The organism is Microlunatus sp. YIM B11417 (genome assembly GCF_059617205.1).
Genome location: NZ_JCAMPJ010000001.1, coordinates 502,220 through 613,893 on the forward strand (window position 1 = coordinate 502,220; position 111,674 = coordinate 613,893).

The window sequence follows — 111,674 nt, forward strand, 5'->3', positions numbered from 1 at the left end:
GCCGCCGCCGACGAGGCGTTCGGCACCGACCCGACCCGTTCATGATCACGACCGAAGGAGAATCCCCGATGACCGCCACCCACACCTTGGACCGACTTCCGGTGTCCCGGCTCACCGACGGCCGCGAGTTGGAGTTGGTCGTGCACCGGCTCACCGGCAGCGCGGCCGGACCCCGGTTGATCTTGCTCGGTGGCGTCCACGGCGACGAACCGATCGGCGTCGAGATCATCCGTCGAGCCGTGGAAGCCTTGTCCGGCTTGGATTTCGCGGGCGAGGTGCTGGCCGTACCGGTCTGCAATCCACTCGCTCTGCATGCTCTGAACCGGAACTCACCGCTGGACGGCGGCAACCTGAATCGCGTGATGCCCGGTGATCAGCAAGGCACGATCACCGACCGGATCGGCGCCGTCCTGGCCGATTTCCTGCGGACCAGCGGGGGCACCCATCTGATCGATCTGCACTCGGGCGGGAATCAGGCCACGGTCGACTACGTCTACCTCGACACGGACGGGCCCGAGGTCGCGATCGCGTACGGCTCGCCGCTGCTCTACGACCACAATCCCTATCAGGGCACGACGACGGACGTCGCCAAGGCCGCCGGGATGAAGGTCATGGTGTCCGAACTCGGCGGCGGCGGTCAGCGGATCGAGCATTTCGTTTCCCGTGGGGTGACCGGCATCCACAACGTGATGCGCCGGATCGGCATGCTTCCCGGCGAGCCGGAGGCCCCGCTGGCGGCGCAGCGCGTGGTGCACGAGATCACTCGGATCGGGCCGGTCCAGGGCGGCTTCCTGATCAGCGAGTACGGGGCGGACCGGCTCGGCGAGGAGGTACCCGAGGGGGCGCTGCTCGGCCGGGTCTACGACCCGTACACGTTCGAGCTGCTGGAGGAGCTGCGAGCGCCGTACCCGACGAACATCCTGGTGCTGGCCCGAGAGCCGATGACGGTCGTCGCGCCCGGAGACTTCGGGTTCATGGTGGCCAACGGCGCCACCGCTACGCCGCTCTGAGCCGTCGCGACCGGGCGGAAGGTCCGGTCCGCACCGCGGAAGTCGATGAACTCCGCGGAAAGCGCCTGCAGGTGTCAATACTTTCCCTTACCCAAAGAATCTGTGGTTCCCCGGTATTCCGCAGGGACTCCCTCAGGAGTTCTTGAAGTTCATTGATCCCGAGTTACGGCCTACGAAATGGTGAGTTCCGGGCCGATAAGAACGGTCGGAATTCGAGATCAGACCCGGCGGTATCCGCCGGATGCGGGGGTCTTGGGGGAGGGGCAAGTTTTCCATGCGCAGGTTCGTGAAAGGTTTCGCTGCCGTCGCGGCGATCACACTGCTCTCGTACGCGGCGGCGGCGCCCGCCGCGGCGGAGCAACCGGAGGACCAACGGCTCGGGCGCTACATCGTCGTACTGGACGAGAAGGCCGACCTGCTCGGGTCGACGCTGCAGCGGTTGCAGTCGTTCACCGGGTTGAAGGTCGGCCACGTCTACGACAAGGGGCTCCGCGGCTACAGCGCGACCATGCCGAACGGGCTGGTCAAGAAGCTGTTGGCCGACCCGCAGGTGAAGTACGTCGAGCCGGACCAGCAGGTCACCGGCAACGGACAGACCTTCCCCTGGGGCGTCAACGCGGTCCAGGCCGACCTGAGTTACACCAGGGCCGGCAACGGGTCCGGAACGGTGACCGGCGTGAATGCGTACGTGATCGACTCGGGGGTCGCCCCGCATCCGGACCTCAACGTGGTGAAACGGCTCAATTTCACGGAGGATCCGGACACCGACTGCCATGGGCACGGCACCCATATCTCGGGCACGATCGCTGCGCGGGACAACAGTTCTGGCGTGGTCGGGGTCGCGCCGGGCATTCCGATCACCTCGCTGAAGGTGCTCGATTGTGAGACCCATGGCTGGTATTCCGACATGATCGCGGCGATCAATTGGGTCACCGCGAACGCCAAGAAGCCGGCTGTCGCGAACATGAGCATCGGCGGCAATCCGAGCCAGGCTCTCGATGACGCGATCCGTCGATCCGCGGCCTCCGGAGTGGTGTACGGGCTGTCGGCCGGCAACAAGAGCAAGTCGGCGTGCGAGCAGTCGCCGGCCAGGGCCGGAGCGGGGACCAACAACGGAATCATCACGGTCGCGGCGACCGACATCGCGAACAAGGAGGCGTCGTTCTCCAACTACGGCTCCTGTGTCGACCTGTGGGCCCCGGGCGTGAACATCACGTCGACCGGCAACAGCGGCGGCATCGGGCCGATGTCCGGCACCTCGATGGCGGCACCGCACGTGACCGGCGCCGCGGCGCTCTACCTGTCGCAGCACACGACGGTGACCCCGGCCTCGGTCGAGGCCTGGCTGAAGCGAGCGGCCTTCTTGCCGGGGACGAAGAGCAAGGACGGCCGGGCGGTCCGGCTGGCCTGCGTCAGGTCCGTGACCTGAGCGTCCGGGCCGCGACCACCATCGCGATCAGGGTGACCGCGGTGAGCCCGAGGAACAGGTCGGAATAGGCCGGTGCGCCGAGGGCGTACCAGGGGAGCACGGGGTCGGTGCCGTGCCGCGCGTCGAGGAGGACGCCGGCCAGCGCCGGCCCCGCTCCGGCGCCGAGGAACTGGGCGCCCTGGAAGATCCCGAGCCCGGCACCGGCGAGCTGAGGCGGCTGCGACTCGGCGGCGACCGCGGTGACGTTCGTGATCACGAACGCGAAGCCGGCGCCGAGGCCGGTCACCGCGACCGCGACCAGGATCGGCGACGCTCCGGCGGTGAACGCCAGGGTCAGCATCGCCGCCGTGATCATGATCAAGCCGCCGAGCACCAGGGGTCGCGCGCCGTACCGCCCCATCAACCGGCCGGCGACGGGCGAGCACACCCCGAGGGCGACGCCGCCCGGGATCATGATCACGCTGGCCAGGCCCGGTGCCAGGGCATTCTCCTCGATGATCATGGTCGGCACGAAGACCAGTGCGGCCAGATTCACCGCCATCGCCAGCAGGACGGTCAGGGTCGCCGCGGTGAAGGCGCGGTGCGCGAACAGCCCGGGCGTCACGAACGGGTGGGCGGCGGTCCGCAGTCGCCAGCCGAACAGCGCGGCCGACACCGGCGCCGCGATGATCAACGGCCAGCTGGCCGGCGACCCGAACCCGTTGGTCTGGCCCTGGGTGATGCCGAGCAGCAGCGCGCCGATGCTCGCTCCGAGCAGCAGCCCGCCCGCGACATCGACCGGACGGCGGTCCTCGCCAGGCGTCGCCGGAAGACCGCGCAGCACCCCGGGCAGCAGCGCCAGCGCCAGCCCCGCGGTGCACCAGAACAGACCTCGCCAGCCGACCAGCTGGCCGAGGACGCCGCCGAAGGCGGGGCCGAGCGCCGCCCCGACGCCGCCGACCGCACCCAGCAGACCGAAGCCGACGGCTCGCCGGTCCGGCGGCAGCAGGCGCATCACGGCCACCACCGAGAGGACCGGAATCGCGGCCCCGCCGGCGCCCATGATCACCCGACCGACGACGATCGGCACGAAGCCGGGTGCGAGAGCCGCGACGATGCTGCCGGCGGCGAAGACGACCAGGGTGCCGAGGTAGAGGCTGCGCAGGCTGAATCGGTCGGCAACTCTTCCGTAGAAGGGAATTCCGATCGAGAACGTGAGCAGGAATCCGGTCACCATCCAGGCCAGCTCGGCCTTGGAGACGCCGTAGGTGCTGCCGATCATGGGCAGCACCAGGGTGACCATGTCGCTGCTGATCACGACCAGCAACATGGCGGGGCCGACGATCGCGAGCACACCCGCGGTCGTTCGGGAACGGGTGGTCACGGTGTGGTCGACCGGCATGGAGGACAGTCCTTTCTGAAACTGTAACAAAGATTGTTACAGTTTGGGCATGATCAACGGCGGGCGGGTGGCCTGGGTTCGATTACGGCCGTGCGGCCTGTGTGGCTTCGCTTTCCAGGTCGAGGATGCTCTGGTGGATGGCGGCGATGCTCGTCCGGCTCAGTCGTTGTTGCAGGGCGGTCTCAGCCGCCGCGAACTCGGTGTGCAGCAGGGTGGAGATGTGCCGGCCGATCACGCACCCCTGGTTCGGCGGCTGCACGTGTCCGGCCAGCACCGGTCCGGTCTCGACCGCGGCGTACGCGTCGTACAAGGTGATCTGGCGCGCCGGCCGACTGAGTCGCCAGCCGCCGCCGTACCCCTCGGTCGACTCGACCAGGCCGGCTGCGCGGAGCTGGCCGAGGATGCGCCGGACCGCCACCGGATTGCCGTTCAGGCTGTCCGCGATCTCTGCCGAGGTCAGAAGTCGATCCGGTCCGTGCTGAGCCAACTTGGTCAGCGTGTGGATGGCCACGGCCGTGCGACTGCTCAAGGTCATCGCTACCTCCTCGGGATAACCGTAACAGACGTTGTTACAGTAATGTCCACCCGTCCCGCCCGGTGAGCAGCTTGCTGATCATGGCGGCGGCGTCGAGCAGGGCCCGGGACCGAGCCTCGATCCTGAGGTCGCGGGCCGCCAGCGCGGCGGTGACCTCGGCCTTCCCGCTGCCGGTCAGCTCGGGGAGGACGGCCCGGAGGGTGTCGATCCGGTAGCCGGCGAGCCGCAGTTGCTGCACGATCCGGGCGTCACGCACCTGGCTCGGCGTGTAGCGGCGCGTCCCGCCCGGCGGCACCCGCTCCGGCACGGCCAAGCCCTCCGCGTCCCAGTGCCGCAGGGTCGACGGGCGCACCCCGAGAGCCGCGGCGAGCTCGGCGACGCCCATCGAGTCACTCGGCCGGACATCCTGGATCGGCTCCTCCGCGATCGCCGCCACCGCGGCGCGCGCCAGCCGGACCTCGGCCCGCTCCCGGTCCAGCCCGGCATGGGCGGCGTCGAGCCGGGCCAGCACCTCGCCGGTCGTCCCCGTGTGCACGAGCCGGAGCAGGTCCTTGGCGGCGACCGGGCCCAGGCCGGTGGCAAGCGCTCGATAGGCCAGCGCGCACTGCAGGTGCACCTCGCGATAGCTCCGGTAGCCCGCGTCGGTACGGTCGGCCGGAGGCAGCACGCCGGCCTCCTCCAGGTTGCGGATCTGCTGCGCCGAGTAGCCGGCCCGCCGGGCCAGAGCCCCGGTTCGCCAGCCGTCCCGATTGAGGGTTGGCACTGGTTCTCCTTGATTTCAGAGTCGTAAGCCTCTACAAGCACTTTAATGAAACGCTCGAACCATGGAACTCGAGGAGATTGTCGATCAGGTGGCCGCCCGGCCCGGAACGCTCGTGGTCCGGCCGGGCCCAGGTGACGGCACGCCGGAGCTCGCCTGGGGTGACGTGTTCTTCTACTACGCCCCGGACGGAGTGATGCCGACGGCCACGCAGCCGTTCGCCACCGTCGTGACCAAGAACTATCCGGAGGACGAGCGGTCGCGGCTGGACCGGCCGGGTGCCTTCCGGGTCAACGTGGCGGCCGGCCGGGACGCCTTCGTCGAGCAGGTCGGGCACCTGCCCCGGGAGTCCGGGCCCGGCGATGGCGACCCGAGCCGGGAGGACGTGGTGATCGCTCATCCCGTCTACGGTGCGCAGGGCTGGCTCGCCGTCGTGAATCCCGGGCCGCGGACCACCGTCACGCTCCGGGCCCTGCTGGCGAAGGCGTACGACCTGGCCAAGGGTCGGTACGAGCGCCGGGTCGGTCGCTAGCCGGTCGCGGCCGCGAGGCCGTCCATGATCAATCGCAGGCCGCGGTCGAAGTCGGCGTCCCGGTCGCCGTCCGTGGGGTTGCGTCGGTTCAGCTCCGCGACGGTCGGCTGGGCGTCGGCCGAGATCCGTCGCGCCCGCGCCTCTTTGGAGTAGCGCGGGTCGCTCTCGCCGGGCCGCGGGTGGACGGCCTGTTCCTCGATCGCGAACCCGACGGTGTAGCAGTAGGTCGTCGACAGCGCCGTCGACGCGAGCTCGGCGGAGTAGCCCGCTCCGGTCAGCACGCCGAGGGCTCGTTCCATCAGCCCGTACATCCGCTCGTCCGTGAGATACGTGCCGGGCACCATCTTGGCGCCGTCGCGATACCGCAACAGGGCCCGCCGCAGGGCGTGCGCGTAGGTCCGGAGGAACTCGCGCCAGGGCAGGTCGGCCCAGGTGGAGTCGTCCGCCACCGCTTCCCGCAGCACCGTCGTCGCCAGCTCGTCGAGCAGTTCCTGCTTGTTCTTGAAGTGCCAGTAGAGCGCCGGCGCCTTCACGTCGAGCTCGGCCGCGATCCGGCGCAGGGTGAGTTTGTCCAGTCCTTCCGCGTCCAGGAGGCGCAGCGCACTGCGGACGACGGCCTCGCGATCCAGGCCCATGTTCCACCTCCCGATTGACAGATTAACAAGGTTAAGTGACTCTGGAGACGGTCGTATTTAACACTGTTAAGGAGACGGGGACATGAAGGCTGCAGTGATCACCGAGCTCGGCACGCCGCCGGCCTACCGGGACTTCGCCGACCCGCAACCGGGCGACGGTGAGGTGCTGGTCCGGGTCAGCGCGGCCGCGATCACCAACGTCGCCCGGATGCGGGCCGCCGGCAGCCACTACTCCGGCCACGCCGCCCTGCCGGCAGTCGCCGGTCTGGACGGCGTCGGCCGGACGGAGGACGGCACCCGGGTGTTCTTCGGGGCACCGCGGGATCCGTACGGGAGCATGGCCGAACTGGTCGCCGCGCCCCGCGCCTGGCTGCAGCCGGTGCCGGAGGGCCTGGACGACCTGACCGCCGCCGCGCTGCCCAACGCCGGCGTCTCGGCCTGGCTGTCGCTCGCCCAGGCTGGTGGGCTGCGCGAGGGCCAGGACGTACTCGTCCTGGGCGCGACCGGGGTGACCGGCCGGCTTGCCGTGCAGTGTGCCCGGCTGCAGGGTGCCCGCCGGGTGGTCGCGGCCGGCCGCAACGCCGAGTCGCTGGCCCGGCTGGCCGAGCTCGGGGCCGACGAAACGGTACGGATCGGCGCCGGCCACGATCTTGCCGCGGCACTGGCGGCCGTCGCCGGTGACGGGTTCGACCTGGTGATCGACTACCTCTGGGGCGAACCGGCCGAGGCCTTGATCAACTCGCTCGGACGCAGTGATCTTGGTCCGGCGAGGAAGCGCACCCGGCTGGTCCAGGTGGGTGAGATGGCCGGCCCGCGGATCTCACTCGCGGCCGGGACGCTGCGGTCGTCCGGGTTGGAGATCGTCGGCAACGGCACCGGCAGTCTTCCGGCGCCGGTGGTGCTGCAGGCCGCCTTCCGCCGGGTCCTGGAGGCTGCCGCGGCGGGCGAGCTGATCATGGACACCGAGGCCGTACCGCTCCGGGACGTGTCCCGGGCCTGGACCCGTGATCCGGCCGGGACCCGATTGGTCTTGGTCCCCTAGAGGCCAGAGGGTTGACCTCAAGTTCACGTGAAGTTGCAGGATCGGCGGGTGAACCGTACGACGAACGAGCCGAGCCTGTTCCGGGGACCGCGGACCCCGGCCGTGCTGGCCATGCTGGCCCTGGTGACCCTGGGCGCCCTGGAGAACCGGGCCACCAGCACGGTGCTGCCGGTGCTCGCGAACGACCTCGGCGGGCTGACCTGGTTCGGCGCCGCGACGACCGGCCCGGGTCTGGCCTACGTCGTCGCGGTGGTGCTGGCCGGGGCCTGGTCCGACCGGCGCGGCCCCGGCCCGGCGATCCTCACCGGCGTCGGTCTGTTCACGGTGGCCCAGCTGGTGATCGCCGCCGCGCCGTCGATGATCATGGTCGTGGCGGGCCGGCTGCTGTCCGGCATCGCCGAGGGTCTGTTCGACATCGGGATCACGGTGCTGATCGTGATCATGATCCCGGAGGCGCAGCGGCCGCGGATGATGAGCCTGATCGCGATGGCCTGGATCCTGCCCTCGGTGGTCGGCCCGCAGCTGGCCGGTTGGGTGGCCGAGTGGTTCGGCTGGCGGGCGGTGTTCCTGATCGGCGGCGCGCTCGCGCTGCCGGTGGTGCTGGCCCTGCTCGGGCCGATCCGGGCCTCCGGCCGGACGCCGCGGGAACCGGCCGCGCGGGCCGGCGGTCCGCGGACGCTGCCGTACGCGATCGCGGTGGCGGTCACGATGGGCGCGGCCGCGGCGCTGGCCCCGCTGGCCAGCGCCGGCGGCACGCCCATGATCATCGGCGCCGCCGCCCTCGGTGTGCTGGTCGTGATCGGGATCTGGTGCGCCCGGCCGCTGCTGCCGCACGGCACCCTGGCGCTCCGCCGGGGCCTCGGCGCCACCGTCGGCCTGAGCGCGGTGCTGTCGGCGGCGTTCGCGGTCGGGTCGAGCTACCTGCCGTTGATGTTGATCAAGCGGGCCGGCTTCAGCCCGGCGGCGGCCGGCCTCAGCCTGACCGTGACCGGCCTGTTCTGGGCGCTCGGCTCCTGGCTCCAGGGCAGCCCGGCCGTCCGGCGGCGCAGCACGGCGGTGCACCGGGTTCGCTGGGGTTTCGCCGCCATCGCTGTCGGGCTGGTCGCGGCCGGCGCCACCGCCCTCGGCGTCATCCCGGCCCCGCTCGGGCTGGCCGGCTGGGCGATCGCCGGGGTCGGTATCGGGATCTCCTCGTCGACGCTGTCGGTGCACCGGCTGGACCTGGCCGCCGACGCCGAGCAGGGCCGGGTCGCGGCGGGCAACAGCCTGCTCGGCTCGGCCATGATCAGCGCGGGCGGCGTCGCGGTCGGCTACGCGATCGCCGCCACCGCACCGGAACCGCCCGCGCTCGTGTTCGGGCTGATCTTCGTCGTCGCCGCGGTCGCGGCACTGGCCGGTGCGCTGCTGGCCGGCCGGATCCGGCCCGGGTCGCCCACGGCGGATCCGGTCACGCCGGACCGGGCGCCGAGCCGAGCCAGCTCCTGATCCCGGCCCGGAGCTGCGCCTTCAGCTCGGCCGGGGCGGCGGAGGCGTCGACGGACTGCTCGGCCAGGGTGGCGAGCGCGGTGTCGGTGCGACCGAGATGGTCCCGGACGAGGGCGTACTGCCCGGCCAGGTCGACGCCGAAGATCAACGGGTCGTCGGTCGCCAACGCCACCGGCACGCCGGCCGCGGCGAGTTGATCAAGAGGAATCGAGGCCAGGTCGGCGACCACACCGAACGGCGGGTACGACGTCGGGCACACCTCCAGGGCGATCCCGCGACCGGCCAGGAGCTCGAGCACACCGGGATCCTCGACCGCGGTCAGCCCGTGCCCGACCCGGTGCGCCCCGAGCAGCTCGATCGCCTCCCGGACGTGCCAGGCGCCCTGGTAGAACCCGGCGTGCGGCACCGCGATCAGACCGGCCTCGGTGATCAACCGGAAGGCCGGCACGAAGTCGGCGGTCCGGCCGCGCCGTTCGTCGTTGGACAGCCCGAAGCCGACCACACCGTGCGGCTGGTAGCGCACGGCCAGTTCCGCCAGCCGCTCCGCGTGATCGGCCGGCGCGCCCCAGCTGGCCGCGATGATCACTCCCGCCGGCCGGCCCCGTACCGCCGAGAGCACGGCCTCGATCACCGCCTCCAGGCTGCCCAGGTGCGGTGCGTACGAGGTCGGGTCGACCTGCAGTTCCACCCAGCCGGCTCCGTCTGACTGGTCGTCGTCGATGGCTTCGGTGACGATCCGGTGGATGTCGGCCGCGGACCGTACCGCGCTGCGGGCGGCGTCGTAACGATCTTGGAAGACCTCCCAGCCGTGCGGCACCGGTCCGTCCGGGTCGACCGGCGGCACCGGCGGCAGCCCGTACCGGGCCGCCAGTTCGTCGGCGGTCGACGGCCGCATCGAGCCGGTCAGGTGCAGGTGCAGATTGGCCTTGGGCAGGCTTCGAAGATCACGACCGGTCATGGTGACCCGATCATCGCAGACCGGTCCGCTCGGCGAGCGCGTCGGCGGCGCGCACCACGGCACCGGCGATCCGGGCCCGCTCGGCGTGCATCAGCTGGTGTTCCAGGCCGGTGACGCCGATGGCGGCGATGGCGATGTCGTCGGGGTCGCGGACGGGTGCCGCGATGCAGGCGATGCCGACCTCCTCCTCCTGATCTTCGACGGCGAAGCCGCGGTCCCGGATCGCGCCGAACTCCTCCAGCAGCCGGCGCCGTCCGGTGCCGTGCCCCTTCGGCCCGCGACCCGGCACCGCCTGATCGAGCAACTCCTGCTGCCGGGCCTCGGGCGAGAAGGCCGCGATCGCCTTGCCCAGCGCGGTCACGTTGTACGGCGACATCCGGCCCGGATAGGTGTTGAACTGCACCATGGTGCCGGTGCCGGCCTTCGCCACGTAGACCACCTGGGCCCCGTCCAGCACGCCGAGGTGGGCGGCCAGGCCGACCTCGTCCCGGAGTTCGTTCAAGATCGGTACGCTCTCGTCGGCGAGTTCGAACCGGCGCAGCGTCTGCATGCCGAGCCCGTACAGCTTCAGGGTCGGGCGCCACAGGTGACTGCGGCCGACGACGGAGCGCTGGGCGTAGCCGTGCCGCTCCAGTGACGCGACGACGGCCGAGCAGGTGGCCGGCGGGATGGCACAGCGCCGGGCCAACTCGGTCAGCGTCACCGGCTCGGTCGCCCGGACCAGGGTCTCCAGCACCAGCAGGGTGCGCCCGGTCGAGGCCGAACCGATCGCGGGTTCCTTGACCATGATCATCTCCTTGCCCGGGTACCCGATCCCTTGACGCGTGCAACGTTAAAACTGTACCGTGAATACTAGACATATGTTCCGTATTTCGTACATATGAGAGACCATGACCTCATTGCTGATGCGTCGCCCGGACCTGGCCGGCCTGCCGTCCCGTCCGGACACCGAAGTCGCCGGCCCGGCGGATGCCGATGCCCTGGCCCGGCTGTTGACCGCCTCGTTCGACGAGCCGTGGGACGTCGCACGGGTGCACCGCGACCTGCTCGACGAACCGACCGTCACGGCGGTCTTCGTCGTTCGTGATCATGACCGGATCGTCGCCACCGCGTCGGCCCGGACGCTGCCCGACCGCCATCCCGGTGCCGGGTATCTGCACTGGGTCGCGGCCGATCCCGCGGTGCGCGGCCGCGGTGTCGGGCAGGCGGCGGTGGTCACCGTGCTGCACCGGTTCGCGGAGGAGGGGCACCAGGCGTCCGTGCTGGAGACCGATGATCACCGGCTGGCCGCGATCAAGCTCTACCTTCGGCTCGGCTTCGTCCCGCAGTATCCGGAACCCGATCATGAAGGCCGCTGGTCGACGATCTTCCCCCGCTTGTTGGGCCGGCCGTCGTGAAGACGCCGGAACGGTCCGCCGTCGCCGTGATCGGCGGCGGCATCCTGGGGCTGGCCTGCGGCTACGAACTGGCCCGGGCCGGCGTCGAGGTCGTCGTGTTCGAGCGTCGCGCCCTGGCCGGTGGAACCACCGGCGGCTCGGCGGGCGTGGTCTGCCTGCACGACCTCGGCGAGCTGTACGCGGTGCTCAGCCTGGTCGGGCATGATCGGATCCTGACCCTGGAACGCGAGCACGGCTTTCCGTTCCACCGCTACGGATCGCTGTCCTACTGGCGATCCGGGCAGGCCGAGCCCGGCCCGTCGGCCTTCGAGGCCGCGTACGGCAGCGGGCCGGCGGGGATCTACCACCGGGAGCGGCTGACCGCCGCACAGCTCCGGGCCCGGTTCGCCTGGCTGCCCGACGACGTCGCTGGTGGTGACTTCTTCCCGAACCAGGGCTTCATCAACCCGTACCAGCTGGTCGAGCTGTACGCCGAACTGGGCCGCCGCACCGGACGGCTGACCGTGCTGCCCGGCACGCCGGTGCTGGCCCTCGATCACGAGGGCACCCGGATCACCCGGCTGATCACCCGGCGCGGCCCGATCGAGATCGACACGGTGATCAACGCCGCCGGTCCTTGGGGCGCCAAGGTCGGCCGGCTGCTCGGCATCGACCTGGACCTGATCCCGCAGCGGATCCAGGTCGCGGTCGCCACCGGCTTCGAGGACGGCGTCGGCCGGGCGCCGCTGGTCGGCTGGCCGGGAGAGGCGGCCGGTCAGGGTGGCTGGTGCCGCGGTGAGGAGGGCGAGATGCTGCTCTTCGGCCAGCACCGGCATCTCCCGGATCCCGCGTACACGGTCGATCCCGATCACTGTGATCTGGCCAACGACGACGGCTTCCCGGAGCAGGTCGGCACCATGATCAGAAACGGCTGGCGGTTGCCCCGGTCCCGCTTCCTCCCCGGCTGGAACTGCGTCTACGGCATGACGCCGGACGGCTACCCGCTGGTCGGCCGGAGCGCCGGCGCGGACAACCTGATCAACGTCCTCGGCTGCAACGGCCATGGCATCACCCTGCATGCCGGACTGGCCAAGGCCGTCGCGGCCAGGGTGCTGCACGGCGAGACCATGATCGAACTCGCCGGTGTGCCCGGAGCGCCGGCCACCCTGGAGACCGACTGGCTGAGCCCGGACCGGTTCGCGGCCGGCCGGGCGCTGCGGTTCGACTCCGTCCATCCCACTCCGGCGGCTCGGCTCGTCTGAGCCGCCATCCTCTTGACGAATCCGAGGTGTCACCGATGACTTCACCCACACCGATCCCGGCCCTGTCCCGCCGCCGGCTGCTGTCCCTGACCGGTGTCGCGGCCACCGCCGCCGTCGCGGCCTCGTGCAGTTCCGGCGGTGGCAGCAGCCCGGCCGCGCAGAGCAAGGGCCCGATCACGTTCTGGAGCGGCTATCCGACCACCGACTCCAACAACAAGGCGAAGAAGCCGTCCGACTTCTGGATCACCCAGGCCATCGCCCGGTTCACCGAGCAGACCGGCGTCGAGGTGAAGACCGAGGAGCTGCCGGGCGACGCGACGATGTTCACCAAGATCAGGACGGCGAGCATCGGCGGCAAGGGGCCGGACGTGGCGAACGTCTGGTCCGGCAGCTACATGCTCAGCGTCGGTGACTTCCTGGAGCCGATGCGGCAGTACTTCGACGACACCGAATTCGCGGCACTGTCCGGCTGGGCCGCGGTCACCGAGGGATTCGACCCGACCCAGGGCGACAAGATCCTCGGCGTGCCGAACGGCACCGACGGGGCCATGGCCCTGCTGTACAACAAGAAGCTGCTGGACGCGGCCGGGGTCGACCCGTCCTCCTGGCCGATCGACTTCGAGAGCTGGATCGGCGAGCTGGACAAGATCAAGAAGTCCGGCGTGACGCCGCTCGCCCTGGGCAAGCTCAACTACCTCTACTTCACCTACGACACCTGGCTGGCCCAGGCCGCCGGTGGCCCGCCCGGCATCGGTGAGCTCAGCTCGGGCGCCCGGCAGTTCACCGATCCGGCCATCCTCGACGCCACCACCAAGTGGCTCAGCCTGCGCGACTACGCGGTGCCGGGTGCACCGACCATCGAGGACTCACAGGCCTCCCAGCAGTTGTTCAACGGCAAGGCCGCGATGAGTGTCGGCGGGGCCGGTGGGGTACCGCAGCTGCGCAAGAAGCTGGGTGATCAGGCGGCGACCGCGAAGCTGCCGACGATCAGTCCGACCGCCGTCCAGGGTGGCACCGTCGGCGGCTGCGGCAATGCGTTCATCGTGTCGCAGAAGTCCAAGCACAAGGAGCAGGCGGTCGCCTTCATCAAGCACCTGCTCAGCGCCGACGAGCAGCGCAAGTTCGCCGAGTCGGGCGACCCCGGCCCGCTGGTCGGCCGGACCGACCTGAAGGACGTCTACCCGGACCCGTTGATCAATCAGTTGCAGGCCTGGGGCGTCGAGCAGAGCAACACGTTCTGGCCCGACAACACGTTCCCCGCCGACCTGGTCAGCGAACTCGGTGCGCAGGCCCAGCTGGCCTGGAACGGCGACATCACGGCGAGTGAGTTCCTGTCGCGGCTGGACAAGAAGCGCGACTCGCTGAAGTGAGCCGACGTTCCCTGAGCCCGTCGAAGGGCGGTGACGGCGCGTTGGCCTGGCTCACGCTGGCGCCGGCGATCCTGGTGATGGCCGTCCTGCTCTGGTATCCGGTGACCTCGACGATCCGGTACAGCTTCACCGACTGGAACGGTGCGGACGCCGAATGGGTCGGCCTGAAGAACTACGCCGATCCCTTGTTCGGTGGGCAGTTCTTCGAGCTGATCCGGACCAACCTGATCTTCCTCTGCTCGATCCCGCCGCTGCTGCTGATCTGTGTCGCGGTGTCGGTGGCCATCCATGATCAGGTGCCCGGCTGGCGGATCTTCCGGTCCGTCTACTACCTGCCGACCGTGCTGTCGGCGGCGGTGGTCGGGCTGCTGATGCGGATCCTGTTCAGCCCGACCGGCGCGGTCAACTCGTTCCTCGGACTGATCGGTCTCGAGTGGCTGGCCCAGGACTGGCTCGGCCAGACCCATACCGCGTTCGGCGTCCTGCTCACCGCGTTCTACTGGCAGACCCTCGGCCAGGGCGTGTTGATCTTCATGGCCGGGTTGTCCACGATCGACGGCGGCCTGATCGAGGCGGCCAAGGTGGACGGCGCCGGCTGGTGGCGGCGACTGTTCTCGATCGTGCTGCCGCTGCTCCGGCCGACGGTGGCGTACTTCCTGTTGACCAACGTGATCTACGTCCTGGTCGACCTGATCGGCCTGGTCCTGGTGAGCACCGGCGGCGGGCCCGGCCGGGCCACCACGCCGCTGGACTACATGATCTATCTGAAGGCCTTCCAGGAAGGGGAACTGGGCGCCGCCTCCGCGCTGGCGGTGATGCTGCTGGTGATCGCCTTCACCTGCTCCTGGTTGCAGGTACGGCTGCTGGAGCGGATGCAATGACGACCCCGACGACGAGAACCATGATCAGACCGGACCGGGTCGGCCGCGGCGTCGCCACCCTGGTGCTCGGGCTGCTGGCCGTGGCCGCGGTCTACCCGCTGTTCTTCATGATCATCACCTCGGTCAAGGGATCCACCGAGTTCCTGGACGACCCGATCGGACTGCCCCGGAACTGGGCGAACCTGGAGAATTTCGTCGCCCTGAACAACCGCTTCGACGTGCTGCGGATCCTGGCGAACACGGCCCTCTATGCGGCGTCGGCGCTGGTGCTCACGCTCACCCTGGCCGTCCCGGCCGGCTACGCGCTGGCCAAGCTCCGGTTCCGCGGCCGCCAGGTGATCTACGCGCTCGTCGTCGGCAGCATGGGCATTCCGATGATCGCGATCCTGGTGCCGGGCTACCTGCTCTTCGTCAGCCTGGAACTGTCCGACTCGCCGGCCTCGGTGGTCTGCATGTGGGTAGCCCGGGCCCTGCCCGGCAGCATCTTCCTGATCACCGCGATCATCCGGGCCCTGCCGGACGAGTTGATCGAGTCCGCCAAGGTGGACGGAGCTCGCTACCCACAGATCATGATCGGGATCGTGGTGCCGCTCGCGGTGCCCGGCATCGTCACCGCCTCGGTGTTCAACCTGACCGGCTGGTGGAACGACCTGCTGGTACCGCTGGTGTTCCTGCAGAGCGGCGAGAAGCAGACGATCACCGGCAGCATCGCCACGCTGGGCCAACGCCTGGCCGGCGCCGACTACCCGCTGTCCATCGCAGCCCTGCTGCTCTCCTCGACGGCCCCGATCATCCTGTACGTGATCCTGCAGGGCTATATCCGCCGCGGCCTCGTGATGGGCTCGGTCAAGTAGGGCCGGGAGGTGTCGAGGACTCAGCGGTCGGGTGGAAGGGTTCTCGACGTCGTCGCGGAGCGGGCGGGGACGAGTGCGGCGAGGTGCGGGTCGAGGACCTGCTTGATCAGCGTCGTTCGGGCTCGCGGGGTCAGGGTGAGGCAGCGGAGGGCGAGGCCGTCGATCAGGGCGAGCAGGTGGGCGGCCCGGGCGGCGGGGGAGTCGGCGCCGAGGTCGGTGAGATCCCGGGTGAACCAGTCGATCACCTCGCGGTCCGACCGCCGGGCGGACTCGGCCAGGGCGGGCCGGGTCGCGGCGGCGCCGGCGAACGCGAGCCAGACCTTGACCCGGCGTTCCCGCTGCTCGTCCAGCGGCAGCCAGAGCATGATCAGCTCGCGGAGCCGGCGCGGCGACGACGGCCGGCGGAACACCGGCTCCAGCAGGGCCAGGAACTCGGCGCTGGCATGGTCGAAGGTGGCTTCGACCAGGGCGTCCTTGTTGCCGAAGTAGTACTGCACCTGGGCCAGCGACACCCCCGCCTCGGTCGCGACCGACCGGATCGACAGTCCGGCCAGGCCGTCGGCGGCGATCAGCCGGACCGCGGCGTCCAGGATGTGCGCGCCGCGCTGCGGCTGCTCGCCGGTCATGACCAACGGTTCCGGAGTAGGCCGAAGGCGACGGTGGCCAGCGTGACGTACCCGGGAATGATCAGGATCAGGTCGGGTCCGGCCAGCTCCACGCCGGAGCCGGAGGCCGACCCGAGCAGGGTCCGGTTGATGATCAACAACAGCAGGTGCGCGCCGACGCCGACCCAGATGCTGCCGGTGACCTGGCGGGCCTGGATCAGGCAGCAGCTCCACAGGACCAGGAGCAGTAGGTAGCTGACCGGGTCCTGGCCGGCCGGCGCGATCGCGTACCAGGGCGGTTCGCCGGCGCCGAGGGCTCGGGTGATCAGTGCGGTGACCGTCGTCGACAGACCGGGGGCGAGGACGAAGATCACGGTCGCGACGGTGGCGGCGAGGAACGGGCGGAGCCGCCCCCGCAGTGAGCTGTACGCCAGCCCGCGGAACGCCAGCTCCTCGGGGAAGGCCTCGAGTCCGGTCGCCGCGATCACGGTGACGCCGAGCCAGGCCAGCAACGGGGCCGGATCGACGCCCTGGAAGCGAATCCCGCCGAGCGCTGCGGTCGGTCCGATGACGACGAGAGCGGCCGCCGCGATCACCCCGAACCCGATCCCGAGGTCCCTGATGATCCTGCTCCGGCGGAAGCCGAACCAGGCGGGGGTCGAGTCGGTGACGCGGGCCAACCAGCCGATCCCGGCCAGCGTGATCACGGTGCAGAGGGCCGCCTGGAGCAGCGGGCCGGCCGGCCACGGCCAGCCCATCGTCGTCGCGACCCCGAGCCCGATCCCGCTCGCGGCACCGAGCGCGACGCTGAAGACGATCATGGCCCCGAGGGCACGGCCGAGGGTCAGCCGCCAGCTCGGCCGGCCGGTGGTCGTCCTGGGTGTCGTCTCCACGCTCATGCCATACGATCGTACAGTACGGTCGTACACCCTCAGGGCCGCGAGGTCTCGTCGAGGGCGATCAGTTCCCGCCCGAGGTCGGCGAGAAGGTGGCGCAGCTCGGGCGGATCGGCGATCTCGACCATCGCTCCGAAGCCCGCGATGACTCCTGCGGCTCCGCGCAGGCCCTGAACCGAGAGCTCCAGTCCCGACCAGTCGTCGTCCGCCGGCAACGACCCGGCGGGCCGGGTGAGCTGGCCGGACAGGTTCCGCAGCAGCAGATCCCGGAACGGGGTCCGGATCCGGAGCCGGACCCGGATCCCTTCGATCCCGGCGTACCCGGCCCGCAGTTCCGCCCAGAGGCGGCGCAGGTCAAGATCATCCGGGCGCTGCGCCGCAGCGTTGACGATCACCGCCCTGGCCATCCGGGACACCCGGTAGGCGCGGGGCCGGCCGCGGTGTCCCGCCAGCAGATACCAGGCGGAGCCGGCCAGCAGCAGCCCGTACGGATCGACGGTCCGGAGGCCGGCGCGCTCGACCTGTCGCGGCGTGTAGCGGAACCGCAACCGACGGTCGGCGAACGTCGCCGCCTGGACCGTCGGCAGTTCGGGCACCGGCTCGGGGTCCAGGATCCAGCCCGCCGGGTCGACGACGATCCGCTCCGCCTGGTGCTCGACCGTGTCCCGGAGCCGGGCCGGCAACCCCGACGCGAGCTTGTTCAGGGCCGAGGCCAGCGCGGTCTCGACACCGAGCCGGCCTAGCGCGGTCCGCCCGCCGGCGACGAACAGGGCGGCCGTCTCGTCCTCGGTCAGCTCGGCCGGATCCGGCTGGTAGCCCGGCAGCAGGGCGAAGCCGCCGTTGCGGCCACGCAGGGCATACACGGGGACGCCGGCCGTCGACAGCGCCTCGATGTCCCGCAGCACCGTCCGCCGGTCCACCTCCAGCCGCCGGGCCAGTTCGGCCGCGCTGAGCTTGCCGTACTGCCGGAGCAGTCCGACCAGGATCATCAGGCGATCGGCGCGCACCGGGCCACGATTTCATACACGACACTTCGTGTCACCTATTGCGGGAGAGGCTGGTCCGGCAAGGTCACTTCGACGAAAGGTTCCCCATGCAGCACACCGATCTCCGGCCTTTCCTGGCGCAGGCTCAGGACTGGGTCGCCGGCCTGATCGACGGCGTCCGGCCCGATCAGCTCGACCGGCCGACGCCGTGTCCCGAGTTCGACGTCCGGGCGCTGGTCGGCCATCTCTACACCGGCGCCGGCCGGGTCCGACGGATCGGCGAGGGCAGCGACCCGATGGTCGAGCCGCACGTCGTGACCGACCTGCCCGATGATCTGGCCGGCGGTTACCGGGACCGGATCCGGGCGGCGCGGGCCGCCTGGGCGGACGACGCAACGCTGACCCGGACGGTCCGGGTGCCCTGGGGCGAGGTGCCCGGCGTCCTCGCGCTCGGCGGCTACCTCACCGAGACGCTGACCCACGGCTGGGATCTGGCCCGCGCCACCGGCCAGCCGTCCGAGGCCGCCCCGGAGCTGGCCGAGCGCGCGCTGGTCGCGGCCCGGCACGCCGTGCCGGAAGAGCCCCGGGGCGGCCGCATCCCGTTCGGGCCGCCGGTCGCCGCGGCCTCCGACGCCGGCCCGACCGAGCGGTTGGCCAACTGGCTGGGTAGGCCTGCCCGACCTGCGGAGTAGCCCTGGACCTACTGTGCCGCCCGCCGCGCGTCAGTAGGGTCGCAGCGTGTCCGCTCACGCGCCCTGGCAGGCGATGGTCCAGCCGCCGCGACGCTTCCTGCTGTCGCGGTGGCCGTGGCTCTCGCTGGCGTACCTGCTCAGCGGGGTCGGGGTCGGCGTGGTGATCGGCGCCTGCTTCTCGCTGATCGTGATCGCGATGACCGTGATGGTGCAACAGATCGTGCTGACCCGGCTCAGCCCGCAGACCGTGCTCGCCCTGTTCGGCGTGATCGTGCTGCTGTGCGTCTTCGTGCTCTGCGGGCTGGGCCTGGCCCGGGTGGAGCGGTTCCGGATCAGGATGGTCGACGCCGAACCGATCGACCGGCCGCGGAACCGTACCGGCCAGACCGATCTGCGCGTCTGGGCGGTCACGCGGCTCCGCGATCCGCTGACCTGGCAGGAGATCGGGTACGCGGTCGTCTGCACCATCCTGTGCCTGCTGGACGGCGTCGTGCTGGCCGTGTTCGTCGCGCCGTTCGTGATGGCGGTGTTGTCGATCATCGACATCATCATCGGCAGCAACGTCCTGGAGTCCCTGGCGGTGGCCGTGATCAGTCTGGTGCTGGTGCCCTTCTTCGCCTATCTGGTGACCGCCTGGGCCGGCGCCCGGGCGGCGATCAGCCGGGCCGTGCTGGCGCCGAAGGAGTCCGAGCTCGGCCGTCGGCTGACCGAGGTGACCACGTCGCGGGCCCGGCTGGTCGACGCGTTCGAGTCGGAGCGGCGCCGGATCGAACGGGATCTGCACGACGGCACCCAGCAGCGGCTGGTGGCGCTGAGCGTCGAGCTCGGACTGGCCCGGATGGACGTACCGGAGGATTCGGAGGCCGCCGGCCGCCTGGCCCAGGCCCAGGAGCAGGCCCGGCTGGCCCTGGTCGAGCTGCGCGAACTGGTCCGCGGCGTCTATCCACAAGTGCTGGTCGAGCGAGGCCTGGCCACGGCCCTGTCCGATCTTGCCTCACGGTCCCCGGTCGCGGTCGACACCCGGCTGTCGACCGAGGACCGCTACCCGGCCCCGGTCGAGACGGCGATCTACTTCGCGGTCGCCGAGGCGCTGACCAATGTGGCCAAGCATGCGATGGCCGGGCTGGCGACCGTGTCGCTGGACTGGCGTACCGACCGGCTGATCGCCGAGGTCACCGACGACGGGATGGGCGGGGCCGACCCGACCGTCGGGTCGGGGATGCTCGGCCTGGCCGATCGGCTGGCCGTCGTCGACGGCCGGATGTATGTGTCGAGTCCTTCAGGAGGTCCCACCGTTGTACGGTTCGAGGTGCCATGCCAGCCACTGACCTGACGTCCCTCGCGATCGTGATCGCCGAGGATTCGGTCCTCCTGCGATCGGGTCTGGAGAGCCTGGTGACCCGGTTCGGGCACCGGGTGGTCGGCTCGGTCGGCGACGCCACCGCGCTGATCGGGGCGGTCCATGATCATGATCCGGATCTGGTGATCACGGACGTACGGATGCCGCCGGACTTCACCGACGAGGGCCTGCGCGCGGCCGTTCAGCTGCGCCGGGACCGGCCCGACCTGGCCGTGATCGTGCTCAGCCAGTACGTCCAGCAGGCCTACGCCGACGAGCTGCTCGAATCGTCCGGCGCCGGGGTCGGCTACCTGCTCAAGGACCGGGTGGCCGAGGTGACCCAGTTCGCCGAGTCGATCACGGAGGTGGCCGGCGGCGGCACCGTGGTCGACCCGGACGTGGTCCGGGCCCTGCTCGGCAGTCGGCGCGACCCGCTGCAGCGGCTGACCCCGCGCGAGCTGGAGGTGCTCGGCCTGATGGCGCAGGGCCAGTCCAACGCCACCATCGCGGCCAATCTGGTGGTCAGCGAGGCCGCGGTCGGCAAACACATCGGCAGTCTGTTCGGCAAGCTGGACCTGCCGCCGGAGTCGGACGGGAACCGCCGGGTGCTGGCCGTGCTGGCGTACCTGCGTCGGGGGGATCGGTGATGGTCATGATCATCGCCACGGGAAGGAGACCATGATCGACTTCGCACTGGTCGGCGTCGCCGACGCCCGGCACCGGCTGTTCGTCCATCCGGTGGAGCGACGCCGGGCCGGCGTGCACGTGGTCGGCTACAGCGAACCGGACGAGGCGGCCAGGGCCGAGTTCGCCGTGCTGCACGCGACCCCGGCCTTCACCGATCACCGGGAGTTGCTCGCCGGCGCGAAGCCGACCATGATCGCCGTCGCCGGTCCGGCCGACGCGACGTTCGGGATCGTCCGGGACGGCCTGGCCGCCGGGACCGACGTGATCGTCGCGCCGCCGCTGACCGACTCCTTGAGCGAGCTGGACCAGTTGGCCGCGACCGCGACCGCGGCCGGGCGCCGGCTCGACGTGGTGCATCTCTACCGCAACCATCCGGCGGCGCGGCTGGCCCGCGAGCTGTACGACCAGGGCCGGCTGGGCCGGCTCCGCGAGGTCGTCCTGGAGGTGGCCGGCGAGGTCTCGGACGAGGCGGTGGCGGGCGCGACGCTGGAGGTGCTGGAGCTGTTCCGCGGGTTCACCGGCGCGACCTCGGGCACGGTCAGCGGCCGGGCGGTCCGGGCACTCGGCGATGCGGAGGAGCAGGTGACCCTGTCCGTGCGGGGGAGCGGGCCGGACGGCGAGGTCGTCTGCGAGGTGGTCCGGCATCCGGTCGCCGCCGGCACGACGCTGGTCGTCCAGCTGATCGGCGAGCAGGGTGCGGTGGCGTGGGAGATCGGCAACGGCAGGTTCCGGTCCATGATCGACGACCGGCCGTCGGCCGTGATCGCCTGCGGGCTGCCGGCCGACGAACCGCAATGGGTGCTCACCGACCTGATCCGCCGGCCAATGCCGAGTACCGTCGGCGAACAGCTGCTGAGCACCCGGATCTCCTTGCTGGCCGCCGAATCCGCGCGGCGGGACGGTGCCGAGCTCGAGTGGCGGGTCTGAGCCGGTGGCGGGACTGGCGGGCCGGCTGGCCCTGATCACCGGCGGCCGGCGCGGACTCGGCCTGGAGATGGCCCGGGCGCTCGGGGCGGCCGGGGCCCGGCTGTTGATCAACGGCCGCGACGCCGAGTCCCTGGCCACGGTCTGCGCGTCGTTGCGCTCGGCCGGGCTGGACGCCCGGCCGGCCGCGTTCGACGTGGCCGGCGCCGCCGCGGCCGAGGCGGTCGAGCGGCTCGCCGATGATCACGGCCCGATCGACATCTTGATCAACAATGTGGGGCAGCGGGACCGGCGCGGCCTGCTGCAGATGGACCAGGCGGACTTCGAGCGGCTGATCCGGGTCGACCTGACGAGCGCGTACACGATGAGCCGGGGGGTCGCCCGCCGGCTGGTCGACCTGGGCCGGCCGGGTTCGATCATCAACGTCTCGTCGGTGGTCGGCGGGTTGCTGGGCGCCCGGGCCGACGTCGCGTACACGGTGGCGAAGGCGGGGCTGGACGGCCTCACCCGGACGCTGGCCGCCGAGCTCGGCCCGCACCGGATCCGGGTCAACTCGATCGCCCCCGGGCCGTTCGCCACCGAGACCAACGCGCCGATCGTGGCCGATCCCACGATCAACGAGTTCGTCACCTCCCGGACCGCACTCGGCCGCTGGGGTCGGCCGGAGGAGATCGGCGGCATCGTCGCGTTCCTGGCCGGCGACGACGCGTCGTACCTGACCGGCCAGACGATCGCCGTCGACGGCGGCCTCTCGACGACCTACTGAGCGGACTCGTCGGTCTCGATCTTGCGCGGGATGATCAACACCGCGATCACCAGCAGTACGGCGAAGACGGCCGAGCCGATGAACACCTGGTGGATCGCCGGCGCCAGCACCTCGGGCGAGACGTCGCTGCTGGTGCTGCCGTGGGAACCGATCGCGCCCTTGCCGGCGAGGGAGGCGTTCGCGATCGCCCCGAAGACGGCGATGCCGATCGCGCTGCCCATCGACCGGGCGAACATGTTGGCGCCGGTGACCACGCCGCGATGCTGCCAGCCGACGGTCGACTGGGCGGCGATCAGCGACGGGCTGGCGACCAGGCCCATGCCGAGGCCGATCAGGAAGCAGGTCAGCGCGACGATCCAGATCGAACTGCCGATCCCCAGCGTGAACAGCAGGCCGGCGCCGGCCAGGACCAGCACCGACCCGATCAGCCCGGTGTTGCGGAAGCCGATCCAGAGGTAGAAGCGGCCCGAGTTCGACGCGGCCAGCGGCCACCCGATCGTCATCGCGGCCAGCGCGAAGCCGGCCACCAGGGCCGAGGTGTGCAGCACCCCCTGGGCGAACAGCGGCACGTAGGAGGTGAGCCCGATCAGGATCACGCCGACGGTCAGGCTGACCAGGTTGGCCCCGTTGAGGATCCGGCGGGTGAAGATCCAGCCGGGCAGCACCGGCTCGGCGGCCTTCCGCTCGACCAGGGCGAAGATGATCAATAGCAGGACGCCGCCGCCGAGCACGGCCAGGCTGGGCCAGGACAGCCAGGGCCACAGCACGCCGCCCTCGAGCAGGCCGAAGATCAACAGCGAACCGCCGGCCGCCAGCAGGATCGCACCGGCGAAGTCGATCTTGTGCTTGGTCCGGGTCAGGTTCTCGGAGAACTTGCGGACCAGCATCCAGACCGCCACCGCGCCGAGCGGTACGTTGACGAAGAAGATCCACCGCCAGTCCAGGAAGTCGACGAACAGGCCGCCCAGCGTCGGGCCGACCACCGCCGAGATCGCCCAGACGCTGGCCAGGTAGCCCTGCACCTTGGCGCGCTCGGCGAGCGTGTAGATGTCGCCGATGATCGTCATCCCCATCGGCTGTACGGCCCCGGCGCCGAGCCCCTGGACCGCCCGGAAGGCGATCAGGGCCGGCATGCTCCAGGCCAGCCCGCAGAGCACCGAGCCGAGCACGAACGCGCCGATGCCGAAGAGCATGATCGCCTTGCGCCCGATGATGTCGGCCAGCTTGCCGTAGATCGGCACCGCCACCGCCTGGGCGAGCAGGTAGATCGAGAACAGCCAGGGGAACTGCGAGAAGCCGCCGAGGTCGTCGACGATCGCCGGCACGGCCGTGGCGAGGATCGTCGAGTCGATCGCCACCAACCCGGCCGACAGCATCACGGACAGCAGGACCGGTCCGCGCTCGGACCGCAGACCCACGGAGGCGCGGGTGATTTCGGGCTGGACCACGAACCAACCTGAACACACCGCCCGCGGCCGGTATTCCGCGGGTCCCGGTTCCGGGCTTGCACTCAACCGCGGTTGAGTCGCCATCGTCGTCCCCGGAGCGACTCGAAGGAGGCGAGGCATGCGACGACAGGACCGGGGTCCGGCCGCGGCGGAGCGGTTGATCATGATGTGCTCCTGTGCCGGGGCGTTCCTGGTGGTGCTGGACGCGACGATGGTCTCGGTGGCCCTGCCGCGGATCGGTGCCGCGCTCGGTTTCGCGGCGGAATCGCTGCCGTGGGTGGTGAACGCCTACACGCTCGCCTTTGCCGCGTTCCTGCTGCCCGGCGGGCGGCTGAGCGACCGGATCGGGCTGCGCCGCGGCTACCTGGTCGGGCTCGGGGTGTTCACCCTCGCGCGCGGTGCGGCCGGCCTCGCCTGGTCCCCGGCCTCGTTGCTGGCGGCCCGGGCGGTGCAGGGGCTCGGTGCCGCACTGCTGATGCCCGCCACGCTGGCACTGCTGACGACGCTGGTCCCCGATCCGGCCCGGCGGGCCCGGCGGCTGGCCGGCTGGAGCGCGGTCGGTGCGGTCGGCGCCTCGCTCGGCCCGGTGCTCGGCGGGCCGCTGACCCAGTGGCTGGACTGGCCGGCGGTCTTTCTGATCACGGTGCCGGTCGGTCTCGGAGCCATGATCGTCGCGGCCCGCGCCCTGCCCGCCGCCGAGCCACGGCCGGTCGGACCGGTGCGCTCACCCGGCTGGTCGATCCTCCGGCTGCGTCAGGTGAGCAGCGGCAATCTGATCATGCTGCTGCTCGGGCTCGGCTTCCTGGCCAGCCCGGTGCTGCTGTCGCTGCAGCTGCAGCAGGTGCTGGGGTTCACGGTCCTGGAGGCCGGACTGGGCTTCCTCCCGATCGGCGCCGCGATGTTCGCCGGCGCCCGGCTGGCCGGTCCGTTGACGGTCCGGCTCGGGGCGCGCCGGGCCACGGTGATCAGCTGCCTGGTCGGCGCGGCAGGCTTCGGGCTCGCTGCGGTGATGATCACCGGGCGCTTCCCGTACCTGCTCTCGGTGGTGCTGCCCGGCGTGCTGCTCGGCCTGGGCAGCGCGGCGGCGTTCACGCCGATCACCGTCGCCGCCACCAGCGGCGTGCCGGCGGGTTCGGGCGGACTGGCCGCCGGACTGCTGAACACGGTGCGACAGGCGAGCGGCGCCATCGGCCTGGCCGTGCTGGCCAGGCTCAGCGTCGCCGCCGGCAGCTATGGTCCGGCTTTCGCCGTGTCCGGGAGCTGCCTGCTGGCGGCCGCCGGTCTGGCCGCGTTGATCATGCCGGGAGCAGGCTCGCCGGAACGCTGATCCCGACCCGGAACCTCGGGCAGCGCTCCAGGGTCGGCCCGTGCGAGCAGGTCCGCAGGTGCACCAGATAGGCGCGGGCGCGCTGCAGGTCGGCCAACTGGGCATCGACCGCCGCGACCTGCCGATCCACCCGGCCGCGCCAGTGATCATCGGCGGCGAGCAACTCGGTGATCTCCTCGATGCTCAACCGCCCGGTCCGCCGCCAGAGGTCGATCAGGGCGATGCGATACACCTGGTCGGCGTCGTAGACCCGTTGCCGCGAACGCCGTTCCGGGGTGATCAGGCCACGGCGCTCCCAGTAGTGCAGCGTGGACAGCGGCAGCCTGAAGTGGTCGGCGACCTCACGGATCGTCACGTACCCGGTCATGACCCGATTCGACCCCGGACCCGGCCGATCGGGCAAGCCGGCTTGCCGGAGTGAGCCTTTCAGCCGGTCGTGGTCAGGTCCACGGCCCGGGCCTCGTCGATCGAGGTGTAGAGGGCCTCGACCAGCCGGAGGGTACGCAGGTTGTCGGCGCCGGAGGAGCGCAGCGGGGTGCCGTCGGCGAGGTGGTTCAGCAGGGAGCTGATCGGGCCGCCGAAGGCGTCCGGGATCCACCGTGTCGTCACCGGGTACGGCAGCCAGCCGTCGGTCGGCAGCACGGTGCTGTGCAGCTCCAGCGTGTCCGGGCGGCCGTGCGGGTAGTCGTACAGCAGGCCGAGGGTGCCGCGGATCGCGCCGGCGGTGCCCTCGATCCGGAACGTGGCGCTGTCGTCGCCGTGCAGGTTGTCGTGGTTGGCGTGGACCAGGGCCCGGACGCCGGATCGATAGAGGTAGGTGGAGATGGTCCGGGTCTCCCCCCGGCCGGTCTGACCCGGCAGTCGGCCGGCGGCGCAGAAGACGGCGTCCGGGTCGCCGAGGAACCAGCGGATCACGTCGTGATAGTGGATCGAGTGGTACGTGATCTCCACGCGGTCGAGGTCGCGCATCCAGGGCCAGTCGTCGAAGAACGCGGTCCGGATGTCGACCATGATCGACATCGCGGTGATCTCGCCGATCCAGCCGAGTTCGATCATGCGGTGGGCGGCGGCGATCCCCTCGTCGAACCGGAGCTGCTGGTTCACCGCGAGCGCGACATCCCGGTCCGCGGCCAGCTCGACGATCCGCTGCCCGGTGGCGACATCGGGCGCGAACGGCTTCTGCGCCAGCACCGGCCGGCCCGACTCGATCGCGGCCGTCGCCAGGGCCGGCTGTGCAGCGGCCGTGACGGCGATGTCGATCACCTCGACCCGCGGATCGGCCAGCAGCTCCTCGGCGCTGCCGTACGCGGCGCCGATGCCGTGCCGCTCCGCCACGGCCGCGGCCTTGGCCCGGTCCAGGTCGGCGACCGCGGCGACCTCGAGGCCGAGTGCGCGGTAGGCGGGAAGGTGGGCGACGTCGACGATCGCGCCGGCGCCGATGATGCCGAGCCGTCGCCGGGACGACGCCGGCAGCGAGATCCGGACCGCGTCGCTGACGTCGGTGAAGTCGTCGATCATGACGGCTCGCTCCGCTTGTTCACCAGATACAGATGGGTGAGGACGGCGACCGTCTCGGCGTCCTGATTGATCACCGTCACCTGTTCGTGCAGGGAGCCGAGCCGGTCCGGATCCTTGCGGTGGTCGGCCTTCCCGGTGATCTCAGCGGTCACGGTGATCGTGTCGCCGATGAACACCGGTCTGACGAACCTGATCTTGTCGTAGCCGTAGCTCATCGCCTGCGGATTGATGTCGCCCGCCGTCATCCCGACCGCCATCGAGATGATCAAGGTTCCGTGCGCCATCCGTCGGCCGAACGGCTGGGTGGCGCACCACGCGGCGTCCAGGTGGTGCGGGAAGAAGTCGCCGGTCTGGCCCGCGTGCAGCACGACGTCGGCCTCGGTCACGGTCCGGCCCTGGGTGGTCCGGCGCTCGCCGACGGCGTAGTCCTCGAAGTAGCGATCAACGGTGATCATGCGTCCCTCAGCAGTCGGTCGGCCGCGGCGTCAAGTCGACGCAGCAGTTCGGTGTCGGTCAGCTCGCCGCGCAGTGTTGCGGTGACCCAGGGCGAGGCGGTGTCCTGGAACTCCAGGTAGCCATGGAATCTGGGTCGGAGGTAGGCGGCCTCGAGGGTGGCCCGGGTGCCGCGGAAGAAGTCCAGCGTCTCGGCGTTGAGCCGGTCGTCGTCCCAGGCGGCACCGTGGCCGGGCTGGCCGCCGCCGTCGAAGTAGGCCCCGCGCTGGACGTCCGCCGAGGCGACCCAGAAGGCGAACCGGCGTGCCGCCTCGAGCCTGGCAGACCGGGCCGAGACGGCGATCCCGGCACCGCCCAGCAGCGAGCCGCCGAGCGCGCCGTTGATCATCGGGATGTCGGTGTAGCGGAGCCGATGGGTACGGAAGCCGGCCCGGCTGTAGTTGGTGTAGCCGAACAGCAACGGCGCGTAGCACCACCGGTCACCGGCGGCCAGCGCCTCGGCGACCTGGATCGGGTTCTGGGTCAGGCAGTCCGGCGGGACCAGTTCGGCCAGTCGGTGCAGCAGGTCGAGCGCCGCCAGTCCGGCGTCGTGATCAAGGAACCGGCCCGGCTCGGCGGCCGGCGGGTGCCCGAGTCCGGCGGTGATCGTGATCAGGCTGGAGTACGCGTCGATCGGCTTGGCCGGCCAGAGCACCCGGCCCGACCGGGCCAGCTCCAGGACGGCGGGCCAGTCCCGCGGCGGTTCCGGCAGCAGGTCGGGCCGGTGGGCCGCGACCTGGGCGGCGACGTCGGTGGCCAGGCCGTACTGATGATCATCGTGGGCGTAGCTCGGGTGCGAACGGCCGACGCTGTGCTCCGCCAGGTCCCGGAGCTGATCATCGAAGCCGGCTCCGTCCAGCGGGGCCAGCAGCCCCTCGGCGGCGGCTTCCGGGATGTGCGGATGATCGATCACCAGCAGGTCGTACTCGGCCGTCAGCTCGGCGAGCGGCTGGTCGGCGAAGGACTGCAGGGACCGGAACCGCCAGTCGACGGTGACGCCGGCCTGCTCCCGGTAGGCGGCGGAGGCGGCGACCAGACAGTCGTAGCCACGTGGGTGCTCCCAGGTGATCCCCCGGAGTGTGATCATCCTGCCCGCCCCTGACCGACCAGGTCGTTGTGCTCGCCCAGGCGCGGCGCGGCACGCTCGCTGGTCAACGTCCGACCGTCGACCCGGATCGGGCTGCGGGTCGTCGTCAGCCGCAGTCCGTCCCGGTCGACCTCCTGGGTCATCCGGGCGGCGGCGAAGCCGGGATGCTCGATCAGCTGTTCCAGCGTAAGCACCGGAGCACACCACACGTCGGCGGCATCGAGGATCTTCAGCCAGTGTTCGGTGGTCTCGGTCCGCAGCCGTTCGGCGAGAGCCTCCTCGATCGCCTCCTGCTGGTCCCACCAGTCGGCCTCGTCGGTCAACGTGGTCAGCCACTCCAGGTCGAGCAGCCGGCCGAGTTCCGGCACCGGATTCATGGCCAGCGCGAGGTGGCCGTCCTGGGTCGGATAGGTGCCGTACGGCGCGGGCAGGAACGCGTGGGCCGAGTAGCGCCCGCCTCGCCGGACGGCGACGGTCGGATCGTTCAACCGCGTGCTCAACAGTTCGAACTGGAGATCGAGGAGCGCCTCCAGCAGGCTCGTCTCGACCAGCCCGCCGGCCCCGGTCCGGAATCGCCGGACCAGCAGGGCGGTGACGCCCTGGGCCAGGTGGCAGCTGGTCAGGTGGTCGGCGATCGAGAGGCCGACCGGGACCGGTCCGGCGTTTGCCGATCCGCTCAGCCAGGGCAGGCCGGCCAGCGACTGGGCCAGCAGGTCCTGGCCCGGGCGGTCGCGCCAGGGCCCGGCATCGCCGTAGCCACTGGCGCTCGCGTAGACGATGGCCGGGTTGAGCGCCCGGACGGACGGATAGTCCAGGCCGATCCGTTCCATCACGCCGGGCCGGAAGTTCTGGATGATCACGTCGCTGGTCGTGATCAGGTTCCTGATCCGGTCCAGGTCGTCCGGGTCCTTGAGGTCGGCCGTGATCCCGTACTTGTTCCGGTTCATCGCGTGGAAGGAGACCGTGTCGCCGTCGGCGAACCGGCCGGCGAAGGCCAGCTTGCGCCCGATGTCGCCACCCTGCGGTCGCTCGACCTTGATCACGGTCGCGCCGAGGTCCGCCAGCCGCAGTGCGGCCACCGGACCGGCCAGGAATTGGCTGAAGTCGAGCACCCGAATGCCCTGCAGGGGCGGCTCCGTGCTGTCCACGCGCGACCTCCGTTGCTGCCGTTGACCCTGGACGGAACAGAACCGTAGCATGAACAAACGTTTGCTCACAGAGGAGTTGTCGATGCGCGTGGCCCTGCATTCGATCTTGAAGCCCGGCGCCGAGGCGGCGTACGAGCGTGACCATCTGACGATCCCGGACGACCTGGCCGCCTCGTTCGCCCAGGTCGGGATTCGCGACTGGACGATCTGGCGGAGTGGGACCGACCTGTTCCACCTGGTCGAGTGCGATGACTACGCCGCTGCCATGGCGGCCCTGGCCGACGACCCGGCGAACCTGCGCTGGCAGGCCTTCATCGGGCCGTACGTCGAGCGCTTCGTCAGTACCGGCGACGGGCCGGAGGGTCAACGGCTGGGGCAGGTCTGGCGACTGGCGGAGCAGCGGGACGCCGTTCGATAGCATCGCGCCATGGCACGTCTGGTCGATGTCGCCGCGGCCGCCGGAGTGTCGGTCGGGCTGGTCTCGCGGGTGCTGAACGACGACCCGGCGACCAGGGCGACGGAGGAGACCAGGCAGCGGATCCAGCGGGCCGCCGACCGACTCGGCTATCGGCCCAACCACGCCGCCCGGGCGCTCCGGTCGGCGCGGACGTACACGATCGGGCTGGTGGTGCCCGACCTGACCAACGCACTGTTCGCCGAACTGATGCGAGGCGTGGAGGAGGCGTCGGCCAGGCTCGGCTACACGGTGCTGCTCGGCCGGTCCGAGGCGCTCACCGACGAGGCCCGGATCTCCCGGCTGCTCGACGACGGCAGGGTCGACGGCTTCCTGCTGCAGGGCCGTGACGCCGACACCGCCGAGTCGCTGGCCGCCCTCGCCGGCACGGCTCCGATGGTGGTGATCAATTCCCGGATGCGGCACCGGCGGGGGAGTGTGATGCTCGATGATCACGCCGCCGGTCGGATCGCTGCCGAGTATCTGATCCGGCACGGGCATCGCCGGATCGGACTGCTCAACGGACTTCGGTCGCTCCCCACGGCACGGCTGCGGGCGGCCGGGTTCCGGGCGGCGCTGCGCGACGCGGGCCTGCCGGCGAGCCCGAAGCTGATCACCTGGTTCGGCTACACCGTGCCGGACGCGGCGCCCGCCCTGGAGTCGATCATGGCCGCTGCGCAGCCACCGTCGGCCGTCGTGGTGGGCAACGTGAACGCCGCGATGGGAGTGCTCACCGAGGCTCGCCGGATCGGACTATCGGTGCCCGGCGATCTCTCGGTGATCGCCGTCCACGACGCCTGGACCGCCGACCACACCTGGCCGCCGCTGACCACCGTGAAGCTGCCGCTGAACCGGCTCGGTGAGCAGGCGGTCGAGGCGCTGCACCGGCGGCTCGAGGGCCGGGCGGGGGTCGATCAACTCGTCGACGACGTGCCGCCCGAGGTGATCGAACGCGAGTCGGTCGCCGACCTCCGCTGAGAGACTCCCGCTGGCCCCACGCGTCACAGTCCACCAACGTTCCTGTCGCTTTACCAGGTTTGCTTCTCTGGTAAAGCGACAGTTTTTCACGGGACGTGAAAGACCGCGGGCCTCCGGTTGAGATCGGAGCTGCATAGAGTCGCTGGCCCGCCTATCTATGCTATCGTTCCCGTATCGCGTGAACAAACGTTTGTTCAGCGTTCGCCAGTTCGCAGAGGCAGGGAGGCACATGCGAAACGTGGCAACCATGCGCTCTCCGGCTTCCCCGCCGGCGGCTGCATCGGCCCGACGCTCCAGACCGAACACCGGGACCTCCCGGTGGCGTAAGGCGTTCCGCCGGCACTGGCAGCTCTATCTGCTGGTGATCATCCCGCTGCTGTACTTCCTGATCTTCAAGTACGTCCCGATGGTCAACAACGTGATCGCGTTCAAGAACTACAGCGTGGTCAAGGGGATCTGGGGCAGCCCGTGGGTCGGGACGCGGCATTTCGAGGCGTTCTTCCGGAACCCGGTCTTCTGGACCCTGATCAAGAACACGTTGATCCTGTCGGGCTATGCCGTGCTGGCCAGCTTCCCGCTGCCGATCATGCTCGCGGTGATGCTGAACGAGGTACGGGTCCGTTGGTTCCGGCGCACCGTCCAGTTGGTCACCTACGCTCCGTACTTCATCTCCACCGTCGTCGTGGTGTCGATGATCATCCTGATCCTGGCGCCACGGCTCGGCCTGGTGTCGCGGGCCTTCGGCTTCTTCGGCGTCGAGGCGCCGGATCTGCTGGGTGACCCGACCTACTTCCGGCACATCTACGTCTGGTCCGACGTCTGGCAGACCACCGGCTATGCCGCGGTGATCTATCTCGCCGCTCTGTCGGCGGTGGACCCGGCCCTCTACGAGGCGGCCAAGGTGGACGGCGCCTCCCGCGTGCGGCGGATCTGGCACGTCGACATCCCGGGCATCCTGCCCACGGCCATGATCATCCTGATCCTCAGCGTCGGCAACATCATGGCGGTCGGCTTCGAGAAGGTGTTCCTGCTGCAGAACCCGATCAACCTGATGAACTCCGAGGTGATCGCCACCTACGTCTACAAGACCGGATTGCTCAACGCCGACTTCGGCATCGCGACCGCGGTGGGCCTGCTGAACTCCGTGGTCAACCTGGTCCTGCTGCTCGCCGTGAACGTTGCCGCGAGACGGCTCAGCGGAAGCGGGCTGTGGTGAAACCGACCCGGATCAAGGACACCCTGGTGGACCGCTGTTTCATGGCGGCGATCTACGTCCTGCTGACCGTGGGCGTGATCGTGGTCCTGGTGCCGCTGGCCCACATCGTCGCCAGCTCCTTCTCCAGTCCGGCCGCGGTCTCGTCCGGGCACGTCCTGCTCTGGCCGGTCGACTTCTCACTGCGCGGGTACGAGGCGGTGCTGAGCAACCCGCAGATCCTCACCGGCTACGGGAACTCGTTGTTCTACACGGTGGCGGGCACCCTGATCAGCACGAGCCTGACCATCGCGATCGCCTACCCGCTGTCCCGGGTGGGCTTCCGCGGCCGCAACGTGATCATGACCCTGGTGCTGATCACCATGCTGTTCAGCGGCGGCCTGATCCCGACCTACCTGGTGGTCCAGCAACTCGGTCTGCTGGACACTCGCTGGGCGCTGCTGCTGCCGAACGCCATCGCCGTCTGGCAGGTGATCATCGCCCGGACCTACTTCCGTTCGGCCATTCCGGACGAGCTGGCCGAGGCCGCCGAGCTCGACGGCTGCAGTGATCTCCGCTTCCTCTGGTCGGTGGTGCTGCCGCTGTCGAAGCCCATGATCGCGGTGATTGCGCTGATGTACGCGATCGGCCAGTGGAACGCCTACTTCGACGCGTTGATCTACCTCAAGGACAGCAGCCTGCAGCCGCTGCAGCTGGTGCTGCGCAACATCCTCATCCTCAACAACCCGGCCGCCACCACCGACGTGGCGCTGCAGGCCGACCGGAAACAGCTGTCGGACCTGCTGAAGTACTCCCTCATCGTGGTCGCCAGCGTCCCGGTCCTGGTGATCTATCCGTTCGTCGCCCGCCACTTCACCAAGGGCGTCCTGATCGGCGCGATCAAGGGTTGACCCCACGAATCCGCAAAGGAGCACTCATGTCACGCAATCGTGTCGCCGGCGCCATCGGTGTGCTGCTGGCCGCGGCCCTCTCGCTGGCCGCCTGCACCGAGGCCGCCCCACCGGAGGAGGAGAACCCCGACGGGCCGGTTCAGCTGTCGGTGTTCGCCCCGCAGGGAGCCACCACCGACCTGACCGCCAACGCCTTCACGAAGAAGATGGCCGAGAAGTTCGGGATCGAGTTCAGCTGGGAGACCACGACCTGGGACGCCGGGGCGGCCGCCGAGAAACGGCAGATCTCGCTGGCCAGCGGCGACTATCCCGACCTGTTCCTGCTGATCCCCTGGGTGGACCAGTTCAAGCCGACCGAACTGATGAAGCTCGGCCAGCAGGGCGTCGCGATGCCGCTCAACGACCTGATCAAGGAGCATGCGCCGAACATCCAGGCCGAACTCGACGCCAACCCGGAGTACCGGGCGATGTCGACCGCACCCGACGGCAACATCTACGGCCTGGGCCAGTGGATCGACTGCTACCACTGCAGCTATCCGGGCAAGCTGTGGTTGAACACGGACTGGCTGAAGAAGCTGAACCTGAAGAGCCCGACCACGACCGAGGAGTTCCGTACGGTCCTGCAGGCCTTCAAGACCCAGGATCCCAACGGGAACGGCAAGGCCGACGAGGTGCCGCTCTCGTCCGCAGTCGGCTCCGACATCCTGCCCTACTTCATGGGGTCCTTCATCGCGGGCGTCAACAACAAGAGCACCGTGGTGCTGAAGGACGGCACCGTCGACATCCAGGCCGACAAGGAAGGCTGGCGCGAGGGCCTGCGCTACCTGCACCAGCTGATGGAGGAAGGCTTGATCGACAAGGGCGCGCTGAGCCAGAACCAGGAGGCGCTGCAGAAGCTGGCCGACAACCCGGGCGACGTGATCCTGGGCGGCGTGCCGACCCTGCATCCCCGGTTCTTCATCACCCTGGAGCAGAAGGACAAGCGGGACGCCGGCTACAACGCGATCCCGCCGTTGAAGGGGCCGCAGGGTCTGGCCTACGCCTCGTACGCGGTCAGCTCGACGCCCGGCGCCACCTTCGTGCTGACCGACAAGGCGAGCGAACGCGACAAGATCGCGGCGATCAAGATGCTCGACTACCTGTTCACCGACCAGGGTGAGACCGAAGGTGTGTTCGGGGTCGAGGGCGTCGACTGGGAGAAGCCCGGACCCGGCGACAAGCCTTTGGTGGAAGGCGTTCCGGCCCTGTACAAGGTGATCCAGTCACCCGAGAACACGGCCTGGCAGCCGCTGGCGCAGTATCGCAACACCCGGGAGTACCGCGGCGGCCAGGTGGTGCCGGACGACATCTACACGACCGCCGGGTACGAACGCCGGCTGCAGGAGGCCACCAAGCTGTACGAGGGCTCCGAGGACCGGTCGCTGATCTTCCCGTTCCACAGCGTCTGGGTCGCACCGGAGAACGCCGGCGAGCTGGCCACCCTGCAGACCAACCTCGAGAGCTACATCGCCCAGAGCTCGGTGCAGTTCATGACCGGGTCGAAGAACCTGGACACCGACTGGGACGCCTACGTCGCGGGCTTCGAGGGGATGGGCCTGCCCCGGTACAAGGAGTTGTTGCAGGTCAGCTATCAGGAATCCGGTCCGCGATGATGCTCCCGAAGATCCGGAATCAGTACGCGGTGAAGTAATAGCCCCATTGGCCGTTGTATGACCTCCACTGGCAACCCTGGGTCACGGTCTGGCCGTTTTCGTGGGCCGCCTCGACGTCGATCCAGCATTGCGTGGAGGTCTGATAGGGGCCGTAGACGGCAGTCACGCCGGCGGCTGCGCTGCTTGTCGTTCCGGCTCCGAAAGCCAACACCGCAAGGCCTGCGACGATTCCGTGCGTGACGATCTTCCTGGTCGAGGGGTGAACGATGCGGTTCATGGATTTCCCGCCTTTCCGCAGTGAACGAGTTGATGGGAACCATTGTTGTTCCGCTCCATGAACCGCGGCAATTTCCGCAACATGAATATCGGATGTCCTGCGGGTATGGAAGGAGAATTGGTCTAAAGGAATTGCATGCGAACCGAAATGCCGGCCGCTAGAATTCCATTCTTTTGTCCCGAGGTAGGCCGCGTGAGCCGCCGGGGCCGCCGAGGGCGGGTGCACGGACGAGTCCTTGACAGGCGGCCCGGCGATGGGGTTGCATCGCTCGAAATCGATTACACGGCCAGGAGGCAGTTCGATGCCGAACTCCACTCGCGGGCTCCGCCGGCTCACGTACGTCCTCGTTCTGATGCTCGTCATCGGTACGGCAGCGCCAGCGGCGGCGACCCCACCGACCACGCCCAGGACCAAGGCTGCCGCGACCGCCCGGCACGGCACGGTCGGCTGGGACACCTTCCGCCACCTCGACCGGCTCGCGGAGATCGGCCGGGACGCGAAGGCGCTCCAGTTCTCCAGCTTCGACCGCGCCGACGGCAACAACGACGGCTTCGAGGGCACCTACTCCTGCCTGTCCCAGACCGACGCCGGCTGCGTGATCGCCGATCACACCGGTGCCGGCGAGATCACCTCGATCTGGTTCACCCGGGACGGAGGCGACGTCAGCAAGACCGGCAAGATCATCATCGAGCTGGACGGCGCGACCGTCGTCGACGCACCGCTGCAGGACCTGGTGGACGGCAAGCTGGGCGCCCCGTTCACGTACCCGCTGGTCGCCAACGCCGACCAGAGCTCCGGCGGTGTCTACGTCAAGGTGCCGATGCCGTACCGCAGCCGGATGAAGATCACCACCCAGCACAACCCGTACTTCTACCACGTGAACTACCGCAGCTTCGCCGATCCGGCGGGCATCGCGACGTTCGACCCGGATGATCAGGCGCTCGACGTGATCGAGACCCTGCGGGCTGCCGGTACCACCGATCCGAAGCCGCAGCAGCCGAATCCGCGGACGGTCGACCAGATCACCAAGATCGCGCCGGGCGCCTCGGCGGTGCTGGCCGAGTCCGACACGGCCGGCGCGCTGACCGGGATCAAGCTCAAGCTGCCGCAGCTCGCGGTGACGCCGGTCGACCGCACCCGGACCGCACCCAAGAAGCCGTCGCCGTCCGGGCTCGACCCGCGGAAGGCCCGCTGGATCCGGCCGGACCTGCGGACCGCGGCCGCCACCCAGGAGACCCGGCTGTCCGATCAGATCCTGGCCAAGGCCCGGCTCAAGATCACCTTCGACGGCGAGGAGACGGTCGACGTGCCGCTGGGCGAGTTCTTCGGCAGCGGGCTCGGGCTCTATCCGGTGAAGGCGCTGATGTTCGGCATGGACGTCAAGACCAGGACGCTGACCGCGTGGTGGCTGATGCCGTACGCGGGCAGTGCGCGGGTCGAGCTCCACAACGGGACCGGCACGGAGATCCGTGGTGCCACCTCGTCGGTGGCGATCTCGGACGACCCGAGCTGGGCGGAGCACCTGGCCGACGGCACGGTCGGGCACTTCCGGGCCACCGCGAACCGTGAGCACACCCCCTTCGGCCTCGATCATCTCTTCCTGGAGACGTCCGGGACCGGCCGCGTGGTCGGTGTCGCGCAGACCGTCGAGGGACTGATCCCGACCGGCAACCAGCGCAACTACCTGGAGGGCGACGAACGGCTCTTCGTCGACGGCTCGGCGAGCCCGGACCAGCACGGCACCGGCACCGAGGACTTCTACGAGGGCGGCTGGTATTTCAATCGCGGCACGTTCAGCGCGCCGCTGACCGGCAACCCGTCGCACGAGCTGGCCGGCGGCGGCTGCGAATTCGACTGCACCGGGCTGTACCGGCTGCTGATCGCCGACGGGATCGACTTCGAGAGCAAGATCAGATTCGGCATCGAGCACGGGCCGGGCAACGACGCCGACGCGATCGAGGGCTCCACGACGTTCTGGTACGGCAGCGCCGACCGCACCCTGCAGTGGACGGACAGCCTGGATGTCGGCGACGAGGCCAGCGAGTCCGAGCACGACTACACGGCCGCGGCGCCGGGCGAGGTGATCACCGCGACCAGCCGGTACGAGGGGATCGACGGTCCCGCCGAGCCGATCACGCTGGACGGCCGGGCCACGACCGGCAAGATCAGCTTCAGGCTGGCCGTCGCCGAGGACAACCGGGGCGTGCTGCTGCGCCGGCTGTCCGACCAGGCGAACCCGTACCAGACGGCGCGGGTGACGGTCGACGGGAAGGACGCCGGGATCTGGCAACAGCCGCTGGGCAACAAGACCCGGCGCTGGCTGGACGACGGGCACCCGCTGCCGGCCGCGCTGACCGCGGGCAAGTCGTCGATCACCGTGACCCTGGAGCCGACCGGCCGTGCGAAGTGGGACGCGGCCGCCTACCAGGCCCTGTCCCGCCGGCCGGCCGCGCCGGACACCGAGGCTCCGGGGCCGGTGAGCGGGCCGGCCGCCGATGCCGGCGAGTCGACCGCGATCACGTTGTCCTGGACGGCGGCGACCGACGACGACTACGCGCCCCGCTACGAGGTGCACGCCTCGACCACGGCCGGCTTCACCCCGTCCGGCGACACACTGGTCGGAACCTCCCGCGGGCCGGGCTACGTGCACGCCGACCTCGACGTACGGCAGACCTGGTACTACCGGGTCCGGGCCGTCGACGCCGCCGGGCACACCGGGCCGTTCTCGGACGAGGTGAGCGCCACGACCGGGGACACGCTGCGGATCGAGGCCGAGTCCTTGTTCGCCGATGCCACCGCCACCGCGCCGCTGCAGGTGCAGGGCAACTGTTGCGGGGTGGCCTGGTCCGGCGGGGCGCAGCTCTGGTTCACGCCGACCTCGGCCGACCAGACCGTGACCCTGACCTTCGAGTTGGCCACCGCCGGCAGCTACACGCTGACCGGTGCCCAGACGCTGGCCGGCGACTACGGGATCAACGAGTTGGTCCTGGACGGGGAACGCCTGGGGGAGCCGTTCGACGCCTACAACTCACCCGAGGTCAAGATCAGCGACCCGATCGCGTACGGCAGCCGGCAACTCGCGGCCGGGAAGCACACCCTGGTGCTGCACGTGACCGGCAAGAACCCGGACTCGACCAGCTACATGGCCGGCCTTGACTACCTGCAACTCGTGCTGAGCTGACGTGCCCTGAGCGTGTCGAAGGGCCGGGCCGGAGGTGGCCTTGCCCTTCGACAAGCTCAGTGAGCTTCGGGGCTCAGGCGAGGCCCTTCTCCTTGAGCCAGTCGCCGGCGACCTGACCCGGGTCGTCGTGATCGGTGTCGACCCGCTTGTTGAGACCGGCCAGGTCCTCGGTGGTCAGCGCCGCCTGGACCGCCTCGATGGTGGCCTTGGCGTCGGCGTTGCCGGCGACCGCATCGGTGACCAGCGGGACCACGTTCTGCGGCAGGATCATCGACTCCGGGTCGGCCAGCTGGACGTACCCGTTGGCGGCGATCACGGACTCGGTGGTGAAGAAGGTGGCGACCTGGATCTTGCCGTCGTTCAGGTCACGCGACTTGACGGCCGGTGCGTCGTACGGCTTGAACTCCTTGAACTTCGCGCCGTAGATCTTCTCCAGGCCCTCCGGCCCGTAGGCGCGAGTGGCCAACTCCGACGGGCCACCGAGGATCGCGCCGGACGAGATCTTCTTCAGGTCGGCCAGCGAGGCCAGGCCGTGCTCGTCCGCGTACGCCTTCGTCACCACGTACACGTCCTGGTCGGCGGCCGGCGACGACTTCAACACCTGGAACCGCTCCGGCAGCGCCTCGGTGAGGGCCTGCTCCACCTCCGCGGCGGACTTGGCCTTGGTGTCCTTGTCGTAGTTGATCAACAGGTTGCCGGTGTATTCCGGCACCACCGAGATGGTGCCCTCTTCCAGCGCCTTCAGGTAGACCTCGCGGTTGCCGATGTTCAGCTTGGTCGAGGCCTGGATCCCCTTGGCCTGGAGTGCCTGGGCGTACAGCTCGCCGAGGATCTGGGACTCGGTGAAGTTCGCCGAGCCGACCACGATCGGCGCCTGGTCCTGGCTGCCGGACGCGGTCGGGGCCGCGGACTCGTTGCCGAGCGGGTTGCTGTTGCCCGCGCAGCCCGCGACGGCCAGCAGGAGCGCCGCGGCGATCGTCGCGGTCAGGTGTTTGATCTTCATGTCACAGCCTCGGATCGATTCGATGATGAAACGGTTTCGTTCTGTACGGCGCGGTCTGCCGCACGTCGGGCACGGGTGTTGCGGCCGATCAGCCATCCCACCCCACCCAGCAACAGGTCCAGCACGATCGCCATTCCCGCGATCAGCACGGCACCGGCGAACATCTGTGGATAGTCGTTGTTCCGCTGCCCGCTGATCAGCAGCTGGCCCAGGCCGCCGCCGGCCGCGAAGGCGGCCACGGTGGCGGTCGCGACCACCTGCAGCGTGGCGCTGCGCAGGCCGGAGACGATCAGCGGGAGTGCCAGCGGCCACTCGACCTGGGCGACGATCTGGCCCTCGGTCATCCCGATCGCCCGGGCCGCGTGCACCGCCTCCCGGTCCGCACCGCCGATCCCCGCCGCGGTCGCGGTCAGGATCGCCGGCAGTGCCAGCACGGCCAGCACCGGGACGATCTTCTCCACGCCGGTGCCGAGCAGGACGACGACCAGCACCAGCAGGCCGAGCGTCGGGATGGCCCGGGCCGCGTTGCTGGTGCCGATCACCAGGAACGAACCGCGGCCGGTGTGGCCGATCAGGACGCCGACCGGGATCGCGATCATCGCGCCGAGCAGGACCGCGGCCGCCGTGTACCACAGGTGCTGCAGCAGCAGGTCGATGATCTTGCCGCCGCCGGGCCAGTTGGCCGGGTCGAGCAGGAAGGAGAGGAGGCTCATGCCAGCCTCCTGCCGCGGGCCCAGGGCAGCGTCTGGTGCTTGATCAACAGGATCAGCGCATCCGCGATCAGGGCCAGGATCAGGCTGAGCGCCAGGCCGACGATGATCGGGGTCAGGAACGACGAGTTCAGGCCGCGGTCGAACAGCTGGCCCAGCGCGCCGCCGCCGACCACGGCCGCGACGCTGACCATGGCGATGTTGGACACGGTGACCACGCGCAGGCCGGCGAAGATCACCGGCAGCGCGAGCGGGAGCTCGATCACCAGCAGCCGCCGGAACCAGCCGTACCCGATCGCCGAGGCGGCCTGCTTCACCGTGCCGGGCACCGAACGCAGGCCGTCGACGACGTTGCGGACCAGCAGCGCGATCGAATAGATGGCCAGGGCGACGGCGATGTTGACCGGGCTGAGGATCGAGGTCCCGATCATGGCCGGCAGTGCGACGAACAGGGCCAGCGAGGGCACCGAGTAGATCACGCCGAGCACCGCCAGCAGCCCGTTCGCCGCCTTCCCGGTGAGGAAGACGACGTAGCCGAGCGGAACCGAGATGATCACCGCGATCAGGACCGGGATGATCGACAGGGCGATGTGCTCGAGCAGCAGCGACCCGATCTGCATGCCGCTGGTCCAGTTGCGGCCGATCCAGCCCCAGTCGAACGAGACGTCGATCATTCGGGGCCCACTCCGGCCGGCTCCGGCGGCTCCCGTACGGCCTCGGCGGCGCGGTGGTCGGCGACCTGGGCGAGGATCGCGGCCGGCTCGACGACGCCCACGAACCGGCCCGCGGAGACGGCGACGGCGACCGAGGCCGGTGACGCCAGCGCGGCGTCCAGGGCGGCCCGCATCGTGTCCGTCGCCGGGTCGAACGTGCCACCGAGCGGCACGACGGCGCCGTCCTCGCGGAACCCGGCCCAGCCGGTCGGCAGGTCGTCCTCGAACACCAGCCGTCCCTTGGCCGTGGTCGCGGATTCGGCGAGCGGCAGCCGGTCGGCCGGTAGGAAGGACAGCGACCGGTAGCCGCGGTCCTTGCCGACGAACCCCTCGACGAACGCGTCCGCCGGCTGGTCCAGCAGCTCCTGCGGTGTGCCGGCCTGGGCGAGCACGCCGCCGACCCGGAGGATCGCCACCTGGTCGCCGAGCGCGATCGCCTCGTCGATGTCGTGGGTGATCATGATGATGGTCTTGCTGAGCCGGCGCTGCAGGTCGAGGAAGAGTTCGTGCAGTTCGGCCCGGACCACCGGGTCGACCGCCGAGAACGGCTCGTCCATCAGCATCACCAGCGGGTCCGCCGCCAGTGCGCGGGCGACGCCGACCCGCTGCTGCTGGCCGCCGGACAGCTGGCCGGGGAACCGGCGGGCCAGGGCCGGGTCCAGCCCGACCGCGTCCAGCAGCTCCAGCGAGCGCTGCCGGGCCTTCGCCTTCGGCCAGCCGAGCAGGCCGGGCACGGTGCCGATGTTGTCCAGCACGGTCCGGTGCGGGAACAGGCCGCCGCTCTGGATCACGTACCCCATCTGGCGGCGCAGGGTGGTCACCGGGCGGGCGGACAGCGGCTCGCCGTCCCAGGTGATCCGGCCCTCGGTCGGCTCGAGCATCCGGTTCACCATCCGGAGGGTGGTCGTCTTGCCGCACCCGGACGGGCCGACGATGACGGTGATCCGGTCGGACGGGACGACCAGGCTGAGGTCGGAGACCGCTGTGGTGCCGTCGGGGTAGGTCTTGGTGACGGACTCGAATTCGATCATCGGGCTCCGTTCCAGGAGGGTTCTGGGTGCCGAGCGCTGCCCTGCTCCACTCGGTCTTCACACGACCCTATCCATCCCGACTGACAGTGGCCCGGAACGCGACGCGGAACGATGACCGGAACAGGCTCGGATCGTTTGCACTCTCACCGGGGGAGTGCTAAACATTGAACTGGCACTCTCGGACCGAGAGTGCTACTCAACCATCGGTGAGATCTCAGCCGAGGTCGTCCGTCGCGGGCATCGCTGGGTGGGTAGGCCATTTTCGTCAACCGTCGGCGGTGGGATCCACCGCCAGCAACGCGGGAGGACTCGCGGAGAACTATGCCCAAACTCATTCAATTCAACACCGAGGCGCGACGGGGCCTCGAGCGGGGAATGAACACCCTCGCCGACGCCGTCAAGGTGACCCTTGGTCCCAAGGGACGCAACGTCGTGCTCGAGAAGAAGTGGGGCGCGCCCACCATCACCAACGATGGTGTGAGCATCGCCAAGGAGATCGAGCTCGAGGACCCGTACGAGAAGATCGGTGCCGAGCTGGTCAAGGAGGTCGCCAAGAAGACCGACGACGTCGCGGGTGACGGCACCACCACCGCCACCGTGCTGGCCCAGGCGCTGGTTCGCGAGGGCCTCCGCAACGTGGCCGCCGGCGCCAACCCGATCGCGCTGAAGCGCGGCATCGAGGCGGCCGTCGAGGCGATCATCGGTGAGCTGGCGAAGGTCGCCAAGCCGGTCGAGACCAAGGAGCAGATCGCGGCCACCGCGTCCGTCTCCGCGGGCGACGCTTCGGTCGGCGAGATCATCGCCGAGGCGATGGACAAGGTCGGCAAGGAAGGTGTCATCACCGTCGACGAGTCCAACACCTTCGGCCTGGAGCTCGAGCTGACCGAGGGCATGCGGTTCGACAAGGGCTACATCTCCGGCTACTTCGTGACCGACACGGAGCGGATGGAGACCACCCTGGAGGATCCGTACGTCCTGATCGTCAACTCCAAGATCTCCAACCTGAAGGACCTGCTGCCGCTGCTCGAGAAGGTCATGCAGTCCGGCAAGCCGCTCCTGGTGATCGCGGAGGACGTCGAGGGTGAGGCCCTGGCCGCCCTGATCGTCAACAAGATCCGTGGCGTCTTCAAGTCCGCTGCCGTCAAGGCCCCGGGCTTCGGCGACCGCCGCAAGGCCATGCTGACCGACATCGCCATCCTGACCGGTGGCCAGGTCGTCAGCGAAGAGGTCGGCCTCAAGCTCGACGCGGTCGATCTCGACCTGCTCGGCCGGGCCCGCCAGGTCGTCATCACCAAGGACGAGACCACGATCATCGAGGGCGCCGGCGAGAGCGAGCAGATCGCCGGCCGGGTCGCCCAGATCCGTGCCGAGATCGAGAACTCGGACTCCGACTACGACCGTGAGAAGCTGCAGGAGCGGCTGGCCAAGCTGGCCGGCGGCGTTGCGGTGATCAAGGTCGGCGCGGCCACCGAGGTCGAGCTCAAGGAGCGCAAGCACCGCATCGAGGACGCCGTGCGCAACGCGAAGGCTGCCGTCGAGGAGGGCATCGTCGCCGGTGGCGGCGTCGCCCTGCTGCAGGCCGCCAAGTCCGCGTCGGTGAACCTCGAGGGTGACGAGGCGATCGGCGCGGCCAGCGTCTTCGCCGCGGCCGCCGCTCCGCTGAAGCAGATCGCCATCAACGCCGGCCTCGAGGGCGGCGTCGTGGCGGAGAAGGTCGCCGGGCTCCCGGCCGGCCACGGCCTGAACGCGGCCACCGGCGAGTACGAGGACCTGCTCGCCGCCGGTGTCCCCGACCCGGCCAAGGTGACCCGGTCCGCGCTGCAGAACGCGGCGTCGATCGCGGCCCTGTTCCTGACCACCGAAGCGGTCATCGCCGACAAGCCGGAGAAGCCCGCCGCGGCCCCGGCCGGCGACCCGTCGGGTGGCATGGGCGGCATGGACTTCTGAGTCCGCGCCTGTAGGACAAAGGAAAGGGGCGGTGGCCCGGACTTCTCAGCGGTCCGGGGCGCCGCCCCTTTTCCCTGCCCGGGTGAAGTCGGGCAGGGTGGCGAGTTGGGCGATCGCCAGCACCACGGCGGTGCCGAGGTAGAACAGGCCGATCGGCGGCTCGACCCAGAGCGGGCAGATCGCGAACACCGCCACGCTGACCCAGGTGGCCGACCAGGCCCAGAACCGGCGTCGGCGGTACGGCAGCAGCAGGATGATCAGCGTGTAGGCGTTCAGCCCGGCGAACACGGCGAACATCAGCCGGTCGGTGTCGTTGTCGGAGAAGCCGGCGATGCCGGCGACGTGGTTGATCGCGTACCCGGCCGTGAGCACCACCAGGACGACCCAGGCCACGCGCGCGACCGGGCTGCTCCTTCCGGTCCGCATCGGCGCTCCGGCGTCGCTGGTCATCGCGCCCCCGCTCCCTCGTGACCTCACGGTCGACCCTTCCGAGTGAACCACGGGCGTCCCGGTCCTTCGGTGAAACCGGCAACTTCACCGTCCGGGCGGCGAGCCCGGCTGTCCCGGCCGTGACGTTACGGTGGGCGCCATGGAGAACGCCGCTTCGGTCGCCTGCTGGCTCACCGACATGGATGGGGTGCTGGTCCACGAGCAGCGCGCCATCCCGGGGGCGAGCGAGTTCATCGCCGCGCTGCGACACTACGAGCGCCGCTTCCTGGTGCTGACCAACAACTCCATCTTCACCCCGCGCGACCTGCGGGCCCGGCTGCTGGCCGGCGGGATCGACCTGCCGGAGGACAACATCTGGACCTCCGCCCTGGCCACCGCCCAGTTCCTGGCCGAGCAGAGCCCGGGCGGCTCGGCGTACGTGATCGGCGAGGCCGGCCTGACCACGGCCCTGCACAACGCGGGCTTCGTCCAGACCGAGCAGGAGCCCGACTACGTGGTGCTCGGCGAGACCCGGACCTACTCGTTCGAGGCGATCACCAAGGCGATCCGGCTGATCGAGCGGGGAGCTCGGTTCATCGCCACCAATCCGGACGCGACCGGCCCGTCCCGGGAGGGCTCGCTGCCCGCCACCGGTTCGGTCGCCGCCCTGATCACACGGGCCACCGGCGTCGAGCCGTACTACGTCGGCAAGCCGAACCCGCTGATGATGCGCTCCGCGCTGAACCGGATCGAGGCACACTCCGAGTCGACGGTGATGATCGGCGACCGGATGGACACCGACGTGATCGCCGGGATCGAGGCCGGGCTGCGCACCGTGCTGGTGCTGACCGGCTCGACCCGGCCGGAACAGGTGGACCGCTTCCCGTACCGGCCGACCCGGGTGGTCGACTCGATCGCCGACGTCGTCGACCTCGTCGAGAAACTGCTCCCGCTCGAGGACGCCGAACTCTCCGCCGACTGACCCCGACGAGCTTTCCAGGCGGGTGCGGTTGTCGACAAAGCCACGCGGTGGAGGGGATCCGGCGTAGAGAAGTCGACAACCCCGCACACAGGGCGTGCTCCCGGGTCCTGGGTGAGGCCGGTCAGTCGTGGGCTGGGTTGGGTTCCGGTGGTGGGGACATCGGCCGGTCGGTGCGCTGGGTGGGCTCCGCGGACTGATGCGTTGACATGGAACACCTCCGTTGAGATATTTCGGCGTGGAACCGTGTTCCACGCGGAAGGACGATCATGGGGCGGCTCGGTGTGCTGGCCGATCTGCTCGACGCGCTGCCCTCGCTCGCCGGCGAGCTGGAGCGGTCCGGGCGGTCCTGGACGGCCGTCGAGATCGACGACCCGGGCCCGCACCCCGTGGACGCGATGATCATCGGCGGGCACCGGTTCGGGGCCGATCGGTTGGACCGTTGCCCGGACCTGAGGCGATTGGTCCGGGCCGGGATCGGGCTGGACCTGATCGATCTCGATCATGCAGCGCGGCGGGGGATCCGGGTGATCAACACGCCCGGGTACGGGACCGAGGAGGTCGCAGATCATGCCCTGTTGCTGCTGTTGGCCACCGTGCGCCGGCTGCCGTACTTCGTCGGGCAGGCCGGCACGGACTGGCGGACCACCGATTGTTCGGGTGTACGCCGACTGCGCGGCTCCACGCTCGGGGTGATCGGGCTCGGCGCCATCGGGAGTGCCGTCGCGCAACGCGCCGAGGCCTTCGGGATGCGGGTCGTCTACACGGATCCGTACGTCGAATCTCCTGTGCCGCAACGGATCCGGGTTGACCTGCCGGAGCTGCTGGCGACCAGCGACGTGATCACGCTGCACGCACCGCTGACCGCCGAGACCCGCCGGTTGCTCGACCCGGCCGCCTTCGCCGGGATGGAGCGCCGGCCGGTGATCATCAACACGGCCCGCGGCGGTCTGATCGATTCGGCGGCGCTGCTGGACGCACTGGCCGAGGGTCGGGTGACCGGCGCCGGGCTCGACGTCGCCGACGCCGAACCCGAGCCGCCGCGCAAATTGATCGATCACCCGGCGGTGATCGTCACCCCGCACGTCGCCTGGTATTCCGATGCCTCACGCCACGACATGGCCCGGCTCGCGGTCTCCGCCGCCACGGCCGAGGAGAGTTGATCATGAACGAGACGCTGCCGTCGTTCCCGCTGGCCCGCCGGTCCGCCTTCGACCCGCCGGCCGAGTACAGCGCTGCGGAGAAGGTACGGAAGGTCAGGCTCTACGACGGCCGGACCGCCTGGCTGGTGGTCGGCTACGACGAGGTCCGGGAGGTGTTGTCCCACCCGGCCGTGAGCGCGGACCGGCGGCGCGAGGCGTTCCCGTTCTCCAGTGCGAGCCGGGAGGCGCTGGAGCGGGCCGACCCGTCCTTCGTCACGTTCGACGGTCCCGATCATGCCCGGATCCGGCGGGTGTTCACCCGCTACTTCGCGGTCCGCCGGATCCAGGCGATGCGCCCGGTCGTCCGCGGCATCGTGGACACCCTCATCGACGACCTGCTGGCTGCCGGGCCGCCGGTCGACTTCGTACCGGCGTTCGCCGCGGAGGTACCGGCCCGCACCATCTGCCACTTCCTCGGACTTCCGCTGGACGAGCGCGGGATCTTCCAAGAACTGGACGGCAAGCGGAACCTGCTCGGCACAGCCCCGGAGGAGGTCCGGAACGCCACCGGCGGGATGCTCGAACTGACCGCCCGGCTGATCGAGCGCAAGCGCAGCGATCCCGGTGACGACCTGGTGTCCGAACTGGTGCACGGCGACGCGGCCGAGGTGCTGACCCCGGAGGAACTGCTGCACGCGCTCCGGTTGGTGATCACCGCCGGCCACGAGACGACGTCGAACATGATCAGTCTCGGCCTGGTCACGCTGCTCCGGCACCCGGACCAGTGGCAGGAGTTGATCATGGACCCGGCGCTGGTGCCGGCCGCGGTCGAGGAACTGCTCCGGTACGTCAGCATCTTCCACATCTCGCCGACCCGGCTGGCCGTCGAGCCGTTCCAGCTCGGCGGCACCCGGATCGAGGCCGGCGACGGGCTGATCCCGGTCAGCGCCGGGGCGAACCGGGACCCGGACGTGTTCGCCGACCCGGACCGATTCGACATCCGCCGCGGCACCCGGCACCACGTCGCGTTCGGGCACGGGATCCACCATTGCCTGGGCCAGTCACTGGCCCGGCTGGAACTGGCCGTGGTGCTGGAGCAGCTGACCGCCCGGCTGCCCGGCCTCCGCCTTGCCGTGGCACCGGACGACCTGCGGGTCAGCGAGTACTCGTTCCTGAAACTGGAGGAACTTCCGGTCACCTGGCGCGCGACCTGACCAAGCTCTCTAGGCTGAGGGCAGTGCCCGAGATCTTCGATTTCACGACCTTTCCGACGCTGACCGGCGAGCGGTTGGTGCTGCGTTCACCGGAGCCGGGCGACGCCGACGACCTGTTCGTCTGGCGCAGCGACCCGGTGGTCCAGCGCTACAACTCCGAGCCGTTGCGGGACGTGGCCGAGGCTGCCGCTCTGATCGCCGACCTGCGTCATGACTACGCGGCCCGACGGGCGATCTACTGGCTGGTCACGCTGCGCGGCACCGACCTTCCGATCGGGCTGTTCGGCTTCGCCGGCTGGGCACCGTCGCGCCGACATCGGCTACGACCTGCGCCGGGACCACTGGGGCCGCGGGATTGCGACCGAGGCGCTCGCCCTGGTGCTCCGGTTCGGGTTCGACCGGATGGACCTGAACCGGGTGGAGGCACAGACCATCGCGGACAACCACGAGTCGGTACGGCTGCTGGAGCGGTTCGGGTTCCGACGCGAGGGACTGCGCCGTTCGTACTCGCTGGAGGCCGACGGCGTCTTTCACGAGGGCGCCATCTACGGCCTGCTCCGACATGAGTACCGGTGAGAGCGGCGGACCACGGTCAGCCCGTTACAGTGAAGCGACGTGACAGAAGGGTGAGGCAGGCGTGAACACAGCGGGGACTCCGGCGACCTTGGTGGTGGACGGACACAACGACCTGGTCTGGGAGATGCGGAAGCGGGCGTACGACTTCGGCCGGCTCGACATCGCGTTGGACCAGGCGGAACTGCAGACGGATCTGCCGCGGTTGCGGCGCGGCGCGGTCGGCGGCCAGTTCTGGTCGGTCTACGTGCCGAGCACCCTGGGGGTCGGCGAGGCGGTGACCGCGACCCTGGAACAGATCGACGGGGCGCACGCCATGATCGAGCGTTACTCCGACGACCTGGTCCTGGTGACCAGCGCGGCCGAGCTGGATGCGGTGCTGACCGAGGGGACCAGGATCGGCAGCCTGCTCGGCGCCGAGGGCGGTCACTCGATCGACAACTCGCTGGGCGTGCTGCGCTGTCTGTACCGGCTCGGCGTGCGGTACCTGACGCTGACCCACAACGACAACACCGACTGGGCCGACTCGGCCACGGACGAGCCGAAGGCGGGCGGGCTGACCGAGTTCGGCCGCGAGGTGGTCCGCGAGATGAACCGGCTCGGCATGCTGGTCGACCTGTCCCATGTGGCACCGGCGACGATGCATGCGGCGCTGGATGTGTCGGCGGCGCCGGTGATCTTCTCCCACTCGTCGGCCCGCGCCGTCTGTGATCATCCGCGGAACGTGCCGGACGACGTGCTGGCCCGGCTGGCCGAGAACGGCGGCACCTGCATGATCACGTTCGTGCCGCCGTTCGTCAGCCCGGAGGTCCGGGCCTGGTCGCTCGACCTGCAGCAGCGCGCCGAGACGGCCGGTATCGACGGCGACGATCCGGACGCCCGGGCCGAGTTGATCAAGGAAGTCGGGCCGATGCCGGATGCCGCCCTCGCCGACGTGGTGGCCCATTGCGAGCACGTACGTGAGGTGGCCGGCATCGACCACATCGGGCTCGGCGGCGACTTCGACGGGATCACGACGGTCCCGACCGGCCTGGAGGACGTGTCCTGCTACCCGGCCCTGCTGGCGGCGCTCGCCGACCGGGGCTGGACCGCGGAGGACCTGGCCAAGCTCGGGCACCGCAACGTGGTCCGCAGCTTCGCGGGCGCCGAGGCCGTGGCCGCCGAACTGCAGCAGAAGACCGGGCCGTCACTGGCCCGGATCGCCGACCTGGACGGGGCCGCGGAGTGAGCGGTCTGCTCGAGGTGATCGCGCTGCACGTCGCGGACGCGAAGCGGGCCACCGACGGCGGGGCCGACCGGATCGAGCTGGTCGGCACGATGGATGACGACGGGCTGTCGCCGGAGCCGGCGCTGGTCGGCCAGGTGCTCCGGGCGACCACGCTGCCGGTGCGGGTGATGCTGCGGCTGCGCGGCGGGTTCGCCACCGACGCCGCCGAGATCGTACGGCTCAAGGAGTTGCTCCGGACCTATCGTGATCTTGGTGCGGACGGCGTCGTGGTCGGCTTCCTGAACGCCGACACCGACGTCGACCTGCCGGTGATGCGGGAGGTGCTGGGCGAGATCGACTTCGGCTGGACGTTCCACCGGGCGATCGACTCCTGCATCTGGACCGACCGGGCCTGGCGGGCCCTGCGCGAGCTGCCCCGACTGGACCAGGTGCTGACCGCCGGTTCGGCCCGGACGGTGGCCGAGGGGCTCGACGAGTTGGTCGCGCGGGCCGGCCAGGACCCGTTCGCCCGGAAGTTGATCATGGCCGGCGGCGGGCTGCAGGCCGAGCACGTGCCGTGGCTGGCCCGGGCCGGGGTGACCGCGTTCCACGTCGGCTCGTCGGTGCGGCCGACCGGCTCCTGGAAGGCCTACATCGACCCAGAACTGGTCGCCACCTGGCGCACCCTGGTCGACGACGCGACCAGCCGGGCACCGCAGCGATCATGATCTACGTCGACCCGCCCGAATGGCCCGGCCACGGACGGCTCTGGTCGCACCTGATCAGCGACGAGTCGTTCGAGGAACTGCACGCCTTCGCGGAACGGGTCGGCCTTCCGCGGCAGGCGTTCGAGCGTGATCACTACGACGTGATCGCCGAGCGCTATCCCTCGGTGATCGAGGCCGGCGCCGAGCCGGTCAGCACCCGGCGGATCGTGGAACTGCTCCAGCAATCCGGCCTGCGCCGGCGGAAGGGAACGTCAATGTTCGAGGTGTCGCCCGCCGGGCGCCGTTGGCCCGAGCCGCTGCGACCGGGCTCGGTCGTCGCCGTGATCGCCCCGGCCGGGCCGCTGCGGGCCGAGCGGCTGCAGCGCGGGGTTGACCTGCTGCGGGCCTGGGACCTGGAACCCCGGCTCGGCCCGAACACCGCGACCGTCCATGATCAACTCAGCTACCTGTCGGCCGGCGACAAGGAACGGGCCGAGGAGCTGACCGCCGCCTGGAGCGACCCGGAGGTGGCCGCCGTCTGGGCCGGTCGCGGCGGGTACGGGACGCAGCGGATGATCGACCTGATCGACTTCGACGCGCTGCGCGCCGCCGGGCCGAAGCACTTCCTCGGCTTCTCCGACATCACCGCGCTGCACGCCCGGATCGGCCGGGAGCTCGACCAGATCACGCTGCACTCGCCGGCCGTCGCGGCAGCCGTCGCCCAGCTGGACGACCAGCCGTCGGTGGACCAACTGCGCCGGATGATCTTCGAACGCCCGGAGGCCGGCGCCGAGCTCGGCAGCGGCACGACGCTGGTGCCCGGCACCGGCCGCGGCCGGCTGATCGGCGGCAACCTGTCCCTGGTCGCCAGCGGGATCGGCGTCGACCCGGTCCCCGACCGGCCGAGCATCCTCTTCCTCGAGGACGTCGACGAGGAGGGCTACCGGGTGGACCGGATGCTCACCCACCTGGCCCGCTCCGGCTGGCTCGCCGAGATCACCGGCGTCGTGATCGGCCAGTTCACCGAGACCGACAACGAGGCCCAACTGCTGCAGGTCTTCGCCGACCGGTTGGGCGGTCTCGGCGTTCCGGTGATCACCGGTGTGGAGGCCGGCCACGCGGCCCGCAACCTGACCCTGCCGCTCGGCGCCGAGGTCACCCTGACCGCCGGCCCGGACCGGGCAGCGCTCACCCTGGCCTGACGCCCTGTCGCGATTTCTCTTCTGACCGGACGGTGCAACGTTGTACCGCCGAGTTGCGGGTCACACCAAGAGAAATCGTGACATCCACCCGGGCCGCAGCCGCTGGCTTGGGCCGGGCAGGTCCGTCGCCTGGCCTCGGTGCGCGGAGTCGGGGTCGGTGGAGCGGCCGCTGGCCTTGGCCCGCGCAGAGGGCCGCCGACCATAGCCGCGGGCGCGGCCGACAAGCCCTGCGGCGGGACCCGACCATTGAGCCTGGGACTGGGCCGCGAGGCCGCGGCGGTGAACCGTCGCGGAGCTCGGGCCAGCGAGCGTCGCGTTCGTGCCCTTGCGGCACGGCCGGAAGATCGATCACCCGCCGAGCGCCGACCGCGACAGGGCTCCACACCGCGCACCATCACCGAACTGCCGGGTCCGTCCGGCGGCTGACCGCGCAGCGAATCGTCGGCGTTCCGCGGCGGATCTCGTGACTCGACTTTGTGAATGTGATCACAATCGCTAGCTCTCGCCCGTTCGATCGTGTGACGATCGAGGTGGTCGGGAGCCGAATCCCGGCCGCCCGCGGTCGACCGAGGACGTACGCTCACGCGGAAGGTGGAGTTGATCATGGACCCCCAGGAGGCTCTGCGCCCGTTGCCGGAGCCGTACCACCGGCACTTCGCCAGGATTCTCGAGATCACCGAACCCGACGAGCGGATTCGTGGCCTCTGGCTGTCCGGCTCGCTGGCCCGCGGCACCGCCGACGCCGGTTCCGATCTCGATCTGGTGCTGGCGATCACCGACGCGGAGTTCGATGCGTTCGTCGAGGAGTGGCGGGACTGGCTGGCCCGGATCACGCCGACCCTGGTCGCGAAGGCGATCCCGAACTCGAAGCTGGTGTTCTACGCGCTGGCCGAGGACATCTGCCGGATCGACGCGGTGATCGAGCCGGTCAGCCGGGTCGCGACGTCGGGGCACCGGACCCGGGTGCCGGTGATCGACCGGGACGGGCTGCACGCGACGCTGCCCGCGGCCGAGCCGGGCCCTGGTCCCGACCTGACCAAGATCAATCTGCTGATCGAGGAGTTCTGGCGGATCCAGTCGATCTTCCCGGCCATGATCAACGACCGGAAGGACCTGCTCTGCGCGCAGTCCGGTGTGCAGGCCTCCGGCACCATGCTGTACGAGCTCTTCGTCGAGGTCAACCAGCCGTTGCCACCGATGGGGATCAAGCAGGTCGCGGCGCGGCTGCAGCCCGACCAGTCGGCCGTCCTGCTCGGCCTGCCCGCCGTGGCACCCGAGCGGGATCTGTTGATCAAGGCCGATCTGGCGGTCTGCGAGGCGATGGCGACGGCCGGACGGGCCGCCGCCGAACGCGTCGGTGCGGAGTATCCCGAGCGGATCGCGGACGCGGTCCGGGCCCACCACCGGGCCACCTTGCCGGCTCGCTGACGTCACCGGCCCTCGGCGCCGGCTTCTTCCTGGAGTTCGGCGGGGAGCGGTTCGGTGTGGACGACGGCCAGCGAGGTGACCGCTCGGGTGAGGCAGACGTAGAGCCGGCGCAGGCCGGTCACCCGGTCCGGTTCGGCGGCGACGATCCCGGCCGGCTCGAAGACCACCACATGGTCGAACTCCAGGCCCTTCGCGACCGTGGCCGGGACCAGGTCGACCCGGGTCTCGAAATCGGGCGGGACGTCCCCGAGCAGGTCGTAGCGGATCCCGGCCTGCTCCAGCAGGTCGCGCAGCCGGGGGACCGCCGGGTCCGGGACGATCACGCCGACCGTGCCCTCCCGGGCGGCCGCGGCAGCCACGGACTTGATCACCGTGCCGTCCGGATCGTCGGTCTGCAACAGTTCCAGGTCGCCCCGGCTGCGGCGCACCGAGCGCGGCGGGGTGAGGGCCGGCGCGATCCGCGGCAGCAGCCGGGCGGCGAACTCGATCACCGAGCCGGGCACCCGGAATCCCTCCACCAGTTCGGAGATCTCGGCCTCCGGGTGACCCAGATGGGTCAGTGACTCCTGCCAGGACCGCGTCGCCCACGGCGTGGTCGCCTGCGCAAGATCACCGAGTACGGTCACCGAACCGGTGGTGGCCCGGCGGCCGATCGCCCGCAACTGCATCGCGGACAGGTCCTGCGCCTCGTCGATGATCACGTGGCCGAGGCTCGGCGTCCGGTTCAGCTGATCGGCGGCCTCGTCGATCAGAGCCAGGTCGGCCAGCGTCCACTTCGCGCTCTTCGGGGTCCGGGCCGGCTTCGCCATCAAGATCAACTGCTGCTCGTCGCCGTCCAGCACGCCGTCCGCGGCCTCGGCCAGGAACTCGGCGTCGGTCAGCAGGCGCAAGATCAACTTCGCCGGGTCGACGGCCGGCCACAGCTCGTCCGCGTAGGCCTTGACCGGCTTGCTCCGGGCCACCGCGTTCTGCACCCGGTCGTCCGGCGAGTCGCCGGCCGCCTCCATCCTGATCAGCACCTGGTGGGCCAGCCGCTGCGGCAGCATCGTCCGTCCGGCGGAGTAGCGCACGCCGCGTCGGCGCAGCTCGTCGACCATCTCGTTGGCCAGGTAGGCCGCGACCCGCCACTGGTGGGCGCCGCGCGGCACCACCAGCGGACCGGTCGCCTCGACCAGGTGGCCCCAGACGGCCCGCTTGATCACCTCGGCCATCCGGGCGTCGCCCTTGATCAACGCGGCCGGCACCGGGTCGACGCCGCCGATCGCGAACCCGGTCGCCGTACTGACCAGTGACGACACCGTGGCCTGGGTCGCGTCGATCTCGCCGAGCGCCGGCAGCACGTCGCCGATGTAGGACAGGAAGTTGTCGTTCGGGCCGATCACCTGCACACCGGACCGGGACAGTTGGTCGCGGTGGGCGTAGAGCAGGTAGGCCGCGCGGTGCAGCCCGACCGCGGTCTTCCCGGTGCCGGGCGCGCCCTGGATGCAGAGCGAGTGGGACAGGTCGGCCCGGACGATCACGTCCTGGTCCGGCTGGATGGTGGCCACGATGTCGCGCATCGGGCCGGTCCGCGGCCGTTCGATCTCGGCCTCGAGGATCTCGGAGTGCCGGGCCGTCTGCTGCTCTGCCAGTTCCTCGTCCTCGAAGGCGGTCAGCTCGCCGGACTGGAAGCCGAACCGCCGACGGAGTCGTACCCGCATCGGATCGCCGGGCTTGGCCCGGTAGAACGGCAGCGACATCGGCGCCCGCCAGTCGATCACCAGCGGGTCGCCGCCGGACTCGCCGGTGACGTGCCGCCGGCCGACGTAGAGCCGCTCGTCGTGGTCGGCGCCCAGCCGTGCGTCGTAGTCCAGCCGGCCGAAGAACAAGGGAACCGTCGGATCGTCCTCGAGGGACTTCATCCGCCGGTGCAGGACCTGTTTCAGGTGCTCGGTCGACACGCGATCCGCGCCGGCGCCGTGGCCCTCGAGGGACGCCGCATGATCACGCATCCGGCGCAGCGCCGCGCGGGATTCGCCGAGATGTCGTCGTTCCTGCTCCAGTGCCTCATGGGATTCGGGCATGCAGAAATCTCCGATGCTTCTCGTGGGGGACGAGCCACTGTACTCGCGCGGCGGCCCGGCGCCTAACCAATAATGCCCCGGCCGTCCAGGCGGCGCGCGGGGCCGTGGCAGGATGAGGCCCATGCGGCGGCTCACCGACACGGATGCGGCGATCGCGTACGGCACGAATCTGTTGCGCGGGGAGCGGGTCTATCTGCGGGAAGTACGGGAAGCGGACTTCGAGGCGCTGGCCCGGTGGTGGAACGATCCGGCGACGACGGTGCTGCAGCAGGCCGTCGCCCGGCCGGTGCCGGAGGCCACGATCACCGAGCGGTTCCGGCAGTGGACGGCGAACAGCACGCCGAACGACCCGAGCTTCGCGGTGGCCCGGATCGAGGACGACGCGCTGATCGGCCAGGTCGGCCTGATCCCGGCGCCGCACGGCCGTACCGCCGAGTTCGTGATCATCCTCGGCCCGGAGCACACCGGCAGCGGTCTCGGCACCGAGACCTGCCGGCTGATGCTGCGCTTCGGGTTCGCCGAGCTGGGGCTGCACCGGATCGAGCTGCGGGTCTGGGGCTACAACACCCGCGCGATCGCGGCGTACCGACGGGCGGGGTTCGTCGAAGAAGGTCGGCGGCGCGACGTCGCCTTCCACAACGGGCAGTACGCCGACGAGGTGATCATGAGCATCCTGGAGACGGAATGGTGGGTCCGCGCCGAGGAAGCCGCGACCGAGGACTGATCGGAGGCAGATGAGCGACAACGGCGACGGGGACCGGTTCCAGGCCGTCGATCCGCGGCAACGGCCGCACAAGCAGCGGCAGGCGGTCCGGGTGATCATGATCGATGATCATGATCGGGTGCTGCTCTTCCAGGACACCGATCCCGGCTGTCCCGGCGTCAGCTGGTGGGTCACCCCTGGCGGCGGCATCGACCCGGGCGAGACCGAGACCGACGCCGCCGTACGGGAGCTGGCCGAGGAGACCGGCTATCGCTCCCGGGCCGAGGACCTGATCGGACCACTGGCGGTGCGCCGGGCCGTACACGGCTATTCGGACCAGATCCTGGTCCAGGACGAGACCTTCTACGCGATCAAGGTCCCGCCGTTCGAGATCGACATCTCCGGCCACACCGAGGACGAGCAGTTGACCATCGCCGGCCACCGCTGGTGGCCCGCCGCCGATCTCACCGAGCCGGACGGCTGGCTCTGGCCCGCCGAGTTGGCCGAACTCGTCGCTCTCGCCGCCAGCCCGAACGGGGCACCGCGGGACCTCGGCGTTCAGGAGGAGTCGACGGTCCCGATCGGGTCCTGATCCGGTTGCCGGCGGCGACCGAGGACGAAGTAGGCGGCCGGTGCGATACCGAGTCCGTTGACGGTGATGATGCCGGTGGCCCAGGCGGCCTTCGGGCCGCGCACCTCGTTCGCCGGACGCCTGGCCAGGTCGACCAGGGCCGCGAGTTTGGCCGCCGCCTCGAGGACCCCGGCCGCGATGATCAACGCCTGCTGGCCGCGGCTCAGGTCCTGCCAACGCTTCCGCTCGGGCATGGCTGCTCCTGTTCTCCGACCTTCAGCTTAGGTCGGCCTCCCGCACGGGAGACGGCTGTCCGGTCGGCTCCGGGTCCGGCCGCAGCACGTTGCCGCGAATCGCGATCACACAGATCAGCGCGCCGGTCAGCAGCAGGGCGGCGCTGACCACCATGGCCCAGCGGAAGCCGGCGGCGAAGACGGCCGGGTCGTTCAGCGCGTTGCCGGTCAGCCCCACGGCCGGCGGCACGGCGGCGACGGCGAGCAGTCCGGCGGCCCGGGCGACGGCGTTGTTGACGCCGCTGGCGACACCGGCGTGCCGGACGTCGGCCGTGGCCAGCACGGTCGCGGTCAGCGGCGCGACGGTGGCGGTCAGGCCGACGCCGAAGAGGGTGACCGGCAGCAGGACGTCGAGGATGTAGTTCGCGCCCGGCCCGATCCGGGTCAGCAGCAGCATGCCGGCGGCGCCGACGGTGATCCCGATCGCCATCATCCAGCGCGGCCCGATCCGCTGGGCCAGCGAACCGGCCCGGGCCGACAGCAGCAACATCAGCACGGTGACCGGGAGCAGCGCCGCGCCGGCCGCGATCGGCGCGAAGCCCGCGACCTGCTGCAGGTGCACCACGAGCAGGAAGGTGAGCAGCGACAGTCCGCCGTACACGACGAGGGTGACCAGGTTGATCGCGGTGAACTGTGCCGAGCCGAACACGTCCAGCGGCAGCATCGGCGTCGGCCCGCGGCCCCGGGTCCGGCTCCGCTCGACCAGCACGAACCAGAGCGCCGCGCCCACCCCGACCACGGCCGCCGCGATGATCAACGGGTCGATCCGGCCGGCCGGCAGTTCGGTCAGCGCGTACGTGATGCCGGTCAGCGAGACCGCCGCGAGCACGGCGCCGAGCACGTCGAACCGCCGCTCGGTCCGGTCCCCGGTGCTCTCCGGCACATGCCGTACGGCGACGGCGACGGTCACCGCGGCCAGCGGCAGATTGATCAGGAACACCGACCGCCACCCGGCCACGTCGACCAGCCAGCCACCCAGGAACGGCCCGACCGCGCCCGCGACGCCGCCCAGCCCGGCCCAGGCCCCGACCGCCCGCGGCCGGTCGTACGGCACGAACGAGGCCTGAATGATCGCCAGCGATCCCGGCGTCAGCAGCGCACCGCCGATGCCCTGCAAGGCCCGCGCCGCGATCAGTACCTCGACCGTCGGCGCCGCCGCACAGAGCGCCGAGGCCAGAGCGAACCAGATCACGCCGATCACGAAGATGCGCCGCCGGCCGAACCGGTCCCCGAGCGCGCCGCCGAGCAGGATCAGCCCGGCCAGGGTCAGCGTGTATGCGTTCACGGTCCATTGCAGCCCGGACATCTCCGCACCGAGATCCTCCGCGAGCGCGGGCAGCGCGATGTTGACGACCGTGCTGTCCAGCATCGCCACGCTGGACCCGAGCACGGTCGCCAGCATCACCCAGCGCCCGCTCGCCGAGGACAGGCGCAGCTGGTCGTGCGGTTCCGCAGTCATCGCCTCGTCACGGGCACAGCCAACCACAGTGGGGCCGGGTTTGTTCCCGTCAGGAGGCGGCCTGCTCCTGGGCGTCGAGCAGTTCCTCGCCGTGCTCCACGGCCCACTGGCCGAGGGCTCGCATCGGACCGTCGACCAGGCTCCGCCCGAGCGGCGTCAGTGCGTACTCGACCGAACGGCCGGGGCCGCCGGCCCGGCGATCGACCAGGCCGGTGCCGGCGAGCCGGTGCAACGTCTCGGTGAGGACCTTGTCACTGATCCCGCCGATCGCCTTCCGCAGTGTGCCCCGGCGCAGCGCTCGGGGCCGGAGCGCGGCAAGGACGACCGGGTTCCAGGTGTGCAGGAAGAGATCGGTCGCCGCGCGGACCCGGCAGTCGGCGACCACCTGCTCACACGGGTGATCGGGCCGGTCGGTCACCTGCTCCATGATCGAGAGCGTACGCGGATGATCACGCACCGATCGGTGCGGACCGTCCCTCCTACCGTGATCGGACCGGCTCACTCGAGTCGGTGGGACGAGACGGAGGACAACACGATGCGGATCGCGATCCTGGGATCTGGAACGCTGGCAGCGGCCCTCGGCGCCGGTTGGGGCGAAGCGGGGCACGAGGTGGTGGTCGGCGGGCGTGACCGCGGCAGGTCGGACGCCCTGGCGGACCGGATCGGCGCCCGGTCGGCGGCTCCGGCCGATGCCGTGAACGGTGCCGAGGCCGTCCTGCTCGCCGTGCTCTGGCCCGGAGTGGCCGAGATGCTGACCCTGGCCGGAGCGGACGCCGGTTCGCTCGCCGGGACCGTCCTGATCGACCCGACCAATCCCGTGGATCACGGCGTCGGGGTGGTCCGGGTCGACGGCGCCCCGTCGGCGGCGGAACGGATCGCCGGTCTGGCGCCGGGAGCTCGGGTGGTGAAGGCCTTCCACCTGTACCCGGCCGACCTGTGGACGAAGGGCCGCGGCCGCGGCGCGGACGGGCGGCCGGTGACCGTGGCCCTCTGCGGCGCCGACGAGGGCGCGACGGCCGTCACCGGCCGGCTGGTCCGCGACCTGGGCGCCGAGCCTGCCTCGCTCGGATCGCTCGACCGGGCCCGGCAACTCGAGGAAGTGGCCGGCTTCGTGATAGGACTCGCCTTCGCCGGCTTCGACCCGCAGTCGGCGGTGCCGAAGGTCAATCGGTCCTGAGCCCCTGCGCGCGGAGTTCAGCGCGGTGGAAAGGCAGTTCGTACGCCTCCCGCACCCGTCGCCGACAGTCGGCAGGATGGTCGGGCCGTCGAAGATCGGGCACGGCGAGACCTCCGTCGCTCACGGGAGGGCGTGGACGATCAGGGCCTCGAGGTCGGGGAGGTGGCGGTAGAGGGCGGGCAGGCCGGTCAGGCCGTCGCGGACGATCGCGTGCGACTGGGCGAGGTCGGGACCGGTGGTGGCCTCGAGGCCGGCGAGGCAGCGGAGCAGGTTGGCCCGGATGTGGCCGAGCCGGCCGCCGATCAGGTGGACGAACCAGCTCGGTCCGGGCGGCGGGAGGGTGCCGCCGCCCGCGACGTAGCCGTCGAGGACGGCTCGGAAGCTGGCCGGCTGGAGGTTGTCGAGGCCGCGGCCCTTGGCGAGGGCGAGGGCCGTCGAGCCGAGTTCGCCGGACAGGTCGAGCCGGCCGGAGAGTTCCCAGTCGAGGAGGACCGGGCGGGCGTCCCGGACGAGCAGGTTCCAGGGCTGGACGTCCTGGTGGGTGAGCACGACGGGGCCGGGGCGTTCGCAGGTCGTGACGAACTCGGCGATCGCCTGGAAGGTGTCGGCCTCGGCGGCGAGCTCCGCGGCCCACGGCTGCCGGGTCGCGGAAGCCCGTTCGGCGAGCTCGGGCCAGTCCCGGGGTGTCGGCTCCTCGCTCGGGCCGTGCGGCCAGTCGACGTCGAGGGCGTGCAGGCGGGCGAGGAGTTCGCCGATCTCGAAGCCGTACGCCGGCGCCACCGGCTCCTCGGGCAGCTTCGACCCGTCGACCCAGCGATGGACCAGGGTATCCGGGCCGGCCGCGATCGGCTCCGGCATCGGGATGCCGGCGGCGAAGGCGGCCTGCTCGAACCGGAAGACGTCCTGGACGTGGTACGCCCAGCGGCGGTCGGCCAGGTTCAACTCCTTCACCGCGAACGACCCCTGGTCGGTGTCGAGCCGGTACAGCCGGTTGGCGGCACCGCCCCGGATCCGGGTCGGCGGCGCGAGCGGCGTACCGAGTTGGGAGAGCTCCACCCGGCGCACTCTAGGGATCGCCGGGCGGCGACGCACCAGGATTAGTCGGCGGAGATCGCCTCGGAGGCGTCCATGATCCGGTACGCATACCCCTGCTCGGCCAGGAACCGCTGCCGGTGCTGGGCGAACTCGGAGTCGACCGTGTCCCGGGCGACGACGGCGTAGAAGCGGGCGGTGATGCCGGAGTTCTTCGGCCGGAGCAGCCGGCCCAGCCGCTGCGCCTCCTCCTGCCGGGACCCGAAGGCACCGGACACCTGGATCGCCACCTGGGCGGTCGGCAGGTCGACCGAGAAGTTCGCCACCTTGCTCACCACGAGGAGGTCGAGCTCGCCGGAGCGGAACTGCTCGTAGAGCTTCTCCCGCTGGCGTACGGTCGTGTCGCCCTTGATCAACGGCGCACCGAGCCGCTCGGAGAGCTCCTCCAGCTGCTCGACGTACTGGCCGATCACCAGGGTCGGCTGGCCGCGGTGCTTGGCGACCAGGTCGATCGCGACGTCGGACTTCGACTCGGCGGTCGAGGCGAGCCGGTACTTCACGTCCGGCTCGGCGACCGCGTACGTCATCCGTTCCGCCTCGCTCAGCGTGACCCGTACCTCGACGCAGTCGGCCGGGGCGATGTAGCCCTGGTTCTCGATGTCCTTCCACGGAGCGTCGTACCGCTTCGGACCGATCAGGGAGAAGACGTCGCCCTCCCGGCCGTCCTCGCGGATCAGCGTCGCGGTGAGCCCGAGCCGCCGCCGCGCCTGCAGATCCGCGGTCATCCGGAACACCGGCGCCGGCAGCAGGTGCACCTCGTCGTAGATCACCAGGCCCCAGTCCCGGGCGTTGAACAGCTCCAGGTGCGGGTGCAGGCCGTGCCGCTTGGTCGTGATCACCTGGTACGTGGCGATGGTGACCGGCCGGATCTCCTTACGGGCGCCGGAGTACTCGCCGATCTCGTCCGCGGTCAGCGACGTGCGCTTGATCAACTCGTCGCGCCACTGCCGGGCCGAGACGGTGTTGGTGACCAGGATCAACGTGGTCGCCTTCGCCTTGGCCATCGCGGCCGCGCCGACGATCGTCTTGCCGGCCCCGCAGGGCAGGACGACGACCCCGGAACCGCCGTGCCAGAAGGACTTCGTCGCCAGCGCCTGGTACGGGCGCAGCCGCCAGCCGTTCTGCTCCAGCTCGATCGGGTGCGCCTCGCCGTCGACGTACCCGGCGAGGTCCTCGGCCGGCCAGCCGAGCTTCAGCAGCACCTGCTTCAGCCGGCCCCGTTCCGACGGGTGTACGGCGACCGAGTCGTCATCGATCCGCGTGCCGATCAGTCCCTTGATCCGCGGGCTGCGCAGCACCTCGGTGAGCACCGGCCGGTCGGTCGTGATCAGGACCAGGCCGTGCGTCGGGTGCTTCTCGATCCGCAGCCGGCCGTACCGGTCCATCGTGTCAGCGACGTCGACCAGCAGCCCGGACGGCACCGGGTAGCGGCTGTAGTTCAGCAGCACGTCGACGATCTGCTCGGCGTCGTGACCGGCGGCCCGCGCGTTCCACAATCCCAGCGGCGTCAGCCGATAGGTGTGGATGTGCTCCGGTGCGCGTTCCAGTTCGGCGAACGGAGCGATCGCGATCCGGCACGCTTCGGCGTCGGGATGATCGACTTCCAGCAGCAGGGTGCGGTCGGACTGGACGACCAGGGGTCCCAGCCCCGAGGAATGTGTCATGAACGGACTGCTCTAACGAGTCGGTCCCGGGGATGGTGAGCCCGAGGACGGTGGAGGTGTCGACTCCGAGGATGCCGGAGGCGACGGCGGCGGCGTCGACGGGGGTGGTGTCGAGCCGGGAGGAGTGGTCGGGTCGGACGGCTCCGGAGGAGTCGTCGGAGGGGTCGAGGGCGGCGGCGCGGACGACGAGTCCGGCGGCAGCGGGGACCCGGAATCGGACCTCGGCGGTGTCGAGGAGGGCGACTCCGACGACGGCGTCCGGGTGGACGGCGGCGGGCTCGACGGAGGCTCGTTCGACGGCGGTTCGCTGGTCCGCGGCGGCCGGCTCGACTCCGGCGGCTCGCTGGAACCGGGCGGGGTCGAGGGCGGATCGTCGGAGGACGGCGGCGGGGTCGACGACTCCGGATCCGAGGCCGGCGGGGCCGACGGCGACGGGTCCTTCGAGCTCGGGTCGCCGGACTGCGGGTTCTCGCTCGAGGCCGGCGGCGTGGACTCGCCCGGCGACTCCGGAGTGGGCGTCGGCGTCGGCGACGGCGGCGGGAACAGCCGCTCGAACAGCTTGCCGAGCCGCGGGAAGAGACCGTCCGGCTCGTCGGTGTCCTGACCCGGCGGCGGAGGCGGCGGGACGGTCGGCGGCGGCTGGGTCGGTGTCGGGCCCCACGGCGGCCAGGGCACCGGGTCGGTGTCGTCGTCCGGGGACGGGCTCACCGGCGGCGCGGAACTGGACGGCGGCGGGTTGTGCTCGCTGGGGCCGGAAGACGGCGGCCCCGAGGGCGCCGGTCCGGTCGGGTCGTCGGACGTGGCCGGACCCGAGGTCGACGGACGCGGCGCGTTGCTCGGCGGCTGGGCCGGATCGGACGGCGGCACCGGCGGCCGGCTGGACGAGCTGCTCGGCCGCGGCTGCCGGCTCGACGTCGGCTGGCCGGACGGATCCTTGCGACCGGAGTCGCTCGGCTTGGACTTCTCCGGCCGCTCGGGATCGACCATCAGGGCGTTCGACCACGGGCCGGACTTGCCGCTCCGGGTCGCCCGGACCTGGATCACCTGGACCTTCATGTCGTCGTTGAACCAGCGCACCGAGGCGACCACGTTGCCGGTCTCCAGCACCTCGAAGCCGTTCAGCCGCACCTGGTACGTGACGTCGCTGCCGGACGACGCGTCCCAGGAGATCTGGGCCCAGTCGTCGGTGATCAGCCCGGCCCGGAGACCGGTCACCGTGCTCGGCGCGCCGGGGATCGGACGGGACTGGGCCGAGGCGATCGGCTCGCGCTCCGCCTCGGGCAGCGAGTCGGCGGCGCTGTCGCCCTCGTCGCCGGCCTGCTCGGCCTGCGACGGGTCGCGCTGGCCCGAGGTCTGGTCGGCGGACGTCACCCGGCGCGGAGAGGTGTCCAGCAGCAGCGGGGAACCGGTGACCGCGGGCACCCAGTAGAGGGTGCCGATCCCGGACGAGCACACCAAGACAACCAGGAATCTCCGGATTGTCTGGGGCCGCATTGGCTCATTGTAGGGGGATCACCGACGATACGCGCGATAGTGGAATTCGCAGCACCGCGGAATCGTCCTCGAGGACCGCGCGGAGCACGCCTTCACCAAGATCAACAGGGGTCAGCCGACGCTCCACCGGGTCGCCGTCCGGGCCCACGTAACCGAGCAGCACGGGGCTCGAGTTCTTCGCCGCCCGGGTCAGCCGGGAGAGCAGTTCCGAGGTCTCCACACGGTCCGGGTCGCGGCCGCGGTCGCCGGCCAGGATCGCGTCCGCCAGTTCGGTCGGCCGGGCCGTGCCTGGACTGCGTACGCGCTCGAAAACCGTTGCACGCAAACGATCCGGGGGTGCCAGGTTGCGTCCGAACTCGTCCTCGGCGGCGGGTGCGAAACCGAGTTCCCGGACGAACTCGACCAGCTGGTACGGCTCCACGGCGGCGATCAACACCCCGGGTCCGAGACGGCGCAGCCCGAGCTGCGCGGCACCCGGGTGACTCAAGATCGTCTGCGCCCGGGCCTCGTCGTCGACCCGCAGATAACTGGTCGCCGGACCGATCCGGACACTGCCGTACTGGCGGGCCACGTCGTCCACCAGATAGCCCAGGGGCTGCGGAATTGCCGTGGCCGAATGGTGAGACAACCAGTCGTGAACGCGCTCGGCGGTCCAGCCGGCGTCGAACGCGCGGCGCAGCGATTCGGCACTGAACCGGTAAACCCCGGCCCCGCCCCGGGACTCCTGGACGGCCAGCAGTCGGAGCTCCTCGGCCAGCCGGTACGGCAGCGGCCCGGCGGCCACCGCGGTCAGGTCGGCCTGCACGATGATCGAATCGACCAGGGCCGGGAACAGGGCCGCGAGCGGCTCCGGGAGGGCGGCGTCCGGCGCGTCGAGGGCGACCGCGAACCCGGACACGGCGCCGAGCCCGGTCAGCCCCAGATAGCCCGCCTCGCGCCAGAGCCAGCCGGTCAGCTCGGCGATCTCCGGTTGTCCCGCGGCGCCCAGCCGGGGCCGGTGCCAGCCGACCGCGGCGACCAGCTGATCATGATCAAGAACGGTGCCCGGCCCGGCCGCGTGCATCAGTTCCATGATCAACGAGCGGGCGGCCGGTGCGGCCGGTGCGGCCAGCTCCGGGCCGAGTGCGTGCTGGCCGGCGGCCAGTTCGCGGCCCGGGTAGCGTTCCATGATCAACCAGGCCCGGACCAGCCGCAGCCAGCGGTCCGGCAGCGGTTCGCCGACCCACCGGTCGTAGCTCGTGGTGGGCAGCAACCGGTTGCCACCGCCGGTGCCGTAGAGGTCGGCGGCCGCGCCGAGCTCCACCACGAAGGCGGTCTGGGCCAGGTCGGTGCCGAGCGCGCGGGCGAGCTGGGTCAGGTCGCGGCTGGCAACGCCGCCGTCGCGGACGAGCCGGTGCGGCGCCTCCTCGAGCAGTGCGGCGACGCCCACGACGTCCTCCAGCAGCCCGTACGCCGCGCCGGCGGCGGCCCGGTCGACCACCGAGCCGTCCCGGTGCCGGCCGCCGACCGGCGAGGCCGTCGCCGCCACCGGCGTCGCCGCGAACCGGCCCTCGCGGAGCTGCCAGGCCACCTCGCGGGGCAGGATCACGGTCTCCGGCGACAGCGGCCGGATCAGGCCGCGGGCGAGCAGCCGGTCGATCGGTGTCGCGGCCTGGTCCAGGCTGACCGGGCGGTCGGCGTTGCGGACGGCGCCGGCCGGGGAGTACGCCAGCCGGGCCAGCACGTCGTGCTCGGCCGGGCTCGCCGCGGCCAGTCGTTCGGCCACCTGGCCGGGGTCGAGCGGCTGGGGCGAGGGTGGGGCCAGTCCGCCCGGATAGGGCCCGAAGTACTCCCGGACGGCGCGGGTCAGCCGCACTTCGTCCGTACCCCAGAGCAGGGCCCGTTCGCGCAGCGTTCCGATCGCACGGTCGACCGCCGCGGCGACCGCGTCCGGGTCGCCGGCGTCCGCGACGCTCGCCGCGGCCAGCTCCGCCGCCTCGGCCGGGGTCGTCGGGTCGGGCAGGGCGGCCAGGATCTCGGCGACCAGCCGGGTCCAGGCGTCCAGGCGGTCCAGGATCCGTACCGTCGACGTGGTGGTGCCGGCCCGGCCGGCCAGTTCGGCCAGGTCCGCCGGCAGCGGGTAGCCGAGGTCCGGCCGGAGCCCGATCAGCCTGATCAGGAAGTCCCGGCCGGCGGAGCGCAGAGCCTCGGCGAGGGTCCGTGGCCGGTCGGCGGGCGCGGTCAGGACCACGGTCGCTGGTAGCCGCCGCCCTGGCCCGGGTTCCGCAGCTCGCGGTAGATCACGATCAACAGGGCGATGCCGACGCACCAGGAGATCAGCACGCCCCACCAGCCGACGAAGGACCACCAGTCGACGAAGGAGTCACCGTTGGTCAGGGCGCCGACCAGGGCGAAGAACGCCAGCACGCCGAGCCCGACCAGGAACACCCGGCGGACGGCCTCCTTGGCGACCGTGATCCGGTTGCCCAGGGCGAACGCGATCGCGAGGGTCACCGGTGCGACCAGATAGATGAAGCCGCCGATGCCGAGCGTGATCAGGACGCCGGGCGTCGCCGCCTTCAACACCGACACGGCGTCCGCCTGATTGGCCGGCGGACCGGCGGACGGCGGCGGCGCGAACCACTCGGTGGTGCCGGGCGCCGGATAACCGGTCTGAGCCGGCGCCCCGTACGGGTTCGGCGGGGCCCACGGGGTCGGTCCGCCGGCAACGGCCGGGTGACCGCTGGGCGGCGGCGGTGGATGGTGCTGCGCCAGCGGTGCGGTCGGGTCGTACGGCAGGGCCTCGGGTGAGCCCGCCGGCGGTCCCCAGCCGCCGTCAGGCCTGCTCCAGTGCGCGGCGCCCCAGGCCGAGTCGGCCGTCGTCGCGGCACTCGAGACGACCTCGAACGGGACCGACGGGTCGCGCGGATCCTTCTCCTCCGGCCGCAGCGCCTCGAGGGCGACGGTCGGCCCGGACGGGTCGTCGAACCGCGGTCGCTGGACCGGTGCGCCGGACGCCGGGTGGGCGACCGGCGGGGCCATGCTCAGCGGCGGGACCTCCGGAACCGTGAACTGGTTCGGTCGCTGGATCGGGGCGTACTCCGGTCCGTCCTCCCACGTCGCCATTCCGCCATCCTAGTGATGCCGGGCCCGCGGGCGTTCAGTCGTTCAGGCGACAGGTCAGGTGGCGGGCGACGCGGTCCGGAAGGAATCTCGGACGGGTTGTCGAATCCGGCGCCGCGGCTCCGTACGAGTGACGAACCGGGCCCGCCGGGCCCCGATGTCTCAAGGAGATCGCCATGACGCTCGTGTACACCCATCTCTCTGCCTCGGTCGACGGCTACGTCTCCGGTCGCGGCGCCCGTGCCGGCCTCGGGCTCGGCGACGGCTTCCGGATCTTCGACTGGCTGTCAGATCACAGCTCGGCGAACCGGGCCGTCATCGAATACGGCGGCAGCCGGGCCGCGGCCGTCGTTGCGGGGCGCAACACGTACGAACACGCGGACCGGTGGGGCGGTAACAGCATGGATGCCGGCACCCGACTGTTCGTCGTCAGCCGAGACCCGATCCCGGACGCCGCGCCGGGGCAGACGATCGTCACCGACGGGCTCGAGTCGGCCATCCGACAGGCCCGGGAGGTGGCCGAAGCGGCCGGCAAGGACGTGAAGATCGCGGCCGGCGCGACCGCGTCCGAGGCCATCAGGCTGGGACTGCTCGACGAGATCCTGATCAGCCAGGTCCCGGTCCTGCTGGGCGGCGGGCATCCCTTCTTCCGCGCGTTGCCCGAAGCCGTCGAACTCGAACGCACCTCGGTGGCCGTCAACCAGGGCGTCACTCACCTGACGTACCGCATCGTGAAGTAGTGCCGCCGGGAGACCGCTCTTGTCCGGCCCGACCGTAACCCAATATTGTAGGTACGTACCTACATCGGGAAGGCAGTTGCGATGGCGACGATGACGGCGCGCGAGTTCAATCGCGACGTGAGTGCGGCCAAGCGGGAGGCTGCTGAAGAGCCGCTGATCATCACGGACCGGGGTGAACCCGCCTTCGTGCTGCTTTCGATCGAGGAGTTCCGCCGCTTGGATGAGCGAGGTCTTGACCTCGTGGAGCGGCTGAGCATGGATGACGAGCTCGACATCGATTTCGAGCCTGTCGAGGTGACGCTGCGGGTCCCCGAGCTGTGAGCTATCTGCTGGACACGAACGTCATCAGCGAGCTGCGCAAGTCCGAGCGGCGGGCCGACCGGGCGGTGCGCTCGTGGGTTGCGGCGCGACTGCCCTCGGATCTGCACCTGTCGACCATCACGATTCTCGAGATCGAACTCGGGATCGCGCGGTTGGGGCGACGCGACCCAGCTCAGGCCGACCGCCTGCAGACCTGGCTGGAGGACGACCTGCTCAAGGTGTTCGGTGGGCGGACCCTGTCGGTTGACGTGCCGGTGGCGCGGCGGGCTGCACGCCTGCATGTCCCCGATCCGCGCCCGGAGCGCGATGCCTTGATCGCGGCAACGGCGATCGTGCATGGCCTGACCGTGGTGACGAGGAACGTCGCCGACTTCGAGCCGATGGGTGTTGCGGTCATCGACCCGTGGTCCCGGGTTTGAGTCCGGCGTTCTCGGCGGCGACGTGGCACGCCACCTCGACGCCCGGACGGAGCTCCTGCAGCGGTGGCGTCGTGGTCCGGCAGACGTCGCGGACCAGCGGGCAGCGGTCGGCGAACCGGCAGCCCGGTGCCGGGTCGATCACCTTGGGCGGTTCGCCCTTCGCCATCTCGGCGGTCACGGCGAGCTCGGCCCGCGGGTCTGGGACGGCGGCCACCAGCAGTTGCGTGTACGGGTGCAGCGGCTCGCCGAGCACCTGGTCCACCGGCCCGGACTCGACGATCCGACCCGCGTACATCACCATCATCCGGTCCGCCGCGTAGCGGGCGCTGGCGATGTCGTGGGTGATGTAGAGCAGCGAGACGCCCTGGTCGTCGCGCAGCGAGGTCATCACGTTGAGCAGCCCGATCCGGATCGAGACGTCCAGCATCGACACCGGCTCGTCGGCCAGGATCACCTTCGGCCGGTACGCCAGCGCCTGGGCGAACCCGATCCGCTGCCGCTGCCCGCCCGAGAGTTCGTACGGGTAGCGATGCACGACCTGCTCGGCGGGGGAGAGCCCGACCGCGGTCAGCACCCGCAGCGCCTCGGCCATCCGGTCGCCCGGCGCGATGTCGGGCCGGTGCAGCTTCAGCCCACGCAGGATGCCGTGCGAGACCGGATAGGCCGGGTTGAGCGAGCTGAACGGGTCCTGGAACACCATCGGCACGGCCGCCCGGTAGCGCAGCACGTCGCGCCGGGTCCGCAGTGCCGCCAGCGAGGTCCCCTCGAACCGGATCTCGCCGCCGCTCGGCCGGTACACCTGGGCCAGCAGCCGGGCGATGGTGCTCTTCCCGCTGCCGCTCTCGCCGACCAGCGCGACGATCTCGCCCGGGCCGATCGAGAAGGTCGCGTCGTCGACCGCGTGCAGGGTGCCGCGGCTGCGCAGGCCGCCGACCCGGAAGGTTCGGGTGAGGTCGCGCGCCTCCAGCAATGCGGCGGTCATCGGCGGCTCCGATCCTGATCATGGAGCAGGCAGCGAGCCTGCACTCCGGCGACGTCGTAGAGCGGCGGGTCGACCGTCTCGCAGTCGGCGAACGCCTCCGGGCAGCGCGGCTGGAACCGGCAGCCGGCCGGCATGGACTGCAGCGCGGGCGGACTGCCCGGGATGCCCTGCAGTCGCTCCCGCGGCCCGGTGATCGACGGGAAGGCGTCCAGCAGCCCTCGGCTGTACGGGTGCGCCGGCGCGTCGAACACCTGCCGGGTCGGCCCGAACTCCATCGCCTTGCCCGCGTACATCACCATCAGCCGGTCCGAGAAGTGGCTGACCAGGCTCATGTCGTGGGTCACGAAGATCATCGCGAATCCCAGCTCCCGTTGGAGTTCCTTGATCTGCAGCATCAGCGAGCGCTGGGCCACCACGTCCAGGGCCGACGTCGGTTCGTCCATGATCACCAGCTCGGGCGTGAACAGCTGGGCCATCGCGATCATGGCCCGCTGCCGCATCCCACCGGACAGTTGGTGCGGATAGCTGGCCAGGTGCGCCCGGTCGATCCCGACCAGGTCCATCACCTGCTCCGACCGGTGCCGGATCTCGGCCTTGTCCTTGACGCCGTGGGCCTGCAGCGCGTCGGCGAACTGGGCGCTGATCCGGAGCACCGGGTTCAGCGCGTTCATCGCGCTCTGCATGACCACCGAGAGGTTCCGCCAGCGGACCGGGGCCAGCGCAGCCTCGGTCATGGCGACCAGGTTCTGGCCACGGAACCTGACCTCGCCGGCGGTGATCCGGGCCGGCGGGCTGAGCAGCTGGGCGATCGCGAACGCCATCGTCGACTTGCCGCAGCCGGACTCGCCGACCACGGCCACGAACTCGCCGGGCCGGACGTCGAGGTCCACCCGGTCGACCGCGGTCAACGAGCCGGCAGCGGTCTCGTAGGCGACCGACAGGCCGCTCACCTCGAGGATCGGTTCCTGGTCGGTGATCACGGAGCCGTCGCCGAACCTGGGGGACTCGGTGATCATCGAGCGCGTCTCCTTCGTCGGACCGGCCGGAGGGCCGGATTGCTGATCTCGTCGAACGCGTAGTTGAGCAGGGCGAACGCGGCGCCGAGCAGCGCGATGCAGAGGCCGGGCGCGATCACCCACCACTGCTGGTCGGTCTGCAGCGCCTCGTTGGACTGCGCCCAGTGCAGCATCGTGCCCCAGCTCAGCGACGACGGGTCGCCGAGCCCGATGAACTGCAGGCCGGCCGAGGTGAGCAGGGCGTAGAGCGCGGCGCCGAGGAAGTTGGCCGCGATCAGGCTGATCATGGTCGGCAGGATCTCGAAGACGATCACGTACGAGCGCCGCTCGCCGCGCACCCGAGCCGCCTGCAGGAAGTCCCGGTTGCGCAGCGACAGCGCCTGGGCGCGCAGCTGCCGGGCGCCGTACGACCAGCCGGTGACCACCAGCACGCCGATCACCACCAGCAGGTTGCCGCCGCCGGCGTAGGCCGCGATGACGATGATCAACGGGAACGCCGGGATGACCAGGAACACGTCGGTCAGCAGCGACAGCAGGTCGTCGCCGATCCCGCCGAGGTAGGCCGCGGAGACGCCGACGATGATCGACAGCACGCTGGCCAGCGCACCGGCGGTCACCGCGATCAGCAGCGACTGCCGGGTGCCGTAGACCAGCTGGGCCCAGATGTCCTGGCCGAACGCCGTGGTGCCGAGCAGGTGCTCCGGCGACGGCGGCAGCATCAGCTCGAACTGGCCGTTGTTGGGATCGCTGACCGAGGTGAACAGCTGCGGCACGATCGCCGCCACCAGGAAGATCGCCAGCATGATCGCGCCGGCCAGCGCCTTCCGGTTGCCCAGCACGGCCCGGACGATCCCGGAGCCGGTCCGGGGCCTGGTGACCTCGACCGCGGTGCCGGAGGCAACGGCGCTCATGAAGCGGTCCTCGCTCTCGGATCGAGCCAGGCGGTCAGGAAGTCACTGATCAACACCGCCACCAGAACGGTGATCGTGATCATGACGAACAGCGCCTGCATCAAGGGATAGTCCTGGTTGTTCACCGCGCTCAGCAACATGTAGCCCACGCCCGGGTAGTTGAACGTGAACTCGACCAGGATCGACCCGCTGACCACGAAGCCGAGCGACATCGCGAAGCCGGACAGGTTGGGCAGGATCGCGTTCCGCGCGGCGTAGTTGATCATGATCCGCCGGTTCGGGATGCCCTTGGCGCGGGCCATCCTGATGTAGTCCTCGGCCAGCGTGGTGACCACGTTGTTGCGCATGGTCAGGATCCAGCCGCCGATCGAGATGATCAGGATGGTCAGCGCCGGCAGCAGGGCGTGCTTGCCGACGTCGAGGATGAACTCGGCGTTCCAGCCTGGGGTCAGGATCGGGTCGTAGCCGCCGTCGTTCGGCAGCAGGCCGTTGGTGCCGACCGAGAACACCATGATCAACAGCAGCCCGACCCAGAAGTACGGCAGCGCCGCGGTGATCACGAACACCGGCGGCAGCACGCTGTCCAGCACGCCGCCCCGGCGCCAGCCGCCGATCATGCCGATCCCGGTGCCCAGCACGAACGCGATGATCGTGGTGACCCCGACCAGCCCGAGCGTCCACGGCAGCGCCTGGGCCAGCACCTCGCCGACCGGTTGCGGGAAGAAGGTCAGCGAGGTGCCGAACCGGCCGGTCAGGGTGTTGCCGAGATACTCCACGTACTGCACCAGCAACGGTTCCTGGGTGTCGATCCCGAACGCCACCTCGAGCGCCTTCAGCGCCTCCGGGTTGATCCGGCCGCGGAACCTGGCCATCATCGCCTCGGCCGGGTTGCCCGGCATCAGCCGCGGGACGAAGAAGTTGACCGTCAGTGCGACCCACAACGTGATCAGGAAGAACCCGATCCTGCGCAGGATGAACCGCATCGAACCCCCTTCCGGTCACCGGTTCCGGTCATGATCATTTCGGCTGCAGATGGAGCAGCACCTGCTCGTTGTCCGGCACCGCGTACGGCGCCGGCAGGGCGTACGGGTCGTCGGCGGTCGGCCAGCCGGTGAAGTCCTTGGTGTTGTACTGGAACCAGCTCACCGACTCCAGCACCGGGACCACCGGCACCTCCTCCAGCATGACCTCCTGCAGGGCATTGACGATCTCGTGCTTGCGGGCGTCGTCGGCACCGGCGTACTCACCCAGCAGGGCGTCCACCTTCGGATCGGAGAACCGGCCGTAGTTGCTGGACGCGTTCTCGCCGAGCGGTGCCGTGTTGCCGCTGTAGAGCATCTGCCGCAGCTCGTAGTACGGCAGCGGGCCGCCGGACTGGGAGCCGTAGGCAAGATCGAAATCACCCTTGTAGAGCTTGGTGTTGTAGGTCTGACCGGCGATCGCCTGCACGGTCAGCTCGATGCCGAGCGGCTGCAGTTGGTTCTTGATCTCCTGCAGCTCGGCCTCCCAGTCGGTGTAACCGCTGACCGTGATGATGCTCAGCTTGAGCGGCTTCTCGGTCGAGTAGCCGGCCTGCGCCAACAGCGTCTTCACCTTGTCCGGGTTCGGCGCGTAGTTGTACTTGTCGGCCGCCTCCTGGTTGTACCAGTCCTGGAACGTGGGCAGCACGATCGAGCCCTGGTTGGACGCCGGCAGGTAGCCGCCGACGCCGATCTTGGACACCTTCTCCTTGTCGATCGCGTAGGCGATGGCCTGGCGGACCGCCTTCTCCTTGGTCACCTCGTGCTTGAGGTTGAAGTAGATCGACACGTTCGCGGTCGGCGGGAACCAGTACTTGTGGTTCTCCTTGTCCTTGGCGACGTAGTAGCGGTCGATGCTCGGGATGTACTGCCCGCCCCACTGTGCCTTGCCGGTGGCAAGATCAAGATTGGCCGGGCTGTTGTCGGTGTAGGCCGGGTAGTTGACCGTCTTGACCGCCGGCTTGCCCTGCTGCCAGAAGCTCGGATTGGCCTCGTAGCGGATGTTCTGCGGCTTGCAGTCGGCCACCGTGTACGGCCCGCTGCCGACCGGCTTCGGGTCGGCGAACTGCACCGGGTCCTTGGCCGGCTCGCCGGTGCTCCAGATGTGTTCCGGGACGATCGGCGTCTGGCCGGCGATGTAGTAGAAGTACGGCTCCGCGGCCGCCTCGAACGTCATCGTCACCGTCTTGTCCTCGGCCTTGACCGACTTCAATCCGGATGACCAGAGCGCGTTCAGATCCAAGCCCTTGTTGGTCTTCATCAGGTTGAAGGTGTACGCGACGTCGGCGGCGGTCAGTGGCTTGCCGTCGTTCCAGGTGATGCCGTCCCGGATGGTGAAGGTGAGCGTCTTCTTGTCCGCGCTCCACTCCGCCGACTCCGCGATCATGGGCGTCTGCTTGGCGTTCTGCAGCGGGTTGACGTGCATCAGCGTCTCGTACACGAAGCCGATCGACTGCTGGTTGACCGACGGGTTGAACGGGTTGAACCCGCAGGTCCAGGTGGTCCCGGCGACGTTGGCGATGGTCAGCGCCGCGTTGGACTTCCCGGGGCCGGAACCGGAACCGCCGGGACTCCCGCCGGCACAGCCGGCCAGCAGGCCGAGCGTCGCGATCAGCGCGACGATCAGATTTCGCTTCATGATCATTTCCTCCCTCGGCGACCGGACAGCCGGTCAGCCGAACATCTCGTCCCGGACCTGTTGAATGGCGGCCGCCAGGGCTCCGTGCCGGACGGCATGGTCGCGGCCGGTGCCCGGCCGGACCTCGGGCCGGTGCGCGACCAGCCGGTGCAGCCGGTCGGCGACCCGGTCGGCCAGCCGGTCGCCGCCGGCCACGCCGATGTCGCCGGCCAGGACGACCAGTTGTGGATCGATCAGGGTCACCGCGATCACCGCGGCGTGCGCGATCCGGCCGGCCAGTTCGGACAGGAAGCCGTCCGGATCGCCGGTCGACGGCTTCCCGCCGTTGACGGCCGCGACGGCCCGGCGGACCGCCGTGACCGCGCGGCTGGCGCCGAGCCCGTACGTCTCGGCGAGGGCGAGCACCGCCCTCGCGTCGATCAGTTCCGACATCCGCCGGCCGTCCAGCGACACCGGCGCGAAGTCGACCTCGCCGGCCGCCCCGTGCGAGCCGCGGTGCAGCCGGCCGTCCACCAGCACCGCGGCGGCGACCCCGCGACTCATCCAGAGCAGCACCACGTCGCGGTACCCGCGGGCGCAACCGTGCCGGTGCTCGTCGGTGGCGACCAGGTTGACGTCGTTCTCCACCGTGACCGGCATGCCCAGCGCCTCGGTCAGCCGGCCGGGCACGTCGAAGCCGTACCAGCGGGGCAGGTGGGGTGCGTAGCCGAGGAAGCCGGTGATCGGGTCGATCGAGCCGGAGATGCCGACCACGGCCCGGCGCGGCAGCTCGTCGCCCAGGTCCTGGCCGCGGACCGTCTCCTGGACCACCCGGCGCAGCGTCGGCACCGGGTCCGGGCCGGTGCCGCGGAGGTTGACCTTGCGCTCGGCGATCAGGGTGCCGGTCAGATCGACGACGCCGAGGTCCAGGCTGGCCGAGACGACGTCGATCCCGACGGCGTGCCCGGCCCGTTCGTTGATCGACCAGAGCCGGGCATTCGGGCCGGGGCCGGTGCTGGCCCGATGGCCGTCCTGGCGGACCAGCCCGACTTCCTCGAGCCGACGCAGCAGTTCGGCGGCGGCCGGCTTGGACAGCCCGATCTCGTGTTCGAGCTCCGTACGGGACAGTGGGCCGTGCAGCACCAGCGCCTGCAGGGCGGCGCGATCGTTCATGGCACGCAGGGCACGGGGACCGCCGATTCGCATTGTTCCGCACCTCCCCGTGGGCTCAATCGTCTGGAAAGTTCCCAGATAGATGGAGCATGGCGGGTGGCCGGTCCGCCGTCAAGGGTCGTGGTGTTACAAGCAGATCACCGGTCGGCGTGGGCCGACCGGTGATCTTGGTGATGAAGGTGTGGTGTTGCCTCAGCGGGCGCGGATGTGCACCCAGCGCCGGTACGTGCTCCGGTCCATGCCGAGCCGGAGGTTGGACCGGTGCGCCATGGCCAGCCCGGACAGGACCGAGACGAAGGCGACCAGGCCGCCACAGAGCAGCATGCTCGGGCGGGCGCCGAAGTGGTCGATCAACCAGCCCACGACCGGGCTGCCGATCGCCTGGCCGCCGAGCAGTACCAGCAGGTAGACGCTCATCACCCGGCCGCGCACCGCCGGTGCCGTGGTCAGCTGGACCAGCGAGTTGGCGCCGGTGAGGAACTGCAGCGTGAGCAGCCCGATCAAGATCAACACCATGCCGAAGGTCCAGACGCTCGGCGCGATCGCGGCGATGCCGATGGTGAGACCGAGCAGGGTGAGCAGGCTGACCAGCACCCGGAGCCGGACCTGGCCGCGGCGGCGGGCCGAGATCAGCGCGCCGACCAGGGCACCGATCGCGCTGAGCGAGTTGAACAGCGAGTAGCCGCTGACCCCGGTGCCGAACTCATGGTCGGCGAACGCCGCCAGGATCACCGGCATGTTGAGGCCGAACAGGCCGATCGTCGCGACCAGCACGATGGTCCAGGCCACCTCGGAGGTGTGCTGGATGTAGCGCAGGCCCTCGCGCAGCTGGCCCTTCGCCTTGGGTACGACCGAGCCCGCGCGGGTCGCCGGCCGGATGATGATCAACATCGCCACGACCACCAGGCAGGAGGCCGCGTTGATCAGGAACGACCAGCCCTGGCCGACCGCGTGGATCAGGACGCCGGACAGGGCCGGGCCGAGCAGTGCGCCGAACTGGAAGACCGAGGAGTTCAGGCTGACCGCGTTGCGCAGATGTTGATCACCGACGAGCTCGGAGACGAACACCTGGCGGGTCGGATTGTCCACCACGGTGACGAAGCCGAGGACCGCGGCCACCAGGTACACGTGCCAGACCGCCACCGTCCCGGTCAGCGCGAGCACGCCGAGGGTGACCGCCATCAGCGTCGCCACCGACTGGGTGATGATCAGGATCGCCCGCTTCGAGTAGCGGTCCGCGATCACCCCGCCGAACAGTCCGAACAGCAGCACCGGGGTGAACTGCAGCGCGACCGCGACGCCCACCGCGGCGACGCTCCCGGTCAGCTCCAGCACCAGCCAGTCCTGGGCGATCCGCTGCATCCACAACCCGGTCGTGGCCACCACCTGGGAGGACAGGAAGAGTCGGTAGTTGCGGACCTGGAGGGCGGCCAGCGTGCGCGGCCACTGGCGGCCGCGAATGGGCCGGCTCAGTCGATCGAGGGTGGAGGAGAGGGCGTATGAGGCCGAGCGGGACCGCTCGGCGGGCGCCGTGGACAAGGCGAACTCACCTGATTCATGGGTTGTGCTGGACTGGACCGCCGGATCTTCCGGCAAGCGGATGGCTCAACGCTGAGGTCGCCCGACACCAACCCTAAAGGCCTGCCTTCCTATTCGGCAAAGCCATAACGCCAATATATTGTATTGGCTGGACTTATAAGCCCGCGGAGGGTGGTTGTCGTGGCCGATGACAAGACGTTCGATCCGACGCTGTTGCGTACCTTCCTCGCGGTGGCCAACGGGCTCTCCTTCACCCGCGCCGCCGAGCAGCTCGGGCTGAGCCAGCCGACCGTCTCCCAGCACGTCCGCCGGCTCGAGGACGCGGCCGGGCGGCAGCTGGTCCAGCGGGACACCAGGTCGGTGGCGCTGACCGACAACGGGGAGGCGATGGCCGGTTTCGCCCGGACCATCCTGGCCGCGATCGACGAGGCGGTGTCGTACTTCACCGGCTCGGCGATGAGCGGCCGGCTGCGGTTCGGGGCCGCCGACGAGCTGGCGGTGAGCGAGCTGCCGACCATCCTGCGCGAGTTCCGCCAGCTCTATCCGCGGATCAACCTGGAACTGACCGTGACGCAGAGCGGCACCCTGCTGCGCCGGCTGGCCTCCAACCACCTCGACCTGGTCTTCATCAACCAGGAGGCCGACTCGCATCGCGGCCAGCTGGTCCGGCGGGACCGGCTGGTCTGGGTCGGCCTGGACCGGACCCAGATCGAGCCCGCGCTGCCCGTACCGCTGGTGACCTATCCGGCGCCGAGCTGGAGCCGCGACGCCGCACTGTCGGCGCTGGAGGGCGCGCACCGGACCTGGCGGATCACCTGCAACACCCGCGAGATCAACGGCATCCTGGCCGCAACCCGGGCCGGCCTCGGCATCTCGATCCTGGCCCAGAGCCGCGTCCCGCCCGACCTGCGCAACCTGTCCGGCCGCTTCGACCTGCCCCCGCTGCCGGACATCGAGATGGCCCTGGTCGCCAATCCCCGCTCCGCCCGCGGCCCCGTCGAGGCCCTCGCCAAAGCCATCACCAACCTCCCCCTCTCCCCGCTCCGCCCCTGACCCCAACCCCGATCCGCCGACCGGTCACCAAGGCAGGCGTTCGGTCGGCGCGTCGCTGCGGAAGTGACCGGTCGATGGGGGAGCCGGGGGCGGGGCGGGTTGTGTGGGAGCGCGACCGGTCACCAAAGCAGGCGTTCGGTCGGCGTGTCGCTGCGGAAGTGACCGGTCGAGGGGGATCGGGCGCGGGGCGGCGCGTCGTGCAGTGGGGCCCGGCGGTGAGCGGCGTGGGTACGGGAGCCGTGTCGCGAATGTCCCTCGCTGTGGGCCGTCGCCGCCGATGTCGGGCGGGAACCTCTGCCGTGGGGGACGTCTGCGACTGCCGACCGGGGCGGCAGGTGGCGATCTTCTCGATCAGATCGGTGTCGCAACGATCCCGGGCAGGCTCGGTTTCTTCGAGCCGCCTTCGGGCTCGGACGTGATCGCGAACGCAGTCACGCCGGCGAGATCGAGATTCCAGACACCGGCCGCGCCGGACCGGAACGTCGGGCCGGGCTCGACGCCGCCAGGCCCCATGGACCACAGCTGGTAGGTCCGCCCGGGCTCGGCCGCCGGTACGGCTCCGGTGAGCATGGCCCGGTTCAGCTGCCGCGACACCAGATAGGCGCCCTTGCTGCCGTCCGGCCAGTCGAACGGATAGGTCCGCAGGTCGGCGGCCTGGAGCAGTTCGGTGACCGGCCGGGCCGAACTCTGGGCTCGTTCGATCTCGTCGATCCGCCGCTGCTGGACCACCGCCCAGCCGCCGAACATCACGGTGAGCACCAGGCTCGCCGCGACGGCGAGGTACAGCCAGGGTCGGGGGCGCCGGGGAGGCTGCCGATCCTCGGCAGATGTCGGCAGGGGAGGGGCGTCGGTCGGTTCGAGAGGTTCGGCGGCCGACTCGTCCGGCGGTTCGATGCGGACCCGGCGGATCGCGCCGAGAACATCGTCGCGCAACGAGGCCGGCGGCGGGGCGGCGGCCAGGTCGCTCAGCCGGCCCAGCGTCTCGTTGAACTCTCGCACCTCGCGGCTGCACGATTCGCAGTCCGCCAGGTGCTCGGCGAACACGATCCGGAGTTCCTCGTCGAGCGCGTGCGTCACGTACGCCCCGACGTAACCGTGGATGTCGTTCATGCTTCCACCCCCAGCGCGTCTCGCAGTCCGATCAATCCGTCCCGGATCCGGGTCTTCGCCGTCCCCAGCGGCAGGTCCAGCATGCGCGCCACCTGGCGGTGCGTGTAGCCGCCGAAGTACGCCAGCGTGAGCGCCTCGCGCTGGACCTCGGTCAGCGACCGGAGCGCCCGCCGGACCCGTTCGGTGTCGACCCGGCGGGAGATGTCGTCCCACACCACGTCGTCGGCCGCCGGCTCGTCCGGCCGCCCGTAGCGATCCTCGCGGTCCACCCGCCGGACCGCCGACCGGACCTGGTCGACGGCGCGGTGGTGCGCGATGGCCAGCATCCAGCTCAGCGCGGAGCCGGACTCCGGCCGGTACCTCGCCGAACTGCGCCAGACCTCGACGTAGGTCTCCTGGGTCACCTCGGCGGCCAGGTCGGGGGAGCGCAGCACCCGCAGCACGACGCCGTACACCCGGGCGACGGTGCGGTCGTACAGCTCGGCGAACGCACCCTCGTGACCGCGCGACGCCCGCACGATCAGCTGTTCCAGTTGTTCGGCCTGCGGCGGATCCGGCGCAGGCGCGATCCTCGGCGCTCCATGATCGGCTTCTCGTTCCCGGCTCATCGGCCCGGTCCCGGTCCGCTGTCGATCAACGCTGTCCGGACCATCACCCTGGCGGCGACGAAGCCGGGCCCGCGGGTCGGGACTCGAGACATCATCGTTCGCCTTCAGTCGGTCAGGCCACGCCGGCGCGACGTGGGTGCAGTGGTACGCCACCGATGGCTGTCGTGATCATGGCGGCCCCGGTTGCCTGCTCCGGCAGGTTCAACGTACGCACTCCGGGTCCGGGTGGCGACCGCTCTGCCGAGTCGGGGCATGGAGTTCTCTTCCCGGGTTCTAGGTGTTGTCGTTGCTGGTGACGATGTCGCCGTTCATCCCGTCGGGATAGAAGCCGCCCTTGGCGGCCTTGGCCGGGGTCAGGTAGACGATGTTCAGAACGTCTGCGGCACTGCGGCTGTACGCGACGCCGTTCTCGTCGGCAGGCACGATGTTGGCGTCGCCGTCCCGGTCCTGGATGCCCTGGTCGTTGTCGACCGACCCGCTCAGCGCGTCGCGCGCGTCGGAGAGCTTGCCTGCGGCGTCCTTCAGATCGCTGCCGCCGAGCAGGCCGAGGCCGAGCAGTCCCTGATCGCCCTCGTAGATCACGGTCCGGATGTTGGCCGCGTGGTAGGCCTCGACGGCGAGGATGCCGGCCGCGGCCTCCAGGTAGGTCTTGTTCTGGATCAGCGGTGCCGCACCCTTGTACGCGGTCACGCCCACGTCCTCGAACAGGTAGGCGGCGAGCAGGAAGTTCTCCTCACAGGCGAAGGCGTCGAACTCGCGCCCCTTCCGTACGATGCCGGCGGCCTGGGCGGCCGCGGTGAAGCTGGCCTTGAGGTCGATCGCCGGCTGCGCGACCGCGGCCCCGCCGAGTGCTTCGCGCAGGAAGCTGACATGGGCCAACTCGTCCGCGGCGATCTCGGCGGCGTACTCACGGGTCTTCCGGCTCTTGAACCGGACCTTGTGGCCGCCGGTGACCTTCCCCTGCTTCCCCGTGCCTCCGGTGAGCTTGCTCGGCAGCCCTTGACCGGTCACCGCGTGCAGGTAGAACTGCGCCTCCAGATACTCCAGGTTGAGCGCGAAATTGAGCACCGAGGCGTCGCTCAGCGAGGCTCCGCCGGTGTCGGCCTCGGCCGGTCGCGCGCCCAGCGCCCCGGCCCCGATCACGCCGAGGCCGGCGATGCCGGCGCCGCGCAGGAAGCGGCGCCGGTCCGCCTCCGTCTCCGCGCTCCGATTGATCAGCTCTGCGGTGAACCTTCGTCCGAACACAGGTTTTCCCTCCGTTGTGGTTGTCCCGAGTAACCACCGTTCGTCGCGGAGGACGGTTCGGATTGGTCGAGCGTCCGGATCAGTACACGACGCGGAAGTCGCCGACGAGCTGGACCGCGTTGCCGTCGGGATCGGGGACCGGGCACAGGCGTACGCCCTTGTTGGCCTCGACGATCTCGCCGGGTTCGAGGCCGCGGTCCCGGACCTCCCGTACGGCCTCGTCGAGATCGGGGACGGCCAGGTTGAGCAGCCCGTGGCCGGCGCGGTCGGCGTCCTCGGTGATCTGGACCCAGCCGCCGTCCCTGACCTGCCACTCGATCAGGCTCTCCATCGGGTTGTTGTCCGGCGCGCGGCCGAACAGGCCGGTGAACCACGCCCGGGCCCGGTCGAGATCCGACACGGCGAGTACGGCGAGCACATGATCGACCTGAGTCATGATCAGTTCTCCTTCGTCTCGGTGGCCGGGGTGAACTCCGCGGCCAGGATGTCGAGCTGCTGCGCGGTGCCCGCCTCGCGCCACTCGGGGCGTTCCTGGCCGGGCAGGTACATGCCGTGCTCGGTCAGTACCAGCAGCGTGTCCGGCCCGTCGGACCGGAACTCGACGCTGGTCACCGAGGCGGTCGAGAGTTGATCATCGGCGCGCAGGGTCGACGTCGTGAGGATCCGTTCGCCCGGAACGATCTCGAGGTAGCGGGCCTCGTGGGTCAGGGCATGCCCCTCGCCGTCGAATCCCTTGGTGATCTCGAGGCCTCCGACCGTGAAGTCCAAGGAGTGCTCGGCCCCCTGGGCCATCCAGCGCTTCCGTGCTTCGGGCGTCGCGAAGGCCGCGAACACGCGTTCGACCGGGGCCTCGTAGCGGCGTTCCAGGGTGAACGTCGAATGGGTGACGTCGTCCATGATCAGGATTCCTTCAGGTAGTCGTCGAGTTGATCAAGCTGCCGTTCTCGTTCCGTACGCTGGCGGCCGAGCCAGGCCTCGGCCTCGCGAAGGGCGGCCGACTCGATCCGGCAGCTGCGGACCCGGCCGACCTTCTCCGTCACGATCACCCCCGCGTCCTCCAGCACCTGCAGGTGCTGCATCACGCCGGGCAGCGACATCTCCAGCGGCTCGGCCAGCGCCTTGACCGCCGCCGGTCCGCGGATGAGCCGCTCGACGATCGCGCGACGGGTCGGGTCCGCGATCGCGTGGAAGATGCGGCCCAGCCGATCCGCGCCGGAATGATTAGGCATGTACTTAACTATTGCCCTGCCGGCGAGAAAAGTCAAGGACCTGCTTAACCATAAAATTCCTTCGCCCGAACGCCGATCCGGCTGGCAGTCTTCGCTGCGTGAGTGATCCCGAACCCGAGCGCGGGGCACTGTCGCCGGACGGCACCCACTACTACGACGGTGCCGGCTGGGGCTGGCAGCGGCTCTGGCTGACGCCGACTCGGCTGATCGGCTTCTGCCGGGAGGAGTGGGGTCTGCCGGTCCGGCGGGCGAGCCTGTTGGCCGAGGGCATGCTCAACCAGACCTGGAAGCTGGACTGCGATGATCATGATCGGGTTCTGCGGGTCGGCCGGGCGGAGCGGACCGCCGAGCAGGTCGAGTACGAATACGTGGTGACCCGGGCCTGGACGAAGATCACCCCGGTCCTGGTCGGCCCCGAGCGTGCCGACATCCCGGTCGTGGACGGGCACACACTGGCCGTGTTTCCTTTCGTGCAAGGCGTCTCGGGTGTCTCGGTGCCGAGCCCGGTGCGCAGCCGGGAGATCGCCCCGGTGCTGGCGGCGCTGCACCGCGCCTCACTCGGTCTCGGGCTCGGTCAGCGACCGGGCTTCCGTTCGATCGATGATCATCCGCGCTGGTTCGGGTGGCAGCAGGTACGGATCGCGATCATGGACCGGTATGGGCGCGGCCCGGACGTGCTGGCGCCGATCGAGGTCGTCGACCGTGTCATCGAGGATCAGGACCGGCTGCTCGGCGCCTGGTCACGGAGCGGCCGGTTGGAGGTCCGCGCGCCCGTCCACGGCGATCTCAATCCGCGCAACCAGCTCTATCGCGACGACCGGCTGGTGGGCCTGATCGACACCGACGACCTGCGGGTCGAGCCGTTGGCCTGGGAGGTCGCCGGCCAGGCCTACACGGACGCCCGGGTCGATCCGCGGCGTGTCTGGCGCGACTACCTCGACGCCGGCGGGCCGCTCGATCCTCGGGACGAGGCCCTGCTGCAGCCCCTGGTCCGGATGGGCCAGCTGGGTGAGATCCAGTGGCTCACCGATGAGGACGGCGTCGCCACCCACCTGGCCCTGGGCAACCTGAACCACCTGGCGAAGGCTCTGGAAGCGCCGCCGGTCCGTGACTACTGAGCGGGAGGCAGTAGCGCCAGGGCGCGGAACACGCCGGGCTCCAGGGCGGACGCCGGGCGCGGCCGGCCGGTCCGGTCGGCCCAGTCCGCGAGCAGCCCGGCGTAGCACTCGGCGGCGGCGCGGAGCGCCCGGCCCAATTCGGCGGCGGTGCTGCTCATCGGGAAGATCCGGTCCAGCCGGGTGATCAACTCGTGGTCCTGTTGATCATGGACCGTGCCGATCGCGTACGGATGCCGGCCGAGCAGCGGGAGTAGCCGGGACTTGATCAACGCGTTCAGGTCGACCCGTACGGTCAGCCTCCGGTCGTGCAGCAGCAGGGCGATCAGCTTGGCGAACTCGGCCCAGGTCGCATCGCAGGCAGCGGCCGCGTCGTACGGAGGCCTCGGGCCGGCCTGGGCGGCCATGGCCAGGTCGAACTCCTCCCGCACCTGCGCCCGGTCGACCAGGAACTCGACGGGCCCCTCGAAGCCGTACCAGACGTGGACGGCTCCCTCGTCGATCGTGAGGTCGAGCAGATCCAGGTCGGCGGTCCGCGCCTGCCAGCGATGGGGGAGGTCGTACGGCGCGGCCGCGGCCGCGACCGGGGCTCCGAGCAGCCGCCGGGACACGGCCTCCCTGTCGGCCCAGAGCCCGTCCCGCTCGCCGGGCTCGGCGACGACGATGAGATCGAGGTCGGACAGCGGCGTGACGGTCCCCCGGACCACCGAGCCGTGGACCAGGGCGGCGCGGACCCGCAGGTCCTCGGTCACCCAAACTCGGGCCCGGTCCAGAATCTGCAAGGTCTGGTCCATGGTGAACACCCTTCAGTCCAGCTGAGCAGGGGGTCGGGTCAGAGCCGAGGTCTCGACGGAGCGGTCACGGCTGTTCCGCGCCGACCCGGAGCCGGTCAACTCCTTCGTCTGCCGACTCGGCCCGGCGGGCGATCGGGGCGTCGATCCAGGCCTCCGGGATGCCGAACGCCTCGATCAGCTCCGGGACGTGGGGCCGCAGCTGCTCGCACAGGTCGTCGACCGCGGCGATGATCTCCTTCGACCGCGCGTCGCTGATCCGGTTGTGCTCCAGATACCAGGCCCGGTCGGCCTCGATCGCGGAGAGCAGGTGCAGGTCGAAGACCTGGTCGAGCAGGTCGGCCTGCTCCGGGCAGCTGTCGGTGGCGGCCAGGAACGACTCGGCGACCTGCCGCTCGGCGTGCGCGCTCGCGGCGGCGAGCAGGTGCGGCTGGACGGCGTTGAAGGCGGCGAACGGGTCCTTGTCCCGGGCCAGCCGGCCGCGCATCCGCAGTGCCAGGGTCTCGACCAGGTGCTTCTCCCGGTCCTCCAGCAGCCCCAGTTGCCAATCCCGGTCCCGGATCTCGGGCTGCTCGCCGCGGCGCCGCCGGAGCCGTTCCAGCACGCCGCGGTTGACCGTACGTTCGATCGCGAAGCCGACGAACTGGTCCGCCACCGCGCGGGCGACGCCGAGCACGTCGAGGTCCTCGAACTGCGACGAGTAGTCGGTCAGCAGCCCCTTGCCGACCAACTGCAGCAGCACCGTGTTGTCGCCCTCGAACGTGGTGAACACGTCGGTGTCGGCGCGCAGCTGCGGCAGGACGTTCTCGGCCAGGTAGCCGGCGCCCCCGCAGGCCTCCCGGCAGGTCTGGATGGTCCGGGTCGCGTGCCAGGTCGACAGCGCCTTCAGCCCGGCGGCGCGCGACTCGATCTCGCGCTGGGTCCGCTCCCGGTCCTGGTCGTCGGCGGCCGGCTCGGTGAGGTGTTCGTGCAGCCGTTCCAGCAGGTCGTTCTGGGCCAGCGACAGTGCGTACGTCCTCGCCAGCGCAGGCAGCAGTCGCCGCTGGTGCGACCGGTAGTCGAGCAGCAGCACCTCGTCGGAGCCTCCCGGCCGCGGGAACTGGCGCCGGGCCAGGCCGTGCCGGCAGGCGATGGTCAGGGCCAGCTTGGCTGCGTTCTGGGCCGAGCCGGCGACGCTGATCCGGCCCCGGACCAAGGTGCCGATCATGGTGAAGAAGCGGCGGCCGGCGCTCTCGATCGAGCTCGTGTACGTACCGTCGGCGGCGACCTGGCCGTACCGGTCCAGCAGTGCGTCCCGTGGCACCCGGACCTGGTCGAACACGATCCGGCCGTTGTCGACCCCGTTCAGCCCGGCCTTGCGGCCGCAGTCCGTGATCGTCACTCCGGGCCTCGGGCCGCCGGTCTCGTCACGGATCGGCACCAGCAGCGCATGCACCCCGTGCTCGGTCCCGCCGGTGATCAACTGCGCGAAGACGACCGCCAGCCGGCCGTCCCGGGCGGCATTGCCGATGTAGTCCTTCCGGGCGGTCGGGGTCGGCGAGTCGATGACGAACTCCTCGGTCGCCGGGTCGTACGTCGCGGTGGTCTCCAGCGACTGCACGTCGGAGCCGTGGCCGGACTCCGTCATCGCGAAGCAGCCGAGCAGCCGGCCCTCGATCGCGTCGGCCAGGTGGGCCCGGTGGTGCCGCTCGGTGCCGAGCGCGGCGATCGCCCCGGCGAACAGGCCCCACTGGACGCCCGCCTTGACCATCAGCGACAGATCCCGGAAGCCGAGCATCTCCATCGCCACCATGCCGCCACCGACATCGTTCGAGCCGCCGTAGGCCGGTTCGAAACCGATCCGGGGCAGCCCGGACGCGGCGAACTCCTCCAGCCGGTGCAGGATCCGGGCCCGGTGCTGCTCGGTGCTCAGGTCGTACGACGGCGGGTCGAACCGCTTCAGCTCGAGGGAACGGGCCCGATCCCTGATCCCGGCCCAGCGTCCGTCCAGAAGCCTGCGCAGCGGCCCGCCTTCGCTGCCCTGCTCCGTGTCGGTGGTCATGGCCCGATGCTAGTGAGATGGTCCAGCCGGGTCCGCCCACGGCGATATCGGTTCGCCGTGTGTTGTGCGGATTGGTTAGTCTTGGCGAGCCTGAAAACCAGGCGGTTCATGCATGCCCGGAGGGAAGTAGACGTGCCGGTAGGCAAGGTTCGGTTCTTCGATGCCGAGAAGGGTTTCGGCTTCTTGACCAAGGACGGTGGTGGCGACGTCTACGTACGGTCCAATGCGCTGCCGACCGGGGTGACCGCGCTGAAGCCCGGGCAGAAGGTCGAGTTCGACGTCATCGAGGGCCGCCGCGGTGAACAGGCCTGGTCGCTCCGGCTGGTGGACGCACCGCCGAGCCTGGCCAAGGCGCACCGCAAGTCGCCCGAGCAGATGGCGATCATCGTCGAGGACCTGATCAAGATGCTGGACGGCATCGGCAACACCTACCGCCGCGGCAAGCGCCCGGACGGCAAGACCGGGGGCAAGGTGGCCACCGTGCTCCGCGCCGTCGCCGACGAACTGGAGTTGTGACCTCGATGCCCCCCTCGGTGAAGCGCAGCACGGTGAAGCGCACGGTGAAGGCCGATCAGATCTGTGTCGACGCGGTCGACCTGGCCCGCGACGCCGCGCTGGAAAGCGCCGGTCAGTTGGGTGTCGGTGAGCACCTCGGGTACGAGGCGGAGGCGGAACGGCTGGTCAGCCACTTCTTCGCCTGCCCGCACCCGGGGTATCGGGGCTGGCGCTGGTCGGTCACCGTGGTCCGGGCCTCCCGGGCCAAGACGGCGACCGTGAACGAGGTCGTCCTGCTGCCCGGCGACGAGGCGCTGCTGGCGTCCGGCTGGGTGCCCTGGGCGGACCGGATCCAGCCGGGCGACGTGACCGCCGGCCTGGTGCTGCCGACCCCGGACAACGATCCGCGGCTGGAGCCGGGCTACACCGGCGGCGAGCAGGCCGCCGACGCCGATCCCGCGGAGGCGAGCCAGACCCGGGCCATCGTGGCCGAGCTCGGCCTCGGCCGGGAGCGGGTGCTGACGCCGCAGGGCCGGGACGAGGCCGCCGAACGGTGGCTGGCCGGCGCCGGCGGGCCGGACAACGAGACCACCCGGCTGGCGCCGGGCCAGTGCCTGAGCTGCGGATTCTTCGTCCGGCTGAGCGGCCGGCTGGGCACCTCCTTCGGGGTCTGCGGCAACGCCTACTCCGCCAACGACGCCCAGGTGGTCGCCATCGACCACGGCTGCGGCGCCCATTCCAATGTGGCCTCGGACGACCGGGCCGCCGAACTGCCGCCGCCGGTCTGGGACACCATCGCCTGGGACGAGCAGACCAGCCTGTTCGACTGATGCGCTCGTGACGCAGACCCTCACCCGGGCCGAGTCGCGACTGGCCCGGGTGATCATCGTGCTCGGCGTCATCCTGGTGGCGACCGGGATGCGGCCGGCCCTCACCTCGGTCGGCCCGGTGCTGGACCGGATCGGCCTGGACACCGGCCTGAGCGGAGCGACCCTGGGCCTGCTCGCCGCGGTCCCGCTGCTCGCCTTCGCCGCCGTGTCGCCGCTGGTGCACCGGGTCAGTGTCCGGTGGGGGATCGATGCCACGCTGCTGGCCGCCCTGATCCTGCTCACCGCCGGGATCGGCCTGCGGTCCGTCGCCGGGCCGGTCTGGCTCTGGGGCGGCACCATGATCATCGGTACGGCGATCGCGGTGATCAACGTGCTGCTGCCGGCGGTGGTGAAGCGGGACTTCCCCGGCCACGTGTCCCGGATGACGGCCAGCTATTCGGCGGTGATGAACGGCGCCGCGGCGGTCGCGTCCGGGCTGAGCGTGCCGCTGGCCGACCTGCTGCCGGCGGGCTGGCGTACCGCCTTGATCATCTGGGCCGCACCGGCCCTGATCGCGGCGATCGCGTGGCTGCTCCGGCTCCGGCTGACCCGGGCCCGCACCGACGCCGACGCCGTCGCGGCGCTGCCCGAGGCGCCGCGCGGCGGGACCATGTGGCGGTCCGCGCTGGCCTGGCAGGTCACCCTGGCGATGGGGCTGCAGTCGACGATCTTCTACATCCTGGCCACCTGGCTGCCGTCGATCCTGACCGATCGCGGACTGTCGCCGGCGGCGGCCGGACTGCATCTGTTGATCTTGCAGGTGGCCGGCATGATCGCCAGTTTCACGATCGGGAGCACGCTGTCCCGCTGGCGCGATCAACGCGCGGTCGGCGTGCTGCTCGGCGTCGGGATGATCATCGCCGCGGTCGGGCTGCTGCTGGTGCCGGCGCTGGCGTTGCTCTGGGTGATCATCGCCGGCATGTCCTCCGGGACGTCGATCATGCTGGCGCTCTCCCTGATCGGGCTGCGCACCCGGACCGCGAGCCAGACCACCCGGCTGTCCGGGATGGCGCAGTCGATCGGCTATCTGCTGGCGGCGTGCGGGCCGGTGACCGCCGGCTGGCTGCACACGACGACCGGGGACTGGCCGGCCGTGCTGATCTTGGTGGTCGTCCTGGCCGCCGGCCACGCAACCGCCGGCTACCTGGCCGGCCGGAACCGCTACACCCACCCGGCCTGAGACTCCACCGCGGCACCGATCCGTGCCAGACTGGCGGACCGATGGCTGGGAGGGTGGTAGACCTTCGATGATGGCGGGGCCGCCGAGTGGGCCGGACTGGCCACCACCCAGCCCTGCGCCGAGGCCCGCGCGCCGAACCTCGCGGGTGCACTGGCCGTCGCTGATCGTGATCCCGCTGGTCATCCTGGTGGGTACGGCGGCGTCGGTGGTCGGGCTGAGCCGGGCGGAGCCGCGGAGCGCGCTCGAGGCGTACCTCCCGGCCGACGGGACGGCGACCCAGTTCAGCGTCCTCGACGAGGAACGCCCGAATCCGGCGGCCGGCGCGCTCGACGTCGAGCAGGCCGTGCTGGCCCCGACCGATGCGGTCGCCGGCCTGGCCACCGCGGTCAACCAACCGCTGCTGCACCGGACCGCCGAGCAGCGGGACCGCGCCCGGTGGTTGTCGGTGATGATCAACTTCGGCGGCCCCGAGGCCCGTCCGCAGACCTTCTCACTGGCCCTGGCGGGCGACACGCTGCACCTGGTCGGCAACCGTTCCGCGGCGGGATTCTCGCTCTACCGACAGCCCTGGGAGGTGCTCAGCCCACGGCTGCTGGCCGGCGCGACGGTGCCGATCGACGGAGCGATCGTCCACGACGGCAGCGAGGAACGGGTCACCGGCACGATCACGGCCGCGCCGTCCCGCTGGGTCGACGGCTGCACCGATTCGGTCATGCGGTGGACCGTTCCGGGATCGCCGGGGCCACGGCACCAGACCCTCGTCCTCTGTCCGGCCGGCGGGGCCGCTCCGCCGGGCGTGGCCGGAGTCGTGACGGGTCCTGCGGAACAGTCGACCGGCGCGGTCTGGGCCGGCGCGGTGCCACGGACCGGAGACCCGGCCGGCGCATTGCGGCTCCGGCTCCCGGCCGGCGCCGCGCCGTCGACGACCACGGCCACGCTGGTCGAGCAGGTCGGGCGGTACCGCGAGTTCGACGGCGCCCCGTACCACCTCGGCACCCTGCCCGACGGGACCGTGGTCGGCTTCGATCTCGACGGCGATGTGTACGGAACCGTGCGGGTGCCCGGGCTGGCCGAGTCCGACGGCGTGGTCGCGCAGGCGGTGCGCTGGCGGGCCCGGCCCGGCGGCGGGATCGTCCAGGCCCTGACCACCGGCTCGATCACGGTCGTCGCCACGAACGCGAAGCGACTCGTCGGGTACGGGAGCGGCGGCGAGCGGCTCTGGACGATCGACCTGGGCGAGATCGCCTCCGGACTCGACGCGGGCCGCGACCGGCTGCTGGTCCGGACCGTCGACGGCGCCCTCCGGCTGGTCGAGCCGAGCAGCGGCCGGGTGCTCTGGCACCGGCGGATCACGCCGGAACCGCTGCGCGGCTCGGTGCTGGTCGGCGAGCTCCCGGTGGCTCTGACCGCGGCCGGCGAGCTGGTCGGGCTGGACCCGGCCGACGGCTCCGAACGCTGGCGTGCCGAGGGGGATCAGGTGGCCGCGCTCGGCACGGTCGGCGACGCGCAGGTGCTGGAGATCGGCCGGCACCGGGTGCTGGCCCGGTCGCCGACCGACGGGTCGGAGCAGTGGACGGCGCCGTCGCGGGGCGGGTACGTCGGCACCTGGTCGACCGCCGGCGACCGGCCGGTCGGGATCGTCGGCACCTCCACCGAGGCCACCGGCTACGACGCCGCGGGGCGGGTGCTCTGGACCAGGCCGCCGGTGGCCGTCGCGGCGGTGTCCGGTGATGCGGTCTACCTGGGCAGCACGAGTGAGTCGGAGCTGCGCCGGGCCGGCACCGGTGCCGTGCTGCGGCGGTGGACCCACCAGGTCCGCATCGTCCCGGCGGCCGTGATCGTCGAGGACGGCGTGATCGCCCGGTGGCTGGAGCCCCGATTCGGAGCCCGGCTGGTGGTGCTGCGATGAGCGGACTGCGGATCCTGCGTGCGGTCGGCGGCCAGGTGATCGGCGAACCGGTCCGGTCCGGCCGGCTCCGCCGCACCGGTTGGCCGCCGGGGCTGACCATGATCATGATCATGGTCGGGGCGGCCTGTCTGGTGGCGCTCGGCCTGATGTTCGGCTCCGGTCCGCTGAGGTCGGGTCTCGACCTGATCGGCACCGACGCCGGGTCGACCCTGCCCGAGCCGGTGCTGCCGGTGATCTACGTCGCGCTGCTCGTCGTCACGGCCGCGATGCTCACCGGCGCGTTGCACGCGCCCTGGCCGATCGCGGTCGCCGCCATCGGGTACGGCGCCGTCCAGGCGATGATCATGGCGAGCTCCGCGACCGGTGGGCTGACCGATCCGGAGGCGCTCTTCGCCGGGCTCGGCTGGCTGGCCCTGGTCGCCTTCCAGCTGGTCCGCAAGCTCCGCGGATCCTTTCACTGGTGGGAGTACGGCGTCGTGCTGGCGCTGCTGATCGTGATCGTCGTCGTACCGGCGGTGATCAACTTCCGGACCTCCGCGCCGAGCGGCGTGGACGACCGGGCGATCCAGTTCCTGATCGTCCTGTTCGCGTTCGCCGCGGCGTCGCTGCCGATGGTCGTCCTGGCCGGCGCGGCCCTGTCCGAGGTGGCGTTGTCGACCTCGGTCTGGACCGCCGAGTCGCTCGGCCGGGAGCTGGCCGGCACCGGCCTCCGGCTGGTCACCGCGATCCTGGCGATCGTCGCGCTGGGCTGCTCGGCGTACGACCTGATCACCGCCCGGCAGTCGGCGGGCGAGTTGCTGAGCGGTTTCCTGGCCTCGATCCTGATCATGGTCGTCGCCGCGGCCGTCTGGTGGCTGGCCGGGCGGGCCGGTCGGGACGACGACACTGTCGCCGGATCCCGGTCGCTGACCGAGCGGCGCGGCGTGCTGATCGCGATCGCCGCCGCTCTGGCGCTCCCGAAGGCCTTGCAGGTGCTGCTGATCCCGGTCGCGATCTTCTTCGCCGGGCCGGTGGCCGCCACGGTGCCGGACTTTCCCCCGGTGCACTGGGTGCCGGCCGTGGACGCGTTCGTCACCGAACGGGCCGGCGTGCTGGAGACCTTCGGCGGCTTCCTGCTGACCAGCCTGGTCGCGATCGGCGTGGCGGTCCGGGCCCGAGCCGGCGAGCCGAGCACGGACCACAGCGGACCCTTCCGGCTCGCGGCCGTCGTGACCGTGCTGACCCTGTTCAGCCTCGGCCGGGCCGTCGGCTGGTGGACCCCGAACTGGTCCGAGCAGGCGATCGGCGGGCTGCTCACCGTGGCGGTGATCATCGTCGGTGCCGTCTGGACGGCGACCCGGCGGCTCACCCGGCCGCGGCTGGTCGCGATCGCGCTGGTGCTGATGATCGCCATCGCGGTGGGCCGCCGGGAGCTGATCGGCGACCCGCTGGCCGCCCTGATCGGTCTGGCCGGCGGCTCGGCGTTGATCTTCGGCATCGCCTGGAACCTGCTCACCGGGGCCGAGGACGCCAACGGTGACTCGCCCCGCTTCCCCCGCCCGGCCCGGGCCCTGCTGGTGATCGGCAACGCCGCGTTCGGCATCCTGGCCCTCGCCTTCAACGCGCTCAGCCGCTCCGAGCAGGGCCTCAACCTCGGCCTGTACGGCGACCTCGGCTCCCGGATGATCGGCACCGCCCTGCTGCTCGCCGCCGGCTACGGAGTCCTGCTCGCGGCACTGGCCGGCCGGGGTACGGCGAAGGGCGCGACCGCGGCGACCGGCTCCGGCACACCGGAGCCCGTGCCCTGACCTTGAACGCGTGGCGCTTGCGACCGGAGGCCCGAACCCGCCGTCGCGGTCGTCAGTCGCGGCCTTCGATGATGCGGAAGTCACGCTCGAAGCCGGCGGGGAGTTCGGCCAGCGCCTTCTGGTAGGCCGCGCTCTCGTAGGCGGCGACCGCCTGGTCGAAGCTGTCGAACTCGATCAGGACCACGCGTTCGGCGATTCCGGCTTCGTGGGCGACGACCCGGCTGCCGATGCCGGCGAGCACCCGCCCGCCCGCGGCCTTGACGGCCACACCGGCCAGCCCGTTGTAGACCTCAAGCCCCTCAGGGTCGGTGATGGTCGGGTACACGCTGACCCAGTAGCCCTTGGCCACGGTTCCTCCTGTCGTCGGAATCGATCATCAGCAGCAGGCTCAGATCCAAGGCCGGTGCGCTGTGGGTCAGGGCGCCGACCGAGATCAGGTCCACGCCGGTGGCCGCGATCTCCCGGACCTCGGCCAGCGTGACGCTCCCGGATGCCTCAAGGACGGCAGCCGTGGCCGTGCGCCGCCGGAGCCGCACCGCCGCCCGGATGCCTTCGACTGAGAAGTTGTCGAGCAGGATGCGCGAGGCGCCGGCCCGCAGCGCTTCCTCCGCCTCGACCAGGTCCTGCACCTCGACCTCGATTTCGAGGAGTACGTTCTCGGCGGCCATGCCCCGGCGCACGGCGTCAATCGCGGCGGTCACGCCGCCGGCCGCCGCGATGTGGTTCTCCTTGAGCAGCACCATCGCGCCGAGATCGCGTCGATGGTTGTGGCCGCCGCCGGCCGTCACGGCGTACTTGTCCAGCGAGCGGAGGCCCGGCGCGGTCTTGCGGGTGTCCAGAATCCGTACCGGAAGGTCGCCGACGGCCCGGACGTAGGCCTGGGTCAGGCTGGCGATGCCGGACAGCCGCTGCAGAAAATTGAGCGCGGTACGTTCGCCCGTCAGCAGCGACCGGGTCGGGCCGTCGAGGCGAAGGATCACCGTTCCTGCACCGACCTGGTCTCCGTCGGCGACCACAGGCTCGACCTGGATCAGAGGATCGACCTGGGCCATCACCTCGGCGGCGACGGCGGTCCCGGCGATCGTCCCGGGCTGCTTCGCGATGACTTCGGCGCGCGACCACAGCCCGTCCGGAACGCTCCAGCGCGTCGTGACGTCGTCGTCGGCGCTGTCCTCGGCCAACGCGTTGGCGACGACCGTCGACAGCTCCGTGGACAGCGGACTTCTCCTGGTGGCTCCGGCCATGGTCATGCTGCCACCGCCGCTGCCTCGGCCGCGCTACCCAGCCGGCCGTCCGGCTGGAGTGCGAGATGGGTGTGCCGCTGCCAGGACGGCACCGGACGATCATGATCGGAACGCCGGTGACTGCCTCGGCTCTCGGTGCGCAGCAGGGCTGCGGTGCCCACGAGAGCGCCCACCGCCTGCAGGTTCGTCGCCTCCACGTCGGCCACCGAGCCGTCCTGAGCGGAGGGCGGCACCGCGGCCAACTCCGCGAGCAGCTCGGTCAGACCGGTCTCCTCGCGCAACACGCCCGCCCCGCGGGTGATCGCCTGCACCAACCAGGGACGCCGTGCGGAGCCGACCACGGTCGGTTCTTGATCATCGAGGGCGAAGGGCTGGCCGGGCTCGTCCGGCACGGCACCGTAGCGCAGGGCTGCGGAGATCACCGCGCCCCTGGCTTCGGTCTCGACATCGCGTACCGACAGCCATTGTCCGAGCCGATCTCCGGCGATGAACGCCTCGGTCAGGCTGTTGGACGCCAGCCGGTTGGCGCCGTGCACCCCGGTCGAGGCGACCTCGCCGACCGCGTACAGGCCGGGGACGGTCGTCAGGCCGTCGAGGGTGGCCAGAACTCCACCACAGAAGTAGTGCTCGGCCGGCCGAACCGGGATCGGTTCGGTGATCGGATCGACGCCACGCTCCCGGCACAACTGCAGGATCGTCGGGAAGTGCTGCCGCCAGGTCGTCGCACCGAGCGCGGTGCCGTCCAGGAACAGATGATCATCACCGGAGGCCAACAGGTCGGCGTGCATCGCCGCCGCGACGATGTCCCGGGGTGCCAGATCAGCCATCGGGTGCCGGCCGTCCATGATCAACGTGCCGCGGCCGTTGACCAGCCGAGCGCCTTCCCCGCGGACCGCTTCGGAGATCAGCACGCCACGGTCGCCCGGCCGGCGATGGCTCGGCGGTACGACGAGCACGGTCGGATGGAACTGGACGAACTCCGGATCGCGGATGATCGCCCCGGCCCGCAGGGCGATGCCGAGGCCGTCGCCGGTCGCGGTCGCCGGATTGGTGGTGGTGCTCCACGCCTGCCCGATGCCACCGGCCGCGAGGACGACGGCGTCGGCGGACAACTCACCGACCGCACCGTCGCCGTCGATCACCCGGAGTCCACGGACCACGCCGTCGGCCGTACGGATCGCATCGACGGCGGTGCACTGATCGAGCAGGGTGAACCGCCCTCCCGCGCCGCGCTGGTTCCGGCGAGAGCCGACGAGCGATGCCGCCAGGCTGCGGGACACCTCGGCTCCGCTGGCGTCACCGCCGGCGTGGACGATCCGACGGTGGTGATGTCCGCCTTCCAGCCCCAGCGCCAGCGCTCCGTCCGCGGCCCGGTCGAAGCGGGCGCCGAGGTCGATCATTCGCTCGATCGCGGCCGGCGCGGCGGCGACGAGTGCGGCGACCTGGTCCGGCTCGCAGAGCCCGGCTCCGGCAGCCAGCGTGTCGGCCAGATGATCGGTCAGGGTGTCGGCCGGGTCCGTGACGGCGGCCAAACCACCCTGGGCCCAGGCGGTCGAACCGTCACCGAGGGCTCCCTTGGTGATCATGGTCACCCGGCGACCGGCGTCCAGCAGCCTGATTGCGGCAGCCATGCCGGCGGCGCCGCTCCCGACGATGATCACGTCGGACTCGGAACGATGGGCGACGGGACCGACGCGCAGCCGGGTGGGCAGTCGTAGGTCGGTCATGATCATTCCCCGCCTCCGGGGCGACCGATCGCCACCATCCGCTCGACCGCCTGCCGGGCCGCGGAGGCGACGTCGGCGGGCACGTGGACCTCATCGGTCTCGTTGCGCAGCGCGTTGATCAACTTCTCCGGCGTGATCATCTTCATGTAGCGGCAGGACGCCTGCGGATTGACCGGCCGGAAGTCGATCCCGGCATTGGCGCGCCGCAGTTGATGCAGCATGCCGATCTCGGTCGCCACCAGTACCGTGCCGGCCGAGCTGCGCCGTGCCTCGTCCAGCATCGCGCCGGTGGACAGGATGTGGGTCCGGTCGGCCGGGATGTCGCCGACGGTGGTCATCCACAGAGCCGATGTCGAGCAGCCGCACTCGGGGTGCACGTAGAGCTCCGCCTCGGGTTCGGCGTGCACGGCCGCCTCCAGATCCTGCGGCGAGATTCCCGCGTGGACGTGGCATTCGCCCAGCCAGCTGTGCAGGTTGGTGCGGCCCGTCTTCCGTTTGACGTGCGCGGCCAGGAACATGTCGGGCAGGAACAGCACCTCCCGGTCGGCCGGGATGGACTCCACCACCTCGACCGCGTTGGAGGAGGTGCAGCAGATGTCGGACTCCGCCTTCACCTCGGCCGTCGTGTTGACGTACGCGACGACTGCCGCCCCCGGGTGTTCGGCCTTCCAGGCCCGGAGCTGATCGGCCGTGATCGTGTCGGCCAGCGAGCAGCCGGCCCGGGCGTCGGGAATGATCACCTTCTTCTCGGGGGAGAGGATCTTCGCGGTCTCGGCCATGAAATGCACGCCGGCGAAGACGATCATCGACGCCTCCGCCGACGCGGCCAGCCGTGACAGCGCCAGCGAGTCGCCGACATGATCGGCGACGTCCTGGATCTGCGGCAACTGGTAGTTGTGCGCCAGGACGACGGCATCCTTGCGGCGCGCGAGGTCATGCACCTCGCGCTGCCAGCTGGTCCAGTCCGCGAAGCCCGGCGGCAGCGCCTCGTCGTCGGCGTGATCGGTGTTGACCGACTCGATCAAGGTCACAGTTTCTCCCGTGGTCAGGTTTTCGCCTCAGAGTCGAAAACTAGGTACGACGGTAGCATTCGTTCGTGGCCGGATCGAGCGCGGTGCCCACCTTTCGGCACGAGGCGGTGGCCGTTGTGTTCAAGATCACGGACGGCGAGCTGACGGTGCTGGTCTGGCAGCGATCCCGTGATCCGTACGCCGGCGCCTGGGCGCTGCCCAGCGGTCCTCTGGAGCTGGACGAGACGTTGGGGGCCTGCGTGGCCCGGCACCTGGCGACGAAGGCCGACCTGAGCGAGATCGCCCATCTGGAACAACTGGAGACCCGCAGCGCGCCCGGCCGCGATCCCTTCCAGCGGACCATCGCCACGGCCTACCTGGGCCTGGTGCAGAGCACGGCCGACCCCCAGCTGCCGCCGAACGCCGCCTGGCACCGGGCCGACCGGCTGCCGGAGATGGCGTTCGATCACGCCTCGGTGGTGGCCTCGGCGACCGAACGGCTGCAGCGGAAGCTCTCGTACAGCAATCTCGGCTTCGGGTTGGCGCCGGACGAGTTCACCATCGCCCAACTGCGCGACATCTACTCCGCGGCACTGGGTCGCGAGGTGTCGGCCACCAACCTGCAGCGCGTTCTGCAACGGCGCGGGCAGCTCGAACCGACCGGGCGGACCGCGCCGTCCCGCGGCGGTGGGGGACGCCCGGCCGCGCTGTTCCGGTTCACCGAGCGCCGGTTGGCGATCACCGATCCGTTCGCCGCCCTCCGGCCCGGGGACCGGCCGGCCTGATCAGCGAAGTTGATCATGAATCCGGCCCGGGGATCGGCGGCCCGACTACGTCGGGAACAGGGCGTCCCAATCGGTGGCGTTGACGATCCGGCCGAGGATCTGGGCCCGATCGCCGGGCCAGGCTCGCCGGTGGCAGGTGTAGTTGAGGTGCGCGGCACCGGCGAGGAGCAGTCGGGCCAGGTCGAAGTCGGGCTCGCGGCCGTAGCCGGCGAACAGCGGATCCCACCAGCGGTGGCCCGTCCCGGCCAACTGCCCGGCCAGCTCGATGAACAGCTTGGTCAGGTCGACCTCCGGCCAGCCCGCGGACGCGACCTCTAGATCGAGCACCCCGGTCACCGACCAGTCCGGCCCGTCCGGCACCAGGAAGAACCCGTTCGCATGACAGTCACCATGAGTGAACCGGGGCGGATCGAACGCGGCGCGCGCATCGTCGATCGTGCCCGCGAGCAGTCGGACCACGCCGTCCATGATCGGCGCCGGTACGGTCTCGGCGTCGGCCGTCCAGGTCCGGATCGCGCCGGTCAGGAAGCGTTCGAACCGCCAGCACCCGTGCTGCCAGCGATCGGCGGCGGGCGGCCCGGCCGGCGGTCCGTCCAGGAGGTAGCCGGGATGATCGAACCGCAGGGCATGCATCCGGGCCAGGTGCCGGCCGACCATGATCAACGCCTGATCGGCCTCGGCCCGCGGCAGCGCGTCCAGGTGATCGACCAGGGACCGGCCGGGCAGCCGCTCGGTCAGCAGGTACGGCCAGCCCAGCGGGTTGTCGGGAGTGGCGACGGCGGCGACGATCGTCGGGGTCGGCAGCCCGGCCTCGGCCAGGATCCGGTGCGCGGACGCCTCGTGCCGGACCACTCCCGCCGCGGCCACCGGATCGCCGCCGTACCAGGACTTCGTGTGTGCCTTCAGGAACCAGGCAGCCGCTCCGGCGGTGATCAGCCAGGTGTGGTTCTCCCGGTACCGGAGCTCGACCCGCACCTCCGCCGAGGCCGGCGCATCGACCAGGGTGCGGGCGAGGTCCGGGGTCAACGACTCGTCGGTGAGCATCAGTCCACCCTGGTCGCTCCCGGCCGGTGAGGCAACGGGATTTTCCTTCCCTGCCAGGGGTTCGGGTCGTTCAGTTGATCATCGTGCCGCGTCCGGGAACACCTCGCCGGCGGCCAGCCGGTCGGCCAGCGTCCTGATCGCGGCCGGGCCGCCGTGATCGCCGACCCAGCGGTGGACGGCGCAGGCCGCCCGCGCGTACGTCCGCTCGTCCGCGGAGGCGGCGGCGAGCCAGTCGCCGAGGGTCTCCGGCAGCGGGCCGTCCGGCACGACCCGGCAACGGTCGGCGGCGCCGGCCGGCTTCAGGTAGCGGGAGTCGTCCGAGACCAGCACGGCGAGGCCCTCGTCGAACCACTGCGGTACGACCGCGTCGCCGCTCCGTTGCCGGAACTCGACGTGGGACAGCTCGTGGGCCGCGATCACCGGCGTGAGACCGCGCGGCGACAGCATCAGGCCCCGGTTCACGATCGCGACCCCGGCCTCCGGGCCGCCGCCGATCCGCCGGTAGCAGTCGGCGGAGCTGCAGGCCAGGATCCGCGGCCGGCTGACCGGCGTCCCGTAGAACTCGGTGATCTTGAGCCGGGCCTCCGTCGTGACCTCGATGATCTTGTCCCGCTGGCCGGGCGGCAGCCCGCGCTCGCCGTACACCTCGGGTTGCAGGGCCTGCAAGCCGTAGCACTCCGGACAGGCGAGTGCCGCGACGGAGGGCCAGCGGACCACCACGAAGATCGTTCCGATGATGATCAGCGAAAGCAGGACCGCCGGTACGACGATCCGGAGTCGTCGTACCGGACGGTCAGCCACATCCCGAGCCTAAGCGCCCAGGGACCGGGTCAGGCGCGGGTGACCTGGACGACCGAGGGCCGCGGGCCTCGCCAGTCGCCGCGGTCCGGGCGCGAGCCCTCCGGCACGTAGTCCGGGAAGTACGAGTGCTGGTCGTCCCAGGACCCGTCCTCACCCGGATGCTGGACGGCCACGAAGACGGAGCCGTCCAGGTCGTGGATCACCGGGCCACAGGTCTCGGCCTCGTTCGGTACGGCGAGGAACTGGACCAGGTGGCCGCGCTCCTTGCCGGTCACCGGCACCCGGTAGAGGCCGTCGGCCTTGCCGATGCCGCTCGGCGCACCGTCGGTGGAGATCCACAGGTTGCCGGTGGTGTCGAACGCGACGTTGTCCGGGCAGGAGATCGGCGCCACCGGGCCGTCCCAGCCGCCGAAGTAGGTCCCGGCGTCCTCGGGGTTGCCGCAGACCAGGAACAGGTTCCACTCGAAGGTGGTGGCCCCGGCCTTGTTCTTGTGCTCGGTGAGCTCGATGATGTGGCCGTCCTTGTTCGCCGGCCGCGGGTTCGCCGGGTCGGTCGCCGGCTTGCCGTCGGTGCCGCGCTGCGAGTTGTTCGTGCAGGCCACGTACACCTTGCCGGTCCGCGGGTTCGGTTCGACGTCCTCGCAGCGGTCCATCGGGGTCGCCTTCACCTTGTCCGCCGCGAGGCGGGTGAAGACCAGCACCTCCTCGATGCTCATCCCCGGCACGGCCGACTTGCCGTTCAGGGTGAGCGGGATCCAGGTGCCGCGGCCGAGGTTGTCGTTGCCCGGCTTCTGGACGCCGCTGAACTTGGCGACGTAGAGGTCGCCGTCGGTGAGCAGGGTCAGGTTGTGCCGCCGGGCCGCGGCCGAGTCACCGGTCCGGAACTTCTTCCGGGCCACGAACTTGTACAGGTAGTCGAACCGCTCGTCGTCGCCCATGTAGGCCGCGACCGTGCCGTCCTCGTCGACCCGGATGTTGGCGCCCTCGTGCTTCAGCCGGCCCATCGCGGTGTGCTTGCGCGGGGTCGCGGTCGGGTCGGTCGGGTCCAGCTCGACGATGTAGCCGAACCGGTTGGGCTCGTTGGCGTAGTCGGGCTTGGTGGCGTCGAAGCGGGGATCGACCTTCTCCCAGCCGTACGTGCTCGGCTTGTTGGTCAGGCCGTACCGCGCGCTGCCCGGCGCGGCCGGGTCGGCGACGAAGTAGCCGTTGAAGTTCTCCTCGCCGGACAGCACCGTGCCCCACGGCGTGGTGCCGCCGGCGCAGTTGCCGAAGGTGCCGTAGACGCGCTTGCCGGACGGGTCGGCGGCGGTCCTGACCAGGTCCGAGCCGGCGGCCGGGCCGGTCAGTGCGAACAGCGAGTAGGCGGTGATCCGGTTGTTCTTCTCGCCGCCGCGGACGTACTTCCACGGCTTGCCCTTGCCCCGGCGCCGCAGTTCGACGACGCTCATGCCGTGCGCGGCCATCGTGGTCCGCAGCACCTCGGCCTCCTCGGCCTGGCTGGTGGTCGGCGGGAACATGATGTTGCGGTTGGTGTACTCGTGGTTGCAGACCAGGAGCGCCTCACGGCCGGCCCGGTCGGTCACGATGATGTCGAGGTAGTCGTTGTTGTAGCCGAACTGCAGTTCCTGGGCCTCCGCGTTCGGGTGCTCCGGATCGAAGGCCGGCGAGTTGTGGAACAGCGGGTCGCCCCAGCGCAGGATCGCGGTCCACTCGAAGTCCGGCGGAACGGTCAGCGCGTCCTTGGCGGCGTCGACGGGGGCGATCGGCTGGAACGGGAACCGGCCGCTGACCGTGCGCTCGCCCGGGGCACGCTTGCCCTCGGTGGCGGCCGCGGTGTCGGGGAAGAAGGCGGGAGCGGCAGTGGCCGCGGCGAGGGCGCCGCCGCCGACGAGCAGGGCGCGGCGGCTCAACTGGCCGGAGGCGATCTCGGCGAAGGTCGGCTCGGTGCTGGTGTTCGGCGGCGGGCTGGCGCAGGCGCTGTCACACTTCAGGTGACAGGTGACCGCGCTCCGGTTGCCATGGGTTTGGCCCAGCATGGGCAGGTTCATGTGCACTCCCGAGTAATGTCTGACCGGTGTGAGTCCGGTCGGGGTCTGGACAGCGCGAGCCTCTCCCTCGGCGATGAACACCCGTGCTACGGCGGCCGACGAAAAGATGAACTCCCTGGCGCGTCGTTACCCCGGAGCCCCCACACCGAAACGGCGGACGACGGTGGCAGGATGGACCGCTATGTCGCGGCGCCGCGGTCTCTCCGAGACCGACAACTTCCAGCAGGTGGTGCAGTCCTACGTCGCGGCCGGCGGCGACGAGCAGGTCCAGCAGGTGATCACCGCCGTGCACCGGCTGTCCCGGCGACTGAACCAGTCCTACGACCGGCAGCTGGCCGACCTCGACGTGTCGACGGGGGAGTGGGCCGTGCTGGCCGAGTTGGCCCGGGCGAACGGCGATGCGCTGACGCCGAGCCGGCTGGCCGAGGCGGCCGGCGTCGCCCCGTCCTCGATGACCCATCGGCTGGACGGCATGGTGCAGCGCGGCCTGGTCACCCGGGAGGGCGATCCGGGAAACCGGACCAGGGTCCTGGTCCGGCTGGCCGATCCGGGCTGGCGGCTGTTCACGACCTCGATCCAGCAGGCCAACGTGGTCGAGTCGGAGGTGCTGTCCGCGCTCACACCGGCGCAGCTGCGCGACCTGTCCGGGCTGCTGGAACGGCTTCTGGCCAACCTGGACAGCCTGAAATAGCGGCCCGAAATCGCCGATCCGCCCGGCGCGGGACCGGGGTCGTCGGCAAGAATGCCCTCCATGGTTACGAAGTCGCCCAAGGCTGCTCCGCCCACCGGACCGGCCGATCGTCCGATCGGCGCGCTGGACAACTACTTCCAGATCAGCGCCCGCGGCTCCACCGTGGGCCGGGAGATCCGCGGCGGCATCGTCACCTTCTTCACGATGTCGTACATCCTGGCGCTCAACCCGTTGATCATCGGGACCAAGCCGGACGGAGCGGGCAACCTGCTCGGCGGGCTGCCGTACCTGGACCAGGCGGGCGCGGTGATCGACGCCAACGTCAACCAGGCCACGACGATGGTGGCCGCGGCGACGGCCCTGATCGCCGGCCTGATGACGATCGCGATGGGGGTCTTCGGCCGGTTCCCGATCGGCATCGCGACCGGCCTCGGGCTGAACGCCCTGCTGGCCGTGGTGATCGCGCCGCAGATGACCTGGCCGCAGGCGATGGGGCTGATCCTGATCGAGGGCATCCTGATCGCGATCTTCGTGCTGACCGGCTTCCGGACCGCGGTGTTCCGGGCGGTGCCGCGATCGCTGCGGACCGGCATCTCGGTCGGCATCGGCCTGTTCGTCTGCTTCGTCGGGCTGGTCGACGGCGGCATCGTCCGCAAGCCCGAGGGCGGCCCGCCGGTCGAGCTGGGCATCGGCGGTTCGCTGATCGGCTGGCCGATGCTGGTCTTCGTGATCGGACTGTTCGGGGTCGCGATCCTGTACGCGAAGCGGGTCAAGGGTGCCATGCTGATCTCGATCCTGGGCGCCACCGTGATCGCGCTGGTGATCGAGATGATCGGCCGGATCGGCGGCAGGACCGACGACAACCCGGCCGGCTGGGTGCTGAACAAGCCCGAGTTCACCGGTGCGCTGTCCGTACCGAATCTCGGGCTGATCGGGCAGGTCGATCCGTTCGGTGCGTTCGGTGCCGCGTTCGCCGAGGGCTTCAAGATCAACATCTTCGTACCCCTGCTGCTGTTGGTGTTCGCACTGCTGCTGGCCGACTTCTTCGACACCATGGGCACCGTCGTCGCGGTCGGCGCCGAGGGCAACCTGCTGGACCACCGCGGCAATCCGCCGTTCCTGTCCCGGATCTTGTTCGTCGACTCGGTCGCGGCGGCGGCCGGCGGTGTCGGCTCGGTCTCCTCCAACACCTCCTACATCGAGTCCGCGGCCGGTGTCGGCGAGGGCGCCCGGACCGGCCTGGCGTCGGTGGTGACCGGCATCGGCTTCCTGCTCGCGATGTTCTTCGCGCCGTTGATCAACCTGGTCCCGTCCGAGGCGGCCACGCCGGCCCTGGTCTTCGTCGGCTTCCTCATGATCAGCCAGGTGATCAAGGTGGACTGGACCGACATCGAGGAAGGCCTGCCGGCGTTCCTGACCATGGTGCTGATGCCGTTCACGTTCTCGATCACCATCGGCATCGGTGCCGGCTTCATCATGTACACGGTGCTGAAGATCGTCCGCGGCAAGTGGCGCAAGGTGCACCCCGTGATGTACGTCGTCGCGGTCGCCTTCGTCGTCTACTTCATCCAGGGGCTGCTGGTCCAGGCCGTCGGCTGATCCGCGCACCGGTGTGCGCCGGCGCAGGGTCAGGGGCGCGGACGGGAGAGGTCCGCGGCCGACAAGGGGCGACATCCCCGGGTCCCTCGGGTGGCGTCGCCACCTGCACGGCACCACTCCGCGACGCCCCGAACAGCCTGGACCGGCACGCCCCGCGATTGACGCGACCGCCTGACGCGACGGAGCCACGGCGACCGTCCGTCGACGGCCCGTTGCCCGGCCCCAGCCGCGACAACCGAGTCCCTCCTCGGCGCATCGAGTGTGAGGTTCCGGACCTGCGAAATCGATTTCCGGTGGTCGCAACGTCACACTCGACGCCGGCCCGACCTATCGGGGCGGGGGGACTTGGGTTCGGGGGACTCGGCCCCGCAGTGCCATGGGCCGGTCGGCGCGATCCGGACTGGCAGGTTCAGGACGGTCAAGGGGGCGTGGAGGATTGGCCCGGTTCTTCATCACCACTCAACGCTCCGCCCGAACAGAACCGCATGCCTGCACGAATCGGATTCGGCCCATGCGGGTGCATCGGACGTGACCCTTGGCGGTGGTGCTGGTGGGCTGGGTGCGTCGGCGGCGACTCTGCTGGCCCGATCCCTAGCGGCGATCCCGCTTTGGCGCCCGACCACCTGGCGCCGACTCCCACCCGGCGCCTCGGCACACCTTCACTCGGCACGAACCGTTGACCGGGTCCGAGCCGTTGGGTCGGGGTGGGTCGTTGAGTCGGGGGCGGGTCGTTGGGTCAGGGTGGGTCGTTGGGTCGGGGTGGGTCGTTCACCCGGCGCGGGCCGTTCACCCGACGTGAGCCGATCACCCGCCGCGACGGTTCGCCCGGGCGCGATCCCACCCGGACGCGACCGCAACCTGGCGTCCCCGATCCCACGGCGGTTCCCATCTCTGGCAGGAAGGGGCGAGCACGACATCAGCGGTAGCGCGGGCCGGGGGTCGGGCGGTGGGCGCGTACTGGTGCTGGCCGCCAACAGGTGCCCGTTCGCGTCGCCCGGGCCTTCAAGATCAACTTCTGTCGGATGATCAGAGCCTGACGACTTATCGGCAATCCCAATGACGATGGTTTGCAGTTGTAATTAGTGTTGCTAACGAATATTCTGGATGAGGCGCGGGGAATCTGAAGTTGATCATGGACAGGGTGGCTGGGGTTTGAGTCTGGATACGGAACCGAAGCGAACGGGCCTCTCGGCCGACACCGATCTCGAGGCCACTGCTCCCGTACCCGTATCCTCCGAAGCCACCGAAGTCCCCGCACCTGGAAAGCCGAAGCCCGAACGGACGGGCATGTTCGCGGCCCTGCAGCTGCCGAACTACCGGATCTTCCTCGGCGGCTCCTTCATCTCCAACATCGGCACCTGGATGCAACGGGTCGCTCAGGACTGGCTGGTCCTCGAGCTGTCCGGCGGCTCCGGACTCGCGGTCGGCATCACCACGGCCCTGCAGTTCCTGCCGATGCTGCTGCTCTCCCCGTACGGCGGACTGCTGGCGGACCGGTTCGACAAGCGGACCATCCTGCGGATCACCCAGGCCTGGATGGCGCTCGCCGCCGCGGCGCTCGGCCTGCTCGCGATCACCGGGACCGCGGTCACCTGGCACGTCTACCTGATCGCGTTCCTGTTCGGCCTCGGTACGGCGTTCGACAACCCGTCCCGGCAGGCCTTCGTCAACGAGGTGGTCGGGCCGAAGCATCTGGCGAACGCGATCGGGCTCAACTCGGCAACCTTCCACGCCAGCCGGATCGTCGGCCCGGCGCTGGCCGGCCTGGTGATTGCCGGCTTCGGCAGTGGCTGGGCGATCCTGTCCAACGCGGTCACGTACGCCGCCTTCATCGCCGCGCTCGGCCTGGTCGATCCCGCGCTGCTGCAGGTGACCCAGCGGCCGCCGCGGGCGAAGCGGCAGATCCGCGAAGGTTTCGGGTACGTCCTCGGCAACCCGGAGATCCTGCTCGTCATGTGCGTGGCGTTCTTCGTCGGCACCTTCGGGATGAACTTCCAGATGACCTCGGCCCTGATGGCCCAGCAGGAGTTCCACAAGGGCGCCCAGGAGTACGGCATCCTCGGCACGATCATGGCGGTCGGCTCGCTCACCGGTGCCCTGCTCGCGGCTCGCCGCCGGACCGCGCCGCGCGGCCGGTTCATCGTCAAGATGGCCATCCTGTTCGGGCTCATCCTCATCGTCAGCGGCCTGATGCCCAGCTACCTGACGTACGCGCTGAGCCTGCCGGTGACCGGCCTGATCGCCCTGCTCACGCTGACCGCGTCCAACGCCGCCGTCCAGCTCAATGTCGATCCGCAGTTGCGCGGCCGGGTGATGGCCCTCTATGCGATGGTCATGATGGGCGGCACTCCGATCGGCGCACCGATCCTCGGCTGGCTCGGCGAGCTGTTCGGGCCGCGCTGGACCCTGCTCGCGGGCGGCGGCCTGACCGTGCTCGGCGTGGCTCTTTCGGCCCTGATCCTGGCCCGTCGGCAGCAGATCCGGATCGTCCCCGTGCTCAGCCCGAGGCCCCACTTCGAACTCCGGGATCGCTGAAACTCCGACCGTGTGAACATCTTCCGCACCGCGGTCGATCGGGGTTAATGTCAGACACGTCCGATACCGCTTGTCGAGGAGGACCCATGTTTCTGCGGACCCAACCCCATCTCAATCGCCGGCACCTGCTCGGGCTCGCCGCCGGCCTCGCTCCGGTCGCCGTGCTCGGCGCGCCGGCCGTAGCAGCCGCGGCTCCCCGCGGCACCGAACCGCGCACGAGCACCCGGGCCGCCCGGGATGCCGACTTCCGTACGGCCACCGCGGCCGAGGTCGCCGAGGCGCGGCAGGTCGCCTCGCCCACGCTCGGCCGCACCGACCCCGCTCAGGTACGGCGAGCGGTGGCGGCCCAGCTCGAGGACGCCGCCGCGGCCGGCAACGTGGTCGTCGAGATCGACTTCCAGTACCAGGAGACCGGCTACTGGTGCGGCCCGGCCGCGACCCGGCATGCCCTGTCGGCCCGCGGCGTGAACGTCTCCCAGCAGCAGATGGCCAACGAGCTGCCGACGACCACCAACGGCACCGACTGGATCGGCCAGGTCACCCGCGTGCTGACGAACCACGTCGGCTGGTACGAGACCAAGGAGATGCCGAACGACCCGCCGACCCAGGCCCAGCGGGACCTGCTCTGGCGGGACGTCACCTACGACCTGGACCGCGGCTACGCGCTGGTGACCAACATCGTCGCGCCGGCCAGCAACCACCCGCCGGGCTACCCGAACTACACGATCTGGCACTACTTCACGGTGATCGGCTACAACCCCGACAACCAGGACGTGCTGATCGCCGACTCGGCCGGGTTCGCCCCGACCGCGACATACTGGCTGACCTTCAACCAGCTGGCCACGCTGATCCCGCCGAAGGGTTACAGCGCCTGATCCGTGACCGCGGCGGTTGAACCGGGCCGCCGCCGGTTCCGTGTTGGACAGGGTGGACCTTCCACGCGCGGACGAGGCACTGCTGCGCGATCTGTTCGATCGACACGCGGCGGCCCTGCTGCGGTATCTGGTGCCGCTCACCGACGGTGACCGGGGCCGCGCCGAGGACCTGGTCCAGGAGACCCTGTTGCGCGCCTGGCGGCATCCCGAGGTGCTGGCCCGGCGCGGCCCGATCCGGCCGTGGCTCTACACGGTGGCGCGGAACCTTGCCGTCGATGCACACCGGGCCCGTACCGCCCGGCCGCGTGAGGTCTCCGACGCGGCCCTGGTGACGATGCCGGATCCGACCGCGGACCTGGACCGGACGGTGCTGGGCTGGGCGATCGCGGACGTCCTCGCCGCGCTGCGGCCGGAGCACCGGCAGGTGCTGATCGAGACGTACTTCCGGGCGCACACGGTGGCCGAGGCCGCCGCGATCCTCAAGATCCCGCCGGGCACGGTCAAGTCCCGCACCTACTACGCGCTGCGGGCCTTCCGGCTCCTCTGCGAGGAACGAGGGCTGCTGCCGTGACCTGCGACGAGACCCGGCTGAACCTCGGCGCCTACCTGTTCGGGGCGATCGGTCCGGCGGAGAGCGCCGAGGTCGAGGCGCACCTGCGCGCCTGCCCGTCCTGCCGGGCCGAGCTAGCCGAACTCGCCGAACTGCCGCCGCTGCTGGACCGGCTGACGCCGGCCGACGTCGACCGGCTGGAGCACGGCTTCTCGAGCGAGGAACCCGCCGCGCCGACCGTGACGGAGCTGCGGCCCTCCCCGGAACTGCTGGACCGGCTGCTCGCCGCGGCGTCCCGGCGGCATCGGTGGCGGCGCTTGCTGGTCACGGTCACCGTCGCGGCCGCCGTGCTGGTGGCCGTCCTCGGCGGCGGCACGATGATCTTGACGCTGACCCGGCCGGCGCCGCCGGATCAGGTCGTCGTGCTGACCGGAGCCGACCCCGGTACGCAGGTGCACGGCGAGGCACGGCTCACTGCACGCCCCTGGGGTACGTCGATCACGGTCGACGTCGCCGGGCTGCCGGCCGGTACGGAGTGCGCCCTGGTCGCGATCGCCGCCGACGGGCGCCGCCAGTCACTCGGGGCCTGGCGGGCCGACTACTCCGGGACCGCGGATGTCACCGTGGCCACCAGCTTCTCGTTGTCCGAGCTCGAGTCGCTGTTGATCAACGACCGTGATCACGATCTGCTGCTCCGGCTCCGGCGGTGAACCGTATTGGCCCGGGATCCGTGACAGGGAGGGACGGACGGTGGCACGGTGCCGCCGCCACAGAGGAGTGACGATGCCCACCGAACTCTCCCTCAGCCGCCAGGTGGTCCTCCGCGTCAGCGTGCTCCTGGCCGGCGTCGTGCTGGCCGGCTGCGGCCCGCTGTACGCCCAACCCGGAGCCGGTACGGACTCGGGCGCCACGCTGTCGATCACCGAGCCGGGCGACGACGCCACCGTGACCCAGCCGTTCACGCTCAAGGTGACGTCGAGCGAGGAGCTCGGCCCGACCGATTCGGGCAAGCACCACGTCCACCTGTCCTTCGACGGCAACGCGGACGACTACACCGTCGAGCCCGACGGCGAGATGATCATCGATCAGCTGACGCCCGGCCGGCACACGATCAAGGTCACCCTGCAGCACGCCGACCACTCCCCGGCCGGGGCCGAGGACGAGATCGCCGTCACCGTGACCGGCGGCGCCGCTCCGCCGACGGAACAGGATCAGGGTTCCGACGGTTATGGCTACTGATCACCGGTCCCGCCGGGTCCCGGTCGCGACGGTCGAACGCAACCGACGCGGCACCCGCTGGCTGCATGCCGGGATCTACGTCAGCACCCTGTTCCTGCTGGCGACCGGCGGCTGGCTGTGGCTCGGCCGGGAGGGCGATCCGACCGTACTGGCCATGATCACCGGCGTGTCCGACATCGATCTGCACAAGATCGTCGGGCTGCTGCTGGCGGGGCTCGGCCTGGTCGGTGCCGGCTACTGGCTTCGCCGGATCGGCGGCTTCCTCCGTGAGACGTTCCGCTGGGACCGGGGTGATCTCCGCTGGCTGGCGCGCTGGCCGGCCGCGGTGATCACCGGGCGCTTCCGCCGCCACGAAGGGGACTTCGACCCCGGCCAGCGGCTGGCCAACCTGGTCCTCGTCGGCGGACTGGTGATCTTGGTGCTGAGCGGGCTCGGGTTGATCATGGTGCACGGCGGGCCGCTGTTCGTCGTCCTGCACTGGCTGCACCTGCTGGTCACGTTCCCGGTCACGGCCATGATCATCGGGCATGTGCTGATCGCGTCCGGCGTGCTGCCGGGCTACCGCGGTGCCTGGCGGTCGATGCACCTGGGCGGGCGGCTGCCGCGTACGGTCGCGCGCCGGCTGTGGCCGGCCTGGCTGGACCGGCACGACCGGAGGCTGAGAAGCGTCAGCCGGCCGGATGCAGGGCGATGAACTTCGCCCCGCGGTCCCGCGCGGCATCGAACTGATCACGCCGCGGCAGTCCGGCCTCGTCGAGCTCGATCTGCTGGAACCGGCGCAGCACCGGGTTGGGCGGCAGCAGGGCGACGGCGATCTGCCAGGCCCGGTCCGGGTCCTCGGCGATCTCCGGCGTGGTCGTGATCCGGCGGCCGTGATGCTGCACCTCGACCGGGGCGCCGCCGCGCAGGTTCCGAACCCAGGTGCCTTCGGAGACGAGCAGGATCTGACCCTCGTGATCGGTGTAGGCCAGCGGCACGGCGTACCGGGCGCCGCTCTTCCGGCCGGTCACGTACAGCAGTGTGAGCCGGCCGCTCATCAGTCCGTGCAGCGGAGAGTTGAGGATGCCGCGCATCATCCGGTTGACCGCGCGCTGCCGGCCGGCGCTGTTGTCCCGGAGCGGGGCCGCGGGCTGGGCGGAACGGGTTTGGGGCACGACTGCCTCCTCGAATCGGATTCAATCATTTGATTGAATCCAGCCTAGGGAACGGGCTGACTAGGATCAAGCAGTTGATTGAACCGACGGGTGAGAGGTGCGTCATGCCGAGGATCGACCGTCGCGGTCAGATCGCCGCGGCCGTGTTCGCCGGCATCGCCGAGCACGGCCTGGAAGGGCTCCGGACCAGGGACGTCGCGGCGCGGGCCGGCGTCAACATCGCGACCGTGCACTACTACTTCGCCACCAAGGAGGACCTGATCACGGCCGCGTACCAGCTGCTGCAGCAGCGGTTCGGGGCCTCCCTGCCGGAGTCCGGCAGTCCCGCCGAGCGCCTGGCCGGCCACCTCACCGGCGTCCTCGAACTGCTGATCGGCGACGCCGAACTGCGCCGGGTGCTGGCCGAGCTCGCCCTGCGGGCCGATCGGGATCCGCGGTTGGCCGGCGACGTCGCCGCCGCGGAGGGTGCCTGGTTGGCCAGCCTCCGGGACCTGGTCGCCGACGGGGCGGAGCGGGGCTGCTGGGCGATCGAGGTCGATCCGGACGCGTTCGCAGTCACCTGCGTCGCCCTGCTCAAGGGCGCCTGCATGCCGACCCTGCTGACCACCCGGGCCGACGAACTGCGCCGCGCGGTCGATCAGCTGCTCGGCTGGCTCACCGGGACGGCCGTGGCGCGAGAGACTTGACCCATGACGTCCACCGGGTCCGAGCTCGCGGTGCCCGAGGGGGCCGCGCGGGGTGGCGGCTGGCGCCTCGAGGTGTACGGCGCGGTCGGGCTCCAGCTGTCGGTGCTGCTCGCGGTGCAGCAGTGGGTGGGGCTGACCGTCGCCGGGTGGGTCGCGGCGATCGGCTTCCTGTTCGCGCTCAGCCTGGCCGTCGCGGCGGGGCCGTGGCGTCCGGTCCCGGCCCGCTCGGCGGACCCGTCGATCGGCCCGGCGAACCTGATCACGCTGGCCCGGTCGCTGCTCGTCGGCGCGGTGATCGCGCTCGTCGTCAGCGGCTTCTCCGGCGGGTGGCAGGAAGGCCAGCGGGCGTTGGCGGTCGGGCTCTCGGTGGTCGCGGTGATCTTGGACGGCGTGGACGGCCGGGTGGCCCGGCGGACCCGGACCAGTTCGGCCTTCGGAGCCCGCTTCGACATCGAGATCGACTCCGTGCTGGCCCTCGCACTGGCGATCGGCCTGGCTCGTGAACTGACCCCACTCGCCCTGGTGCTCGGCCTGGCCCGCTACCTCTACCTGACCGGCGCCCGGATCTGGCCCTGGCTGAACCTGCCGCTGCCGACCCGGCTGTCCCGCAAGATCATCGGCCTGCTCGGCACACTGACCTTGATCATCGCGACCGCGGGCTTCGGACCACCCTGGGTCGGCGTCGCCGTCGTCGCGGTCGGGACCGCCGCCGTGGTGTTCTCGTTCGGTCGGGACATCGTCGCCCAGTTCCGGCTGAGCCAGGGCGCCGACGTAATGTGACGCCCATGCCGGCATCGTCACCGACCACCGCAGACCTGACGCTCACCCCGGGCACCGGACCGATCGCGCCGCCGAGTTCCAAGCCCGGCGCCGGTCTCTTCGCCCCGACCGCCACCGGGTTCGTGACCAGCACCGACGGCCGGGCCCGGGCGCTCGTCGCCGAACCGGACCGCGTGATCGCGACCGGCGACCGGCTCCGCTACGCGATCTTCAGCCCGTACGATCCGGACGCCGGCACGGTCGAGGACGGCTGTGCGGCGACCGCGGTCGGCCTCGAATTGATCATGGACGACGGTACGGTGATCGGCGGTGAGCAGCTGGCCGACGACCACGGCGTGCCGATCGACCCGCTGGCGCAGTACGCGGCCCGCACCTCGCTGCCGGACCAGTGGAACCACAAGAGTGTCGATCTGACCGCCCTGTCCGGCCGCCGAGTCACCGGAATCGCCTTGCTGGTGGACGTTTCCGGGCTGCCGACGCCTGGCGTACGGACGGTCCGGGGCTGGTTCGAACTGATCGGGATCGGGCCCGCCGAGCCGGCGCCCGAGGGCCGGCGGCCGACTGACTTCGTCCGGACCACCCGCGGCACCCATGCCAGCCACGGCTACTCCCGCGGCAACAACGCGCCGCTGACCGCGGTACCGCACGGCTTCCACTTCGTCACCCCGATCACCGACGCCCGGACGTTCCGCTGGATCTACTCCTGGCACCAGCACAACAACGCCGACAACCGGCCGGTGCTGCAGGGCCTCGCCCTCTCCCACATCCCCAGCCCCTGGATCGGCGACCGGACCACGTTCCAGGTCTGCCCGTGGGGGAGCGCCGAGCCGCCCCGGCTCGACCCGGCGGCCCGCGGCCTGGAGTTCGATCATGCCGACGAGACCGACCGTGCGCACTACTACGGTGTGACGACCCGGTCCGGGATCCGGGCCGAGGCGGCGCCGACCGACCACGCCGTGATCATGCGGTTCACCTTCCCCGGACCGGACGCGGCGCTGATCTTCGACCAGTCCGATGATCACGGCGGGCTGCGGCTGACCGTCGACCAGCAGAGCGGCCGGGGGATCGTCACCGGCTACGCCGACGGCGGATCGCAGCGGGCCGGGGCGACGCCGCGGATGTTCGTCTACGGCGAGCTGGACTCGCCCGTTGTCGATCATGGTCCGCTGGACCAGCCGGAGCACGCCGGCGTCGGCGGCTATCTCAAGGTCAAACCCGGACCCGATGGCACCGTGGTGCTGCGACTGGCCAGCTCGTTCATCGGGGTGGACCAGGCCAGGCAGAATCTCGCCGCTGAGCTCGGCCCGACCGAGACGGTGGAGTCGGTGGCTGAGCGGGCCGAGCTGGCCTGGAACGCGCTGCTCGGCAAGATCACGGTCGGTGGTGCCACCGAGGACCAGTTGATCACCGTCTACTCGAACCTGTACCGGCTGTTCCTCTACCCCAACACCATGAGTGAGAACGTCGGCACCGTGGACGCGCCGCGGCTCGCGTACGCGAGCCCGTTCCGGGTCGAAAGGCCGGACACCGAGGAGCACACCGGCCGTGCCGTCGTGGACGGGGAATGTTCGGCGAACAACGGGTTCTGGGACACCTACCGGACCTGCTGGACGGCGCTCGGGCTGTTCGAGCCGGAGCGCACCGGCCGCCTACTGGACGGCTTCGTGCAGCACTACCGCGACGGCGGTTGGACCGCCCGCTGGTCCGCCCCCGGCTACGCCGACTGCATGGTCGGCACCAGCTCCGACATCGTGCTGGCGGAT

At 70.6% G+C, this 111,674-nt stretch carries 111 protein-coding genes and 1 pseudogene (2 of these 112 running past the window's edge); 60 read left to right on the forward strand and 52 right to left on the reverse strand.

The features are described from left to right. The 3 genes from AC6CCG_RS02420 to AC6CCG_RS02430 form a co-directional block, all read left to right on the forward strand. Nucleotides 1-45, forward strand: partial view of an aspartate aminotransferase family protein gene (locus AC6CCG_RS02420; protein WP_496652850.1) — the 3' end only. The gene continues 1,272 nt to the left of window position 1, outside the view; 45 of the gene's 1,317 nt are visible here — the last part of the coding sequence; its start codon lies off the left edge, out of view; the stop codon is at nt 43-45. 23 nt (nt 46-68) lie between these two features. After that, nucleotides 69-1,010, forward strand: a complete 942-nt coding sequence (locus AC6CCG_RS02425; RefSeq protein ID WP_496652851.1) for a succinylglutamate desuccinylase/aspartoacylase family protein — start codon at nt 69-71, stop codon at nt 1,008-1,010. 274 nt (nt 1,011-1,284) lie between these two features. Beyond that, nucleotides 1,285-2,439, forward strand: a complete 1,155-nt coding sequence (locus AC6CCG_RS02430; protein WP_496652852.1) for a S8 family peptidase — start codon at nt 1,285-1,287, stop codon at nt 2,437-2,439. Here the strand turns inward: AC6CCG_RS02430 and AC6CCG_RS02435 are convergent. The 3 genes from AC6CCG_RS02435 to AC6CCG_RS02445 all read right to left on the reverse strand — a co-directional run bounded on the left by AC6CCG_RS02435 (nt 2,423) and on the right by AC6CCG_RS02445 (nt 5,118). Continuing rightward, complete coding sequence (locus tag AC6CCG_RS02435) at nt 2,423-3,820, reverse strand: MFS transporter (RefSeq protein WP_496652853.1); 1,398 nt, start codon at nt 3,818-3,820, stop codon at nt 2,423-2,425. The genes AC6CCG_RS02430 and AC6CCG_RS02435 overlap by 17 nt on opposite strands. Nucleotides 3,821-3,902: 82 nt before the next feature. Continuing rightward, the gene (locus AC6CCG_RS02440; RefSeq protein ID WP_496652854.1) at nt 3,903-4,355 is read right to left on the reverse strand and encodes an Rrf2 family transcriptional regulator; all 453 of its coding nucleotides are present in this window, start codon (nt 4,353-4,355) and stop codon (nt 3,903-3,905) included. Between the two features lie 34 nt (nt 4,356-4,389). Continuing rightward, nucleotides 4,390-5,118, reverse strand: a complete 729-nt coding sequence (locus AC6CCG_RS02445) for a MerR family transcriptional regulator (protein WP_496652855.1) — start codon at nt 5,116-5,118, stop codon at nt 4,390-4,392. A gap of 61 nt (nt 5,119-5,179) precedes the next feature. On the opposite strand from AC6CCG_RS02445, the gene AC6CCG_RS02450 reads away from it, so the two are divergent. Continuing rightward, nucleotides 5,180-5,647: a DUF6194 family protein gene (locus AC6CCG_RS02450; protein ID WP_496652856.1), complete on the forward strand. Its 468-nt coding sequence runs from the start codon at nt 5,180-5,182 to the stop codon at nt 5,645-5,647. Here the strand turns inward: AC6CCG_RS02450 and AC6CCG_RS02455 are convergent. After that, nucleotides 5,644-6,282, reverse strand: a complete 639-nt coding sequence (locus AC6CCG_RS02455) for a TetR/AcrR family transcriptional regulator C-terminal domain-containing protein (RefSeq protein WP_496652857.1) — start codon at nt 6,280-6,282, stop codon at nt 5,644-5,646. The two genes, AC6CCG_RS02450 and AC6CCG_RS02455, sit on opposite strands and share 4 nt — an antisense overlap. Nucleotides 6,283-6,364: 82 nt before the next feature. On the opposite strand from AC6CCG_RS02455, the gene AC6CCG_RS02460 reads away from it, so the two are divergent. Both AC6CCG_RS02460 and AC6CCG_RS02465 read left to right on the forward strand, forming a co-directional pair. Further along, complete coding sequence (locus AC6CCG_RS02460) at nt 6,365-7,324, forward strand: quinone oxidoreductase family protein (protein ID WP_496652858.1); 960 nt, start codon at nt 6,365-6,367, stop codon at nt 7,322-7,324. Nucleotides 7,325-7,372: 48 nt separating this feature from the next. Then, nucleotides 7,373-8,809 (forward strand): MFS transporter, encoded by a 1,437-nt coding sequence (locus tag AC6CCG_RS02465; RefSeq protein WP_496652859.1) that lies wholly within the window; start codon nt 7,373-7,375, stop codon nt 8,807-8,809. Here AC6CCG_RS02465 and add read toward each other — a convergent pair. After that, nucleotides 8,772-9,767 carry an adenosine deaminase gene (gene add / locus AC6CCG_RS02470; protein ID WP_496652860.1) on the reverse strand — a complete coding sequence of 332 codons (996 nt, stop codon included), beginning with the start codon at nt 9,765-9,767 and terminating at the stop codon, nt 8,772-8,774. The genes AC6CCG_RS02465 and add overlap by 38 nt on opposite strands. A gap of 10 nt (nt 9,768-9,777) precedes the next feature. Then, nucleotides 9,778-10,554 carry an IclR family transcriptional regulator gene (locus AC6CCG_RS02475; RefSeq protein ID WP_496652861.1) on the reverse strand — a complete coding sequence of 259 codons (777 nt, stop codon included), beginning with the start codon at nt 10,552-10,554 and terminating at the stop codon, nt 9,778-9,780. Between the two features lie 103 nt (nt 10,555-10,657). Between AC6CCG_RS02475 and AC6CCG_RS02480 the strand changes: the two genes are divergently transcribed. Genes AC6CCG_RS02480 through AC6CCG_RS02500 form a run of 5 tightly spaced genes read left to right on the forward strand, consistent with a single transcriptional unit; the run spans nt 10,658 to nt 15,510 of the window. Next, on the forward strand, nt 10,658-11,164 hold the full coding sequence (locus AC6CCG_RS02480; protein ID WP_496652862.1) for a GNAT family N-acetyltransferase: 507 nt from the start codon (nt 10,658-10,660) through the stop codon (nt 11,162-11,164). Continuing rightward, on the forward strand, nt 11,161-12,405 hold the full coding sequence (locus AC6CCG_RS02485; RefSeq protein WP_496652863.1) for an NAD(P)/FAD-dependent oxidoreductase: 1,245 nt from the start codon (nt 11,161-11,163) through the stop codon (nt 12,403-12,405). Before AC6CCG_RS02480 ends, AC6CCG_RS02485 begins: the two co-directional genes overlap by 4 nt. 35 nt (nt 12,406-12,440) lie before the next feature. Further along, nucleotides 12,441-13,775, forward strand: a complete 1,335-nt coding sequence (locus tag AC6CCG_RS02490; protein WP_496652864.1) for an extracellular solute-binding protein — start codon at nt 12,441-12,443, stop codon at nt 13,773-13,775. Next, entirely contained in the window at nt 13,772-14,656 is an 885-nt protein-coding gene (locus AC6CCG_RS02495; protein WP_496652865.1) for a carbohydrate ABC transporter permease, read from the forward strand. Before AC6CCG_RS02490 ends, AC6CCG_RS02495 begins: the two co-directional genes overlap by 4 nt. Nucleotides 14,657-14,676: 20 nt before the next feature. Continuing rightward, a complete protein-coding gene (locus tag AC6CCG_RS02500; RefSeq protein WP_496652866.1) occupies nt 14,677-15,510 on the forward strand; it encodes a carbohydrate ABC transporter permease in 834 nt (277 codons plus the stop codon). A 20-nt stretch (nt 15,511-15,530) separates the two neighbouring features. On the opposite strand, the gene AC6CCG_RS02505 is transcribed toward AC6CCG_RS02500, so the two are convergent. Genes AC6CCG_RS02505 through AC6CCG_RS02515 form a run of 3 tightly spaced genes read right to left on the reverse strand, consistent with a single transcriptional unit; the run spans nt 15,531 to nt 18,018 of the window. Continuing rightward, entirely contained in the window at nt 15,531-16,136 is a 606-nt protein-coding gene (locus AC6CCG_RS02505) for a TetR/AcrR family transcriptional regulator (RefSeq protein ID WP_496652867.1), read from the reverse strand. Further along, nucleotides 16,133-17,014, reverse strand: a complete 882-nt coding sequence (locus AC6CCG_RS02510; protein ID WP_496652868.1) for a CPBP family glutamic-type intramembrane protease — start codon at nt 17,012-17,014, stop codon at nt 16,133-16,135. Before AC6CCG_RS02510 ends, AC6CCG_RS02505 begins: the two co-directional genes overlap by 4 nt. Before the next feature lie 32 nt (nt 17,015-17,046). Beyond that, on the reverse strand, nt 17,047-18,018 hold the full coding sequence (locus tag AC6CCG_RS02515; protein ID WP_496652869.1) for a helix-turn-helix transcriptional regulator: 972 nt from the start codon (nt 18,016-18,018) through the stop codon (nt 17,047-17,049). Between the two features lie 86 nt (nt 18,019-18,104). Here AC6CCG_RS02515 and AC6CCG_RS02520 point away from each other — a divergent pair, with 86 nt between their 5' ends. From AC6CCG_RS02520 to AC6CCG_RS02540, 5 genes are read left to right on the forward strand one after another with little or no spacing between them, the layout of a single operon-like run. Then, complete coding sequence (locus AC6CCG_RS02520) at nt 18,105-18,689, forward strand: TIGR03086 family metal-binding protein (RefSeq protein WP_496652870.1); 585 nt, start codon at nt 18,105-18,107, stop codon at nt 18,687-18,689. A 46-nt stretch (nt 18,690-18,735) separates the two neighbouring features. Then, nucleotides 18,736-20,022, forward strand: a complete 1,287-nt coding sequence (locus tag AC6CCG_RS02525; protein WP_496652871.1) for a sensor histidine kinase — start codon at nt 18,736-18,738, stop codon at nt 20,020-20,022. Next, nucleotides 20,004-20,675, forward strand: a complete 672-nt coding sequence (locus AC6CCG_RS02530; protein WP_496652872.1) for a response regulator — start codon at nt 20,004-20,006, stop codon at nt 20,673-20,675. Before AC6CCG_RS02525 ends, AC6CCG_RS02530 begins: the two co-directional genes overlap by 19 nt. A 31-nt stretch (nt 20,676-20,706) precedes the next feature. Beyond that, the gene (locus AC6CCG_RS02535; protein WP_496652873.1) at nt 20,707-21,642 is read left to right on the forward strand and encodes a Gfo/Idh/MocA family protein; all 936 of its coding nucleotides are present in this window, start codon (nt 20,707-20,709) and stop codon (nt 21,640-21,642) included. Between the two features lie 4 nt (nt 21,643-21,646). After that, nucleotides 21,647-22,405 carry an SDR family oxidoreductase gene (locus AC6CCG_RS02540; protein WP_496652874.1) on the forward strand — a complete coding sequence of 253 codons (759 nt, stop codon included), beginning with the start codon at nt 21,647-21,649 and terminating at the stop codon, nt 22,403-22,405. Here the strand turns inward: AC6CCG_RS02540 and AC6CCG_RS02545 are convergent. Next, nucleotides 22,399-23,853, reverse strand: a complete 1,455-nt coding sequence (locus AC6CCG_RS02545) for an MDR family MFS transporter (RefSeq protein WP_496652875.1) — start codon at nt 23,851-23,853, stop codon at nt 22,399-22,401. The genes AC6CCG_RS02540 and AC6CCG_RS02545 overlap by 7 nt on opposite strands. A 118-nt stretch (nt 23,854-23,971) precedes the next feature. Between AC6CCG_RS02545 and AC6CCG_RS02550 the strand changes: the two genes are divergently transcribed. Then, a complete protein-coding gene (locus AC6CCG_RS02550; protein WP_496652876.1) occupies nt 23,972-25,180 on the forward strand; it encodes an MFS transporter in 1,209 nt (402 codons plus the stop codon). On the opposite strand, the gene AC6CCG_RS02555 is transcribed toward AC6CCG_RS02550, so the two are convergent. The 5 genes from AC6CCG_RS02555 to AC6CCG_RS02575 are packed head-to-tail and all read right to left on the reverse strand — an operon-like array spanning nt 25,149 to nt 29,425. Then, the gene (locus tag AC6CCG_RS02555; protein ID WP_496652877.1) at nt 25,149-25,547 is read right to left on the reverse strand and encodes a MerR family transcriptional regulator; all 399 of its coding nucleotides are present in this window, start codon (nt 25,545-25,547) and stop codon (nt 25,149-25,151) included. The genes AC6CCG_RS02550 and AC6CCG_RS02555 overlap by 32 nt on opposite strands. Nucleotides 25,548-25,606: 59 nt before the next feature. Next, nucleotides 25,607-26,698: a Gfo/Idh/MocA family protein gene (locus AC6CCG_RS02560; protein ID WP_496652878.1), complete on the reverse strand. Its 1,092-nt coding sequence runs from the start codon at nt 26,696-26,698 to the stop codon at nt 25,607-25,609. Further along, complete coding sequence (locus tag AC6CCG_RS02565; protein WP_496652879.1) at nt 26,695-27,153, reverse strand: MaoC family dehydratase; 459 nt, start codon at nt 27,151-27,153, stop codon at nt 26,695-26,697. Before AC6CCG_RS02565 ends, AC6CCG_RS02560 begins: the two co-directional genes overlap by 4 nt. Then, the gene (locus tag AC6CCG_RS02570; protein ID WP_496652880.1) at nt 27,150-28,277 is read right to left on the reverse strand and encodes an extracellular solute-binding protein; all 1,128 of its coding nucleotides are present in this window, start codon (nt 28,275-28,277) and stop codon (nt 27,150-27,152) included. Before AC6CCG_RS02570 ends, AC6CCG_RS02565 begins: the two co-directional genes overlap by 4 nt. Beyond that, nucleotides 28,274-29,425 (reverse strand): CaiB/BaiF CoA transferase family protein, encoded by a 1,152-nt coding sequence (locus tag AC6CCG_RS02575; RefSeq protein WP_496652881.1) that lies wholly within the window; start codon nt 29,423-29,425, stop codon nt 28,274-28,276. Before AC6CCG_RS02575 ends, AC6CCG_RS02570 begins: the two co-directional genes overlap by 4 nt. Nucleotides 29,426-29,507: 82 nt before the next feature. Here AC6CCG_RS02575 and AC6CCG_RS02580 point away from each other — a divergent pair, with 82 nt between their 5' ends. From AC6CCG_RS02580 to AC6CCG_RS02600, 5 genes are all read left to right on the forward strand, one after another. Further along, nucleotides 29,508-29,843, forward strand: a complete 336-nt coding sequence (locus tag AC6CCG_RS02580) for an L-rhamnose mutarotase (RefSeq protein ID WP_496652882.1) — start codon at nt 29,508-29,510, stop codon at nt 29,841-29,843. Between the two features lie 9 nt (nt 29,844-29,852). Further along, nucleotides 29,853-30,857 carry a LacI family DNA-binding transcriptional regulator gene (locus AC6CCG_RS02585; RefSeq protein ID WP_496652883.1) on the forward strand — a complete coding sequence of 335 codons (1,005 nt, stop codon included), beginning with the start codon at nt 29,853-29,855 and terminating at the stop codon, nt 30,855-30,857. A gap of 247 nt (nt 30,858-31,104) precedes the next feature. Continuing rightward, a complete protein-coding gene (locus AC6CCG_RS02590; protein WP_496652884.1) occupies nt 31,105-32,073 on the forward strand; it encodes an ABC transporter permease in 969 nt (322 codons plus the stop codon). After that, a complete protein-coding gene (locus tag AC6CCG_RS02595) occupies nt 32,067-32,960 on the forward strand; it encodes a carbohydrate ABC transporter permease (protein WP_496652885.1) in 894 nt (297 codons plus the stop codon). Before AC6CCG_RS02590 ends, AC6CCG_RS02595 begins: the two co-directional genes overlap by 7 nt. A 26-nt stretch (nt 32,961-32,986) precedes the next feature. Next, complete coding sequence (locus tag AC6CCG_RS02600; protein ID WP_496652886.1) at nt 32,987-34,612, forward strand: type 2 periplasmic-binding domain-containing protein; 1,626 nt, start codon at nt 32,987-32,989, stop codon at nt 34,610-34,612. A gap of 19 nt (nt 34,613-34,631) precedes the next feature. On the opposite strand, the gene AC6CCG_RS02605 is transcribed toward AC6CCG_RS02600, so the two are convergent. Then, complete coding sequence (locus tag AC6CCG_RS02605; RefSeq protein ID WP_496652887.1) at nt 34,632-35,204, reverse strand: hypothetical protein; 573 nt, start codon at nt 35,202-35,204, stop codon at nt 34,632-34,634. On the opposite strand from AC6CCG_RS02605, the gene AC6CCG_RS02610 reads away from it, so the two are divergent. Further along, nucleotides 35,191-38,070: a DUF2961 domain-containing protein gene (locus AC6CCG_RS02610; protein WP_496652888.1), complete on the forward strand. Its 2,880-nt coding sequence runs from the start codon at nt 35,191-35,193 to the stop codon at nt 38,068-38,070. The two genes, AC6CCG_RS02605 and AC6CCG_RS02610, sit on opposite strands and share 14 nt — an antisense overlap. A 73-nt stretch (nt 38,071-38,143) precedes the next feature. Here the strand turns inward: AC6CCG_RS02610 and AC6CCG_RS02615 are convergent, their stop codons facing one another. From AC6CCG_RS02615 to AC6CCG_RS02630, 4 genes are read right to left on the reverse strand one after another with little or no spacing between them, the layout of a single operon-like run. Beyond that, nucleotides 38,144-39,073: an ABC transporter substrate-binding protein gene (locus AC6CCG_RS02615; protein WP_496652889.1), complete on the reverse strand. Its 930-nt coding sequence runs from the start codon at nt 39,071-39,073 to the stop codon at nt 38,144-38,146. Next, a complete protein-coding gene (locus AC6CCG_RS02620; RefSeq protein WP_496652890.1) occupies nt 39,070-39,786 on the reverse strand; it encodes an ABC transporter permease in 717 nt (238 codons plus the stop codon). The genes AC6CCG_RS02615 and AC6CCG_RS02620 overlap by 4 nt, the downstream gene beginning before the upstream one ends. Further along, on the reverse strand, nt 39,783-40,457 hold the full coding sequence (locus AC6CCG_RS02625) for an ABC transporter permease (RefSeq protein ID WP_496652891.1): 675 nt from the start codon (nt 40,455-40,457) through the stop codon (nt 39,783-39,785). Before AC6CCG_RS02625 ends, AC6CCG_RS02620 begins: the two co-directional genes overlap by 4 nt. Next, nucleotides 40,454-41,527 carry an ABC transporter ATP-binding protein gene (locus AC6CCG_RS02630; RefSeq protein WP_496652892.1) on the reverse strand — a complete coding sequence of 358 codons (1,074 nt, stop codon included), beginning with the start codon at nt 41,525-41,527 and terminating at the stop codon, nt 40,454-40,456. Before AC6CCG_RS02630 ends, AC6CCG_RS02625 begins: the two co-directional genes overlap by 4 nt. Nucleotides 41,528-41,848: 321 nt before the next feature. Between AC6CCG_RS02630 and groL the strand changes: the two genes are divergently transcribed. Next, nucleotides 41,849-43,474 (forward strand): chaperonin GroEL, encoded by a 1,626-nt coding sequence (gene groL / locus AC6CCG_RS02635; protein WP_496652893.1) that lies wholly within the window; start codon nt 41,849-41,851, stop codon nt 43,472-43,474. Between the two features lie 45 nt (nt 43,475-43,519). Here groL and AC6CCG_RS02640 read toward each other — a convergent pair whose 3' ends face one another. Further along, nucleotides 43,520-43,924 carry a hypothetical protein gene (locus tag AC6CCG_RS02640; protein WP_496652894.1) on the reverse strand — a complete coding sequence of 135 codons (405 nt, stop codon included), beginning with the start codon at nt 43,922-43,924 and terminating at the stop codon, nt 43,520-43,522. Nucleotides 43,925-44,063: 139 nt separating this feature from the next. Here AC6CCG_RS02640 and AC6CCG_RS02645 point away from each other — a divergent pair, with 139 nt between their 5' ends. The 9 genes and pseudogenes from AC6CCG_RS02645 (at nt 44,064) to AC6CCG_RS02685 (ending at nt 52,355) form a co-directional block, all read left to right on the forward strand. Next, complete coding sequence (locus AC6CCG_RS02645) at nt 44,064-44,885, forward strand: HAD-IIA family hydrolase (RefSeq protein ID WP_496652895.1); 822 nt, start codon at nt 44,064-44,066, stop codon at nt 44,883-44,885. Nucleotides 44,886-45,151: 266 nt separating this feature from the next. Then, nucleotides 45,152-46,045, forward strand: a complete 894-nt coding sequence (locus AC6CCG_RS02650; protein ID WP_496652896.1) for an NAD(P)-dependent oxidoreductase — start codon at nt 45,152-45,154, stop codon at nt 46,043-46,045. A 2-nt stretch (nt 46,046-46,047) separates the two neighbouring features. Further along, on the forward strand, nt 46,048-47,238 hold the full coding sequence (locus AC6CCG_RS02655) for a cytochrome P450 (RefSeq protein WP_496652897.1): 1,191 nt from the start codon (nt 46,048-46,050) through the stop codon (nt 47,236-47,238). 77 nt (nt 47,239-47,315) lie between these two features. Next, nucleotides 47,316-47,414, forward strand: a pseudogene (locus AC6CCG_RS02660) (GNAT family N-acetyltransferase); the annotation flags it as partial. 34 nt (nt 47,415-47,448) lie between these two features. Beyond that, on the forward strand, nt 47,449-47,814 hold the full coding sequence (locus tag AC6CCG_RS02665; protein WP_496652898.1) for a GNAT family N-acetyltransferase: 366 nt from the start codon (nt 47,449-47,451) through the stop codon (nt 47,812-47,814). 61 nt (nt 47,815-47,875) lie between these two features. Continuing rightward, nucleotides 47,876-49,039: a dipeptidase gene (locus tag AC6CCG_RS02670; protein WP_496652899.1), complete on the forward strand. Its 1,164-nt coding sequence runs from the start codon at nt 47,876-47,878 to the stop codon at nt 49,037-49,039. Then, nucleotides 49,036-49,746, forward strand: coding sequence for a copper homeostasis protein CutC (locus tag AC6CCG_RS02675; protein ID WP_496652900.1), 711 nt, complete (start codon nt 49,036-49,038; stop codon nt 49,744-49,746). Before AC6CCG_RS02670 ends, AC6CCG_RS02675 begins: the two co-directional genes overlap by 4 nt. Beyond that, the gene (locus AC6CCG_RS02680; protein WP_496652901.1) at nt 49,743-50,927 is read left to right on the forward strand and encodes a DUF4031 domain-containing protein; all 1,185 of its coding nucleotides are present in this window, start codon (nt 49,743-49,745) and stop codon (nt 50,925-50,927) included. The genes AC6CCG_RS02675 and AC6CCG_RS02680 overlap by 4 nt, the downstream gene beginning before the upstream one ends. Before the next feature lie 603 nt (nt 50,928-51,530). After that, on the forward strand, nt 51,531-52,355 hold the full coding sequence (locus tag AC6CCG_RS02685; RefSeq protein ID WP_496652902.1) for an aminoglycoside 6-adenylyltransferase: 825 nt from the start codon (nt 51,531-51,533) through the stop codon (nt 52,353-52,355). A gap of 2 nt (nt 52,356-52,357) precedes the next feature. Here the strand turns inward: AC6CCG_RS02685 and AC6CCG_RS02690 are convergent, their stop codons facing one another. After that, nucleotides 52,358-54,418 (reverse strand): HelD family protein, encoded by a 2,061-nt coding sequence (locus tag AC6CCG_RS02690; protein ID WP_496652903.1) that lies wholly within the window; start codon nt 54,416-54,418, stop codon nt 52,358-52,360. 121 nt (nt 54,419-54,539) lie between these two features. On the opposite strand from AC6CCG_RS02690, the gene AC6CCG_RS02695 reads away from it, so the two are divergent. Both AC6CCG_RS02695 and AC6CCG_RS02700 read left to right on the forward strand, forming a co-directional pair. Beyond that, nucleotides 54,540-55,142 carry a GNAT family N-acetyltransferase gene (locus AC6CCG_RS02695; RefSeq protein WP_496652904.1) on the forward strand — a complete coding sequence of 201 codons (603 nt, stop codon included), beginning with the start codon at nt 54,540-54,542 and terminating at the stop codon, nt 55,140-55,142. A 10-nt stretch (nt 55,143-55,152) separates the two neighbouring features. After that, nucleotides 55,153-55,713, forward strand: coding sequence for an NUDIX hydrolase (locus AC6CCG_RS02700; protein WP_496652905.1), 561 nt, complete (start codon nt 55,153-55,155; stop codon nt 55,711-55,713). Here the strand turns inward: AC6CCG_RS02700 and AC6CCG_RS02705 are convergent. The 3 genes from AC6CCG_RS02705 to AC6CCG_RS02715 are packed head-to-tail and all read right to left on the reverse strand — an operon-like array spanning nt 55,680 to nt 57,871. Continuing rightward, nucleotides 55,680-55,946: a hypothetical protein gene (locus AC6CCG_RS02705; protein WP_496652906.1), complete on the reverse strand. Its 267-nt coding sequence runs from the start codon at nt 55,944-55,946 to the stop codon at nt 55,680-55,682. The two genes, AC6CCG_RS02700 and AC6CCG_RS02705, sit on opposite strands and share 34 nt — an antisense overlap. 22 nt (nt 55,947-55,968) lie before the next feature. Further along, a complete protein-coding gene (locus AC6CCG_RS02710) occupies nt 55,969-57,444 on the reverse strand; it encodes an MFS transporter (RefSeq protein ID WP_496652907.1) in 1,476 nt (491 codons plus the stop codon). Between the two features lie 49 nt (nt 57,445-57,493). Next, a complete protein-coding gene (locus AC6CCG_RS02715) occupies nt 57,494-57,871 on the reverse strand; it encodes a winged helix-turn-helix transcriptional regulator (protein ID WP_496652908.1) in 378 nt (125 codons plus the stop codon). An 18-nt stretch (nt 57,872-57,889) separates the two neighbouring features. Between AC6CCG_RS02715 and AC6CCG_RS02720 the strand changes: the two genes are divergently transcribed. Next, entirely contained in the window at nt 57,890-58,621 is a 732-nt protein-coding gene (locus tag AC6CCG_RS02720) for an NADPH-dependent F420 reductase (RefSeq protein WP_496652909.1), read from the forward strand. Between the two features lie 120 nt (nt 58,622-58,741). On the opposite strand, the gene AC6CCG_RS02725 is transcribed toward AC6CCG_RS02720, so the two are convergent. Next, nucleotides 58,742-59,677, reverse strand: a complete 936-nt coding sequence (locus AC6CCG_RS02725; protein WP_496652910.1) for a phosphotransferase family protein — start codon at nt 59,675-59,677, stop codon at nt 58,742-58,744. Between the two features lie 41 nt (nt 59,678-59,718). Further along, entirely contained in the window at nt 59,719-61,377 is a 1,659-nt protein-coding gene (locus tag AC6CCG_RS02730; protein ID WP_496652911.1) for a DNA repair helicase XPB, read from the reverse strand. A gap of 124 nt (nt 61,378-61,501) precedes the next feature. Between AC6CCG_RS02730 and AC6CCG_RS02735 the strand changes: the two genes are divergently transcribed. Then, on the forward strand, nt 61,502-61,981 hold the full coding sequence (locus AC6CCG_RS02735; protein ID WP_496652912.1) for a hypothetical protein: 480 nt from the start codon (nt 61,502-61,504) through the stop codon (nt 61,979-61,981). Nucleotides 61,982-62,059: 78 nt separating this feature from the next. Further along, complete coding sequence (locus AC6CCG_RS02740) at nt 62,060-62,806, forward strand: hypothetical protein (protein ID WP_496652913.1); 747 nt, start codon at nt 62,060-62,062, stop codon at nt 62,804-62,806. 69 nt (nt 62,807-62,875) lie between these two features. Here AC6CCG_RS02740 and AC6CCG_RS02745 read toward each other — a convergent pair whose 3' ends face one another. Together AC6CCG_RS02745 and AC6CCG_RS02750 are read right to left on the reverse strand one after the other, a co-directional pair. Continuing rightward, on the reverse strand, nt 62,876-65,101 hold the full coding sequence (locus tag AC6CCG_RS02745; RefSeq protein WP_496652914.1) for a helicase-associated domain-containing protein: 2,226 nt from the start codon (nt 65,099-65,101) through the stop codon (nt 62,876-62,878). Further along, on the reverse strand, nt 65,092-65,976 hold the full coding sequence (locus AC6CCG_RS02750) for a hypothetical protein (protein ID WP_496652915.1): 885 nt from the start codon (nt 65,974-65,976) through the stop codon (nt 65,092-65,094). Before AC6CCG_RS02750 ends, AC6CCG_RS02745 begins: the two co-directional genes overlap by 10 nt. A 173-nt stretch (nt 65,977-66,149) precedes the next feature. On the opposite strand from AC6CCG_RS02750, the gene AC6CCG_RS02755 reads away from it, so the two are divergent. From AC6CCG_RS02755 to AC6CCG_RS02765, 3 genes are all read left to right on the forward strand, one after another. Continuing rightward, nucleotides 66,150-66,713: a dihydrofolate reductase family protein gene (locus tag AC6CCG_RS02755; RefSeq protein ID WP_496652916.1), complete on the forward strand. Its 564-nt coding sequence runs from the start codon at nt 66,150-66,152 to the stop codon at nt 66,711-66,713. 81 nt (nt 66,714-66,794) lie between these two features. Beyond that, entirely contained in the window at nt 66,795-67,034 is a 240-nt protein-coding gene (locus tag AC6CCG_RS02760; RefSeq protein ID WP_496652917.1) for a type II toxin-antitoxin system Phd/YefM family antitoxin, read from the forward strand. After that, a complete protein-coding gene (locus tag AC6CCG_RS02765) occupies nt 67,031-67,453 on the forward strand; it encodes a type II toxin-antitoxin system VapC family toxin (RefSeq protein WP_496652918.1) in 423 nt (140 codons plus the stop codon). Before AC6CCG_RS02760 ends, AC6CCG_RS02765 begins: the two co-directional genes overlap by 4 nt. Here the strand turns inward: AC6CCG_RS02765 and AC6CCG_RS02770 are convergent. The 7 genes from AC6CCG_RS02770 to AC6CCG_RS02800 all read right to left on the reverse strand — a co-directional run bounded on the left by AC6CCG_RS02770 (nt 67,428) and on the right by AC6CCG_RS02800 (nt 75,711). Next, a complete protein-coding gene (locus AC6CCG_RS02770) occupies nt 67,428-68,435 on the reverse strand; it encodes an ABC transporter ATP-binding protein (RefSeq protein ID WP_496652919.1) in 1,008 nt (335 codons plus the stop codon). The genes AC6CCG_RS02765 and AC6CCG_RS02770 overlap by 26 nt on opposite strands. Beyond that, complete coding sequence (locus tag AC6CCG_RS02775) at nt 68,432-69,451, reverse strand: ABC transporter ATP-binding protein (RefSeq protein ID WP_496652920.1); 1,020 nt, start codon at nt 69,449-69,451, stop codon at nt 68,432-68,434. Before AC6CCG_RS02775 ends, AC6CCG_RS02770 begins: the two co-directional genes overlap by 4 nt. Continuing rightward, nucleotides 69,448-70,362 carry an ABC transporter permease gene (locus AC6CCG_RS02780; protein ID WP_496652921.1) on the reverse strand — a complete coding sequence of 305 codons (915 nt, stop codon included), beginning with the start codon at nt 70,360-70,362 and terminating at the stop codon, nt 69,448-69,450. The genes AC6CCG_RS02775 and AC6CCG_RS02780 overlap by 4 nt, the downstream gene beginning before the upstream one ends. Then, nucleotides 70,359-71,345 carry an ABC transporter permease gene (locus AC6CCG_RS02785; RefSeq protein WP_496652922.1) on the reverse strand — a complete coding sequence of 329 codons (987 nt, stop codon included), beginning with the start codon at nt 71,343-71,345 and terminating at the stop codon, nt 70,359-70,361. The genes AC6CCG_RS02780 and AC6CCG_RS02785 overlap by 4 nt, the downstream gene beginning before the upstream one ends. 34 nt (nt 71,346-71,379) lie before the next feature. Further along, on the reverse strand, nt 71,380-73,026 hold the full coding sequence (locus tag AC6CCG_RS02790) for an ABC transporter substrate-binding protein (RefSeq protein ID WP_496652923.1): 1,647 nt from the start codon (nt 73,024-73,026) through the stop codon (nt 71,380-71,382). Nucleotides 73,027-73,053: 27 nt separating this feature from the next. Further along, the gene (locus tag AC6CCG_RS02795; RefSeq protein ID WP_496652924.1) at nt 73,054-74,172 is read right to left on the reverse strand and encodes an ROK family transcriptional regulator; all 1,119 of its coding nucleotides are present in this window, start codon (nt 74,170-74,172) and stop codon (nt 73,054-73,056) included. Between the two features lie 192 nt (nt 74,173-74,364). Beyond that, nucleotides 74,365-75,711, reverse strand: a complete 1,347-nt coding sequence (locus AC6CCG_RS02800; protein WP_496652925.1) for an MFS transporter — start codon at nt 75,709-75,711, stop codon at nt 74,365-74,367. A 180-nt stretch (nt 75,712-75,891) separates the two neighbouring features. Between AC6CCG_RS02800 and AC6CCG_RS02805 the strand changes: the two genes are divergently transcribed. Further along, nucleotides 75,892-76,764, forward strand: a complete 873-nt coding sequence (locus tag AC6CCG_RS02805) for a LysR substrate-binding domain-containing protein (RefSeq protein WP_496652926.1) — start codon at nt 75,892-75,894, stop codon at nt 76,762-76,764. Nucleotides 76,765-77,115: 351 nt separating this feature from the next. Here AC6CCG_RS02805 and AC6CCG_RS02810 read toward each other — a convergent pair whose 3' ends face one another. The 6 genes from AC6CCG_RS02810 to AC6CCG_RS02835 all read right to left on the reverse strand — a co-directional run bounded on the left by AC6CCG_RS02810 (nt 77,116) and on the right by AC6CCG_RS02835 (nt 80,956). Next, entirely contained in the window at nt 77,116-77,874 is a 759-nt protein-coding gene (locus tag AC6CCG_RS02810) for an anti-sigma factor (protein ID WP_496652927.1), read from the reverse strand. After that, nucleotides 77,871-78,482 carry an ECF RNA polymerase sigma factor SigK gene (gene sigK, locus AC6CCG_RS02815; RefSeq protein WP_496652928.1) on the reverse strand — a complete coding sequence of 204 codons (612 nt, stop codon included), beginning with the start codon at nt 78,480-78,482 and terminating at the stop codon, nt 77,871-77,873. Before sigK ends, AC6CCG_RS02810 begins: the two co-directional genes overlap by 4 nt. A gap of 273 nt (nt 78,483-78,755) precedes the next feature. Next, nucleotides 78,756-79,727: a ferritin-like domain-containing protein gene (locus AC6CCG_RS02820; protein WP_496652929.1), complete on the reverse strand. Its 972-nt coding sequence runs from the start codon at nt 79,725-79,727 to the stop codon at nt 78,756-78,758. A 79-nt stretch (nt 79,728-79,806) separates the two neighbouring features. After that, nucleotides 79,807-80,163, reverse strand: coding sequence for a VOC family protein (locus AC6CCG_RS02825; protein ID WP_496652930.1), 357 nt, complete (start codon nt 80,161-80,163; stop codon nt 79,807-79,809). Nucleotides 80,164-80,165: 2 nt separating this feature from the next. Beyond that, nucleotides 80,166-80,624 carry an SRPBCC family protein gene (locus tag AC6CCG_RS02830; protein WP_496652931.1) on the reverse strand — a complete coding sequence of 153 codons (459 nt, stop codon included), beginning with the start codon at nt 80,622-80,624 and terminating at the stop codon, nt 80,166-80,168. 2 nt (nt 80,625-80,626) lie between these two features. Then, a complete protein-coding gene (locus tag AC6CCG_RS02835; protein ID WP_496652932.1) occupies nt 80,627-80,956 on the reverse strand; it encodes an ArsR/SmtB family transcription factor in 330 nt (109 codons plus the stop codon). A gap of 98 nt (nt 80,957-81,054) precedes the next feature. Between AC6CCG_RS02835 and AC6CCG_RS02840 the strand changes: the two genes are divergently transcribed. Beyond that, nucleotides 81,055-82,074, forward strand: a complete 1,020-nt coding sequence (locus AC6CCG_RS02840) for a phosphotransferase enzyme family protein (RefSeq protein WP_496652933.1) — start codon at nt 81,055-81,057, stop codon at nt 82,072-82,074. On the opposite strand, the gene AC6CCG_RS02845 is transcribed toward AC6CCG_RS02840, so the two are convergent. After that, nucleotides 82,068-82,865, reverse strand: a complete 798-nt coding sequence (locus AC6CCG_RS02845) for a nucleotidyltransferase domain-containing protein (protein WP_496652934.1) — start codon at nt 82,863-82,865, stop codon at nt 82,068-82,070. The genes AC6CCG_RS02840 and AC6CCG_RS02845 overlap by 7 nt on opposite strands. Nucleotides 82,866-82,929: 64 nt before the next feature. Beyond that, nucleotides 82,930-84,903 (reverse strand): acyl-CoA dehydrogenase family protein, encoded by a 1,974-nt coding sequence (locus AC6CCG_RS02850; RefSeq protein ID WP_496652935.1) that lies wholly within the window; start codon nt 84,901-84,903, stop codon nt 82,930-82,932. A gap of 132 nt (nt 84,904-85,035) precedes the next feature. Between AC6CCG_RS02850 and AC6CCG_RS02855 the strand changes: the two genes are divergently transcribed. The 5 genes from AC6CCG_RS02855 to AC6CCG_RS02875 all read left to right on the forward strand — a co-directional run bounded on the left by AC6CCG_RS02855 (nt 85,036) and on the right by AC6CCG_RS02875 (nt 91,143). Then, nucleotides 85,036-85,419: a cold-shock protein gene (locus tag AC6CCG_RS02855; RefSeq protein ID WP_496652936.1), complete on the forward strand. Its 384-nt coding sequence runs from the start codon at nt 85,036-85,038 to the stop codon at nt 85,417-85,419. Between the two features lie 5 nt (nt 85,420-85,424). Then, entirely contained in the window at nt 85,425-86,228 is an 804-nt protein-coding gene (locus tag AC6CCG_RS02860) for a DUF3027 domain-containing protein (RefSeq protein WP_496652937.1), read from the forward strand. Nucleotides 86,229-86,235: 7 nt separating this feature from the next. Beyond that, complete coding sequence (locus AC6CCG_RS02865) at nt 86,236-87,447, forward strand: MFS transporter (protein WP_496652938.1); 1,212 nt, start codon at nt 86,236-86,238, stop codon at nt 87,445-87,447. Nucleotides 87,448-87,592: 145 nt separating this feature from the next. Beyond that, nucleotides 87,593-89,356 carry an outer membrane protein assembly factor BamB family protein gene (locus tag AC6CCG_RS02870; RefSeq protein ID WP_496652939.1) on the forward strand — a complete coding sequence of 588 codons (1,764 nt, stop codon included), beginning with the start codon at nt 87,593-87,595 and terminating at the stop codon, nt 89,354-89,356. Continuing rightward, entirely contained in the window at nt 89,353-91,143 is a 1,791-nt protein-coding gene (locus AC6CCG_RS02875) for a hypothetical protein (RefSeq protein WP_496652940.1), read from the forward strand. Before AC6CCG_RS02870 ends, AC6CCG_RS02875 begins: the two co-directional genes overlap by 4 nt. Nucleotides 91,144-91,195: 52 nt before the next feature. Here the strand turns inward: AC6CCG_RS02875 and AC6CCG_RS02880 are convergent, their stop codons facing one another. The 4 genes from AC6CCG_RS02880 to nadA form a co-directional block, all read right to left on the reverse strand. Further along, nucleotides 91,196-91,492, reverse strand: a complete 297-nt coding sequence (locus AC6CCG_RS02880; RefSeq protein ID WP_496652941.1) for a DUF1330 domain-containing protein — start codon at nt 91,490-91,492, stop codon at nt 91,196-91,198. After that, nucleotides 91,443-92,324 (reverse strand): carboxylating nicotinate-nucleotide diphosphorylase, encoded by an 882-nt coding sequence (gene nadC, locus AC6CCG_RS02885; RefSeq protein WP_496652942.1) that lies wholly within the window; start codon nt 92,322-92,324, stop codon nt 91,443-91,445. The genes AC6CCG_RS02880 and nadC overlap by 50 nt, the downstream gene beginning before the upstream one ends. A 65-nt stretch (nt 92,325-92,389) precedes the next feature. Beyond that, nucleotides 92,390-94,114, reverse strand: coding sequence for an L-aspartate oxidase (locus tag AC6CCG_RS02890; RefSeq protein WP_496652943.1), 1,725 nt, complete (start codon nt 94,112-94,114; stop codon nt 92,390-92,392). Between the two features lie 2 nt (nt 94,115-94,116). Then, entirely contained in the window at nt 94,117-95,097 is a 981-nt protein-coding gene (gene nadA, locus AC6CCG_RS02895; RefSeq protein WP_496654382.1) for a quinolinate synthase NadA, read from the reverse strand. A gap of 113 nt (nt 95,098-95,210) precedes the next feature. Between nadA and AC6CCG_RS02900 the strand changes: the two genes are divergently transcribed. Next, nucleotides 95,211-95,909 carry an NUDIX hydrolase gene (locus AC6CCG_RS02900; protein WP_496652944.1) on the forward strand — a complete coding sequence of 233 codons (699 nt, stop codon included), beginning with the start codon at nt 95,211-95,213 and terminating at the stop codon, nt 95,907-95,909. Between the two features lie 45 nt (nt 95,910-95,954). On the opposite strand, the gene AC6CCG_RS02905 is transcribed toward AC6CCG_RS02900, so the two are convergent. From AC6CCG_RS02905 to AC6CCG_RS02915, 3 genes are all read right to left on the reverse strand, one after another. Continuing rightward, nucleotides 95,955-96,953: a phosphotransferase family protein gene (locus AC6CCG_RS02905; protein ID WP_496652945.1), complete on the reverse strand. Its 999-nt coding sequence runs from the start codon at nt 96,951-96,953 to the stop codon at nt 95,955-95,957. Between the two features lie 78 nt (nt 96,954-97,031). Continuing rightward, nucleotides 97,032-97,754, reverse strand: a complete 723-nt coding sequence (locus AC6CCG_RS02910; protein ID WP_496652946.1) for a hypothetical protein — start codon at nt 97,752-97,754, stop codon at nt 97,032-97,034. Between the two features lie 29 nt (nt 97,755-97,783). Further along, a complete protein-coding gene (locus tag AC6CCG_RS02915) occupies nt 97,784-99,802 on the reverse strand; it encodes a PhoX family protein (protein ID WP_496652947.1) in 2,019 nt (672 codons plus the stop codon). Between the two features lie 181 nt (nt 99,803-99,983). On the opposite strand from AC6CCG_RS02915, the gene AC6CCG_RS02920 reads away from it, so the two are divergent. The 8 genes from AC6CCG_RS02920 to AC6CCG_RS02955 all read left to right on the forward strand — a co-directional run bounded on the left by AC6CCG_RS02920 (nt 99,984) and on the right by AC6CCG_RS02955 (nt 107,985). Further along, nucleotides 99,984-100,493 carry a MarR family winged helix-turn-helix transcriptional regulator gene (locus AC6CCG_RS02920; RefSeq protein WP_496652948.1) on the forward strand — a complete coding sequence of 170 codons (510 nt, stop codon included), beginning with the start codon at nt 99,984-99,986 and terminating at the stop codon, nt 100,491-100,493. 60 nt (nt 100,494-100,553) lie between these two features. After that, nucleotides 100,554-102,092, forward strand: coding sequence for an NCS2 family permease (locus AC6CCG_RS02925; protein ID WP_496652949.1), 1,539 nt, complete (start codon nt 100,554-100,556; stop codon nt 102,090-102,092). Between the two features lie 1,287 nt (nt 102,093-103,379). After that, the gene (locus tag AC6CCG_RS02930) at nt 103,380-104,627 is read left to right on the forward strand and encodes an MFS transporter (RefSeq protein ID WP_496652950.1); all 1,248 of its coding nucleotides are present in this window, start codon (nt 103,380-103,382) and stop codon (nt 104,625-104,627) included. A gap of 86 nt (nt 104,628-104,713) precedes the next feature. After that, on the forward strand, nt 104,714-105,502 hold the full coding sequence (locus AC6CCG_RS02935; protein WP_496652951.1) for a C39 family peptidase: 789 nt from the start codon (nt 104,714-104,716) through the stop codon (nt 105,500-105,502). Nucleotides 105,503-105,554: 52 nt separating this feature from the next. Continuing rightward, complete coding sequence (locus AC6CCG_RS02940; RefSeq protein ID WP_496652952.1) at nt 105,555-106,073, forward strand: sigma-70 family RNA polymerase sigma factor; 519 nt, start codon at nt 105,555-105,557, stop codon at nt 106,071-106,073. Continuing rightward, a complete protein-coding gene (locus AC6CCG_RS02945; protein WP_496652953.1) occupies nt 106,070-106,762 on the forward strand; it encodes an anti-sigma factor family protein in 693 nt (230 codons plus the stop codon). The genes AC6CCG_RS02940 and AC6CCG_RS02945 overlap by 4 nt, the downstream gene beginning before the upstream one ends. A 73-nt stretch (nt 106,763-106,835) precedes the next feature. After that, on the forward strand, nt 106,836-107,291 hold the full coding sequence (locus AC6CCG_RS02950) for a hypothetical protein (RefSeq protein ID WP_496652954.1): 456 nt from the start codon (nt 106,836-106,838) through the stop codon (nt 107,289-107,291). Further along, entirely contained in the window at nt 107,281-107,985 is a 705-nt protein-coding gene (locus AC6CCG_RS02955; protein ID WP_496652955.1) for a cytochrome b/b6 domain-containing protein, read from the forward strand. Before AC6CCG_RS02950 ends, AC6CCG_RS02955 begins: the two co-directional genes overlap by 11 nt. On the opposite strand, the gene AC6CCG_RS02960 is transcribed toward AC6CCG_RS02955, so the two are convergent. Next, a complete protein-coding gene (locus AC6CCG_RS02960; RefSeq protein ID WP_496652956.1) occupies nt 107,960-108,445 on the reverse strand; it encodes a nitroreductase/quinone reductase family protein in 486 nt (161 codons plus the stop codon). The genes AC6CCG_RS02955 and AC6CCG_RS02960 overlap by 26 nt on opposite strands. Before the next feature lie 104 nt (nt 108,446-108,549). Between AC6CCG_RS02960 and AC6CCG_RS02965 the strand changes: the two genes are divergently transcribed. The 3 genes in view from AC6CCG_RS02965 to AC6CCG_RS02975 are tightly spaced (at most 5 nt apart) and all read left to right on the forward strand, a layout consistent with a single transcriptional unit that may run on beyond the window. Beyond that, on the forward strand, nt 108,550-109,131 hold the full coding sequence (locus tag AC6CCG_RS02965; RefSeq protein WP_496652957.1) for a TetR/AcrR family transcriptional regulator: 582 nt from the start codon (nt 108,550-108,552) through the stop codon (nt 109,129-109,131). Between the two features lie 3 nt (nt 109,132-109,134). Continuing rightward, nucleotides 109,135-109,911 (forward strand): CDP-alcohol phosphatidyltransferase family protein, encoded by a 777-nt coding sequence (locus tag AC6CCG_RS02970; protein WP_496652958.1) that lies wholly within the window; start codon nt 109,135-109,137, stop codon nt 109,909-109,911. Nucleotides 109,912-109,916: 5 nt separating this feature from the next. Continuing rightward, nucleotides 109,917-111,674 carry the 5' portion of a GH92 family glycosyl hydrolase gene (locus AC6CCG_RS02975; RefSeq protein ID WP_496652959.1) on the forward strand. Its footprint extends 1,485 nt past the window's final position, so 1,758 of the gene's 3,243 nt are visible here — the first part of the coding sequence; it begins with the start codon at nt 109,917-109,919; its stop codon lies off the right edge, out of view.

Coding starts and splice junctions, on each gene's coding strand:
- AC6CCG_RS02615 (WP_496652889.1), bottom strand. CDS start 39,073: ATGAAGATCAAACACCTGACCGCGACGATCGCCGCGGCGCTCCTGCTG.
- AC6CCG_RS02505 (WP_496652867.1), bottom strand. CDS start 16,136: ATGACCGGCGAGCAGCCGCAGCGCGGCGCGCACATCCTGGACGCCGCG.
- AC6CCG_RS02440 (WP_496652854.1), bottom strand. CDS start 4,355: ATGACCTTGAGCAGTCGCACGGCCGTGGCCATCCACACGCTGACCAAG.
- AC6CCG_RS02530 (WP_496652872.1), top strand. CDS start 20,004: ATGCCAGCCACTGACCTGACGTCCCTCGCGATCGTGATCGCCGAGGAT.
- AC6CCG_RS02560 (WP_496652878.1), bottom strand. CDS start 26,698: ATGATCGACGACTTCACCGACGTCAGCGACGCGGTCCGGATCTCGCTG.
- AC6CCG_RS02950 (WP_496652954.1), top strand. CDS start 106,836: ATGCCCACCGAACTCTCCCTCAGCCGCCAGGTGGTCCTCCGCGTCAGC.
- AC6CCG_RS02750 (WP_496652915.1), bottom strand. CDS start 65,976: ATGGCGACGTGGGAGGACGGACCGGAGTACGCCCCGATCCAGCGACCG.
- AC6CCG_RS02645 (WP_496652895.1), top strand. CDS start 44,064: ATGGAGAACGCCGCTTCGGTCGCCTGCTGGCTCACCGACATGGATGGG.
- AC6CCG_RS02930 (WP_496652950.1), top strand. CDS start 103,380: ATGTTCGCGGCCCTGCAGCTGCCGAACTACCGGATCTTCCTCGGCGGC.
- AC6CCG_RS02620 (WP_496652890.1), bottom strand. CDS start 39,786: ATGAGCCTCCTCTCCTTCCTGCTCGACCCGGCCAACTGGCCCGGCGGC.
- AC6CCG_RS02770 (WP_496652919.1), bottom strand. CDS start 68,435: ATGACCGCCGCATTGCTGGAGGCGCGCGACCTCACCCGAACCTTCCGG.
- AC6CCG_RS02480 (WP_496652862.1), top strand. CDS start 10,658: ATGACCTCATTGCTGATGCGTCGCCCGGACCTGGCCGGCCTGCCGTCC.
- AC6CCG_RS02680 (WP_496652901.1), top strand. CDS start 49,743: ATGATCTACGTCGACCCGCCCGAATGGCCCGGCCACGGACGGCTCTGG.
- add (WP_496652860.1), bottom strand. CDS start 9,767: ATGACCGGTCGTGATCTTCGAAGCCTGCCCAAGGCCAATCTGCACCTG.
- AC6CCG_RS02825 (WP_496652930.1), bottom strand. CDS start 80,163: ATGACTCAGGTCGATCATGTGCTCGCCGTACTCGCCGTGTCGGATCTC.
- AC6CCG_RS02600 (WP_496652886.1), top strand. CDS start 32,987: ATGTCACGCAATCGTGTCGCCGGCGCCATCGGTGTGCTGCTGGCCGCG.
- AC6CCG_RS02650 (WP_496652896.1), top strand. CDS start 45,152: ATGGGGCGGCTCGGTGTGCTGGCCGATCTGCTCGACGCGCTGCCCTCG.
- AC6CCG_RS02665 (WP_496652898.1), top strand. CDS start 47,449: ATGACTACGCGGCCCGACGGGCGATCTACTGGCTGGTCACGCTGCGCG.
- AC6CCG_RS02835 (WP_496652932.1), bottom strand. CDS start 80,956: ATGCCTAATCATTCCGGCGCGGATCGGCTGGGCCGCATCTTCCACGCG.
- AC6CCG_RS02935 (WP_496652951.1), top strand. CDS start 104,714: ATGTTTCTGCGGACCCAACCCCATCTCAATCGCCGGCACCTGCTCGGG.
- AC6CCG_RS02425 (WP_496652851.1), top strand. CDS start 69: ATGACCGCCACCCACACCTTGGACCGACTTCCGGTGTCCCGGCTCACC.
- AC6CCG_RS02920 (WP_496652948.1), top strand. CDS start 99,984: ATGTCGCGGCGCCGCGGTCTCTCCGAGACCGACAACTTCCAGCAGGTG.
- AC6CCG_RS02585 (WP_496652883.1), top strand. CDS start 29,853: ATGGCACGTCTGGTCGATGTCGCCGCGGCCGCCGGAGTGTCGGTCGGG.
- AC6CCG_RS02655 (WP_496652897.1), top strand. CDS start 46,048: ATGAACGAGACGCTGCCGTCGTTCCCGCTGGCCCGCCGGTCCGCCTTC.
- AC6CCG_RS02625 (WP_496652891.1), bottom strand. CDS start 40,457: ATGATCGACGTCTCGTTCGACTGGGGCTGGATCGGCCGCAACTGGACC.
- AC6CCG_RS02640 (WP_496652894.1), bottom strand. CDS start 43,924: ATGACCAGCGACGCCGGAGCGCCGATGCGGACCGGAAGGAGCAGCCCG.
- AC6CCG_RS02685 (WP_496652902.1), top strand. CDS start 51,531: ATGGACCCCCAGGAGGCTCTGCGCCCGTTGCCGGAGCCGTACCACCGG.
- groL (WP_496652893.1), top strand. CDS start 41,849: ATGCCCAAACTCATTCAATTCAACACCGAGGCGCGACGGGGCCTCGAG.
- AC6CCG_RS02795 (WP_496652924.1), bottom strand. CDS start 74,172: ATGAACGATCGCGCCGCCCTGCAGGCGCTGGTGCTGCACGGCCCACTG.
- AC6CCG_RS02755 (WP_496652916.1), top strand. CDS start 66,150: ATGACGCTCGTGTACACCCATCTCTCTGCCTCGGTCGACGGCTACGTC.
- AC6CCG_RS02565 (WP_496652879.1), bottom strand. CDS start 27,153: ATGATCACCGTTGATCGCTACTTCGAGGACTACGCCGTCGGCGAGCGC.
- AC6CCG_RS02460 (WP_496652858.1), top strand. CDS start 6,365: ATGAAGGCTGCAGTGATCACCGAGCTCGGCACGCCGCCGGCCTACCGG.
- AC6CCG_RS02580 (WP_496652882.1), top strand. CDS start 29,508: ATGCGCGTGGCCCTGCATTCGATCTTGAAGCCCGGCGCCGAGGCGGCG.
- AC6CCG_RS02700 (WP_496652905.1), top strand. CDS start 55,153: ATGAGCGACAACGGCGACGGGGACCGGTTCCAGGCCGTCGATCCGCGG.
- AC6CCG_RS02775 (WP_496652920.1), bottom strand. CDS start 69,451: ATGATCACCGAGTCCCCCAGGTTCGGCGACGGCTCCGTGATCACCGAC.
- AC6CCG_RS02830 (WP_496652931.1), bottom strand. CDS start 80,624: ATGGACGACGTCACCCATTCGACGTTCACCCTGGAACGCCGCTACGAG.
- AC6CCG_RS02810 (WP_496652927.1), bottom strand. CDS start 77,874: ATGAACGACATCCACGGTTACGTCGGGGCGTACGTGACGCACGCGCTC.
- AC6CCG_RS02790 (WP_496652923.1), bottom strand. CDS start 73,026: ATGATCATGAAGCGAAATCTGATCGTCGCGCTGATCGCGACGCTCGGC.
- AC6CCG_RS02905 (WP_496652945.1), bottom strand. CDS start 96,953: ATGCTCACCGACGAGTCGTTGACCCCGGACCTCGCCCGCACCCTGGTC.
- AC6CCG_RS02690 (WP_496652903.1), bottom strand. CDS start 54,418: ATGCCCGAATCCCATGAGGCACTGGAGCAGGAACGACGACATCTCGGC.
- AC6CCG_RS02845 (WP_496652934.1), bottom strand. CDS start 82,865: ATGGACCAGACCTTGCAGATTCTGGACCGGGCCCGAGTTTGGGTGACC.
- AC6CCG_RS02500 (WP_496652866.1), top strand. CDS start 14,677: ATGATCAGACCGGACCGGGTCGGCCGCGGCGTCGCCACCCTGGTGCTC.
- AC6CCG_RS02450 (WP_496652856.1), top strand. CDS start 5,180: ATGGAACTCGAGGAGATTGTCGATCAGGTGGCCGCCCGGCCCGGAACG.
- AC6CCG_RS02590 (WP_496652884.1), top strand. CDS start 31,105: ATGCGCTCTCCGGCTTCCCCGCCGGCGGCTGCATCGGCCCGACGCTCC.
- AC6CCG_RS02510 (WP_496652868.1), bottom strand. CDS start 17,014: ATGAGCGTGGAGACGACACCCAGGACGACCACCGGCCGGCCGAGCTGG.
- AC6CCG_RS02890 (WP_496652943.1), bottom strand. CDS start 94,114: ATGACCGACCTACGACTGCCCACCCGGCTGCGCGTCGGTCCCGTCGCC.
- AC6CCG_RS02965 (WP_496652957.1), top strand. CDS start 108,550: ATGCCGAGGATCGACCGTCGCGGTCAGATCGCCGCGGCCGTGTTCGCC.
- AC6CCG_RS02780 (WP_496652921.1), bottom strand. CDS start 70,362: ATGAGCGCCGTTGCCTCCGGCACCGCGGTCGAGGTCACCAGGCCCCGG.
- AC6CCG_RS02925 (WP_496652949.1), top strand. CDS start 100,554: ATGGTTACGAAGTCGCCCAAGGCTGCTCCGCCCACCGGACCGGCCGAT.
- AC6CCG_RS02715 (WP_496652908.1), bottom strand. CDS start 57,871: ATGGAGCAGGTGACCGACCGGCCCGATCACCCGTGTGAGCAGGTGGTC.
- AC6CCG_RS02710 (WP_496652907.1), bottom strand. CDS start 57,444: ATGACTGCGGAACCGCACGACCAGCTGCGCCTGTCCTCGGCGAGCGGG.
- AC6CCG_RS02610 (WP_496652888.1), top strand. CDS start 35,191: ATGCCGAACTCCACTCGCGGGCTCCGCCGGCTCACGTACGTCCTCGTT.
- AC6CCG_RS02850 (WP_496652935.1), bottom strand. CDS start 84,903: ATGACCACCGACACGGAGCAGGGCAGCGAAGGCGGGCCGCTGCGCAGG.
- AC6CCG_RS02970 (WP_496652958.1), top strand. CDS start 109,135: ATGACGTCCACCGGGTCCGAGCTCGCGGTGCCCGAGGGGGCCGCGCGG.
- sigK (WP_496652928.1), bottom strand. CDS start 78,482: ATGAGCCGGGAACGAGAAGCCGATCATGGAGCGCCGAGGATCGCGCCT.
- AC6CCG_RS02435 (WP_496652853.1), bottom strand. CDS start 3,820: ATGCCGGTCGACCACACCGTGACCACCCGTTCCCGAACGACCGCGGGT.
- AC6CCG_RS02490 (WP_496652864.1), top strand. CDS start 12,441: ATGACTTCACCCACACCGATCCCGGCCCTGTCCCGCCGCCGGCTGCTG.
- AC6CCG_RS02475 (WP_496652861.1), bottom strand. CDS start 10,554: ATGGTCAAGGAACCCGCGATCGGTTCGGCCTCGACCGGGCGCACCCTG.
- AC6CCG_RS02720 (WP_496652909.1), top strand. CDS start 57,890: ATGATCACGCACCGATCGGTGCGGACCGTCCCTCCTACCGTGATCGGA.
- AC6CCG_RS02630 (WP_496652892.1), bottom strand. CDS start 41,527: ATGATCGAATTCGAGTCCGTCACCAAGACCTACCCCGACGGCACCACA.
- AC6CCG_RS02915 (WP_496652947.1), bottom strand. CDS start 99,802: ATGAACCTGCCCATGCTGGGCCAAACCCATGGCAACCGGAGCGCGGTC.
- AC6CCG_RS02785 (WP_496652922.1), bottom strand. CDS start 71,345: ATGCGGTTCATCCTGCGCAGGATCGGGTTCTTCCTGATCACGTTGTGG.
- AC6CCG_RS02695 (WP_496652904.1), top strand. CDS start 54,540: ATGCGGCGGCTCACCGACACGGATGCGGCGATCGCGTACGGCACGAAT.
- AC6CCG_RS02705 (WP_496652906.1), bottom strand. CDS start 55,946: ATGCCCGAGCGGAAGCGTTGGCAGGACCTGAGCCGCGGCCAGCAGGCG.
- AC6CCG_RS02860 (WP_496652937.1), top strand. CDS start 85,425: ATGCCCCCCTCGGTGAAGCGCAGCACGGTGAAGCGCACGGTGAAGGCC.
- AC6CCG_RS02760 (WP_496652917.1), top strand. CDS start 66,795: ATGGCGACGATGACGGCGCGCGAGTTCAATCGCGACGTGAGTGCGGCC.
- AC6CCG_RS02730 (WP_496652911.1), bottom strand. CDS start 61,377: ATGACACATTCCTCGGGGCTGGGACCCCTGGTCGTCCAGTCCGACCGC.
- AC6CCG_RS02555 (WP_496652877.1), bottom strand. CDS start 25,547: ATGACCGGGTACGTGACGATCCGTGAGGTCGCCGACCACTTCAGGCTG.
- AC6CCG_RS02570 (WP_496652880.1), bottom strand. CDS start 28,277: ATGATCACACTCCGGGGGATCACCTGGGAGCACCCACGTGGCTACGAC.
- AC6CCG_RS02455 (WP_496652857.1), bottom strand. CDS start 6,282: ATGGGCCTGGATCGCGAGGCCGTCGTCCGCAGTGCGCTGCGCCTCCTG.
- AC6CCG_RS02430 (WP_496652852.1), top strand. CDS start 1,285: ATGCGCAGGTTCGTGAAAGGTTTCGCTGCCGTCGCGGCGATCACACTG.
- AC6CCG_RS02550 (WP_496652876.1), top strand. CDS start 23,972: ATGCGACGACAGGACCGGGGTCCGGCCGCGGCGGAGCGGTTGATCATG.
- AC6CCG_RS02520 (WP_496652870.1), top strand. CDS start 18,105: ATGCAGCACACCGATCTCCGGCCTTTCCTGGCGCAGGCTCAGGACTGG.
- AC6CCG_RS02535 (WP_496652873.1), top strand. CDS start 20,707: ATGATCGACTTCGCACTGGTCGGCGTCGCCGACGCCCGGCACCGGCTG.
- AC6CCG_RS02955 (WP_496652955.1), top strand. CDS start 107,281: ATGGCTACTGATCACCGGTCCCGCCGGGTCCCGGTCGCGACGGTCGAA.
- AC6CCG_RS02875 (WP_496652940.1), top strand. CDS start 89,353: ATGAGCGGACTGCGGATCCTGCGTGCGGTCGGCGGCCAGGTGATCGGC.